Source organism: Pseudomonas sp. ANT_H12B (assembly GCF_008369325.1).
In the GTDB taxonomy this organism is placed as follows: Bacteria; Pseudomonadota; Gammaproteobacteria; order Pseudomonadales; family Pseudomonadaceae; genus Aquipseudomonas.
In genome coordinates this window covers 110,204-198,795 of the sequence record NZ_VOBI01000011.1, presented here as the reverse complement: position 1 = coordinate 198,795, position 88,592 = coordinate 110,204, and the positions used below count along the sequence as shown (strand labels likewise).

Genomic DNA, 88,592 nt, shown 5'->3' with positions numbered 1-88,592 from the left:
GTGCCACATCCCTCAAACCCGCGCTACCGGAACAGTAGTCCTGCACTGCTGCCAGTTTTACTTGCTCTGTGTACTTACCCATGACACCCCCAAAGGTTGTGTTCAACCTTTGGGGGTCAGTTCACTCCGCGTGGGAACGATCAGGACGATCAGGGCTTGCGCAGGGTTTTCTGTTTGAGGATGTAGATCGTCACCAGCACCGCACTGGTCAGCATGAACCCGCGCGCCCAAGGCAGAGGCACCAGGTAGCAGGAAAGCAGTATGCTCACCCACATCACGCCGATGGCGTAGACCTTGCCTTTGAGCGGGATGCCGTTGCCGTCGAGGTAGTTGCGAATCCACGGTCCAAGCCGTGGGTGCTCCACCAGCCACTGATAGAAACGCGGCGAACTGCGGGCGAAGCAGGCGGCCGCCAGCAGCAGGAAGGGTGTGGTGGGCAACACCGGCAGGAAAATCCCGATTACCCCCAGCGCTACGCTCAGCCAGCCGATGGCCAGCAGCACGTAGCGCAACATCAGGGAGCGGTTGCCTATGGGATTGTCCATAGGCAAAACCTTAGTGGTGACGTGGCTTGAGGATCGCCGGTTTTTCGTCTGGCGCCTGGCACAGCAGGTACAGCGCGGTCAGGGCTTCCGGGATCTGTACGATCATGTCGTCCATCAGGTTGGCGTCTTTGGCGATGTCTTCGAACTCAGGCTGTTCGTCGAACAGACCGGAACCGACCATGATCGGCAGCAGCATTTCGCTGACTTCGTCTTCGGCGGTTTCGAACCACGCCGCTTCGCGCAGGAACACGCCTTCCATGAAACCGATGCACCAGCCGCGCAAATCGGAATCATCCGGTTCTTCGCCCAGGTCCAGGTCGCATGGCAGCTCGAACTCTTCATCGGACGCCAGTTGGCGTGCGATGTGAGCCTTGAGTGCAAGCAGGGTGGATTCGATCGCTTCACGCTCGGTATCGTCGGCGTAATGTGGCTCTTCGGCGAAGAGAGCGTCGATCCATTCACGGTCGGGAACGGTTTCGGAACAGATCGACAGCGCAGTGAGGTAGCCGTGGGCGGCCACGTAGTCCAGCGCCTCGTCATGCAGTTCGTCGGCGTCGAGGAAGACTTGCAGGCGGGTTAGTTGCTCAGCGAAGGACATTAAAGGGCTACCTTGGGAATTAAACAGATGCGGGAATTCTAGGCCTTCTTGAGCACTCAGGCCAGCCGCGCGGCATTTTTGCATGCGGGATTCTGTGACTGCCGATACCTCTCAGCCAGACCCAATCCCTGTGGGAGCGAGCTAGTTCGCGATAGCGGTCGGTCAGTCAGTCACTTGAATATGGAGTGTGCTACCGCCATCGCGAGCAAGCTCGCTCCCACAGGTTGCGCGGTGTTTGTCCTTACGTGTCTTATCAGCGGCACCCTTTGCCGGACAGGGCTCGGGTATACTCCCGCGTTTTGTGATGCCCTGCTGGCGTCACGGCTGAAATGTGAAGCGTCATGCAATGCGCACTTACGATTTGTCGGTGCAGCCTTGGTGGTTCTGAACCAGCCTTGCAGGGATGTTTTTGTGATTTTTGGAGTTTTTATGCTCGAACAGGCTCAACGCGTCCTCAAGGACATCTTCGGCTACGACAGTTTTCGTGGCCGCCAGGGTGCAATCATTGAGCGCGTGGCCAGTGGCGGTGATGCCCTGGTGCTGATGCCTACCGGTGGTGGCAAGTCCTTGTGCTTCCAGGTGCCGGCGCTGCTGCGCGAAGGCCTGGCAGTGGTGGTGTCGCCGCTGATCGCGCTGATGGACGACCAGGTCGCGACCCTTGAGGAACTGGGTGTTGCTGCTGCTGCATTGAACTCCACACTGAGCGCAGAACAGCAGCGTGACCTGGCGGCACGGATCAAGCGCGGTGAAGTGAAAATGCTTTATCTGGCGCCCGAGCGTCTGGTTCAGCCGCGCATGCTGGCCTTCCTGCAAAGCCTGGAAATCGCCCTGTTCGCCATCGACGAAGCCCACTGCGTGTCCCAATGGGGCCACGACTTCCGCCGCGAATACCTGCAATTGGGTCAGTTGGCGGAATTGTTCCCCAACGTCCCGCGCATCGCCCTGACCGCCACCGCCGACAAACGTACCCGCGAAGAAATCGTCGACCGCCTGCATTTGCAGGATGCCGAACGTTTCCTGTCGAGTTTTGACCGGCCGAACATTTTCTATCGCATCGTGCCCAAGGAACAGCCGCGCAAGCAGTTGCTGGCATTCCTTGCCGAGCGACGAAGCGATGCCGGCATCGTCTATTGCCTGTCGCGCAAGAAAGTTGACGAAGTGGCGGTGTTTCTCAGCGAGCAAGGCTTCCCGGCACTGCCGTACCATGCCGGGTTGCCCAACGACACGCGAGCTCATCACCAGAAGCGCTTCCTCAACGAGGAAGGCCTGATCATGGTGGCCACCGTGGCGTTTGGCATGGGCATCGACAAACCCAACGTGCGTTTTGTCGCTCACCTCGATTTGCCCAAGTCGCTTGAAGCCTATTACCAGGAAACCGGTCGCGGCGGCCGTGACGGTCTGCCGGCAGATGCCTGGATGGCTTACGGCCTGCAAGACGTGGTGATGCTTAAGCAGATGCTGCAGAACTCCGAGGGCGACGAGCGTCACAAGCGCCTGGAGCAGCACAAGCTCGACGCCATGCTCTCGCTCTGCGAAGAAACCCGCTGTCGTCGTCAAACGTTGCTGGCCTACTTTGACGAAGACATGCCGCAGCCCTGCGGCCATTGCGACAACTGTGTCGATGGCGTTCAGACCTGGGACGCTACCGAGCCGGCGCGTCAGGCGCTCTCGGCAATCTACCGCACCGGTCAGCGCTACGGCGTCGGTCATCTGGTCGACGTGCTACTGGGTAAGGACAACGAAAAAGTCCGCAGCTTCGGCCATCAGCACTTGTCGGTATACGGTGTCGGCAAGGCGATGGGCGAGAGTGAGTGGCGCTCCCTGTTTCGACAGCTGGTTGCACGCGGTCTGGCAGACATCGACCTCGAAGGCTACGGAGGCCTGCGCCTGAGCGACACCTGTCGACCGCTGCTCAAGGGCGAAGTAACCCTGGAGCTGCGTCGCGACCTCAAACCGCAAACCACGGCCAAAAGCAGCAAGAGCCAGGCCAGCCAACTGGTCCGTGGCGAAGAACGCGAACAATGGGAAGCGCTGCGTGCCCTGCGCCGCAAGCTTGCCGAAGAACACGGGGTGCCGCCGTACGTCATCTTCCCCGACTCGACATTGTTGGAAATGCTCCGCAGCCAGCCGACCTCCCTGTCGGAAATGGGCACGGTCAGCGGTGTCGGTGCGCGCAAACTTGAGCGTTATGGCGAGGCCTTCCTCAAAGTCCTCGGTGGCCAGGTCGAGGCGCCGAAAGTGGTGGCCGACGTGCGCCACGAACTGATCACCCTGGCGCGCGCGGGCATGACGCCGTTGCAGATCGCCGGTCAGCTGCAATGCTCGGAAAAGAACGTTTACGCCATGCTCGCCGAAGCGATCGGCAAGCAGCAGCTCTCGTTGGAGCAGGCACTGGATCTGCCCGAAGACTTGATGGGGGAAATCCAGGATGCGTTCCTTGACGGCGAAGGCGAACTGCCTCCGGTCACGGAGATCGCCGCACTGTTCGCCGGCAGAGTACCGGAAGGGGTTTTGTACTGTGTCCGGGCGGCGCTGCAGTCCGAATTCGAGATTTAAGTGACCCGCCTCATAGATGTAACGATTCAGTACAGACCAAGCCTTGCCTCTGGCGAAGGCTCATGCTTAGCTGACTAATAATTAGTTTTTCTCTATTTCAGTCTAACCATGAGTTTTTTATGCCGTTAACCGATCAACACCGCTTTGGCATGCAACTGGCCCAGATGTCGCGCGGCTGGCGTGCCGAACTGGACCGCCGTCTGGCCGGCCTTGGGCTGTCCCAGGCGCGCTGGCTGGTGCTGCTGCACCTGGCACGTTTCGACAGTGCCCCGACTCAACGTGAATTGGCGCAAAGCGTCGGCGTCGAAGGGCCGACCCTCGCCCGACTGCTCGACAGCCTCGAAACCCAGGGGCTGGTCCAGCGCCAATCGGTGCTGGAAGACCGCCGGGCGAAAAAAATCGTCCTCTGCGCGCCAGCTCGTCCCTTGATCGAACAAATCGAAACGATTGCCACCCAATTGCGCCGTGAGTTGTTCGAAGGCGTTGATGAGGCGGATTTGAAGGTCTGCATGCATGTCCACGGACACATTCTGGCCAACCTGGAAAAATCTTGAGGCATAACCGCACGCCGGACTCCTGAGGTTTCCCGTTGGGCAGACTATAAAGAACTACTCGGCAATATCGTGTTCGTACCCCTGGTGCGAACGCGTACAGGTTGGATCTGGTTATTTAAGGGATGCTCATGCTCGAGAGTTGGCAGTTCGTTTTGCGGTGTTGCGCCAGGTTGCTTCTGGCCGGTGGTGCGGTCACTTACTCGGCATTGGCGCCCGCGCTAGGCTTGGGTGAGATCACCCTGCATTCGGCACTGAATCAGCCGTTGCGCGCCGACATCGCACTGCTGGATGCCGCGGGTCTGGAGGAGGGCGAGTTGTCCGTCAGCCTGGCGACGGCGGACGAGTTCAGCCGCGCCGGTGTCGAGCGGGTGTTCTTCCTCAACGATCTGAAGTTCACCCCGATCCTGAAGGGTAATCGCAGCCTGATCCGGGTGAGCTCCAGCAAACCGGTCAAGGAACCCTTCCTGAATTTTCTCGTGCAACTCAATCAGCCCAACGGGCGCTTGCTGCGCGAGTACACGGTGCTGATCGATCCGCCGGGTTCACCGGGGATTGTTCCCGTCAGTGATGAGCCGCTTGCCGAGTCTCAGACCTCTGCCTTCCCGACGGCCCAGCCGAACGTTGCACCGCCACCGGCCAAGAAGGCGCCTGCTGCTCGCGTCGATCAACCTGTCGCTACACCCGTAACGGATCCGGTCGCCGAACAACTGGCTGCCAGCGTGCTGCAAAACCAGCAACTGCAAGCCACCCTCAATGAGCTGAATGCGAAACTTCAGGGTCAGGACGAGCAGATCGCCGGCCAGAAAAAGCAACTGGTCGAACTGCAAACTCAATTGGCGGAAGCCCAACAGCCGGTAGTAGAGCCGGTTGCGCCAACCGCTGTGGTGCCAGCGCCGGTGGTTGTTGAAGAACCTGAGTCGACCAACTGGCTGCTGATCTTCGGGTTACTGGCGCTGGTAGCGTTGCTGTTGCTGGGGCTGTTTATTCGGCGTCAACGACAACAGGTTCAGGCGTTGTCCGAGCCTCTACCTGTTTTACCGTCAAGGCCTGAGCCGGTGGTCAGTCGCGCGGCAGAACCGGTTACACAGGCGCAACCGGCAAGCGAGCAGCAAGAAGAGACGCCAACAGGCGATGTACTGGAGGGAGTCGGTATTTATGTAGCCTATGGCCGTTTTTCCGAAGCAGCCGGTTTGTTGCGAGAGGCGTTGATCAAGGAGCCGCAACGCACGGATCTGGCTGTGCAGTTGCTGGAAATCCTGGGTAAACAAGGAGACGTGCCGGCCTATGACGCGCAGGAAAACGACCTGCGTGATGCCGGATTCGACCCGCAAAAGCTTCAAGACATCCGTGCCCGCTACCCCAAACTGAGCAGTGCGGCATCGGTGGCCACTGCAGTGACCATCATTTTTCCGAAGGCTTCGCTACCGGAAGCGGCGCCTAACGATGAGTTCCAGTTGAACCTGGATGACCTGTCGATGGATTCGAGTTGGGATTTGATCAGCCCCTTCGAAAACTCGCGGTCCGCTGCAAAACCATCGAGCGAACCAGCGCCGGCCGAGTCGCCTTTCACCTCGAACCTGCACGAACTACCTGACGTATTCGAAATGCCTGACGAGGCAACGCTGGACGAGCCGCAACTTGAGTGGGACGCGGAGCCGGAATCGCAGTCTCTGGACGACACCTTCCTCAGCGAATTCAGCGATCCCGGCCAGTCACTGGAACTTGAACCGGCCGAACCGAGCAGCGCCAGCAAACTGGAACAAGCCCAGACCTGCATCGATGACGGCGATCTGGACAGCGCCATCGAACTGCTCAACGAGTTGCTCAAGGAAGGTGACGAGCCACTCAAGCAGACCGCCCGCAATCTGTTGGCTGGCATCCGATAATGCTGCGCCGCTAATCAAGACAAAAAGGCAGTTATGATACCGACGCCCCTCTGACTCAGGAATTTCGCCGATCATGACTGCACACAAGCCGGAAATCGTCATCACCTATTGCACGCAATGCCAATGGCTGTTGCGCGCCGCCTGGCTTGCCCAGGAACTGCTCAGCACCTTTGGTGATGACTTGGGCAAAGTGTCGCTGGTGCCCGGCACGGGTGGGGTCTTTCATATTTTCTGTGACGAAGTTCAGATCTGGGAACGCAAGGCTGACGGTGGTTTTCCCGAGGCTAAGGTGCTCAAGCAGCGGGTCCGTGATCAGATCGATCCGGACCGCGATTTGGGGCACAACGACCGCACTCAATGAGATGCGGCTTCTGCGGCCACCGCCTTCTTGCTTGAGCCGCCCGAGAGTCGGCTGGAAACCACAATTGCCACGATGATCAACGCGCCGCCGATCAGCATGCGCAACGTCGGGTTTTCATCGAACAGCAACCAGGCCATGGTGATGCCGTAAACCGGTTCCAGGGCGAACACTACGGCGGCAGTTCGCGCCTTGATTACCGCCAGGCTTGCGACAAACAGGCTGTGAGCGACACCGGTGCAGAACACCCCAAGCAGACCGATCCATAGCCAGTCGATGGCGCGCACGTCGCTCAACTGCGGTGCGGCCACGGGTAGCAGACACAGTGCGACCACCACGTTCTGACACAGCGCAGCCTGGACCGGCGGGATTCGACCGGAGCTGGCGCGGTTGGTCAGGGAAAGTAACGCAAACAGCAACCCTGAACCCACCGCCCACAGCAAGCCAGTGGTGGCGCCGCTGGCCAGATCGAAGTCTGGGGTGACCAGCACCAGCCCGACACTCACCAACACCACCAGCAGGATTTCATTGGCGCGAATTCGCTCGCGGAAAATCAGCCCTTCGAGAATCACCGTAAACGCCGGGAAACTGGCAAAGCCCAGTGTTGCGATCGCCACACCTGCAACCTTCACCGCAATGAAGAAACTCACCCAGTGCCCGGCCAACAACACGCCGCTGAGCAACAGCCGGCGCCAGTCCGCGGCTTCCAGTTTTTGCCAGCGAGTATTGCTGGCGAACCGCGCAAAAACGGCTAACGCCAGCACAGCAAACGCGGCACGGCCGAAGACGATGACGGCGGGGGAGGCAGCAGCCAGTTTGCCAAACACACCGGTCAGGCCAAACATCAGTGCGCCGATATGCAGGGCGCCAAGGGCGGAGCGGGGAGTCATTGCAATCCTTGATAAACATAGTGAACCAGGCCGACAGACATCGCCGTATCTGTAGCCGCAGGCTTCGTCAGCGGCTACATTTAATCGCGCAACGTCAGGTTATGTCTGTCGCCAGACTCGCGTTCTTTGTCGCCAGCCTCTCGACGCAACTTGCCGGGCGAGGCTCCAAACTCGCGCAATACCGCTGCGGCGAACGCGCTCTGAGAACTGTAACCGACCCGACTGGCAATCTCGCCGATGGGCAGCGCCGAATCGCGCAGTAATCCCACCGCCCTGTGCAGGCGTCGACTGCGGATGTAGTCCATCGGCGTCTGCCCGCATTCGGCAACGAACCGCGCATGTAACCGGGCGCTGGACAGGCCGGCCACACGGGCCAGATCGGCGACTTGCAGCGGATAAGCCGCGTATTGGTCGATGTGCGCATTCAGCGCGGCATACGGCAGGCGTCGACCGCCCACCACTTCAGGCTTGGCGTTGTTGAGGCTGGCCAATAACAGCACTGCGCCTTGCTGAGCAATCAGCGGGTCACCGACAGGACTGCCCGCCAACCAACTCACCAACTGGCTTTGCCCGGCATCCAGCGCTAAGCGCCCGGCGCTGTCGAGCAAGCGACGGCTGGCGTCGGCGTGCTCCCCCAACGACTGAGAAACCCACTGATCGCCGGGCACGTCCAGCACCAGACAACGGCTGCCATTGGTGCTGCCACAGGCGTGATGCATGCCGGCCGGTATCACCACGAAACTCTGCTGAACCACCTGACTGCCACGTCCGTCGACCTCGAAATCCAGCGCACCTGACAGCCCGAACACCAGTTGTGCGTGGTCGTGGCTATGGATGATCAGGTCTTTGGTGTACTGGCGTAGCGTCAGGATCGGTCTCATCGCAGGTCTCCCGGGCAAGGCCGCCAGTCTACACCGCCGACACCTTTGAGCGCTGTCACAGGACTGACTTGCCATTGTCACGGACCATTAACCCGACCAGCGCAAACTTGCCAAAACTTGTCCAGAGGGTTGCCCATGACCAGCGCCGAGTTCGCCAAACCCAGTCGTAAGCAACGTGTGCGCACCTTGTGGATTTCCGACGTGCATCTGGGCACGCGGGACTGCCAGGCTGAACACCTGTCACAGTTTCTCAAGGGCTACCACACGGACAAGATCTACCTGGTCGGCGACATCATCGATGGCTGGAAACTGCGCGGCGGCATGTACTGGCCTCAGGCGCACACCAATGTGATTCGACGCCTGTTGACAATGAGCAAACGCGGTACGGAGGTGATCTACGTCACCGGCAACCATGACGAATTCCTGCGCCGTTACTCGAAGCTGATCCTGGGTAACATCCAACTGGTGGACGAAGCTGTGCATGTCACCGCCGATGGCCGTCATCTGTTGGTGATCCACGGCGATCAGTTCGACGTGATCACCCGGTATCACCGCTGGCTGGCTTTTCTCGGCGACTCGGCCTACGAATTCACCCTGACCCTCAATCGCTGGCTCAATCACTGGCGCGCCCGTTATGGCTACGGTTACTGGTCGTTGTCGGCGTACCTCAAGCACAAAGTCAAAACGGCGGTCAGCTTTATCAGCGACTTCGAAGAAGCCATCGCCCACGAATGCGTCAAACGCGAATTGCATGGGGTGGTATGCGGGCACATTCACCACGCCGAGATTCGCAAGGTCGGCGAGGTGGACTACCTCAATTGCGGGGATTGGGTGGAGTCGTGCACGGCGCTGATCGAACATTGGGATGGTTCGATCGAGTTGTATCGGTTGGCGGATGCCCAGGCGCGGGAGGCTGAGTTGAAAGCATTGAAAGTCGCAGAGCCTGCTTAAAATCAGGTTTATTGGCCGGCCCCATCGCGGGCAAGCCCACACACACACAGTGAGCGAGGTGAGCACAAGATTTGTGAACGCCAGAGAACCCTGTGGGAGCGGGCTTGCCCGCGATGGACCGCGTAGCGGTCCCAAAAAATGTCAGGAGGGCAAATGCTCTTCCATCGCCGCCTTGTAAATTGAATTCTTCGGCTGAGCAAACAACCGCTCCATCATCGGCTCAAAGAAACTCAGCGGAAGCGTCTCGTAAGCCGGATCAAACGCCGCCGCGTCGTATTTCGCGCAAAACTCGATCGTCGCCTGATACTGCGGATGCCCGCTGAATTGCTCGCGCAAATGTCGGTCCATGCCCAGGTGATGGAAAAAGTAGTAACCCTGAAAAATCCCGTGCTTCTCCACTATCCATAAGTTCTCGACGCTGACGAACGGCTTGAGGATCGCCGCGGCAATGTCCGGGTGGTTGTAGGAGCCCAGAGTGTCGCCGATGTCGTGAAGCAGCGCGCACACCACGTACTCTTCGTCGCGGCCATCGCGCCAGGCACGGCTGGCGGTTTGCAGGGAGTGGGTCAGACGATCCACAGGGAAGCCGCCAAAATCACCCTCAAGCAATTTCAGGTGCGCCACAATCCGTGTCGGCAATTGTCGGGCGTAGGCACTGAAGTCCGCGGCGATGATCGCCCAGTCTTCCTGCGTGCCGTCCTTCATGTGGGTGAAACGAGCGTTGGCATTCATCGGCAATCCTCTTGTAACTAACGGCCCCTAGAACGGCACGCGACCCAGAATCATGTCGCGGTACATGACGAAATCGCCGAGCAGGCTGTAAAACGGGTGTTGAAAGGTCGCAGGACGATTCTTCTCGAAGAAGAAATGACCCGCCCAGGCGAAGCTGTAACCCGCCAGTGGCAGGGCCAGTAACAGCAGCCAGGCGCCTTTGCCGATGGTCAGTGCCAGAATGATAATAACCAGCGTCGTGCCAATGAAGTGCAATCGTCGGCAGGTACTGTTGCTGTGCTCACCGAGGTAATACGGGTAGAACTCAGCGAAGCTGTTGAAACGTTTGATGTTTTCCACGACTGCGATCTCTGTGGTTATTGTTCTGACTGCAAGTTGTTCTGCGGGGAGCTTATTTGAGTCTAGAGTGATCATTGGCATCAGCCAGTGACAATAGGCGCCACTTTAGTATCCTTCGGAAATTGGCCGCAGCATGCGGCTTATCATGTAAGTGAACGACATGAGCGAACGAACGACTTCTGCAAGCTGGGCGATGGGGATTGTCAAAGCACTGGAGATGGACGGCCTGGATTGCCGGGTTCTGTTCAAGCAGCTGGGGCTCGACTATGCGGCACTGGATGATCCGGATGCGCGCTTCCCGCAAGATTCCATGACACGACTCTGGCAGCGCGCGGTCGAGCTGTCCGGCAACCCGGCGATCGGCCTGAACATGGGCAAGGTGGTGCGACCGGCCTCCTTTCATGTAGCTGGCTACGCCTTGATGTCCAGCCAGACCCTGGCCGAAGGCTTTCAACGCCTGGTGCGTTATCAGCGGATCATTGCCGAAAGTGCCGACCTGAGTTTTCGCCTGCTGGATGAAGGTTATGCGCTGATTCTGACGGTCCATGGCGACCACCTGCCACCGACCCGCCAGAGCGCCGAAGCTTCACTGGCCTGTGCGTTGGCGCTGTGCGGCTGGCTGACCGGGCGCACCCTGCAACCGCGCAAGGTGCTGGTGCAGGGGGATGAACCGGCCAATCTCGAACCCTATAAACAAGCATTTCACGCGCCGTTGGTGTTCAACGCGCCCTATGACGCCTTGATTTTCGAGCGTGCCGACATGGAGGCGCCGTTGCCTACCGCCAATGAGGCGATGGCGCTGTTGCATGACCGGTTTGCGGGAGAATATCTGGCACGGTTTTCCGAGAGCCGCGTGACCCACAAGGCGCGGCAGGTGCTATGCCGTTTACTGCCACAAGGCGAACCCAAGCGCGATACCGTGGCGCAGACGCTGCACCTGTCGCAACGCACGTTGCAGCGACGCCTGCAAGAAGAGGGCACCAGTTTTCAGACATTGCTGGACGACACGCGGCGCGAGTTGGCCGAGCAGTACCTGGCGCAACCCGGCATGACGTTGCTGGAAATTGCCTACTTGCTGGGGTTCGCTGATCCGAGCAACTTCTTCCGCGCCTTCCGGCGCTGGTTCGACGCCACCCCCGGCGAGTACCGGGTGCGGTTGATTGAAGCGCCCGGCCTTGTCAGTGACGCCAGAACGCCGGAATACACAGAACGAACACCGTAATAATCTCCAGTCGGCCAAGCAGCATGCCGAACGAGAGAATCCACTTGGCGGCGTCCGGCAGGGAGGCGAAGTTGCCCGCCGGGCCAATGGTCTCGCCCAGCCCCGGACCGACGCCGGACACGGTGCTGGCTGCGCCGGTGAGGGCGGTCATCCAGTCCACGCCCAGCAGCGACAGCAATAGCGCGATCACGCAGATGGTGATCGCAAAGAAGAACGAAAAGGTCAAAATCGAACGCACGATCTCTTCATCGAGGCGGTGACCGTTGTACTTCTGCTTGATCACCGCGCGCGGGTGAATCAACTGGTTAAGGTTGGCCTTGAGCAAGATATAGGCGACCTGGAAACGGAAAATCTTGATCCCGCCAGCGGTCGAGCCCGAGCAGCCTCCGATAAAGCCCAGATAAAAGAACAGCATCAGCGAGAAATTGCCCCACAAGCTGTAGTCCCCGAGTGCGAAGCCGGTGGTTGTCACCACCGACGTCACGTTCAGCGCCACATGTCGCAGTGCTTCCAGCCAATGCAGCTGGGTGGTCCACCAGTACCAGGTGCCGAGCACCAGCCAGGTCACCAGCAACATGCCGAGCAAGCCTTGAACCTGCTGATCCTTGATCAGTGCCCGACGGTTACCGCGCAAAGTCGCCACGTACAGGGTGAACGGCAGACTGCCGAGAATCATGATGACGATCGCTACCCAGTGCACCGCCGGTTGCTTCCACTTGGCCAGCGACAGGTCGGAAGTCGAGAACCCGCCGGTGGAAATCGCCGACATCGCATGGTTGATCGCATCGAACGGGCTCATTCCGGCCCACCAGAACGCCAGGCTGCCGAAAATGGTAATTCCGACGTAGGCCGCCACGATCAAACGGGCCACCATGTGCGAACGGGGCATGACCTTTTCGGAACGGTCCGACGACTCGGTCTGAAACAGCCGCATGCCACCGATGCGCAGCAGTGGCAAAATCGCAACCGCCATGCCGATGAAGCCGATGCCGCCGATCCAGTGCAGCAATGACCGCCACATCAGGATGCCGGGGGACATGTCGTCCAGATGGTTGAGTACCGTCGAACCGGTGGCGGTGATGCCGGACATGCTTTCGAAGAACGAATCGGTGTAGCTGATGTGCTGGGTCAACAGAAATGGCAGCGCGGCGAAGATGCACACCACCAGCCAGCTGCTGACGGTCAGCAGGTACATGTCCCGTGGGCGCAGGTGCACGTGCTCGGGGCGGCCGGGGATGACCAGGGCCAAACCTGCGACAAAGGTGATCATGCTCGCCCAAAGGAACGACGGCAGGTCGCCCGTGCGGTCGAAGATCAGCAGCGTGCCCATGGGCACGATCATGGCGATAGCCAAGGTGATCAGGAAGATGCCGATGATGAAACCAATAGTCCGTAAGGTCGGCAACGCCATGAAGTCCGCTCGGGCTGATAGTGGGAAGGGCGCCATTCTACCTGTGGGGCAGGGCATGTAAACCGGCACCGCCGTGACACTTGCAGCTAGAATAGCCGGACAATTTTTTCAGGAGGTGGCCGATGCAGGCTCTCGACGCTTTGCTCAACCGTGTTTCCGTTCCACGACTGCTCGATCCAGCGCCCACTGCAGAGCAACGCGAAGTGCTGTTTGCCGCTGCGATGCGTGCGCCAGACCACGGCCATTTGCAGCCATGGCGCTTCCTGACAGTCGAAGGTATGGCACGCGAGCAAATGGGCGAGTTGCTGGCCGAAGCGGCGAAGCTGCAGGACAGTGAGGTATCCGAGGCCGTGTTGGACAAGGCGCGCAACGGTCCACTGCGCGCGCCGCTGGTGGTCGTGGTGATCGCGCGTTTGCAGGATCACGTCAAATATCCGAAGTCCGAGCAGCTGCTGGCGGCGGGTTGTGCGGCTCACGGGATTTTGCTGGCGGCATATGCGCAAGGGATTGGCGCGGTGTGGCGCACCGGTGAGCTGGCCTATTCGGCGCATGTGGCCAAGGGCTTGGGCTTGGCGGAAGGGGAGGAGGTGATTGCGTTTCTTTACCTTGGCACGCCGCAGAAGGAACCGCGCGTGGCGGAGAAAGTCGACCTGGCTGAATTCGTCAGTGCCTGGCCTGGAAAAGCCTGACACCTCCGTTCAAATGTGTGAGCGAGCTTGCTCGCGACAGCGTCTTCACATTTACAAAAGATGTTGAATGACCTACCGCTTTCGCGAGCAAGCTCGCTCCCACAGGGGTCATGGTTGGACGATGATTCCCGGTACTAACGGTAATTCAAGGCTGGCGATAAACCCGCCATCAGGATGATTGGCCAACACCAGACTCCCGCCATGCCGTTCCGCTGCCCGCCGTGCGATCGCCAATCCCAAACCATGGCCGGCCGCTGTTTGCCCTGGCGCCCGATAGAACGGCTCACCCAGCTGATTCAAATGCTCGGCGTCTACACCGGGCCCATGATCGCGCACACTCACCACAATCCGCTCACCCTGATGCACCGCCTGCATTTCAATTGATTGCCCCACCGGGTTGAACCGCTGGGCATTTCGCAGCAAGTTGTCCACGGCACGCTCGATCATCGTCGGCCAGCCTTTCAGGTTCAGCTGCGGCTCGGCCTCAAGGCGCACGTTCTGCTCCGGCGAGCCCAATTGAGCATCCTTTTGCAGGGTGTGGAGCAGGGAGTTGAGATCAACCTCTTCGGCGCTGGCGTTGTCGGCATCAACCCGCGCCAGTACCAGGATTTCGCTAATCAGCGCTTCCAGTCGGTCGCATTCACGCGTCAGGCGTGGCCAGAGTTTTTCCCGTTCCTCAGGGGTGGCCCGCTCGGCCAGTGCCAGTGCGATGCGCAGGCGGGCAAGGGGTGAACGCAGTTCATGGGACACATCGCGCAGCAACTGCCGCTGACTGCCGATCAAACTTTGCAGGCGCGCGCCCATGCGGTTGAAGTCATTGGCCAGCACACCGAACTCATCGCGACGGTTGGCCAGTTTGACCAGGCTGTTTTGCTGGTAGGTGGTTTGCCCCAGATCATGCACTGCTCCGCGTAAACGACTGAGCGGGCGGGTGATCGAAAATGTCACCAGCAGGCTGAACAAGGTCAGTACCACCAGCGCAATGCCCAGCGCACTCAACGGCCAAAGCAGACTTTCGCGGTGCCAGGCATCCAGTTCGGGGTGCGGGATGCGGTAGATCAGCAGATAGGTGTCGCCGGTTTTTGCGCTGGTGTACTCATCGGTCAAGCGGCGCCACGGCAGGCGACGGTCGTCGCTGTTCTGCCGCGCTTCGAACGCCGCCGCCCGGCGTGGGAAGGTGCCGCGTACCACCGGATCGCCGCTCTCATTGAGCACTTGAACGTCGATGTGATACTGGCGCTTGCGTTGTTTCAGAATGTCCTGGGCCGCTTCTTCTCCCTGGGCTTCGTAGGTTTGCGTCCATTGTTCGGCCAACGTGTTCAGGCCCGGGTGGCGACTGAGAATCCACGTATCCTGGTTGAGCATGTGCCCAAGCAGAATGGAGAGCCCTGCAACCAGAGCGATGGCCAACCAGAAGCTGGCTAGAATACGCCAGAACAATGAGCGCACAGAAAATCCTCAAACAAACACAAATCCCATGTGGGAGCGAGCCTGCTCGCGAAAGCGGTATGTCAGTTTACAAATGCTTTCCTGGCACACTGCTTTCGCGAGCAGGCTCACTCCCACATTGAACTGAATGGCAAAAGACCCAACGGTGTTAGCCGTTGGGTCCGGAGTTAACGCATTATTGCGCTTTTTGCGGTTGTTGCGCTTTCCAGGCCTTGAACTCGGCCCATTCTGCGCGACGCTCAGCCTTTTTCTTCTGGATCTCATCGAATTGCTTCTGTTGATCCGGTTTCAGCAAGGCACGCACGTCGGCTTCGGCTTTCTTGTGGTTGGCGGCCATTTCGTCTTTCATGGCTTTCTGGTCGGCTGGCGAGAGTTTTTCCAGGTACTTGTCGACCACTTGCTTACGCGAGTGCATCTGGTCGCCCATGATCTTGCGGATCTGCTCGCGCTGTTCGCGGCTCAGGTCCAGCTGGCTGTACGGGCCTTTACCGTGCATGCCGTGCATCTGCCCGCCGTGGCGTGAGCCGTCCATCGGACCCATCGGGCCGGCGCCTTCAGGCATGGCCATGGCAACGGTCGGCAGGGCGGCAGCGAACATCAGAGCGATAAGAGTTTTGCGCATGGTGAATCTCCTTGTCTCGTTCCCGGTACGTTCCGGATGTGTGCAGATTACGGAGATAAAGGTCAGCGGCGGTCAGCGGAGCGTAAAGCTTGGGTAAAGACGATTTCGCGCTGACCTGACAACACTTACAGGCTGTAGTAATAACCACGGCTGCGCAGGGCAATGATGCGCGGACGGCCGTCGGGGTGCGGGCCGATCTTTTTGCGCAGGTTGCTGACGTGCATGTCCAGGCTGCGGTCGTACAGGGTCAGCTTGCGGCCGAGGGCGATTTGCGCCAGTTCCTGTTTGTCCAGCGGCTCGCCGGGTTGCTTGAGCAAGGCTTCAAGCAGACGGCTTTCAGAAACGGTGAGGGTGAATTCCTGTTCGTCGATACTGACGACGCCACGCACCGGGCTGAAATACAGATCGCCCAGTTCGAGCTGGCTGGAGACTGCCGCCGGATGACTGCGGCGCAACACGGCGCGCAGGCGGGCTGTCAGTTCTCGCGGGTCGCACGGCTTGGCCAGGTAATCGTCGGCGCCGAGTTCCAGCCCGAGGATGCGGTCCAGTGGCTCACCGCGGGCTGAAAGCATCAGCACCGGCAAGTCCGGGTGGTCGCTACGCAATTGCTTGAGCAGCTCCAGACCGCTACCGTCCGGCAGCATGACATCCAGCACCACGGCCGCCGGCGAAGTTTCAGCCAGCGCGCGACGGGCGCTCTGGCCATCGTGGCAGGCGCGGACCTGGAAGCCTTCCTGGCTCAGCCAACTGCTCAGGAGCTCACACAGCTCCTGGTCATCATCAATTAATAACAGCTCGCTCATGACTCACTCAATTTAGCCATTGCCTACGTTTTCTGGTGGCACCACTGGCGAAGATACCGCAGAGCAGTGCCAATAGCGCAACTCCAGCGCCGATGACGAACCACTGCTGCTGATCGGTCAGCAGGCGCGGCAGCGGGCTGCTGGCCTGGGCTTCCTTGAGCTGCAGCTTGAGGCGCTGATTTTCCTGGCGCAACCGGCTCAGCTGGGCGCTTTCGCGTTCGGCATCGGTATTTTGCAGTTGTTTGCTCAGTTCTTCTCGTTGCTGTTCGCTTGCCTTCAAGCGGTGTTGCAACTCGGTGATCTGGCCGCCGGCGCTCAGCGACAGCGGCGTCGAGCCGCCCTCGGCGCTTTCTTCACCGTGGGCTGGAGCCACAATCGACAACGTCAACATCATCAGACACAACGGACCTTTGCGCATCGCAACTCCTGATTCCAATACGAGTATTGGGCAGGTTGTCGGCCGGCAAACGAGAATAATGAGCGTTGAGAGCGCGATGAACCGATAAGGTTCATCGCGCCAGGGGATATCACGGCAGGACTTGCTTGAACGGCTTGACCGAAACGTTGGCGTAGACACCTGCGGTGATATACGGATCAGCATCGGCCCAGGCTTGAGCGGCACTCAGGGAATCGAATTCGGCGACGATCAGGCTGCCGGTGAAACCCGCAGCGCCCGGATCATTGCTGTCGACCGCCGGGTGTGGACCGGCCAAAACGATGCGACCTTCGCCTTTAAGCACTTGCAGGCGCTCAAGGTGCGCAGGCCGTGCGGCCAGGCGGGCTTCCAGGGAGTTGGCGACGTCTGTGGCAATGATTGCGTAAAGCATGTCAGTCCTCGGTTTTTGGCGTTGTGGTATCGGCGTCGTGCAGGTGGCGGGACAGGTAGATGCCCTGGCCGACCAGGAACAGCAAAGTCATGCCAAGGCTGCCGAACACTTTGAAGTCGACCCAGTAGCTCTGGAAGGTGAAGGCGACAAACAGGTTGGCGGCACCGCAAAACAGGAAAAACGCGATCCAGGCGATGTTCAGGCGAACCCAGACCGGCTCCGGCAGGGTCAGCGCGTGGCCCATGATGCGTTTGATCAGCAACTGCTCGCCGATGAAGTGACTGCCGATGAAGGCCAGGGCGAACAGCCAATTGACCACCGGAGCTTTCCACTTCAGGAAGGTCTCGCTATGGAACGCCAGGGTCAGGCTGCCGAAGACCAGGCAGGCGATGAGGGTCAGCCACTGGCTCTTCTCCAGCTTGCGCTGCTTGATGAAAAGCGTCCCATAAACCACCAGGGAGCTGATGATCAGCATCGCGGTGGCGCTGTAAATACCGCCTACAGTCAGTTGATGACCGGCGATGTCGACGACACGTGGATCGATTTTGAAGACAATGAAAAACAGCAGAAGCGGGATGAAATCGATGAATTGTTTCACAGTGGCAGCCAGAAGCAGGATGTGGCGGCATAATAACAAACATATGGGCGCGCGATAGCGCCAGCTGATTTGAGGTAACAAAGTCCTGTGAATGTCGATTTGCATTGCCATAGCACGGCCTCCGATGGCGCCCTGGCGCCAGCGGTACTGGTTGCGCGTGCGTTCGAGAACGGCGTGCGAATCCTGGCCTTGACCGATCACGATACCCTTGAAGGCCTCGACGAGGCCCGCAGTGCGGCGACTGCGCTGGGGATGCAACTGGTCAACGGCGTCGAATTGTCCTGCACCTGGGGCGGCGCGACCATTCATGTGTTGGGCTACGGTTTCGATGTCAATGCCCCGGCGTTGGTCGAGGCCATCGCAAAATTGCACGATGGCCGCTGGCTACGGGCCGAAGAAATAAGCCGCAAGTTGGCGTTGAAAGGCATGCCGGGAGCGCTGGAAGGTGCCCGGGCCATTCAGCAGGAATTGGGCGATAGCGGTAACGCACCGGCCCGTCCGCACTTCGCCGACTGGATGGTGCGTGAAGGTTTCGTCAAGGATCGCGCCGAAGCGTTCCGCAAATGGCTGGGGGCAGGCAAACTGGGCGACGTCAAGCAACACTGGCCGACCCTGGAAGACACGGTCGAGACCCTGCGAGCCGCCAAAGCCTGGGTCAGCCTGGCGCATCCGTGGCATTACGATTTCACTCGCAGCAAACGTCGCCGTCTGATTGCCGACTATATTCAAGCAGGGGGCCACGCAATCGAAGTGGTCAATGGCCATCAGCCTGCGGAGCAAGTGGGCAGCCTGGCGATTCTTGCCCGCGAGTTCGGTCTGCTGGTCAGCGCCGGCAGTGATTTTCATGGCCCTGGAGGCTGGTCCGAGATCGGCGAATATCGCCCGCTTCCGGAGGATCTGCCACCACTGTGGTGTCGATTCAAACATGACCCAATTATTGCCGCCGTCTGAACAGGTAGAGAATGTGAGTCAATTTTTCCAGATTCATCCGGAAAACCCGCAAGCGCGCCTGATCAAGCAGGCTGTCGAGATCATCCGCAAAGGCGGGGTGGTGATTTATCCCACAGACTCTTCCTACGCCATTGGTTGCCAGATCGGCGACAAGAATGCCGTGGATCGCGTGCGCCGTTTGCGTGGGCTGGATGACAAGCATAACTTCGCGCTGATTTGCTGCGACCTGTCGCAACTGGGGCTGTTTGCCAAGATCGACACCGGTACCTTCCGTCTGCTGAAAGCGCACTTGCCGGGGCCTTACACATTCATTCTCAACGCTACCCGCGAAGTCCCGCGGCTGTTGTTGCACCCGAAAAAACGCACCATCGGCCTGCGTGTGCCGAGCCATCCGATTGCCCTGGCGCTGTTGGAAGAGCTCGGCGAGCCGCTGATGAGCGTGACCCTGATCATGCCCGGCGACACCGATCCGTTGAGCGACCCCTACGAAATGCGCCAGTTGCTTGAACATCAGGTCGACCTGATCATCGACGGCGGGTTCGGCGGGATCAAGGCGTCCACCGTGATCAACCTCGCCGATGGCGAACCGGAAGTGATCCGCGTCGGATGCGGCGACCCAGCGCCGTTCATGGCCGAGGCCTAGATGTCTGCAGTAGAGCCCGTCGACAGTCAGGCCGGAGCCCAGCAAGAGCTGCCCTTCGCCATGGTCTACGGCCAGGCGGTCATGGAAATGCCGCTGGACCTGTACATCCCGCCGGATGCCCTCGAGGTTTTCCTTGAGGCGTTCGAAGGCCCCCTCGACCTGCTGCTGTACCTGATTCGCAAACAGAACATCAACATCCTCGACATCCCGGTGGCGGAAATCACCCGTCAGTACATGGGGTATGTCGAGTTGATGCAGTCTGTGCGCCTGGAGTTGGCCGCCGAGTACCTGGTGATGGCCGCGATGCTGGCCGAGATCAAGTCGCGGATGTTGCTGCCCCGTGCCGAAACAATTGAGGCCGAGGAAGATGACCCTCGCGCCGAACTGATCCGTCGCTTGCAGGAGTACGAGCGTTTCAAGGCTGCCGCCGAGGGCATCGATGGCCTGAGCCGTGTAGGTCGTGACGTGGTGGTGCCCAAACTGGATGCGCCGGAAGCCCGGGCGCGCAAACTGCTGCCGGATGTGCGTTTGTCAGAGCTGCTGCTGTCCATGGCCGAGGTCCTGCGCCGTGGCGACATGTTTGAAAGCCACCAGATCAGCCGCGAGGCACTGTCCACGCGTGAACGCATGAGTGATGTACTGGAACGGCTCAAGGGCGGTGGTTTCGTACCCTTTACCGAACTGTTCACCGCTGAAGAAGGGCGTCTTGGGGTGGTGGTGACCTTTATGGCGATCCTTGAGCTGGTAAAGGAATCCTTGGTCGAGCTGGTGCAGAATGAGCCGTTCGCAGCGATCCACGTGCGGGCCCGAGCCGAATAACGAGTTGAATCATGAACCTGACTGAACCCCGCGAGCTGGCGCCACTGCTTGAAGCCTTCCTGTTGGCCTCGGGAAAACCGCAATCGCTTGAACGCCTGTTCGAACTCTTCGAAGAGGGCGAGCGGCCGGAGCCACCGGTCTTCAAGAAAGCCCTGACGATTCTCGCCAAGTCCTGCGACGGTCGGGCCTTTGAGCTGAAGGAAGTCGCCTCCGGGTATCGCTTGCAGATCCGCGAAAAGTTTTCACCGTGGGTCGGACGTTTGTGGGAAGAGCGGCCGCAGCGTTATTCCCGCGCCATGCTCGAAACCATTGCGCTGATCGCCTATCGCCAGCCGATCACCCGGGGTGAGATCGAAGACGTGCGGGGCGTGGCGGTCAACAGTCACATTGTCAAAACCTTGCTGGAGCGTGAGTGGATCCGCATCGTCGGCTACCGCGATGTACCCGGTAAACCGGCGATGTTCGCCACCACCAAGGCCTTTCTCGATCACTTCAACCTGAAAAACCTCGACGATTTGCCGCCACTGGCCGATCTGCGTGAACTTGAGCCTGATCCGGTGCTCGACTTCGACGACGCGCCGGTGCCGGCCGGGTTGCAGGAACTGGCGGATGCCAGTGCCGAGCCGGAAGAACCCAAGGAGGAAACCAGTTTCCATACGCTGTTGCTGGAACTGGACACCATGGAAGACGGGATCAAGACCGATTTCGACGACATCCTGCGCGATACGGCGGTGACTGAGAGCGAAGAGGTTCAGGATCAGCCCGAGCCTTCGATTGAAGTTGAACTTCAGGGCGAGCCCGAAGCCACACTGGAAGAAGAGCAGCCGGAAGAAGAGCTTGATGACGACGTGCTGGGCGTAGCCGAAGCTCGCGAAAAACTGCTGGCTGCCGTCGCTGCCCTCGAACAGCCGAAACCGGATCCCGAGTTGAGCGACGAAGAAGCCGAAGCCCGAGCCCTCGCCGAAGCGATCGAAGCTGAACGCCGCGAATTCGACGACTGACCACAAATCCTGCGGGCAATGGAGAGCCCTGTGGAAGCGGGCTTGCCCGCGAAGAGGGCGGCACATCCTGCATCTCTGTCGACTGACACGCCGCTATCGCGGGCAAGCCCGCTCCCACAGGGTAAGTGTTGCCTGGAGTTGGAAATGAGCTCAACCAAAGACTCCTGCATCAGCGTCTGCAAGTTCACCGACGATATCTGCATCGGCTGTGGCCGCAGCAAGCGCGAGATCAAGGCCTGGAAGAAACTCGACAAGGTCGACAAGCGCACCGTTCTCGCCGAAGCATCGCTGCGCTTGATCAAACTCGGCGCCACCGGTCGGCGGAAAAGCAAATAACCTTGCGTCCATCAGCTAGTCTCTGATGCGCGAACGCTCCCATGAGCGTATGATTCGCGACCCTCCGGCGATCCCTTCGCCCGAGACCCCGCTTTCAACTCTTCAGGACCCTCACTTCAGAGCTGCCTGAACAGACCACACCGGGAGGTGCCCAGATGAGTATCAAAGACCAGAAAGACGACCAGGAAATCGGCCCAGCAGGCGAAAAACTGCAGAAAGTCCTCGCCCGTATCGGCGTCGGCTCGCGCCGTGACGTAGAAGCCTGGATCAGCCACGGCCGCATCAAGGTCAATGGCAAAGACGCCACCCTTGGTCTGCGCGTCGACCTGCACGACGCCATCACCATTGATGGCAAGGTGATCAAGCGCGAAGAAGCCGCCGAGTCGGTACGCCGCGTGATCATGTACAACAAGCCAGACGGTGAAATCTGCACCCGTGACGACCCTGAAGGCCGTCCGACCGTGTTCGATAAAATGCCGCGTCCGAAAGAAGGTCGCTGGATCAACATCGGTCGTTTGGACATCAACACCACCGGTCTGCTGATGTTCACCACCGACGGTGAGCTGGCCAACCGCCTGATGCACCCTTCCTACGAAATGGACCGTGAATACGCGGTACGTGTGCGTGGCGAAGTCGACGACGAGATGATCGAACGTCTGAAAGCAGGCGTCGTCCTTGAAGACGGCCCGGCCAAGTTCACCGACATCAAGCAAGCGCCAGGCGGCGAAGGTTTCAACCACTGGTACCACTGCGTGGTGATGGAAGGTCGCAACCGCGAAGTCCGTCGTCTGTGGGAATCCCAGGGCCTGGTGGTCAGCCGCCTGAAGCGCGTACGTTTCGGTCCGGTGTTCCTCAACTCCGACCTGCCGATGGGCCGCTGGCGCGAAATGAGCCAGTACGAAGTCGACATTCTGAGTGCTGAAGTCGGTTTGACCCCAGTGGCCATGCCGCAAATGAACGCCAAGAGCAAAGACAAGCTTGAACGTATGCAGCGTAAATCGTCCCGTCCGGTCGGCAAGACCGAGCGCGTTCGCACGCTGCGTCCTGCTGCTGCTGGTGCTGGTGCTGGTGCTCCGGCTGCCGGTCCACGCTCACCGCGTGAGCCGCAGATCGAAGGCGAACGTCCGGCCCGCAAGCCAGCCGCACCCCGTGCGGACGGCGAGCGCGGTCCGCGCACTCCGCGTCCTGCCAACGGTCGCACTGAACGTGGCGAAGGCCGCGGCGCGCCAAGCGGTGGTCGTAGCGATCGCGGTGCTCCAGCCGGTCGCGGTACGCCAGTGGCTGACCGTCCTTCTGATACCAAGCGCCCGGCCAAGCCAGCGCCGAAAAAACGTCCAGGCATCGTTCTGGTCGACCGTGACGCGCCATCGGGCAAACGCCGCGGTGCGCCAGCCGGTTCCGGCCAGCGTCCGGGCTTTGGTCGTCGCAAGCCTGAGTAATCGGTAAACGCTACATGAAAAACGCCAACCTTCGGGTTGGCGTTTTTTTTGCCCGATCATCTGTAGGGTTAAAAAACAAACCGCCCATCAAACACCGGCTTGTCATCCAGCGCCAACACACCACTGGAAAAGATCAGGTCCAGATGATGGCTGCCCTTGGCCCCGCCGCCGAGCCCGAGATGCAGCCCGCAATGACGTTCCTCAAACCCCGCATTGCGCGCATACAACTCTTTCACGCCTTCGTTGGTGCCGATACCCAACTCTTCGATCCGCCGATTCGACGGATTGGCCTCCAGGTATTTATTGAAGTCATGTTCCAGCCCCGGCACATCGGTGGCGATTTTGCGGATGGTCGAGTTCTCGATCCACAACTCCAGCGGTGATTCCAGCACTCCGTACTTGCGAGCGAATGGAATCGTGCTGAGAAAAGTCCCCATGAATTTCACCTGACCGTTAATGGCCTCGCTATGGGTAGCGATTTCACCGGGCGCGAGATCGAAGTTGCCGACCCCGTTGATGTCGGTCCACTTCTTGATACTGCTCAACGGTGTTTCAAACCATGAGCCGTGATCATCTTTGAAACTTAAAGTCGTAGCGTGGGACATGCGCTGGATCAAGTGGCTGTTCAACCCGGCAATCCGCTGCGGGGTGACACTGAAGGTGTCATAGAAGTAATCGCCATAATCCTTGAACAGCAGCGACTTCTTCCAGTTCTCCGCCATCACGCCTTGCAGTGCGCGGACAAAATCCGGACCTTCGGGGCGTGGGTTGGGCAGGGTGGAGGAGTCGTAGAAGAAAATGTACAGATCGCTGTCGATAATCGCCTGGGCCAGCAATTCGGCAGGTTCGAGGTCCAGGCGCATGGCGCTGAAGCTGAATGGCTGACTGTTCCCAGCCTGTTCAACAATGGCGCCGGTCAGCGCTTCGTAATCAGCCGTGTGGCCTAGCAAAACCTTCGCCGGGTTGACGCCGGCAAGGGCGGGGTGTTGTTCGAGGTAGTAAAGGAAATGCGAAATAGAGCGTTGCTTATCCATGTAGTCCTCCCTGACAAACCGAGAAAAAGTGGCAGGCACAACCGGCCGGATTGTCCCTGCCGGGATGTCTTACAAAGGCCACATCGCCGTGCCGAACGGAACAACCGCATCGGCTTGCATCATTTCAACGGCGGCTTCATGGGTCGGTGCTTCAAACCAATCGTCCAGTTGCAGTTCAGTTTCCAAGTCTTTGTCCAGTGCTTGCATGTGAATCTCCTAGATGACTTTTGAGTAAGAACAACTTGCCGGTCGATGCGGCTCGGCAAGTCGCTGAAAACCTAGTTCAGAGGTTTCAGGATTGCAAAAAAAAATAATCAAATAAGAATTGGTTGAACTTTTTATTCTGTTTTTTGCAGGTCAGATTATTAATAGAAAACAGGAAACTAAGTCGACCTTTTCCTTAGGAAGCTTCCTAACGTCAATTTGCAGTCAGCTTGCATCCGGATCTGTTTTGGAAGAATTACGTTACGCCCTGTAAAGGAATACTGACGAAATCCAGCCTTAAAGCCTTTGGATTGACGCTTACGGAAAGGATGTAAGGAAAATCTTCCGACACAGCCTCTTCCAGGCCCGGCAGAAGGCTCTGGCGCGCTTGTTTCAGTCGCCCGTGGAGGGTGAGATGCGTCCCATGCCTGTCGTGCAGGTGCATAACAAGAAGGAGGCGCAATGAACGCCATGACTCATCTCTACCTCTCTCTGCGGGGCGATTTTTCCGCCGCCCCCGCCAATGACCCGCAAAGGTCTGACTCTCTTTTTGCAGCCGCCCGAGACGCTCGAGGCGGACACAGGCAATCCCGGCAAACGACGCGCTGATCCAGCGGTGTCTTTCAGCAGGGGGTTACAGGTGTACAATGCGCCGCGTTTTAACTGTGACCTCCTGCGCATCTGCGCAAACCTCAAGGCTATCCGCCTTGTTCACTCCGCCGCGTCACGAGCGTGTCGGGTTCGATTTCGTCACAGATAAAAACAAACAGGTGACGCATGACCGTTGTAAATACGCTGAACTCCTGGTGCCTGCGCTGGGGTTTGATCGGCGCTGCTTGAAATCGCAATTGAGCAGCAACGTCTAACGAACATCATCAAACCTTGCGTGAGACCCTTTTCATGAGTGGACAAAACTCGCATTCAGGCGAGCTGAAACGCGGCCTGAAAAATCGCCATATTCAACTGATCGCTCTCGGTGGCGCGATCGGTACCGGGCTGTTCCTCGGCTCGGCCGGGGTACTGAAATCCGCCGGCCCGTCGATGATCCTCGGCTACGCCATCTGCGGCTTCATTGCCTTCATGATCATGCGCCAGTTGGGCGAAATGATCGTCGAAGAGCCGGTGGCCGGTTCCTTCAGCCACTTCGCCCACAAATACTGGGGCGGATTTGCCGGCTTCCTGTCTGGCTGGAACTGCTGGATTCTGTACATCCTGGTGGGCATGTCAGAGCTGACCGCGGTCGGCAAATACATCCACTACTGGGCGCCGGATATCCCGACCTGGGTCTCGGCAGCCGGCTTCTTCGTGCTGATCAACCTGATCAACCTGGCCAACGTCAAAGTCTTCGGTGAAGCCGAGTTCTGGTTCGCGATCATCAAGGTCGTCGCGATCGTCGGCATGATTGCCCTCGGCAGCTACTTGCTGGTCAGCGGCAACGGCGGCCCGCAAGCGTCGGTGACCAACCTGTGGGCCCACGGCGGTTTCTTCCCGAATGGTGTCAGCGGTCTGGTGATGGCCATGGCGATTATCATGTTCTCCTTCGGCGGCCTGGAAATGCTCGGTTTCACCGCAGCTGAAGCCGACAAGCCGAAAACCGTGATCCCGAAAGCCATCAACCAGGTGATCTACCGGATCCTGATTTTCTACATCGGCGCGCTGGTCATTCTGCTGTCGCTGACGCCATGGGACAGCCTGTTGGCGACCCTGAACGCGTCGGGTGATTCCTACAGCGGCAGCCCGTTCGTGCAGGTGTTCTCGATGCTCGGCAGCAACACCGCCGCGCACATCCTCAACTTCGTGGTCCTGACCGCTGCATTGTCGGTGTACAACAGCGGCACCTACTGCAACAGCCGCATGCTGCTGGGCATGGCCGAGCAGGGCGATGCGCCGAAAGCCTTGGCGAAGATCGACAAGCGCGGCGTGCCGGTACGTTCGATCCTGGCCTCGGCGGCGGTGACGTTGATCGCGGTGTTGTTGAACTACCTGATACCGCAAAACGCGCTGGAACTGTTGATGTCGCTGGTGGTTGCCACCCTCGTGATCAACTGGGCGATGATCAGCTTCTCGCACTTCAAGTTCCGCCAGCACATGAACAACACCAAACAAACGCCGCTGTTCAAGGCCTTGTGGTACCCGTACGGGAACTACGTCTGCCTGGCGTTCGTGGTGTTTATTCTTGGCGTGATGCTGTTGATTCCGGGGATCCAGATCTCGGTGTACGCGATTCCGGTGTGGGTTGCGTTCATGTGGGTTTGCTACGGCATCAAGAACAAGCGCAGTGCACAACACGCGCTGCAGGCTGCTGGCTCCAGCGCGAAGTAACGCAGAAAGCAGGATCAGCAAACCCGGCCATGTGCCGGGTTTGTTGCTTTTGATGCGCTAACGCTGCGAAGGTGCTGAAGTCCAGTTCCTACAAGGGCGGTCATTGTTTACTACAGTGATTTCGGAATCTTTAAATAAGCAGAAACAGGCTCGTTATTTCAGAAGCGGCCTACAAGCTTACTGGTTGTTTTTGTCATAGGCTTGCGCTCCCAATACATTCAGGAGTGGTATCTGTGGCCAGTCACAGTTACATGACTATTACGGGTAAGCGGCAAGGATTAATTTCTGCGGGTTGTTCCGGCCATAGCTCTATCGGTAATAAATGCCAGTTCGGTCACCAGGATGAAATCATGGTGTTGGCTTATTCGCACGATATGGTGACGGGTAATGACGGCAGTATTGCAGGCGGTCGCGGCAGGCACCTGCATTTCGTGATTACCAAAAGTATCGATAAATCATCACCGCTGTTGGCCAGTGCATTGCATGAGCGTGAAGAAGTGGAATGTATTATCAACCTCTACCGTACTGCTTCAGCTGGGGGGCAAGAGCGATATTATTCAATCCATCTTACAGGGGCGCGTATTGCGCATATCAGTCAGCAAGTTCCTCATGCAATTCGTATGAATGATGCGGAGCCACAAGAGTTGGTGTCCATTCGTTATAGGGAAATTGCCTGGGCACACGTTGCTGGGGCAACGAGCGCTTATAGTACTTGGGGGGTGGAGGATGAGTGAGACTTCCTGCGATATTCATGATGTGACCAAGGCCGCCTCCGACCTCGTTGCGACGGGATGCAACATCGGCATGACTTATCTTCCTGAAGGTATTACCCGTCTTCGCTTCAGTTCGATAATTTCATCCTTTGCCAATGAGGTTATTCAGGCTGTTGATGAGGGTCTCATAAGCGCGTGGCAGGGTCTGCAGGAATTAAGGGCCGAGCACGAAGAGTTATTGTCGAGGGCGCGTTTTTACCTGCAGAACGGCATCGGAGTGGCGGCGGGCGTCATGCAAGTTCGAACAGGCATTTCGGCTATCGCAATGCCCGGAGGCGTTGGCGCAATACCAGGCGGACTTTTAATCGCCCACGGTGCTAATAATATCTATGAGGGGGCGGGAAACTTATACCATGGCCCCAACGTGCCAGGCACACTCGGGCCTGTTAGATATGTGTATCAACGCGCGCTGAAAGATGAACATCTAGGGAGTACGATTTATTACTCCATGGACTTATATTTATCCGGGTATGGGATATTAAGGCAAGTGCCAAAGCGTGGTTCATTCGAGCTGTTTAGATATGACCCAATTACTCGTGAAAAGTCTTATTGGCAAACCGGAAAGTTGGCCTTGGCTCTAGAGGTGGTGGTGGACTTTTTTACACTGAATACAATGTTTCAAGATGAATATCGAAATGAGTGATAGGGGGGGTGTTATTTTGGTCTACGTTAAACCGCGCAATTTCGGAATGTAGAATCGCAAGCCAAAAATAGCGATTGTTACATAAGTTATTAAGTAAGTGATTTTTAGGTGCTTTCCCTCTAGTGGGACTATTTGAGTTATACACCAAACAACAATTGCTGCAGGTAAGCCGGAGCAGCCAAGTACCAGACAGGTTACTGCCAAATGGTATCGTATATTTTCAAGGTTCATAAAACTAATATAATTCGTTGAGGTGAGGCCTTAGCTTAGTATTGCCCTTCGAAACAAAGCAACTGCCCTTTTGTAAATCCGAGAAGGCTGTAAGAAATGTCTGGTATGGCCTTGCTGAACTCGTCTGCTCCGATAATTACGTGCTATTCAGACCGACATTCGCGATATCCTGATCGCCCCGAACCCGGACGCTTTTCCATGCTGGTGATTTCCAACAACGTGCATCTGCCGGATGCCGAGATCGAATTGACGGCCATTCGTGCCCAGGGCGCTGGTGGGCAGAATGTCAACAAGGTCTCCAGTGCCGTGCACCTGCGTTTCGACATCCCGGCGTCATCCTTGCCCGAGTTCTACAAGGAGCGGCTACTGGCGCTACGGGACAGTCGCATTACCAGCGACGGCGTGTTGATCATCAAGGCCCAGCAATACCGAACGCAGGAGGCCAATCGTGCCGATGCGTTGGAGCGTTTGACCGAGCTGATTCTCAGCGCCACCAAAGTCGAAAAGAAACGCCGTCCTACCAAACCGACCCCGGGTTCGAAGAAGCGTCGTCTCGAATCAAAAACCAAGCGCGGCAGCATCAAGGCCGGGCGCGGCAAGGTCGACTTTTAGCGTGCGTCCCGTTCTTCCCGATACTTTTCATTAAGGTGCATTGGCGCCTGCCGGTACAAATAAACGCTCAGCGCCAAACCGCTCAACGCCGCCATCGCGGCGAACAGGAAGATCGAAGCAAAGCCAAATCCTGCAGCCACTGCGCCGGCCAGCGGTCCGGTAATCCCCAACGACAAATCGATGAACAACGAATAGGCCCCGACCGCCGCGCCACGGCTGGAGGCCGGCACCAGATTGACCGCTTCCACGCCCAGCGCCGGGAATACCAGCGAAAAACCGAACCCGCTCAATGCCGCGCCCGCGAGCGCCCAGTTGGCATCCGGTGCCAACCACAGCAGCAGCAAGCCGAGGGTTTCCACCGACAGGCAGGCAATCGCCACGCGAAAGCCGCCAAGACGGTTGATCAGGTTGCCAAACAGCAGTCGCGCACCAATGAAACTGGCGCCGAACAGGCTTAGGCACAGCACCGCGTTATCCCAATGCTGAGTGGCGTAATACAGGGTAATGAAGGTGGCGATGGTGCCAAAGCCGATGGAGCCCAATGCCAGGCCGCAACCATGAGGCAGCACTCGCCCCAGCACGTGCATGAACGGCAAGCGTTCGCCGGCGACGATGGGCGCAGCGGTTTTCGGCCAGGCCAGCAGCAGACCGATGACGGCCAGCAGCACGATGCTCACGCCCATGCTCCACAAGCCCAATTGATTGACCAGCCACACACCCAGGGGCGCGCCGATGGCGATAGCGCCGTAGCTGGCGATGCCGTTCCAGGAGATGACCTTGGCCGTGTTCGTCGCGCCGACCCGGCCGATGCCCCAGCCGATCGAACCCGAGCCCACCAGACTTTCCGCGCTGCCCAGCACCAGACGGCCGATCAACAGACTGATCAGGCTCAAGGTCGGCAGGCTCTGGGTCCAGGCCGAAATCAGCATGAACACGCCGCTCAAACCGCAACCGGCGAGGCCGTACATCACCGCCAGTTTGCTGCCTTTGTTATCGATGATCTTCCCGGCATATGGCCGGCTGAGCAGGGTGGCCAGGTATTGCACGCTGATCACCAGACCGGCGATCACCGCGCCGAAGCCCAGGTCGCTGTGGACGTAGCCGGGCAGTACGGCCAAGGGAATGCCGATGTTGAGGTAGCCGATGAAGGTGAACAGGACGATGGAAACGACTTGCAGCGTGACCGCCAAGGGGCGCTGGTTTTCAGGCATGGGTAAAAGGTCCACGGGAAAGCAGGATAGATAGGCTGCTTATGATAGCGGCCCGAGCGGCCACGGGGCGTGGAAAAGTAAACTATTTGCCGGACGGGGATGGATCAGGGCTTGGCGGGGGCTACCAGTTGCGTCGTGACCAGGGCGGCCAGGGCGTTTTCTTCGCTGCCGAAACGGGCCAGCAGGGCGGCTTGTTTCTCGGGGGAGAGGCGATTCCAGATCTCGATCATCTTCTCGGCGGTGCCGATCAGGACGCTGGCCTGGAGAACTTCGTCAACAGTAGGAGTGAATTCTTCGGTCATGGTGTGCAGCTCAAGGGTTCAGGCGGTGTGGAAAGCGCATGTTAGCGCTTTCCACACGGTCTGGCATTGCAGGTGTATCAGTCTTCGCTGTCGGCCTGGCGGCGTTCAGTGGCTTCTTTCGGCTCGGGCTGTTGGGCACCGGCTTGTTGCGTGGTTGTCTGCTCAGTTTCGTGCAGGCTTGGGAAGGGGAGATTAGGGATCTCGTGCATGTTTCGCGCTCCTCGCAAAGTCTGTTGATAGATCTGGTAGATCCGCGCTTTTAAAAAAGCCTGCGCAGGATACAGCAGGAGAAATGACAAATAGACTTTTATATCCATTTGTTTCGACGGATGGGATTGTATAGACAGGTCAGCAGCAATGACGCAGGTGATCGTCCCACGCTCTGCCTGGAATGCAGCCCGGGACGCTCTGCTTCCCCTACAGCCGAACGCGGGGCGTCCGTTGAGGCATTCCCGCGCAGAGCGTGGGAACGATCAGTGCAAAGAGGCGGGTTATTTGCAGACTTCGGCAATCGCCTCGGCCAACAGATCGAGACGCGTTGCATCGATCCCGGCAACGTTCGCCCGGCCAGTACCGACCATGTAAACGCTGTGGTGATCGCGCAGTTGTTTGACCTGGTCCGGCGTCAATCCGGTATAGGAAAACATCCCGCGTTGCTCGCCAATATGCGCAAAGCGCTCCCGCAAACCATGAGGCTCAAGGGCTTCCACCAAACCGCTGCGCAGTTGGGCGATACGCAAACGCATGGCTGCCACTTCGTCGGCCCACAGGCTTTTCAGCTCTGGATCGCCAAGGATGGTCGCCACCACGGCAGCGCCATGATCCGGTGGCGTCGACCACAGATTGCGGGCGATGTTGGCCAGTTGGCTGCGGATATCCACCAGCTTGTCAGCGGTTTTCGCGCAGACAATCAGCGCGCCGGTGCGGTCGCGGTACAGGCCGAAGTTCTTCGAGCAGGAACTGGTGATCAGCACTTCCGGCAACTCGGCCGCGAACAACCGGGTCGACCAGGCGTCCTGTTCGAGGCCATCGCCGAAGCCTTGGTAGGCGAAATCAATCAGCGGCAGCAGTTCACGCTTGTGTACCACGTCCAGCACCCGACGCCAGTCATCATGGGACAGATCGAAACCGGTCGGGTTGTGGCAGCAGGCGTGCAACAGCACCACATCGCCTTTTGGCGCTTCATTGAGCACCGCGAGCATCGCTTCAACGTCGAGCCGGTTATCACTGCCGACATAGGGGTAGTGACTGACCTTGACGCCCGCCGTAGCAAAGATGGTTTCGTGGATCGGCCAGGTCGGACTGCTTAACCACACGCCACGACCCGGCAGGCACTGGGCGATGAAGTCCGCACTCAGACGCAACGCGCCTGTGCCGCCCGGCGTCTGGGTAGCGCCGGCGCGTTGTTCGGCAATCAGTTCCGAATCGGCGCCGAGCACCAATTCATTGATCGCTTTGCCGAACGCCGGTTCGCCGTGACCACCGATGTAGGTCTTGGTGGTCTGACGATCCACCAGCCGTGCCTCGGCGAGCTTCACGGACTGGAGAATCGGTGTCAGGCCCTGGGCGTCTTTATAGACGCCCACGCCGAGGTCGAATTTGCGCGGGTTGGGGTCCTGCGCATAGGCCTCCATCAGTCCGAGAATCGGGTCGCCGGGTACTCGACCTATGGCGTCGAAATGCATTATTTGCGGCCCTCGGCGTCCTTGGCCACGTCGTCAGTGCGCGCGGCCATGATGAAATCGTTGCGATGCAGACCTTTGATGGAGTGGCTCCACCAGGTCACGGTGACTTTGCCCCACTCGGTCAGCAGGCCCGGGTGGTGACCTTCAGCCTCGGAGATTTCACCGACGGCGTTGGTGAACGCCAGGGCGTGCTTGAAGTTTTTGAACAGGAAAACTTTTTCCAGCTGCATCACGCTGTCGCGTACTTCGATGTTCCAGTCCGGGATCTGCTTGATCAGTACCGGCAGTTCTTCGTCGCTGACCTGAGGAGCGCCAGCTTGGCAGGCTTCGCAATGGGCTTGGTTCAATGTGGACATGATGGGTTCCTGAAATCGAATGATAGGAGGTTGGCCGTCAGCGGAACCGCGCGGTGTCACCACGCTAAAGCAAAGCGTCGGTTCCTGACAGACTCACTTGATCGTAAAAGTCGCGGATCACGCAGCTTTGGGTTTTGGCGGAAATTTCGGTGCGTGCAGACCCAACTGCATGCCTTGCTTGACCATACCCATGATGTCTTCGTGGGCCAGGTCGAACAGGCGCTTGAGGTTCGGCAGGACAAAGTACAGCGGCTGCAGAATGTCGATGCGATAGGGCGTGCGCATGCATTCAAGCGGATCGAAGGCCTGATGCTCAGGTTCGTCCGACAGGCAATAAACGGTTTCTTTGGGCGAAGAAAGAATGCCGCCGCCGTAGATGCGCTGGCCGTCTGGTGTATCAACCAGGCCGAACTCGATGGTCATCCAGTACAGACGCGCCAGGTACACGCGTTCTTCCTTGGAAGCCTGTAGGCCGAGTTTGCCGTAAGTGTGGGTAAATTCAGCAAACCAAGGGTTGGTCAACAGCGGACAGTGGCCAAAAATCTCGTGGAAGATGTCCGGCTCTTGCAGGTAATCCAGTTCTTCACGGGTACGAATAAAGGTCGCCACCGGAAACTGCTTGTTGGCCAGCAGTTCGAAAAAGGTCTGGAAGGGGATCAGCGCCGGGACTCGGGCAACTTGCCAGCCGGTGGTTTCACCGAGGACTTTGTTGATCTCGCCGAGTTGTGGAATGCGGTCGTGGGGCAGACCGAGTTTTTCGATACCGTCCAGGTATTCCTGGCACGCACGACCCTCGATCACTTTCAGTTGGCGAGTAATCAGCGTGTTCCACACCGCATGTTCTTCGGCGGGGTAGTCGATAAAACCTTGCGCATCGGGCTCGCGAGCCACGTAGTGCGTCTGCTTCATGCTGCTCTCCTGCTAGGGGATTTTCGTTCTTGTTATGTCCTGCTATGGACTTAGAAATACCCCAAGGATTGCGAGGTTGCAGTAGGTGATCCGCGTCAGGCGTAGGAGAATTCGTCGATATTCGTAAAGTTTTCGTTACGGTTTGGCGGCTGTTGCGCAGGTATTGAGATTTCCGGGTTTGAAAAGCGCTCTAGCTGTCACATAATCTTGACGACTATCTGAGCGCCTCGGCAGAAAATAACTCCTGTAAGCGCGAGCTTGCTCGCGAAAGCGGTCTGTCTGATACATCAATGTTGGATGTGTCGACGCTTTCGCGGGCAAGCCCGCTCCCACAGGTTGTGCGCTTGGCATCAACCCGATTACTGCTTTTTCAGGCCTTTTATATGCGCATCAAAGTCCACTGCCAGAACCGCATCGGCATCCTGCGCGACATTCTCAATCTGCTGGTGGAGTACGGGATCAACGTCGCTCGCGGCGAGGTCGGCGGTGAGCATGGCAACGCGATCTACCTGCATTGCCCGAACCTGATCAACATTCAGTTCCAGGCGTTGCGTCCGAAATTCGAGGCGATTGCCGGGGTTTTCGGCGTCAAGCGCGTAGGGCTGATGCCCAGTGAACGTCGGCACATGGAACTCAACGCCTTGCTCGGCGCATTGGAATTTCCGGTGCTGTCGATCGACATGGGTGGCTCGATCGTCGCGGCCAACCGCGCGGCGGCGCAATTGCTTGGAGTGCGGGTGGATGAGGTGCCGGGGATTCCATTGTCCCGCTACGCCGAGGATTTCGACTTGCCGGAACTGGTGCGCGCCAACAAGTCGCGGATCAATGGGCTGCGAGTCAAGGTCAAGGGCGATGTGTTCCTCGCCGACATTGCGCCGCTGCAATCGGAGCATGACGACAGCGAAGCCATGGCCGGAGCGGTCCTGACGTTGCACCGTGCTGATCGGGTAGGGGAGCGCATCTACAACGTGCGCAAGCAGGAGCTGCGCGGGTTCGACAGTATCTTCCAGAGTTCGAAGGTGATGGCGGCGGTGGTGCGCGAAGCTCGGCGCATGACGCCGCTGGATGCGCCGCTATTGATAGAAGGTGAAACCGGGACCGGTAAAGAGTTGTTGGCGCGAGCCTGTCACCTGGCGAGCCCCCGGGGCCAATCTCCGTTGATGGCGCTCAACTGCGCCGGATTGCCTGAATCGATGGCTGAGACCGAACTGTTCGGCTACGGTCCCGGTGCCTTCGAAGGCGCGCGAGCCGAAGGCAAGCTCGGGCTGCTGGAGCTGACGGCGGGGGGTACGCTGTTTCTCGATGGTGTTGGGGAAATGAGCCCGCGCTTGCAGGTGAAATTGCTGCGCTTCCTGCAGGACGGTTGCTTCCGGCGTGTAGGCAATGACGAAGAGGTTTATCTGGATGTGCGGGTGATCTGCGCGACGCAGGTCGACTTGTCCGAGTTGTGCGCGCGCGGCGAGTTTCGCCAGGACTTGTATCACCGCTTGAATGTGCTGTCGCTGCACATTCCACCGTTGCGCGAATGCCTCGATGGGTTGACGCCACTGGTGGAGCACTTCCTCGATCAGGCCAGTCGGCAGATCGGTTGCCCACTGCCGAAACTGGCGCCGGCGGCCATGGAGCGGCTCAGTCACTACCATTGGCCGGGCAACGTGCGGCAGCTGGAAAACGTGCTGTTCCAGGCGGTTTCCCTGTGCGAAGGCGGGACGGTCAAGGCTGAGCATATTCGCCTGCCGGACTATGGCGTGCGTCAGCCGCTTGGCGATTTTTCCCTCGAAGGCGGGTTGGACGCGATTGTCGGGCGGTTCGAGAAAGCGGTGCTGGAGCGGTTGTATTCCGAACACCCGAGTAGCCGGCAGCTGGGCAAGCGGTTGGGGGTTTCGCATACGACCATTGCCAATAAGTTGCGTGAGTATGAAGTAGGCAAAGAACCCGGCAGCGCCTAGGTCTGATCGTTCCCACGCTCCGCGTGGGAATGCAGCCCGGGACGCTCCGCGTCCCAAAGCGGACGCAGAGCGTCCATTGAGGCATTCCCACGCAGAGCGTGGGAACGATCAGGGTCAAGGCTAATCCTTGCCGCGAAGCGGCAAAACACCGCCGGTTTTTCGTCTTCGATACATTTCAAAAATCCCCGCAAAACCCCTCAAGTCCTTTGTTTGCCGGACCCCGCGCCGCCAGAAAAAAGTTGGTCTGCAAATTGCTTGTGGCTCTGCAGTACAGCGGTGGGCGGCAAACGTCCGGCATGCAGAGGAAAGAGTGTGGACAAGTACCTTTATGTGGCAATGACCGGCGCCAGCCAGAATGCACTGGCGCAGAAGGCTCATGCGAACAACCTGGCGAACATCTCCACCAACGGTTTCCAGAAAGACCTGGAGCAGGCGCGTTCGATTCCGGTGTTCGGTGACAGCTTTCCGGCGCGTGCGTTTGCCCTGTCCGAGCGTCCGGCCACCGACTTCTCCCCGGGCTCACTGGTGGAAACCGGTCGCGACCTCGATGTCGCGGTGCAAGGCAACGGTTGGATCGCCGTGCAGAACCCCGATGGCGGCGAAAGCTACGTGCGCACCGGCAGCCTCAACGTTGACGCGCTGGGCGTGTTGCGCGCCGGCAACGGTATGCCGGTGATGGGCAATGGCGGGCCGATTGCCGTGCCGCCCGAGCAGCAAATCGAAGTGGGCGAGGACGGCACCATCAGCATTCGTGCGATGGGCGAAGGTCCGCGCGTGATGGCCGAAGTCGACCGCATCAAACTGGTCGACCCTGACTTCAAGAACATGACCAAAGGCCTGGACGGTTCGATCCACACCAAGGACGGCAAGCCGGCGCAAGCCGATGCCAACGTCAAACTGGTGTCCGGGTTCCTCGAGTCGAGCAACGTCAATGCCGTGGAAGAGATGACGTCGGTGCTGGCCCTGGCCAAGCAGTTCGAACTGCACATCAAGATGATGAACACCGCCAAAGACGATGACCAGGCCATGGCTCGGGTCTTGCAGATCAGCTAATTATCAGAACGTCGCGCCGTAAAACAGGCGCACGAGGAGAATCGAATGCTTCCGGCTCTATGGGTTGCCAAAACAGGTCTGTCCGCCCAGGACACCAACCTCACCACTATTTCCAACAACCTGGCCAACGTGTCGACCACGGGTTTCAAACGTGACCGCGCCGAGTTCCAGGACTTGCTCTACCAGATCAAACGCCAGCCAGGCGCCCAGTCGACCCAGGACAGCGAACTGCCGTCGGGTCTGCAAGTGGGTACCGGTGTGCGCATCGTCGGCACCCAGAAAAACTTCACCGCCGGCAGCCTGCAAACCACCGAGCAGCCGCTGGACATGGCCATCGACGGTCGCGGTTTCTTCCAGATTCTGCAACCGGACGGCACGACTTCCTACACCCGTGACGGTACGTTCCACCTGGATTCCAATGGTCAGATCGTCAACGCCAGCGGCTTCGCCCTGGAACCGGCCATTGTCATCCCCAACGATGCCCAGACCTTCACGGTCGGTCGCGACGGCACCGTGTCCATCACAGTTACCGGCAACCCGGCATCCCAGGTGATCGGCAACCTGCAAACGGCCGACTTCATCAACCCGGCCGGTCTGCAAGCGGTGGGTAACAACCTGTTCCTGGAAACCGCTGCCAGTGGCGCGCCGCAAGTCGGCACCCCGGGCCTGGCCGGTTTCGGCACCACGCTGCAGAACACCCTGGAAACCTCCAACGTCAGCACCGTTGAGGAGATGGTCAACATGATCACCACCCAGCGCGCTTACGAGATGAACTCCAAGGTGATCTCCACCGCCGACCAGATGCTCTCGTTCGTAACGCAGAATCTGTAATCAAGTCTATGAGGCAGCCATGAGGCTGCCTGCAACACCGTGAGGTAGGGTCATGAATCGCTTTGTATCTGTTCTGGCACTGAGTGGGGCTGTCGTGCTCGCGGGCTGCGTTGCCCCGCCGCCCAAGCCCAATGACCCTTACTACGCCCCGGTGCTACCGCGTACGCCGTTGCCGGCTGCCGCCAATAACGGCTCGATCTACCAGGCCGGTTTCGAACAGAACCTGTACAGCGACCGCAAGGCATTCCGGGTGGGCGACATCATCACCATCACCCTGAACGAGCGCACCCAGGCCAGCAAGAACGCCAATTCGCAAACCGCCAAGAACAGCAAGACCGACATCGGCCTGAGCTCGTTTTTCGGCGGAGGCCTGAGCACCAGTGATCCAGTGGGCAGCGGTAGCCTGAGTCTGGACGTCGGATACGAAGGTGACCGCGCAACCAAGGGCGACAGCAAGTCCGGCCAGAGCAACAGCCTGACCGGTTCGATCACCGTGACTGTCGCGGACGTGTTGCCCAACGGCATCATCGCCGTGCGTGGCGAGAAGTGGCTGACCCTCAATACCGGCGATGAGCTGGTGCGGATTGCCGGGCTTGTTCGAGCCGATGACATCGCTACGGACAACACCGTTTCGTCGACCCGTGTCGCCGATGCGCGGATCACCTATTCGGGCACTGGTGCGTTTGCCGATGCGAGTCAGCCAGGCTGGTTCGACCGTTTCTTCCTCAGCCCGCTGTTCCCTTTCTAGGTGGTCACGTTGAACTTCAAACACCTGATGGTGGCCGCCCTGTTGCTGTCCGCGGCCTTCAACGCTCAAGCCGAGCGGCTGAAGGACATCGCCAGCATTTCCGGCGTGCGTTCCAACCAATTGATTGGCTACGGCCTGGTGGTCGGGCTTAACGGCACCGGTGACCAGACGACCCAGACGCCGTTCACCCTGCAGACCTTTAACAACATGCTCTCGCAGTTCGGCATCAAGGTACCGCCGGGTTCGGGTAACGTGCAGTTGAAGAACGTCGCCGCCGTGTCGATCAGTGCGGATCTGCCGGCGTTCGCCAAGCCGGGTCAGCAGGTCGACATTACCGTGTCGTCCATCGGTAACTCCAAGAGCCTGCGCGGCGGCACCTTGCTGCTGACGCCGCTCAAAGGTATCGATGGCAACGTCTATGCAATCGCCCAGGGCAACCTGGTGGTCGGCGGTTTCGATGCCGAAGGTCGCGATGGCTCAAAGATTACCGTCAACGTTCCGTCGGCCGGTCGCATCCCTGGCGGTGCATCGGTGGAGCGTTCGGTGCCGAGCGGTTTCAACCAGGGCAACAGCCTGACCCTGAACCTCAACCGTTCCGACTTCACCACCGCCAAGCGCATCGTCGACAAGATCAACAACATGCTCGGCCCTGGCGTTGCCCAGGCCATCGACGGCGGTTCGATTCGCGTCAGCGCGCCACTCGATCCGAGCCAGCGCGTCGACTACTTGTCGATCATCGAGAACCTTGAAGTCGACCCGGGTCAGGCGGTGGCGAAAGTCATCATCAACTCCCGTACCGGCACCATCGTGATCGGCCAGAACGTAAAGGTTTCCCCGGCCGCCGTGACCCACGGCAGCCTGACCGTGACCATCACCGAAGACCCGATCGTCAGCCAGCCCGGCCCTCTGTCCAATGGTCAGACGGCTGTCGTGCCGCGTTCGCGGGTCAACGCCCAGCAGGAAGCCAAGCCAATGTTCAAGTTCGGCCCGGGCACCACCCTCGACGAAATCGTGCGTGCGGTGAACCAGGTCGGCGCGGCACCGGGTGACTTGATGGCCATCCTCGAAGCATTGAAACAGGCCGGCGCGTTGCAAGCCGACCTGATCGTGATCTGAGGACGGCGACCATGGATATGCGCAAGGGCGGTTTGGGTGTCGGCAGTAGCGATTCGGGTTCTTATTCGGACTTGAATCGCTTGAACCAGCTCAAGGTCGGCGACAAGAACAGTGACGGAAACATGCGCAAGGTTGCGCAGGAATTCGAGTCGCTGTTCCTCGGTGAAATGCTCAAGTCCATGCGCTCGGCCACCGATGCGCTGGGCCAGGACAATCCGCTCAACACGCCGGCCGCCAAGCAATACCAGGAAATGTACGACCAGCAGTTGGCCGTTTCCATGTCCCGCGAGGGCGGCGGTATCGGTCTGGCGGACGTGCTGATGCGCCAGATGTCGAAGAACAAACCGTTGGCGCCGGGCGAAGCGGCTGCAGCGTCTGCCGCCAAGCAAGCGGCCGCGAAAGCCGCGATGGAAACACCGATTGCCGCTGGTACGACCGCCACCAACGGGCCGCTGTCGCGCCTCAACGGTGAGCGTCCATTGTGGGCTTCGCGCTCGGTGAAGTCGTCGGCAAATACGGGTGAGGGCGCTCACCACAATGACATGGCGCTGATCAATCAACGGCGCCTGGCCTTGCCGCCAAAACTGGCTGATCGTTTGCTGGCCGGTCTCGTGCCTTCCGCCGAGACGACCGCCACCACGACGATAGCCGCGACGGTCAACAAGATGCCATTACCGGAGCGCTTGGCGTCCACCGGTTCAGGGCCGTTGTTCAACGGTGATTGGCTGGCGAATGCGCAAGCGGCTTCGAATCCAGGCTTGCAGATTCATGGGCGTGCCGTCGCGCAAATTCCCTTGGCGCCAGCGAAGAAAGCCTTCAGTTCCTCCGATGAATTCGTCAACACCATGCTGCCGATGGCCAAAGAGGCCGCCGAACGCATTGGTGTCGATCCGCGGTACCTGGTGGCGCAGGCCGCCCTGGAAACCGGTTGGGGCAAATCGGTCATGCGCGCCCAGGATGGCAGCAGCAGTCACAACCTGTTCGGCATCAAGGCCAGCAGCAATTGGAAGGGCGAGTCGGCACGCGCGATCACCAGCGAATTCAGGAATGGCGAGATGGTCAAGGAGACGGCCGAGTTCCGTTCCTACGACTCTTACAAGGACAGCTTCCATGACCTTGTGACTTTGCTGCAAACCAACAATCGCTATCAAGATGTTGTGAAGTCGGCCGATAACCCAGAACAGTTTGTGCGCGAGTTGCAAAAGGCCGGTTACGCAACCGACCCGGACTACGCTAGCAAGATTTCGCAGATAGCCAAGCAGATGACGAGTTACCAGAACTACGCTGCGGCGGGCGCTACCACCACGCCTTTATAGGCATAGCTATAAGGTCTGAACCATGAGTTTGCTCAATATCGGGATGTCGGGGCTGTCTGCCAGCCAAGCGTCGTTGATGACCACGGGTAACAACATTGCCAACGCCGATACCGCTGGTTACTCGCGTCAGCAAACCGTGCAGGGCACCAAGTCCTCACAGCAGTTCGGCAACGTGTTCATCGGCACCGGCACGACCCTGGCCGATGTGCGCCGGGTGTACAACAGCTACCTGGATGCACAGTTGCAGACCACCACTTCGCTCAACAGCGATTCGGCCGCGTATTTGGGCCAGGTCAGCCCCTTGGACAAATTGTTATCGGATAGCGGTACCGGCCTGAATGGCGCCTTGACCAAGTTTTTCGCCTCGGTGCAGAACGTCAACGCCAAACCCGGTGACGATGCTTCCCGCCAGTTACTGCTCAGCGATGCCCAGGCCTTGAGCAACCGTTTCAATTCGGTGTCCAGCCAGTTGAACGCGCAGAACGCGAACATCAACGGCAACCTGACGAACATGGCCGATCAGGTCAACAAGCTGGCCGCCACCGTGGCGCAGTTGAACCAGAAGATTGCCGAGATTTCCAGCGCCGGTGGCATGCCCAACGATCTGCTCGACGCCCGTAACGAGACCGTACGCCAGCTCTCGACCTTTACCGGCGCACAGATAGTCGAGCGCGAAGGTAGCGTCGACATTTATTTGGGCAGCGGTCAGCCGCTGGTGATCGGTAACACCGTCAACAAACTCGAAGTCGTAGCGGGCAAGGACGATCCTAACCGGTTGTCGCTGCAACTCAATCGTGGTTCCAGCACCATCGATATCACGTCGATCATGACCGGCGGCGAAATCGGCGGCTTGCTGCGTTATCGCAGCACCGTGCTCGACCCGGCCATGAACGAACTGGGCCGCGTCGCCCTGGTCGTCGCCGATCAGATGAACAGTATTCAGGCCCAGGGCATCGACAAGAACGGTGACTTCGGTTCGAACCTGTTCAACAGCATCAACTCGGCTGCTCAAATTTCTCAGCGCAGCATTGCCAGCACGAACAACGTGGGTACCGGCAACTTCGATGTGAGCATCCAGGACACCGGCAAGCTGACCATCAACGATTACAAGGTCACGTTTACCAGTGCTACCGATTACACGGTTCAGCGCCTGCCGGACAACACGTCCATGGGCAGCTTCAGCACAGCGCCGCCGGCAACGGCCCCGGTCTTCGACGGCATTGAGCTGAAGTTCAGCGCGGCCTCTGCCACGGTTGGCGACACCTTCAAGATCACCCCGACCCGCAACGCCGCGAGCAACATCAAGACCGAGATGACCGACTCCAAACGTCTGGCCATCGCGGCTCCGTTGGGCGCGGCAATTGCGGCAGGCGGCAGTGGCACGCTGACGATTCCGGCCAGTGGTCAACCGACGCTGACCACCCAGTTCGATATCTATGACGCGGCCACTACCTCCGCGATGCAAAACGGCCTGAAAAACTCCACACCGACCAAGATCGTGTTTGGTGATGTTTCCGCCGACGGAGCCAGCCAGACGTACCAGTTTTTGGATGCCAAGGGCGGAGTGATCAGCAGTGGCACCATCAAGCCTGGCGAGAGCAACACACTGAGCCTGAATATCCCGCTCAAGGATGCCAGTGGTGCGCCGATCCCGCCTGCGCCCGCCACTCAGTACACCGTGAGCTTCGACATGACCGTCGCTGGCGCACCTGGCAAAGGCACCGCGATCAATGTTTCGCTCAGTCAGCCGGGTACGCTGGACAACCGCAACGGCACCGCACTGGCGGGTCTGCAGACCAAGCAGACCGTAGACACCGGCTCCGCCAGCAAAGGCATTTCGCTGAACGACGCCTACGGCAAACTGGTCGAGGGTGTCGGCTCCAAAGCCGCTCAGGGCAAGCTCGACAGCGCCGCGACCGGCGCGATCCTGGCCAACGCCAAGGGCGCCCGCGACTCGTTGTCCGGTGTCGACCTCGACGAGGAAACCGGCAACCTGGTCAAGTATCAGCAGTACTACACCGCCTCTTCGCAGATCATCAAGGCTGCGCAGGAAATCTTCAGCACATTGATCAACAGTCTTTAAGGAGTCGTAGCCCATGCGCATTTCTACCGCCCAGTTTTACGAGTCCTCTGCTGCGAACTATCAGAAGAACTTTGCCAACGTGGTCAAGAGCAGCGAAGAGGCCAGCAGCCTGGTTCGCGTGAATACCGCTGCAGATGATCCGGTCGGCGCTTCGCGCTTGCTGCAATTGGGGCAGCAGGCTTCGATGCTTGATCAGTACAAGGCTAACACCAACACGATCAAGGCGACCCTGGGCCAGGCCGAGTCAGTAATGACCAGCATCACCAACGTGTTACAACGTGCCAAGGAACTGGCCATTGGTGCCAACAACGCGGGTTATACCGATGCCGACCGACAGGCCAACGCTTCGGAATTGGGCCAGATCGAAGAGCAGCTGTTGAGCCTGATGAATAGCCAGGATGAAAACGGCAAGTACATCTTCGCCGGCTCTAAGGGCGATACCGTTCCGTTTACACGCAATTCCGACGGCACCTACAGCTACAACGGCGATCAGGTGACCCTGAACCTGCCGATCGGTGACAGTATGTCGATGGCCACCAACAGCACCGGTTGGGACGTGTTCCAGCAAGCGATCAATACCAGTCGCACTCAGGTCACCGGGTCGATGAATGACGGTCTTGTGACCCTGTCCAACGGGCAAGTGAGCTCGAATGTGACGTACAACAACAAATTCCGCGGCGGCGAGCCGTATCTGATTGAATTTGTCAGTGGGACCCAACTGAGGATTACTGACGGCCTCGGTAACGACGTGACCAATGAAGCCACCCAGGGTGGGGTGATCAACGCTAGCCAGAACCAGAACATCAGCTTTCGCGGTGTCGACCTGACCCTGAACTTCAACGATCCTGCCGCACCGTTGACCGGGCGGACGTTCACGCTGGAAGGCAAGCCGGATACCTTCAACGTTTCCCGTGGTCCCGGCAACCCGAGTCCGGTACAGGTGACCGGTACCCGCATTACCGATCAGGCCGCTTACAATGCCAGTTTCCCGAACGGCTCGGCGGTGCTGAAATTCACCAGTGCTACCACGTTCGACTTGTACGCGGCGCCGATCACCGCCGACAGTCAACCCGTCTCCAGCGGCACGATGGTGGATAACACCGCGACCGCATCCGGTGTGGAGTTCACCCTGAACGACACCGTAGCCGACCCTCTGCAGAACGGCGATCAGTTCAACATTGCGGTCAACACTCACGAGACCCAGAACATTCTGGACACCGTGAGCCAGTTGAAAACCGCACTCAATACACCGACCAACGGCGATGCAGTCGCGACCCAGAAGCAGCAAGCGGCGATGACGGCCGGCATGGGCAACCTGACCAGCGGTCTTGATCAGGTGTCCTCCAGCATCAGTTCGGTCGGCGGCCGCGGTGCGGCGCTGGACACTCAGGTCGAGTCCAACGAAGCGTTGGTGCTGGCAAATACTCAGACGCAATCGACCATCCGTGATTCGGACCCTGCCGAGGTCATGACGCGGTTGACCTTGCAACAAAACATGTTGCAGGCCTCTCAACTGGCGTTCAGCAAAATCGCTTCGCTCGGGCTGTTCAATCGGCTCTGATAGAACCTCCTCGCTGCATCCACCCAGGTGACGACTCATCGTCACCTGGCGTTCTTTCCAGGTTTACCCAAATGAACGAACCGCTACTTGTCAGCATCGCTATTCCTGCCTTCAATCCTGAGTTTTTCCGCGGCACTCTGCTCAGCGCACTCAGTCAGGATTACCCACATCTGGAAGTCGTCATCTGCGATGACAGCTCCGGTCCAGAAATTGAGGCGATCTGCGAAGAGCTGGGCAAGGCATCTTCGGTAACCCTGCGTTATGTGCGTAATTCCCAGCGTTTGGGTTTTGCCCGCAATCTGTTGGCCTGTTTGAGTCACGCATCAGGCGAGATGATCAAGTTCCTCTGCGACGATGACACCCTGATTCACCAGTGCGTCAGCCGGCAGGCCAAAGTGCTGCAGGAAAATGAGGAGGTCAGCATAGTGATCGGCCAGCGATTGCTTTGCGATGCTGACGACATACTGCTTCCTTCTCGTTTTCTCAATTGCTTGATCTCGCCGGCGAGTGCAGTGCTCCATGGCGCGGACTTGCTGGCGTGTGTCGCCGATAATACGGTCAACCTGTTTGGCGGTATCAGCCATGCACTATTTCGTCGTGCTCAGGTCGAGGAATACCTTGAGACACTGGTGCAGGACGGGAAGGGTTTTGTCGCACGCCTGGATATGGCTCTGTACATTTGTTTGCTGCGTCGCGGACATCTCGCCAGTTTGGACCAGCTCTTGAGCTTTGAGCGCATTTATGCGGGCAGGCTCAGTCATCAGGTGGTAATGACTGAGGCGGTTACCGCTGAGAGTGAGTGGCTGCTGCAGATGCTGGCCGCGCGCACCAGTGAGAAGGCACCGGCCGACGGCTATGTTCGTTATCTGCCGTTGGCTTCGTATTACGGTGGCAGTGACCCGGCGTGGGAAGAACTGGATGTTCGAAACTTCCTAACCAAACAGATCGCGACCTTCAACCAACAGGTGGGTACGCACAGCCTTGATTTCGCTGAGTTGTATGCCGAATGGCTGGAGTGTCGCAGTTTGTCGGAGGGGCAGCTACGCCTGCTACCCAAACGCATCGAACAGTGGCCCTGCCAGCCGCGCATCATGCCGGTGGTGTTTTGTGATGAGGGCGATGAGCTTGCCCTGCGCGCGACTTTGGACAGCCTGACGGCACAGTCGTATGTTGCCAGCCGTATTCTGTTGCTGGGTCCCGCCAACTCAACGCTCCCGACCGTCGCCGGGGTTCAATATCAGGTTCGCCAGGGCGACGGATTCAAGCAGATCAATACCTTACTGGCGAATGACGGTCAGGTGGACTGGATACTCCTGCTGCAGGCAGGTGATCGTCTACACCCCCATGCATTGGTCATAATGGCCGAGCGCATGGCATTGCGTGCAAATATCTTATGCCTGTACAGCGATGAAGGGAGGCATGATGGGCGAGCGTCCTCCATGCCAATCTTCAAGCCGGATTTCAATCTCGATCTGATGCGCAGCTTGCCCTATGTTGGGCGTCAGTTGGCGTTCAAGTGTGAGGTGTTATCTGCGATAGGTGGGTTCGACGAACAGTATGCGGGTCTGGCTCCACACGACTTGCTCTGGCGCTTGGTCGAAACCCACGGTGTGCATGTGGTCGAGCATGTACCTGAAGTGCTCGTACAGAGTCAGTACAATTATGCCGACTGGATGCGTGAGTCATCCATCCAGGAGCTTGCCGCACCCGTGGTGCGCGCGCACCTCCAGCGTCTGGGCATATTGGCCCAGGTAGACAGTACCCCGGATAGCCTGATAACCCGGGTGCGCTATCAGCATGAACAGTCGGCCAGTGTATCGATCCTGATTCCGGCCACAGTGGACCTGCTCACATTGCGGCGTTGTGTAGAGTCTCTGTTCGAGCACACCCGTTATGGCCCGTATGAGGTACTTCTGATCGCCAGCGGTGAGGAGTCAGCTGATGTACAGGGCTGGTTGAGGGCAATGGAAGGGCTGGGCGATGAGCAGTTGCGGGTAGTTCGCGTTCAATCCCAATGTCGAGCGCAGAGCCTCAATCAAGCCAGTGAGCATGCACGGGGCGATTATCTTTTGATGCTGGATGCGGGATGTGCATTGTTCGACGGGCAGTGGCTTGACGAACTCATGCTCCAGGCTCAGCGTCCAGAAGTCGGGGTAGTCGGGCCCAAGCTGTTCGGCCGAGATGGCACGGTTGCATCGGGTGCTTTGGTATTGGGTCTTAGAGGGCTGGCAGGTAATCCATTTTTGGGCCGTGTCGGTGATAGCAGTTATCTTGACCGCTTGCGCTTGGTACAGAATTGGAGCGCCTTGAGTCTGGATTGCTTGTTGATACGGCGGGAATTGTTCCGTGAGTTGCAAGGACTGGACACTGATTCGCTGCAGCAAGGTTGGTTCGATGCCGACCTGTGCCTACGGGCACGCGAGCTTGGCTACTTGGTCGTTTGGACTCCTTTTTCGAAAGTGGCTCGATTGGGCGTGACGAGCCATTCTCCGAGCGTCGATCAGGAGGCCGATCAGCAGGCGTTCTACCAGCGGTGGCTGCCCAGCGTCGCTTGCGACCCCAACTACAATCGGAACCTGAGCCTGATCCAGGGAAGCTTCAACCTTGAACCCGGGTTGCGTAGTGGCTGGGATCCTTTCATTGATCGAGCGATGCCTTCAGTACTGGCCTTGCCATTCAATGCTTCGGGTGTCGGTCATTACCGCGTCATCCAGCCATTCACTGAGTTGGAGCGCGCCGGCTGGATACAGGGACGACTCAGCTACAACATGCCGACACCGGTCGAGGCGGAACGTGAAAAGCCGGATGTGATTATTGTGCAATTGCGCTATGCGAACGAGAGCATCAAGGAAATCGCGCAGCTCAAGCAGTTCTCCAGTGCCCGGCGAATCTTTGAAATCGACGACTACGTTATTGATCCGCCGAAAAAGAACGACCATGTCCGAAACTGGCCCGGCAATGTGGGTCAAAAGCTCAGTCAGGCCATTGGCCTGTGTGATCGGCTGGTCGTTTCCACCGAGCCATTGGCCGATGCGCTGTCACACATGCATCACGATATTCGCGTGGTACCCAACATGCTGGCGGCATCGCTGTGGGCTGGGCTGACCAGTGAGCGTCAGACGAGCATCAAGCCAAGGGTCGGGTGGGCTGGCGGTACCAGCCACCGAGGTGATCTGGAGCTGATGCTGGAGGTGGTCCAGAGCCTGGCCGATGAGGTCGACTGGGTATTCTTCGGTATGTGCCCGCAGATGCTGCTGCCCTACGTGAAAGAGTTCCATAAAGGAGTACCGCTTGCCCAGTATCCGCAGAAGTTGGCCAGCCTCAACCTTGATTTGGCCCTGGCGCCGCTTGAGCAGAACCTGTTCAACGACTGCAAGAGCAACCTGCGGCTGCTGGAGTATGGCGTGTGCGGCTTTCCGGTGATCTGTACCGACACCAAAGCCTATGCAGGCTACCTGCCATGCACGCGGGTACGTGAAAACTCGACTGAACAGTGGCTGGAGGCAGTTCGCATGCATTTGTCGGACCCTCAAGCCAGCTACCGCCAGGGCGACGCCCTGCGTGAAGTAGTGTTGCGAGACTATCTGCTTACACCGCGACATCTGCAGCACTGGGCGAATGCCTGGCTGGCGGACTGAATCCTGACGCTCGGCCACGCCGGGCGCTGAACCCATCATTTTGAAACAGGTACGCTATGAACATAATCGCAACCGGGTCGCGCAATGATGTAACGGTCGTTCTGCTTGGACATGCGCAGGTCGATCACCGTGCGCGGGCACAGCACTTCTACCAACAGGCAGGCGTGCCTTGTCTGGCGCTGGAGTCATTGCAGGCCAGTAGCAGTGCGTTGTGCAGTCAACGGCTGGCTCAGGCGCTGCAACAGGTGACAACGCCGTTGGTGATGCTGGCGCTGGATCCCGACTTCATTTTACCTGCCGCCTTGGACAACGCCGCCGTTCGTTTGCAGGCTGCTTCGCAGTTAATTGGTGCTCAGGGTTACGCACTGTCCTATGAGGTCGGCAATGGGCAAGTGGCCTATCACAAAGTGGGCTCTGCCCTGGCGCCCTTGTCCGAAGAGAGCGCCACTGCGCGTTTAGGGCAGTATGCTCATGCCGCTCAGCCCGCGTGGCGAGCGGTACTGCGAGTCGGGGCTTTGCAGAGCGCACTGGCGCTGTTGCCAGACCACCTGGATTTTTCCGGCTGGCGTGTAGCGTTGTCTTACGCACTGCTGGCACAAGGTGGAATCGAATCCGTCGAGCAGACCGATGTGGTATGTGAGTACGCGCCTTGCACGCTGCCAGTTGCCGCCCGGGAAGAGCAGTTCACCCAAGTTGTTCGCGCATTGCTGCAGTGGGATGCGGCCGGGTTCGGCCTGTGTACCGATGAGTCAGGTTTTACGCTGCTCAACCGTTTTGTCCGCAACACTTATGGCTCACAGGAACAGCCGCTTCTGTTCACCTCGTCCTGGGCGAGCGTTACAGAGGGGCCTGAGCGGGTGTTCGAGCCGCGTCAGTTCGTCGAGCTGCCGTACTACAACGGGGCGTTGTTCGATTGCTTGACCACGCTGGAGTTCCTCTGTCATGGCTGGCCGACGGGGGAGCGGCAGTACCAGGCTCTAGAGGGCAGTTGGGTCCGCCAGCGCGAACTTCTGCTGACTCACCCTAACGATACCTCCGGGAGTCTTCAGCATCGTTACTTGCAAGCGCTGGCGCTAGGTCTGTTCAATCGCGAAGTATGTCAGCGGTTGGCCGATTCCTTGGCCTGCGAGAGCGACGACGCTAATACCGGAGAGATGAATGATTGGCTCCAGCGGCTGGCGCAGACCCAGTCGTACGATCCGCAGCAGAGCCTGGCCGCTACGAACTCTGGCCAGATACTTGCGAAGCTGGCTGCAGCGACGCCGGATGATGTGGCGCGTGAGCGTGTGTTGGCGCATCTGACGCGCTCGCCCGCTGAGCAAGTTGCCTTTGTGGTGCTGGACCTGACCAACGATGACCGCGCGCTGCAGGCCACCTTCGACAGCCTGCTCGCCAGTGGGTTGCGCAATTTCAAGTTGTTGGTTCTCAAGGCTGGCAAGTCGCCGGTGATCACCACGCCACGTGATGCCTTGCACTTCATTCAAGTTACAGAAGACAACTGGATCGCCCACCTGAACCAGGCAGTGCGCCAATTGCCGAGTGAATGGCTGCTGTTGATGCAGGCGGGTGAGCAATTGCTCACTGGCGGATTGCTGCACTTGTCGTTGGAGCTGAGTAACGCTAAGGCCTGCCACGCTATTTGTGCCAACGAAGTGCAGCGCGATAAGGAAGGGCGCTTGAACAGCGTCGTACGTCCAGGTGCCGATCTTGATCTGCTGCGTGGTCAGCCTGCCCTGATGTCTCGCCACTGGCTGGTACGACGTCAGGCCGTGCTTGATCTGGGAGGCTATAGCGATGCCCAGCCTCAGGCAGTCGAGCTTGACCTGTTGCTGCGTCTGGTGGAAGCGCAAGGCGTGGTCTGCCTCGCTCATCTGGATGATTACCTGGTACTTGGCGAACACCCGTCGCAGGAATTGACCACGCAAGCCCAGGTGGTGCTGGAGCGCCACCTGAGGCAGCTGGGCTATCGTGGTCACGTCAGTGGCAGCGGCGTATCCGGGTTGCAGATCGATTTTCGTCATGCCGCTACGCCATTGGTCAGCATCCTGGTGGCGAGTGAGGAGAGGGGGGCGTCTTTGCAGGCGTGCCTGGCTAGCGTGCTGCAACGCACGCGCTACCCGCGTTATGAAGTGATAGTGGCTTGCACTAATAATGGTTCTGATGAAATAGACGAGCAGCATGGGTTGGGTAACCGTGTACGGGTGTTGAGCGCAGAGTCTGGTGCTTCGCGTAATGACTTGCTCAATCTGGCGGCGAGTCAGGCCAAGGGCGAGTATCTGGTGCTGTTCTCGGTGGGCGGAGAGGTCATCAGTCCCGCCTGGCTCGAAAGCTTGCTCAACGAGGCCCAGCGCCCGGAAGTTGGCGTTGTGGGAGGCGCGTTGTATAGCGCTGATTCCACCTTGGCTCATGCCGGTTATGGCCTGCTGAGTGGTCCACAGGTTGATACACCTTGGCTGGGCGCCGCTGATCAGTGGCGCTTGTCAGTGCGTGGTTGCGCGGCCGTTTCCGGGGATTGCCTGATGGTGAACAAGGCACTATTCGAACAGTGCGGCGGTTTGCAGGCACTGCCTGGGGCGGATGTTGAGTTGTGCCTGCAAGTACAGGACGCGGGCCTTACGGTTGTATGGACACCGCAGGCTCAGGTTCGCGCCACAGGTCTGTCGGCACCTGATGCCAGTGTTGCCCAGGCGCTGGCCGAACGCTGGCCGCAGGCTTTTAGTGGTCGGGCGTCTGACGAGCGACTGAGCCCTGAGGGCGAGTTGGCCTGGATGGCGATGTTGTAATCGCCTTGGTGTGATTTGATCGGTTCAAGTGGGGCCGCTCTCTAGTCAGGGGGGCAGCCTCACATTGTAATTCACTGGGTACTCTGGCGCGTGATACTGCGACGCCGTGGGTCGGGTGTCCTTGTCAAAATTCAATAACTAAGTGCCCGCATGAAACCTATTCGAATCGTATGTGGAACGCGCGTGTCTGAGCAGGAGTTTTCCACGAAGACTGCTCTTGGCCGATCCTTGTTGATCCACCAGGCGGCCAATCCTGTGGAAATCAGGCTGTTTGCAGAGAACAAGCAGGGGCTTTCGACCATCTACAACCGCGCGATTGATGAGGCCAGGGAAAATCCTGCCATTCTGGTGTTCGTTCATGACGATGTGCACCTGTGTGACTTCTTGTGGAGCGAGCGGATACGCGAAGCGGTGGTAACTTTCGATATTGTCGGGCTTGCAGGCAATATACGGCGTGTTGAAGGTCAACCCGCGTGGGCCTTCATTGACGATCGGTTCACTTGGGATCAGCCGTGCTTCCTGAGCGGTATGGTCGGGCACGGTAAGAGTTTCCCTTGCACTGTCTCGAATTTCGGGCGTGTGCCTCAACCCTGCAAATTGCTCGATGGGTTGTTGCTTGCGGCAGACAGTGAGCGCCTCGAACAGGCCGGGGTGCGCTTTGACGAGCAATTTGAATTTCACTTCTATGACATGGATTTCTGTCGTTCAGCTGAACTGAACGGGTTAAGCATGGGCACGTGGCCGCTGAGCGTCGTGCATGAAAGCGGAGGGGCGTTCGGTACGCCCGCGTGGCGCGAGAGCTTTCGCCGTTATCAAAACAAGTATGGCGTTGCAGACATCCGAAAGCCTCAGGAGACTACTGTGCAGAAACAAACACCGGTCCATCAGTTCCATAACCCTGATTTACTCAAGCTGATGCCTGCGAATGCCAAGCGTGTTGTGGAGGTCGGTTGCAGCTCTGGTGCGCTCGCGCGCGAATACAAAAAACTGAACCCCGATGTTCATTACACGGGGATTGAGATCGATGCAGGTTATGCGGAGCTCGCACGCGAGCACTGTGATCGTGTTCTTGACATGAACATCGAAACGGCCAGCGCTGATTTGCTTGCTGGCGATTTGGCCGCTGACTGTTGGGTCTTTGGGGATGTGCTTGAACATCTGTACGATCCATGGTTGCTCTTGCAGAGAGTCCGTGAAGCGAGCGTGCCTGGCAGCTGTGTAGTCGCGTGTATTCCGAATGCCCAGCACTGGAGTGTTCAGGCGCGGCTCAGTGTGGGTGACTTCCGCTATGAAGATTCCGGCCTGTTCGACAGGACTCATATCCGCTGGTTTACGCTGGTCACCATGCTCGAAATGTTCAACCAAGCAGGTTTGACTGTCGAGGCGGGGGTGCCGCGTGTTTTTGACGAGCCTGAGCGCGAAAAATATCTCCCGATGATCCATGCGATGGCTGCCGCGGCCGGAAGAGATCCGGAACTGGCTGTTCAGGATGCGCTGCCATTGCAGTACGTGTTCAGGGCTGTGGCCGGTTGAAGTTCGGCGTTAACTTATCAAACTCGAATTGGAATTTTTAAATACATGCATCCCACCGCAATGCAGAACGGACAATTGTTTTTCGATACCTACCTGGGCGAAAGTTCGACTTCCCTGGTGTTGGAAATAGGCGCGCAAGACGTCAACGGCTCACTTCGAGACGTCGCTCCGCCGGGTGTGCGCTACATTGGTGTGGACTTTGTCGTCGGCAAGGGGGTCGATGTCGTCCTCACCGATCCGTATAGCCTTCCGTTCGAGAGCGAGTCTGTCGACGTGATCGTCAGCTCCTCATGTCTTGAGCATTCGGAGATGTTCTGGTTGTCGTTCACCGAATGCCTGAGAATTTTGAAGCCTGACGGACTCCTGTTCATCAACGTACCCTCCAATGGTGCATTCCATCGTTACCCGGTTGACTGCTGGCGCTTCTATCCTGATGCAGGGAGTGCGCTGGTCACCTGGGCCAAGCGCCAGGGGATGAACCCGGCGTTGCTGGAGTCCTTTATCACGCCGCAGCATGAGGACGTATGGAGCGACTTCCTGGCGGTTTTCGTCAAGGATCAAGCCTGCATCCGCCAGCATCCGAACCGGATGATCAAGGCGATCGAACGGTTTGAAAATGGCAAGGTTTCCGGCAGCGAGCAGATTTTCAGCTACGTTGAGTTCCCAGAAGATATCCGCCGATTGGATGCTGCCGTTCAACGATTGGCCGAGATGGAAGGGCGTGAAGCCGTGGTGAAGGATGTCCTGGAAAAGTTGCTGGACTTTACCAAGGGGCAGGCGAACTAAGCGTCAACCCTGCACGCTCCATCCCCGTCCGCCAGCCGGCGGTTCTGCGCGTTCCTTGAGGGCAGGCAATCGGTGATGACCGCAAGGTCAGCCGATTGCAGGTGCACAGGGGTATTGGCCATTGACAGGCTGATACCCACCCGCCCCACGTTGATGGGCCGATTACGCCTCCCGTTCCTGATTCATGCCCCGCGTCCTGTTGTGACCACTTGCTTGAACGCCTTGCCTTGCCTTGCCTTGTCCGGGCCGGGGCTTGGGATGAGTCGTGCGCGGTTTCTGATCTTATCGGCAACCGATTCGACAAAAGCGCGTGACTCGGAAGTCACGGCGCGCATCTTCACTGTTATCATTCCCGAAACCGGGAACAGTTGAGCCGGCGAGCGGCGTTGCCAGGAGGCTCATTAGCTGGTTACCTGGCTTGCGTTCGTGGTGCCTGGTGGGCATTTTGCTTTTTCTGAATTGGGAAGCCATATGATTGGCATTAAAAGTATCGCCAGTTACGTGCCGGCTGAAGGGCTGGACAACTACGCGCAAGGCGCGAAATTCGGTAAGGACCAGGATTTCATCTTTGGCAAGATCGGTTCTACTTTCTTGCCGCGCAAGGGCGCTGGTCAGGAAACCTCCGATTTGTGTGTCGAGGCCGTCAAGGCCCTGTTCGCCGGCAATCCAGCGTTGGACCCGGTCTCTATCGACGTTGTGATCGTCGTAACTCAGAACGGCGATGCAGAAGGCTTGCCGCACACTGCTGCTATCGTCCAGCACAAACTCGGCCTGCCGACCCATATCGCCGCCTTCGACATCTCTCTGGGATGCTCCGGCTATGTGTATGGCTTGTATGCCATGAAAGGTTTCATGGAGGCTGCGGGGCTGAAGAATGGCCTGCTGATCACCGCCGACCCTTACTCGAAGATTGTGGATCCTGAGGATCGCAACACCACCATGTTGTTCGGTGATGCCGCAACGGTGACCTGGATGGGAGAAGGTGGGCACTGGCAGTTGGGTAAGTCGCTGTTCGGCACTGACGGCGCGGGCGCTGAGTTTTTGCGTACTACCGATGGCAAGTTCTTCATGAATGGTCGTCAGGTTTACAATTTCGCCCTGGTCAAGGTACCGGCTCACTTGCAGCAGCTGCTTGATGCCAGCCAGTTGCAGGCGAAGGACATCGACCTCTACTGTCTGCACCAGGGCAGTGCGGCGATCGTTGATGCCGTATCCCAGCGTTTCGAGGGCGGTGATCCCAAGCGTTTTGTCAAGGATATGGCTGAAACGGGCAACACTGTGTCGTCCAGTATTCCGCTTCTGCTTGAAAAGCATGTGATGGGTTCGCAACACAAGCGTGTCGCCCTGAGCGGCTTTGGTGTGGGCCTATCGTGGGGCTCGGCGATTATCGAGCGCCTTGACTGACTGCCAGTTGCAGTAAAGAACGCCGCCTTTCCCAGGCGGCGTCTTTGTCTGTGCACTTTGATGGTCCGTCTGACTGCGCATGTATCGAGCTACGGAACTGTCCATGCGTAGGATTTTGTTCGAAGAGCATAATAGAGGTGTAAATCTACTGAAACACTCTAAGTCACGCTCGATGGTGCTCTGATTCTTGGCGTCAAACTCCCGTTTTTGTTGGGCTGGCAGGGTGTCACTAACTATTTTTTAAAAATCAGCTAAAGCAACGTGCCTTGACGACGATAACTACTACGAAGGTTCTCTGTGCCACACCCGGCGAATTGCCAAGGCCGGAAGCCGTAGTACCCATCCAACGAGGAATTCGTCATGGCTTTGACTGTTAACACCAACACCACCTCCCTGGGCGTTCAGAAAAACCTGAACCGTGCTTCCGACGCACTCAGCACTTCGATGACTCGTCTGTCCTCCGGCCTGAAAATCAACAGCGCCAAAGACGACGCCGCCGGCCTGCAGATCTCCAACCGCATGACTTCGCAGATCCGCGGTCAGACCATGGCGATCAAAAACGCCAACGATGCCATCTCCATCGCGCAGACCGCTGAAGGCGCGATGCAAGAGCAGACCAACATCCTGCAACGTATGCGTGAACTGGCTCTCCAGTCGCGAAACGACTCCAATACTGTAGATGACCGTGATGCACTGAACAAAGAATTCCAGTCGATGACCAAGGAGCTGGACCGTATTGCTGCCAGCACCCAGCTCAACAACAAGAACCTGCTGGACGGTACCACTAAGACCCCGATGATCTTCCAGGTTGGCTCCAACACCGGTTCCGACAACCAGATCAGCATCACCCTGAGTGATGCGATGAACACCTCCGCCTCCGGCGCTCTGAGCGCACTGGCTGGCAAGACCATCACTACTACTACTGCTGCTGCTACCTCCGATATGGAAGTAAACTTCAGTGGTGCGATGACCGCCATCGACCAAGCGCTAAAGAATATCAACACCACCCGTGCTGACCTCGGTGCTGTCCAGAACCGTCTGACCAGCACCATCGCCAACCTGCAGAACATCAACGAAAACGCCGAAGCTGCACGTGGCCGTGTACAGGATACCGACTTCGCTGCTGAAACTGCTCAACTGACCAAGCAGCAGACTCTGCAACAGGCATCGACTTCGGTTCTGGCTCAGGCCAATCAACTGCCATCGGCCGTACTGAAACTGCTTCAGTAATCGCCTGATGATTGTGGCGGGGGAGTGCACTTGTGGTGCTCCTCCGCTTTTTACATTGAGAGGTGGTTGGCATGGATATGAGCGTCAAGCTGAACCTGTCCTACCAGGCCGCGAAGCCGGTCGAGCAGGCCAGTGAACGTCCGGCAGTCAAGTCCGTGGAGGCTGTCGAATCCATCACGCCAGCGAAGGAAAGTGCCGACAGCGGCCTGACCGAAGCTGAGAAGGTTAAAAGCGCGCTCAAGGACATCGAGAAGTTTCTCGCATCGTCGCGTCGCAATCTCGAATTTTCCGCGGATGAAGAATCCGGACGAATTATTGTCAAAGTCATCGCCAGTGAAACCGGTGAGCTGATCCGCCAACTTCCTTCGGAAGAGGCGTTGAAGATCGCGCACAGCCTGAGTGATGTAAACAGCCTGTTGTTCGATGCCAAGGTCTGATGTTGGCGATCGAGCGACAAGTTCGCTAGTCTGATCGGCCAGGTGCGGCGCGCAACCAAGAGGGAATAGCAATGGCGAGTTCAATTTTACCGGGCACCGGCCTGGGTTCTGGCGTCGATATCAACGCTATCGTGAAAACACTGGTTGCGGCTGAGACCGACCCCAAGGCGAATCAGATCAAGCGTCAGACTGCCAACAATACCGCCATGCTGTCGGGGGTCGCGGCGCTCAAGAGTGCGCTGTCTGTCTATCAGACAGCAATGAAGAAACTCAACGACACCGCTACGCCGTCCTTCAATGCCTACACGGCATCCTCCAGTAGCGATTCCGCGATCAAGGTTACCTCGAACAATACTGCGGTTCCGGGGAGCTACTCGGTTCGCGTCGAAAACCTGGCCACCTCGTCCAAGGTCGCCAGCCAGAATTTCGACACGGGCGCCAGCACGCCGATTGCAGAAGGTGACCTGCTGATTACGCAGGACGGTGTGGTTCATACCGTCAAGATTGGTGCTGGTGCGACCTTGCAGACGGTGCGCGATACCATCAACTCGACGTTGGCCGAGAAAGGCATCAGTGCGAACCTTGTCAACGGTGCGGACGGTTCGCGCCTGGTGTTCAGTTCCACGATGACGGGGGATGGCACGGACATTACGGTTGACGGAATAGATGGGCTCCAGATCCTTCCTGGCGTGAAAATGTTGGGTGACGGTGCTGGCTATATCGACGCGCCGGCCGAGGATGCGCTGATCTATGTAGACGGCCTCAAAGTTACCAGCAAGACCAACACCGTGGATGGCGCGGTTAGCGGGATCAGCCTGGAGCTGCTTCAGGAGACCGGCACTGATCCGACCAAGGCGATCACGGTGACCGTCGGTGAGAATACCGCCGGCCTGAAGACGTCGATCCAGGCGTATGTCGATGCCTACAATACCTTGGTCAAGACGGTCAACACCCTGGCTGCCAGCACCAAGGATGAGGATGACAACACTGTCCTCGGCCCGCTGACAAATGATCCGACCACGCGAGCGCTGCTGTCTGATCTGCGTAAGCAGTTGGCCACAGAAGGCAGTGGCGATCGGCTCACCAGCCTGAGTCAGCTGGGTATCAATACCCAGAAGGACGGTACCCTCGAATTCAATAGTGTCAAATTTAATACTGCCATGAAGGAAAAGAAACTCGGTGCCGATGTGCAGGAGCTTTTCACCGGTACCAATGGTGTGTTCGAGCGCATGAACAAGGCGGTCGAACCGTACCTGCAAACGGGCGGCATCCTCGATTCGCGCACGACCGGTCTGGGCAAGCAGCAGTCCGATCTCGCCAACCAGCAGTTGGCGTTGGATCGTCGTATCGATTCGCTGACCGACGTGCTGACCAAGCGTTACGTGGCCATGGACACCCTGGTTGGCAAGCTTGAGGCGCAACGCAAGAACATCGTTTCGATGTTTACCTCGATCGAGGCTCAACAGAAGAACTCCTGATCGGCCGATACGCCTGAAGCCCGGCAGTACCCTTAGAGGGGCTCTGCGCTTTTCGCTTGAGCGCTAAAGTTTTTTGACGTGCAGGCGATACAGGCGGTATATGAATCTTTTCGTTGTTACGAGGTAGAACATGAATCCTATGTTGGCCCTTCGGCAGTACCAGAAAGTCAACGGTGTGGCCCAAACCTCCGAGGCCAGCCCGCACCGCCTGGTACAAATGCTGATGCAGGGCGGCCTGGACCGTATCGCGCAGGCCAAAGGCGCCATTGCGCGCAATGATGTTGCCCTGAAAGGTGTTCTGATCGGCAAGGCCATCGGCATCATCGGTGGCCTGCGCGAAGGGCTCGACCTGGAACATCAGGCCGAGGCGCTGGCTGACATCGATTCGCTGTATGCCTATATGAGCAAACGCCTGGTCGAAGCAAACGTGAAAAACGATCCCGATATCCTCAACGAGGTCGCACGCCTGCTGATCACTTTGAAGGAAGGTTGGGACGCGATCAGCGATCAAACTGTCGACGCCTAGGAGAACACCATGAGTGCCGTGCTCGAACGTATTGAACAAACCCGTGAGGCCCTGCTCGGGGCGCTGGCTGGCCGCGATTGGGAAACCATCACCGAGCTTGACCTGCGCTGCCGTGTTTGTGTTGAGGACGTACTTGCCGAAGCGTCGGCCAACGAGCAGGGTGTGCGCAGCAGACTGGAAGAATTGCTCGACGTTTACCGCCAACTAATTGATGTTGCGAGTGGGGAACGTCAAGCGATAGTCGACGAGATGACACAGATCCGCCAAGCGAAAAATGCCGCAAAAGTATACCATCTGTTCAGCTAAGGCTGAGCGGTTAGAAAAAACAGTGCGCCATAAATTTGACTGTGCGCGGTTTTTTGACTTAACTAGTGGCTGTTTACAGATTTTAGTCGTCTACAGGCATCAACGTGTCTGCAAGCGTCTAGCTTGCCCCCTCATTTTGGGCATTGAGTTGACTAGGGAAGTTGCTATTGCATGTGGCGTGAAACCAAAATTCTGCTAATTGATGACGATAGCGTCCGCCGCCGCGACTTGGCGGTGATTTTAAATTTTCTTGGCGAAGAAAATTTACCCTGCGGTAGCCATGATTGGCAGCAGGCGGTCGGCTCTTTGTCATCAAGTCGAGAAGTGATCTGTGTCCTCATCGGGACGGTCAATGCTCCTGGCGCACTTACGGGCTTGTTAAAGACACTCGCAACCTGGGATGAGTTCCTTCCGGTTTTGTTAATGGGCGATAATTCTTCCGTTGACTTGCCAGAAGACCAGCGCCGCCGAGTGCTTTCGACCCTCGAGATGCCTCCCAGCTACAGCAAATTGCTCGACTCGCTGCACCGTGCCCAGGTCTATCGCGAGATGTACGACCAGGCGCGTGAGCGCGGCCGTCATCGCGAACCCAATCTTTTCCGCAGTCTTGTCGGCACCAGCCGGGCGATTCAACACGTCCGTCAGATGATGCAGCAAGTCGCCGACACCGACGCCAGCGTGCTGATCCTTGGCGAGTCCGGGACCGGCAAGGAAGTGGTCGCGCGCAACCTGCACTACCACTCCAAGCGCCGTGACGCGCCATTCGTACCGGTCAATTGCGGCGCGATCCCGGCCGAGTTGCTGGAAAGCGAACTGTTCGGCCACGAGAAGGGCGCCTTCACCGGGGCGATCACCAGCCGTGCCGGGCGTTTCGAACTGGCCAATGGTGGCACTCTGTTCCTCGACGAAATCGGTGACATGCCGCTGCCGATGCAGGTCAAGTTGCTGCGCGTGTTGCAGGAGCGCACCTTCGAGCGCGTGGGCAGCAACAAGACCCAAAGCGTTGATGTGCGCATCATCGCCGCGACCCACAAGAACCTCGAAACCATGATCGAGATCGGCACCTTCCGCGAAGACTTGTACTACCGTCTGAACGTGTTCCCGATCGAGATGGCGCCACTGCGCGAACGTGTCGAAGACATTCCGCTGCTGATGAACGAGTTGATCTCGCGCATGGAGCACGAGAAGCGTGGTTCGATCCGTTTCAATTCCGCGGCGATCATGTCGCTGTGCCGTCACGGCTGGCCGGGCAACGTCCGCGAACTCGCCAACCTGGTGGAGCGCATGGCGATCATGCATCCGTACGGGGTGATCGGCGTGGTCGAGTTGCCGAAGAAATTCCGCTATGTCGACGACGAAGACGAGCAACTGGTCGACAGCCTGCGCAGCGATCTCGAAGAACGAGTGGCCATCAACGGTCACACCCCGGACTTCTCTGCCGGCGCCATGTTGCCGCCGGAAGGGCTGGACCTGAAGGACTACCTCGGTGGTCTGGAGCAAGGGCTGATTCAGCAGGCGCTGGATGATGCCAATGGCATCGTGGCGCGCGCTGCCGAACGTCTGCGTATTCGTCGCACCACCCTGGTGGAGAAGATGCGCAAGTACGGCATGAGTCGTCGTGACGGTGAAGAACAGGCAGATGATTGACGCCTGTTTTTCAAGTCTCTAATTTGTAAGTAGTTTTTTTTAGGCACGGGTATTGCTACATCCCTCGCAACGTTCCGTTTAACTGACGGTCAGCCAAGCGAGAGAACACGATGCCCCAAGCCGCCCAGATGTTTCCTGTCCCTGACGCATCGGGGCAACCGTCGTCCGTAGAACAGGCAGGCCGGCTTGGCCTCGAGCAGGCGTTTGCCCAGTTCAATCAGATGTCGAGCCAGTTGACCGACTCCTACAGCATGCTCGAAGCCCGGGTCACGGAGCTCAAGGGTGAGCTGGCAGTGGTCAGCGCTCAACGCATGCAGGAACTGGCGGAAAAAGAACGCCTGGCCAACCGTCTGCAAAACCTCCTCGATCTGTTGCCCGGCGGTGTCATCGTCATCGACGCCCAAGGCATCGTGCGCGAAGCCAATCCCGCGGCTTGTGAACTGCTCGGTCTGCCGTTGGAAGGCGAGTTGTGGCGCCATGTCATCGCCCGCTGCTTTGCGCCTCGCGAAGACGACGGGCATGAAATCTCGCTCAAGGACGGTCGGCGTTTGTCGATCTCCACTCGCTCGCTGGATGCCGAGCCCGGCCAGTTGGTGTTGCTCAACGACCTGACTGAAACCCGTCATCTGCAAGATCAGCTGGCCCGCCACGAACGCCTGTCGTCACTCGGCCGCATGGTCGCGTCCTTGGCCCACCAGATTCGTACCCCCTTATCCGCTGCCTTGCTCTACGCCAGTCATTTGACTGAGCAGGTATTGCCGGTTGAAACCCAGCAACGTTTTGCCGGGCGCCTGAAAGAGCGTCTGCATGAACTGGAGCATCAGGTTCGCGACATGCTGGTGTTTGCTCGCGGGGAGTTGCCGCTGACCGATCGCGTCACGCCCAAGGTGCTGATGCAATCGCTACAGGCAGCCGCACTGACCCATGTGCAAGACCTGCCGATTCGCTGGCAGTGCGACAGTCATTGCGGCGAGTTGTTGTGCAATCGCGACACGCTGGTCGGGGCGATCCTGAACCTGATCGAGAACGCCATCCAGGCCAGTGCCGGTGACGTTCGTTTGAAAGTCCATCTCTATACCCGTGACAACAACCTGCGCGTATCGGTCAGCGACAGCGGCAGTGGCATCGACTCGAAAGTTCTGGCGCGCCTGGGTGAGCCCTTCTTTACCACTAAAACCACCGGAACCGGCCTCGGCCTGACCGTGGTCAAGGCAGTGGCCCGTGCTCATCAGGGAGAATTGCAACTGCGCTCGCGGCTCGGTCGCGGCACGTGTGCGCAGGTGATCCTGCCGCTTTTTCCGGGTGAAAAGCCCAGCGCTCAGGGAGGGGAGTGAAGGAGATGGCAATCAAGGTTTTACTGGTTGAGGATGACCGCGCGCTACGCGAAGCATTGGCCGATACGCTATTGCTCGCCGGGCACGATTTCAAAGCCGTCGGTTCGGCGGAAGAAGCGCTGGCGGCGGTCGGTGCCGAGGCATTCAACCTGGTGCTGAGTGACGTCAACATGCCGGGCATGGACGGCCATCAACTGCTCGGATTGCTGCGCACTCGTCAGCCGCAGCTACCGGTGTTGCTGATGACCGCTCACGGTGCCGTCGAGCGGGCAGTCGATGCGATGCGTCAAGGCGCAGCGGATTACCTGGTCAAACCGTTCGAGCCCAAAGCCTTGCTCGATCTGGTGGCGCGTCATGCGCTGGGCAGTTTCGGGGCGACCGAGGGCGAGGGACCTGTAGCGTTCGAGCCGGCCAGTGCGCAATTGCTGGAACTGGCTGCGCGAGTGGCACGCAGTGATTCCACGGTGTTGATCTCCGGTGAGTCCGGGACCGGCAAAGAAGTGCTGGCGCGTTATATCCATCAGCACTCCCATCGCGCCAGTCAGCCATTTATTGCGATCAACTGCGCAGCCATTCCCGACAACATGCTCGAAGCCACGTTGTTCGGTCATGAAAAGGGCTCGTTCACCGGCGCCATCGCGGCTCAGGCCGGCAAGTTCGAACAGGCTGATGGCGGGACTATCCTGCTCGACGAAATTTCTGAAATGCCCTTGGGTCTGCAGGCCAAGTTGCTGCGCGTGTTGCAAGAGCGCGAAGTCGAGCGGGTCGGGGCGCGCAAGCCGATCACGCTGGACATTCGGGTCGTCGCGACCACCAACCGTGACCTGGCCGGGGAAGTGGCGGCGGGGCGTTTTCGCGAAGATCTTTTTTATCGCCTGTCGGTGTTTCCGCTGGCGTGGCGGCCGTTGCGCGAGCGTACCGCCGACATCTTGCCGCTGGCCGAGCGCCTACTGGCCAAACACGTCAATAAAATGAAGCATGCGGCGGCCAGATTGTCGCCTGAGGCTCAGGCGTGCCTGATCGGTTATCCGTGGCCGGGTAACGTGCGTGAGTTGGATAACGCGATTCAGCGGGCGCTGATCCTGCAGCAGGGCGGTTTGATACGGCCTGAGGATTTCTGTCTGGCCGGGCCGGTTGCCTGTGCGCCGTTGCCGGCATTGGCGGCACAGATGCCGACACCCGTTCGAGTGGTGGAGGTTGACGCTGAGTCGGCGGGTGGCTTGGGCGATGACCTGCGTCGCCGTGAGTTCCAGATGATCATCGACACCTTGCGCGCCGAGCGCGGCCGCCGCAAAGAGGCCGCCGAGCGTTTGGGCATCAGCCCGCGCACCCTGCGCTACAAGCTGGCGCAAATGCGTGACGCCGGCATGGACGTGGAAGCTTATTTGTTCGCCACCTGATGTCGTTGGCAGCGCAACACGGGACAGCTTTTGTTTAGAGCGGCCATGGAGCTGGCACCCTTGTTGCTAACACCTCACTACCCGCCGAGTGAGTGTCAAAAAATTGCGGGTCGCCAACGACGTAGCTCGTCAAAAGAGAGAAACCATGAGCCAAGGTATTGAATTTAATCGATTGATGCTGGACATGCGCTCCATGCAAATGGATGCCATGTCTGCGTCAAAATCGACTGCCGCAGTCCCTCAACTGGGTGGCAGCAGCTTTTCCGACATGCTCGGTCAAGCCGTCAATAAAGTGAACGACACCCAGCAGGCGTCCAGTCAGTTGGCCAGTGCCTTCGAGATCGGCAAGAGCGGCGTCGACCTGACGGACGTGATGATTTCCTCGCAGAAGGCCAGCGTGTCTTTTCAGGCGTTGACCCAAGTGCGCAACAAGTTGGTTCAGGCATACCAAGACATCATGCAGATGCCGGTTTAAGGACGAATTGAGTCATGGCAGAAGCAATCGCCGATAATGTTCCGGCCAAGACCACTCCAATAGACGGCAAGCCGCCGCTGTTCGGGTTGTCCTTCCTGGAAAACCTCTCCGAGATGACCATGTTGCGTCAGGTGGGCCTGTTGGTCGGCCTGGCTGCGAGCGTGGCGATTGGCTTCGCCGTGGTGTTGTGGTCCCAGCAACCGGACTACCGGCCTCTGTACGGCAGCCTTGCCGGTATGGACGCCAAGCAGGTCATGGAAACCCTGGCCGCCGCCGATATTCCTTACACCGTTGAACCCAACTCCGGTGCCTTGCTGGTCAAGGCCGATGATCTGTCCCGTGCGCGGCTCAAACTCGCGGGCGCTGGTGTCACTCCCAGCGACGGCAACATCGGTTTTGAAATTCTCGACAAGGACCAGGGCCTGGGCACCAGCCAGTTCATGGAAGCGACCCGTTATCGTCGCGGCCTCGAAGGCGAACTGGCCCGCACCATTTCCAGCCTGAACAACGTCAAGGGTGCCCGTGTGCACCTGGCAATTCCGAAAAGCTCGGTGTTCGTGCGCGACGAGCGCAAGCCGAGCGCTTCGGTTCTGGTGGAACTGTATTCCGGCCGCTCGCTGGAACCTGGCCAGGTGCTGGCGATCATCAACCTGGTGGCCACCAGCGTTCCCGAACTCAGCAAATCCCAGATCACCGTCGTCGATCAGAAGGGCACCTTGCTCTCCGATCAAGCGGAGAACTCCGAACTGACCATGGCCGGCAAGCAATTCGATTACAGCCGTCGCATGGAAAGCATGCTCACCCAGCGCGTGCACAACATCCTGCAACCGGTGCTGGGCAATGACCGCTATAAAGCCGAAGTCTCGGCTGATGTGGATTTCAGCGCCGTCGAGTCGACTTCCGAGCAGTTCAACCCGGATCAACCGGCGTTGCGCAGCGAGCAGTCGGTCAACGAACAACGTACCGCCAGCAATGGCCCGCAAGGTGTGCCGGGTGCCTTGAGCAACCAGCCGCCATCGCCGGCCTCCGCGCCGCAAACCACCGGTGGCGCTACCGCGTCGGCCGGCATGGTGCAGCCAGGCCAGCCATTGCTCGATGCCAATGGTCAGCAAATCATGGACCCGGCCACCGGCCAGCCGATGCTCGCACCGTACCCGGCAGACAAGCGTCAACAATCCACCAAGAACTTCGAACTCGACCGCTCCATCAGCCACACCAAACAACAGCAGGGCCGTTTGAATCGCCTGTCGGTGTCGGTGGTGGTGGATGACCAGGTCAAGATCAACGCGGCCAACGGTGAAACCACCCGCGCGCCATGGACCGCCGATGAACTGGCGCGCTTCACCCGTCTGGTGCAGGACGCCGTCGGTTTCGACGCCAGCCGTGGCGACAGCGTCAGCGTGATCAACATGCCGTTCTCCGCCGAACGCGGTGAAGTGATTGCCGATATTCCGTTCTACTCCCAGCCATGGTTCTGGGACATCGTCAAACAAGTGCTGGGTGTCTTGTTCATCCTGGTGCTGGTGTTCGGCGTGCTGCGTCCGGTGCTCAACAACATCACCGGTGGCGGCAAAGGCAAACAGCTGGCAGGCATCGGCAGCGACGTCGAGTTGGGTGGCATGGGCGGCCTGGACGGCGAACTGGCCAACGACCGCGTCAGCCTCGGTGGCCCGCAAAGCATCTTGCTGCCGAGCCCGAGCGAAGGCTATGACGCGCAGTTGAACGCAATCAAGAGTTTGGTGGCAGAAGACCCGGGTCGTGTGGCCCAGGTCGTGAAAGAGTGGATTAACGCAGATGAGTGATAACCGAGCCGTTGCCGCCAAACTGTCCAAGGTCGACAAAGCCGCGATTCTGCTGCTGTCCCTGGGGTCGACCGACGCTGCGCAAGTGCTGCGCCACATGGGGCCCAAAGAGGTCCAGCGTGTGGGTGTGGCCATGGCGCAGATGGGTAACGTGCACCGCGAGCAGGTCGAGCAGGTGATGAGCGAGTTCGTCGACATCGTCGGCGACCAGACCAGCCTGGGCGTTGGCTCCGACGACTACGTGCGCAAAATGCTCACCCAGGCGCTGGGCGAAGACAAGGCCAACGGCCTGATCGACCGCATCCTGTTGGGCGGCAACACCAGTGGCCTCGACAGCCTGAAGTGGATGGAACCGCGCGCAGTCGCCGATGTGATCCGTTACGAGCACCCGCAAATCCAGGCGATCGTGGTGGCGTATCTCGACCCGGACCAGGCCGGCGAAGTGCTCGGCAACTTCGACCACAAGGTGCGTCTGGACATCATTCTGCGGGTCTCCTCGCTGAATACCGTGCAGCCAGCGGCCCTGAAAGAACTCAACCAGATTCTCGAGAAGCAGTTCTCCGGCAACTCGAATGCCTCGCGCACCACCCTGGGTGGCATCAAGCGCGCGGCGGACATCATGAACTTCCTCGACAGCTCGATCGAAGGTCAGCTGATGGACTCGATTCGCGAAGTCGACGAAGACCTGTCTGGTCAGATCGAAGACCTCATGTTCGTGTTCAACAACCTGTCCGATGTCGACGATCGCGGGATTCAGGCGTTGCTGCGCGAAGTGTCCTCCGACGTGCTGGTGCTGGCCCTCAAGGGTTCGGACGAAGGCGTCAAAGAGAAGATCTTCAAGAACATGTCCAAACGAGCGGCCGAACTGTTGCGCGACGACCTCGAGGCCAAAGGCCCGGTGCGCGTCAGCGACGTGGAAACCGCGCAGAAAGAAATCCTCACCATTGCCCGCCGTATGGCCGAAGCCGGAGAAATCGTTCTCGGCGGGAAGGGCGGCGAAGAGATGATCTAAGGTCACTATGTCGTCCAAACATGATGAGTCCAACACCGACCTGATCCGCGGCAAGGACGTCGGTGGTTTCGACGTCTGGTCGCTGCCCAGTTTCGATCCCCACGTGCCGGAGCCCGAGCCTGAACCTGAGCCCGAGCCGCCGGAAATGGAAGAAGTGCCGCTGGAAGAAGTCCAGCCACTGACCCTCGAAGAACTCGAAAGCATTCGTCAGGAGGCCTATAACGAAGGCTTCGCCACGGGCGAGAAAGAAGGCTTCCACAGCACCACACTCAAGGTCCGTCAGGAAGCCGAAGTGGCTTTGGCCGCCAAGATTGCCGGCCTTGAGCAACTGATGGGGCATCTGTTCGAGCCCATTGCCGAGCAGGACACCCAGATTGAAAAGTCCCTGGTCGACCTCGTGCAGCACATCACCAAACAGGTGATCCAGCGCGAACTGGCCATCGACTCGACGCAGATCGAGCACGTCATGCGCGAGGCACTAAAGCTCCTGCCACTGGGCGTGGGCAATGTGCGGCTGTACATCAATCCGCAGGATTTCGAACAGGTCAAAGCCCTGCGCGAGCGCCATGAAGAAACCTGGCGCATCGTCGAGGACGAAGCGTTGTTGCCCGGTGGTTGCCGGGTCGAGACTGAACACAGCCGGATCGACGCCACCGTTGAAACCCGTGTGGCGCGGGTCATGGACAAGCTCTTCGATCAGTTGCACGAACAGGCATTGCACCCGGCCGCGCCGGATCTGAGCCTGGAACTGCCGATCGACGACAAGCCCGCGGTCGCAGCCGAACCGGACGCTCCCGATGCGCCTTGATCGGACCAGCTTCGCCAAGCGCCTCGGCAGCTACACCGAGGCCACCGAGCTTGCCGGCGCGCCGATCCTTGAAGGCCGCTTGCTGCGCATGGTCGGCCTGACGCTAGAAGCCGAAGGCTTGCGCGCCGCCATGGGCAGTCGCTGCATGGTCATCAACGACGACAGTTATCATCCGGTGCAGGTCGAAGCTGAAGTCATGGGTTTCTCCGGCAGCAAAGTCTTTCTGATGCCGGTCGGCAGCGTCGCCGGCATTGCGCCCGGTGCCCGCGTGGTTCCCTTGGCTGATACCGGTCGCCTGCCGATGGGCATGAGCATGCTCGGGCGGGTGCTCGATGGTGCCGGTCGTGCGCTGGATGGCAAGGGCGGCATGAAGGCTGAAGACTGGGTGCCGATGGATGGCCCGACGATCAACCCGCTCAAGCGTCACCCGATCAGCGAGCCTCTGGACGTGGGCATCCGCAGCATCAACGGTTTGTTGACGGTCGGTCGCGGTCAGCGGCTCGGGTTGTTCGCCGGTACCGGCGTCGGTAAGTCTGTGCTGCTGGGCATGATGACCCGCTTCACCGAGGCCGACATTATTGTCGTCGGGCTGATCGGCGAGCGGGGTCGTGAGGTTAAAGAGTTCATCGAGCACATTCTCGGTGAGGAAGGGCTCAAGCGTTCGGTGGTGGTTGCGTCACCCGCCGACGATGCGCCACTGATGCGTCTGCGCGCGGCCATGTACTGCACGCGCATCGCCGAATATTTTCGCGACAAGGGCAAGAACGTCCTGTTGCTGATGGATTCCCTGACCCGTTTCGCTCAGGCCCAGCGGGAAATCGCCCTGGCCATCGGCGAACCGCCAGCGACCAAGGGTTATCCACCGTCGGTGTTCGCCAAGTTGCCAAAACTGGTGGAGCGGGCCGGTAATGCCGAAAAGGGCGGCGGTTCGATCACGGCGTTCTACACCGTGTTGTCCGAAGGCGATGACCAGCAGGATCCGATTGCCGACGCCGCGCGAGGCGTGCTCGACGGGCACATCGTGCTGTCCCGGCGCCTGGCCGAGGAGGGGCATTACCCGGCCATCGATATCGAAGCGTCCATCAGCCGGGTCATGCCGTCGGTGGTGACGCCGGAACACATGGCCCGCGCGCAATATTTCAAGCAGCTGTGGTCGCGCTATCAACAGAGTCGGGACCTGATCAGCGTCGGTGCCTACGTCGCCGGTGGCGATCGGGAAACCGACCTGGCGATTTCCCTGCAACCGCAGTTGGTCAAATACCTGCGCCAGGGCTTGAACGACAGCATCAGCCTGGGCGAAAGCGAAGCCTATCTTGGATCGATCTTCGCCCCCGCGGCGGGCGGCTAACCGGCCATGGCCCAGAGCCGAGCCTCGCGCCTGGCCCCCGTGGTCGAAATGGCCGAAAAAGTCGAGAAGGCTGCGGTCCTGCGCCTGGGTCACTTTCAGGGCCAGGTCCGTCTGGCAGAAAGCAAACTTGCCGACCTTGAGGCCTTTCGCCTCGACTACCAGGAACAATGGATCGTGCGCGGCAGCAGCGGCGTTTCGGGTCAATGGCTGCTGGGGTATCAAGGCTTTCTGGCGCAACTGGGCACCGCCATTGATCAGCAGCGACAAAGCCTCGCATGGCATCAAAACAACCTGAACAAGGCGCGGGAAACCTGGCAACAGGCTTATGCCCGGGTCGAAGGTTTACGCAAATTGGTGTTGCGCTACATGGATGAGGCGCGGCGGCTTGAGGACAGGCGCGAACAAAAGCTGCTGGATGAGTTGTCCCAGCGGTTACCGCGTCAGGACCCGTATTGAATCAGGAGGACCGCGACGGCGATTTCACAGTCTGCACAATTTTTCCAGCCTTGCTCCGGCTACCGCCAGATGCTAAACCTTGTATACGTACGTTCCCGAATGACAAGGAAGCCGTTAAATGTCAGTTGTTACAGAAGTATCCGAAGATGGGCAAAAGCTGACGATATCGATCAAGGGACGATTCGATTTCGCCAAGCATCAGGAATTTCGCGAATCCTACGAAAATCTTCAGCCAAAACCCGAGTCCTTCGAAGTGAACCTGAAGGACGCCACCTACCTCGACAGTTCGGCGCTTGGCATGTTGCTGCTATTGCGTGATCACGCGGGTGGCGAGAATGCCGAGATCACGTTGACCCACGCGAATGCAGATGTGCGCAAAATCCTCGCCATCTCCAACTTCGAACAAATTTTCGACGTGGCGTGACCGCCATGTCGACTGCGCTTGAATCGCTGACGATCCTGATCGCCGAAGACAGCGCGGCCGATCGCATGCTGCTGTCGACTATTGTCCGTCGTCAGGGTCATGAAGTGCTGACGGCGGCCAACGGTGCCGAAGCGGTTGATGCGTTTCGCCAGCAACGACCGCAACTGGTGCTCATGGACGCCATGATGCCGGTGATGGACGGTTTCGAGGCGGCGCGACAGATCAAGGTGTTGGCCGGGGAAACCCTGGTGCCGATCATCTTCCTCACTTCGCTGACCGAAAGTGAAGCCCTGGCCCGTTGTCTGGAAGCCGGCGGCGACGACTTTCTGGCAAAGCCCTACAACCAGGTGATCCTCGCCGCCAAGATCAAGGCGATGGATCGCCTGCGGCGGTTGCAGGCCACCGTGTTGCAGCAGCGCGACCAGATCGCCAGGCACCACGATTACCTGCTCAACGAGCAGCGTGTGGCCAAGGCCGTATTCGACAAAGTGGCCCACTCCGGCTGCCTGAATGCCCCCAATATCCGTTACTTGCAATCGCCTTATGCGCTGTTCAACGGCGATCTGCTGCTGGCCGCGTTCACTCCGGCCGGCGACATGCACGTGCTACTCGGTGATTTCACCGGCCATGGCTTGCCAGCAGCGGTCGGTGCCATGCCGCTGGCTGAGGTTTTCTACGGCATGACCGCCAAGGGCTACGGCCTGTCGGAAACCCTGCGCGAGATGAATGCCAAGCTCAAGCGCATCCTGCCGGTGGACATGTTCTGTTGCGCAACGCTGCTGTGCCTGAGTTTCCAGCGGCGCTCGGTTGAGGTGTGGAACGGCGGCATGCCGGACGGTTACCTGCACAGCATCGCCAGCGGCGAGCGTACGCCGCTGACGGCCCGGCATTTACCGCTCGGCGTCCTGAGCCCGCACACCTTTGATGACCGCACAGAAGTATTTCCAATGGCGGTTGGCGATCGGGTGTTCCTGTTGTCCGACGGGGTGATCGATACCTGCGACGCCAACGAGCAATTGTTTGGTGTGGAGCGGTTGCAGCGGGTATTTGCGGCCAATCGTCAGCCTGATGAGTTGTTCGAAGAGATCGAACAGGCGCTGCGGGACTTTCGCGGCGAGGCCCGCGATGACGTGAGCATGGTCGAGGTCAGTCTGCTGGAGGCCGCGCAACTGAGCCCGCCGGCGCTGGTGTATTCCGACAGTGGCCAGTCTTGTCCGCTGGACTGGTCGGTGAGTTTCGAGTTCCGCGCCGCCACCCTCAAACGCTTCAATCCGTTGCCGTATCTTTTGCAACTGCTGCTAGAGGTTCATGGTCTGCGGGCTCAGAGTGGAGCGCTCTACAGTGTGCTGGCCGAACTGTATTCCAACGCGCTGGAGCATGGTGTTTTGGGGCTGGATTCGAGCCTCAAACGCGATGCATCGGGTTTTACGCACTATTATCAACAGCGAAATGCGCGACTGGACGAGCTACAGGACGGCTATGTCCGGGTGCATTTGCAGGTCACCCCCAAAGGCGAGGGTGGTTGCCTGACGATTCGCGTCGAAGACAGCGGCAAGGGCTTCGATGTCGCGCGGGTGATGGCCCGGCCCGTCGAGGGCGTCCGTCTGTCGGGACGTGGCGTCAGTCTGATCCGTCAGTTGGGCCGCAATGCGAGCTGGTCCGACGATGGTCGAAGTGCCCGCGTGGAATTTTTCTGGGAGGCTCAGGCATAATCCACGCATTCTTGATCAAGGAGTGAGCAAGTGGCTGACAAACATCTGGACCGAGACGTGCTGAGCGCGTTGCAAGAGGTCATGGAGGATGAGTATCCGACGTTGCTGGATACCTTTCTCGCCGATTCCGAAGAGCGTTTACGCATCTTGCGAAAGGCTGAAGATGCCGCGCAACTCATGAATGCAGCCCATAGTTTCAAGGGCAGCAGCAGCAACATGGGCGCCATACGCCTGGCGGAGTTGTGCCATGAACTGGAGCAGTGCGCCAAGCAAAAAAGCCTCGCCGGCATTGAAAAACTGGTAGGCGAAATTGATGATGAATTTGCGTTTGTCCGGCCGCTCTATGAGGCCGAGCGTCAGCGTTCTCTTTCTGTCAATGAGGCCGTCCGGCGCTTTTAACGCCTGATACTCAAACCTGGCGCGACCTTTGCACTAATCTCCGTCAACTGTACCTACGATCCCAGTGCAGCGGAGACCGTGTCATGCCCGTTACCCCCAATATGCTTCTTCAGGCCGCCGCTCAGGCCAAGACTCAAGCCGCCTCCGCCAATACACCGGCGCTGTCCGCTGAGCCTGGGGAAAAGGCGTCCAGCTTCGCTCAGGTCTACGCCAATCAAGCCCAGAACAAACCCTCTGCGGTGGGTGATGGATCGGCCAAGCCGACACGCGATAAAACTCCGGACGGTCCCGGCAAAAAGGACGTCGGCAACGACAATCCTGCCGCCCCGGAACCGACGGTTGCCGATAGCGGCAAATCCTTGCCCGCCGATAAACCGGCGCAGGCTGACGAGCAGGCCAGCGATGACGCCTCGGACACTCCCCAGACGCCAATCGCCGATGCACCTGTTGACCCGACTCTCGACCCGGCATTGATGCAGGCGGTCCAGCCGACGGTGCCAGTGCCGGCAACTACGCCCGCGGTAGCTGTCGAGCAACCGCAGGTTGAAGCGCCGGTCGCTGCGGCCGTTATTGCGGCAACGACCTCGATCGCCGCCACCGCTGATACAGCATTCGATCCCGAAGCCGATCCACTCGATGCGCTGCCTGCGGTGCGCATGGCCATGGAGCAGAGTGGTCACGTTTCTGCTTCCAGTCAGGCTCAACCAAAAGCGGCGCCAACTTCGGCCCAGACTCAGGCTGACGGTGAGCCGACTGCGGCGCAAAACTTTGCTGCGGGCATGGCGGGCATGCTCGATGTGCAAGCCGACAAGGACAGCACCAGCCAGGGCGGCGACAAAGCCTTCAGTGGCCTTATCGATGACGGTCTCAAGGACCTGAAGTCGGCGAGTAGCGATACCCGGGTCGACGATTTCGCCAACCGTCTGGCCGCACTGACCCAGGCCGCCACGCCGAAAACCGCCAACGCGGTGCCGGTGAATCAGCCGATCGCCATGCATCAGAGCGGCTGGACAGAAGAAGTGGTGAATCGGGTCATGTACCTGTCCAGCGCCAATCTCAAGGCGGCCGACATCCAGTTGCAACCGGCCGAACTGGGACGCCTCGACATTCGGGTGAACATGGTTCCGGATCAGCAAACCCAAGTGACGTTCATGAGCGCCCATCCAAGCGTTCGCGAAGCACTGGATGGGCAGATGCATCGCTTGCGTGACATGTTTGCGCAACAGGGTATGGGTCAGGTCGACGTCAACGTTTCCGACCAGTCTCGTGGCTGGCAGGGCCAGGGGCAGGATCAGGCTCAACAGGGACAAGGCCAGGGTGGGCGCACCAGCGCCAGTGGTGGTCGTCTCGACTCCATGGATGACGAGCTTGTGCCAACAGTCGCCGAAGTAGCAGCCAGCACCACCAGCGTGATTGGCTCCAGCGCTGTCGACTACTACGCCTGATCCAGCTAAACACTAAACCCTGTGGAATCGTCGCACCGCCGCTTCCACAGTGATTTGCATTGTTCTCCCGATAGCCTGCGTCCTTCACCTTTGTCCCTCAGACACTTCTGGCATAACACTTGCTCTTGCCTTGGCGTGCGACTGTGAAAACCCGAATAGTGACGGATTATTGGCATGGCGAAGAGCGAAGCAGCAGTAAAAGACCCCGCAACCAAAGGCAAACTCAAGCTGATCATTGCAGTCGTGGTGGCCCTGCTGCTGGCGATCGGCTTGTCCGTGGGGGCGACCTGGTTCTTCATGCACAGCGCCCAGACCAAGCCTGCCGCCGCGGCGCAAACCGCCCCTGTCGGTAAGCTGCCCGCGGTTTTCGAGCCCATGGCGCCGGCGTTCGTGGCCAACTTCAACCAGAACGGTCGTCAGCGCTACATGCAGGTGAGCATCACCATGCAGGGTCGCAATCAGGCCGATCTGGAAGCGCTCAAAGTGCACATGCCGGTGATCCGCAATAACCTCGTCATGCTGTTCTCCGGGCAAGACTTCGCCACGCTGGCGTCGCCGGTCGGCCAGGAAATGTTGCGCCAGAAAGCCACGGCCAGCGTCCAGGAAGTGGCGCAGAAGGAGCTCGGCAAAGTGGTGATCGAACAGTTGCTTTTCACTAATTTCGTACTGCAGTAGGAACACGACATGGCCGTGCAGGACCTGCTGTCCCAGGATGAGATCGATGCGCTGTTGCATGGCGTCGACGATGGTCTGGTACAGACCGATACCGCTGCCGAACCCGGCACCGTCAAAAGCTACGACCTGACCAGCCAGGATCGCATCGTCCGTGGACGCATGCCGACCCTGGAAATGATCAACGAGCGTTTTGCCCGCTACACCCGCATCAGCATGTTCAACATGCTGCGCCGCTCGGCAGACGTTGCCGTGGGTGGCGTGCAGGTGATGAAGTTCGGCGAATACGTGCATTCGCTGTACGTGCCGACCAGCCTCAACCTGGTCAAGATCAAACCGTTGCGCGGCACCGCGTTGTTCATCCTCGACGCCAAACTGGTGTTCAAACTGGTGGACAACTTCTTCGGCGGCGATGGCCGCCACGCCAAGATCGAAGGGCGTGAATTCACCCCCACCGAACTGCGTGTAGTGCGCATGGTGCTGGAGCAGGCCTTCGTCGATTTGAAGGAAGCCTGGCAGGCGATCATGGAAGTGAACTTCGAGTACATCAACTCGGAAGTGAACCCGGCCATGGCCAACATCGTCGGCCCGAGCGAAGCGGTTGTGGTATCGACGTTCCACATCGAACTCGATGGTGGAGGCGGCGACCTGCACGTGACCATGCCGTATTCGATGATCGAGCCGGTGCGCGAAATGCTCGACGCCGGTTTCCAGTCGGACCTCGACGATCAGGATGAGCGCTGGGTCAACGCCTTGCGCCAGGACGTGCTCGATGTCGATGTGCCGATCGGCGCCACGGTTGCCCGTCGCCAGTTGCGCCTGCGGGACATCCTGCACATGCAGCCGGGGGACATTATCCCGGTCGAAATGCCGGACGAAATGATCATGCGCGCCAACGGCGTGCCTGCATTCAAGGTCAAGATGGGCTCGCACAAAGGCAACCTCGCGTTGCAAGTGATCGAGCCGATCGAGCGCCGCTGAGCGGCGCCTCCCAATTCGCTTTTTGACTGACCGCTTCTAATTGAATGGTCGCCCGCCGAGGACAAATGATGGCTAATGACATGAACACCCAGGACGACCAGGCGCTGGCCGATGAATGGGCTGCGGCCCTGGAAGAAACCGGTGATGCCGGGCAGGACGACATCGACGCCTTGCTGGCCGCCGATGCTGCCAGCTCGCCGTCCAACCGTCTGCCGATGGAAGAGTTTGGCAGCGTGCCGAAGAACAACGATCCGGTCACTCTGGACGGTCCGAACCTGGACGTGATCCTCGATATTCCGGTGTCGATTTCCATGGAAGTCGGTAGCACCGACATCAACATCCGCAACCTGCTGCAACTCAACCAGGGCTCGGTCATCGAGCTCGATCGTCTGGCCGGCGAGCCGCTGGACGTGCTGGTCAACGGCACGCTCATTGCCCACGGCGAAGTGGTAGTGGTCAACGAGAAGTTCGGCATCCGCCTGACCGACGTGATCAGCCCAAGCGAACGCATCAAGAAGCTGCGCTGAGTGAAAAAGGTTCTCGGGTTTTTGCCAGGATTGGCGCTGGGGTTAGCGCTCGCCTTGCCGTTCAGCGTTTTGGCTGCCGAACCGGTGGCGACTGCTGCCACCGCCGCTGCTGCGCCAGCGGTCAGCGGCGGTGTGGCCGGGCAATTGACGCAACTGGTGTTCGGTTTGCTGCTGGTGCTGGGGTTGATCTTCTTCCTCGCCTGGCTGTTGCGTCGGGTCCAGCAGGTCGGGCCGGCCGGCAAGGGGCAGGTGATCGAGTTGATCGGCTCCCGCGCTCTGGGCCCCCGTGACCGTTTGATGCTGGTGCAAGTCGGCAACGAGCAGATTCTGCTCGGTCTCAGCCCCGGCACCATCACTGCACTGCATGTGCTTAAAGAGCCGATTGAAGTGCCGACCACCACCGAGAAAGCGACTCCGGAGTTTGCCCAGCATCTGTTGAAGATACTCGGCAAGGATCAGAAGGATAAGAAGTAATGGGTGCGTTACGCATCGTCTTGACGCTGGCCCTGATGCTGGCAGCGCCGCTGGCGCTCGCCGCCGATCCGTTGTCGATCCCGGCGATCACCCTGGGCACCAATGCACAGGGCGCTCAGGAATACTCGGTCAGCCTGCAAATCCTGCTGATCATGACCGCGCTGAGTTTTATCCCGGCGTTCGTCATGCTGATGACCAGTTTTACCCGGATCATCATCGTCTTCTCGATCCTGCGTCAGGCCCTGGGCCTGCAGCAGACACCGTCGAACCAGATCCTCACGGGCATGGCGCTGTTCCTGACCCTGTTCATCATGGCGCCGGTGTTCGACCGTGTTAATCAGGATGCCTTGCAGCCGTATCTGGCGGAAAAACTCACCGCCCAGGATGCCGTGGACAAGGCTCAGGTACCGATCAAGGACTTCATGCTCGCCCAGACTCGCAGCAGCGATCTGGAGCTGTTCATGCGCCTGTCCAAGCGCACCGACATCGCCTCACCGGATCAGGCGCCGCTGACCATCCTGGTGCCGGCGTTCGTGACCTCGGAGCTTAAAACCGCGTTTCAGATCGGCTTCATGATCTTCATTCCGTTCCTGATCATCGACCTGGTCGTGGCGAGTGTGCTGATGGCCATGGGTATGATGATGCTCTCGCCGCTGATCATTTCCCTGCCGTTCAAGATCATGCTGTTCGTGCTGGTGGATGGCTGGGCGTTGATCATCGGCACACTGGCAAGCAGCTTCGGCGGTGTATCGCCATGACGCCGGAAGTGGCGGTAGACATCTTCCGGGAAGCGCTTTGGCTGACCACCATGATGGTTGCCGTGCTGGTGATTCCGAGTCTGCTCGTGGGCCTGTTGGTGGCGATGTTCCAGGCTGCCACCCAGATCAACGAACAGACCCTGAGCTTCCTGCCGCGCCTGCTGGTGATGCTGGTGACGCTGATCGTCGCCGGCCCGTGGCTGGTGCAGACTTTCATGGAATACATCCTGCAGTTGTACGGCAGTATTCCTCAGGTCATCGGCTAAGCCATGTCGCTGCTGCAGCTGACTGACACCCAGATCAGTACCTGGGTGGCGACGTTCATGTTGCCGCTGTTTCGCATCGGTTCGTTGTTGATGGTCATGCCGATATTCGGTACGAGCCTGGTGCCCACGCGGATTCGCCTCTATTTCGCTGTGGCCATTACCGTGGTCATCGCCCCCGGCCTGCCACCCATGCCACCGGTGAATGCGCTGGACCTGAGCGGGCTGTTGCTGATCGCCGAGCAGATCATCATCGGCGCGTTGCTGGGGTTCTCCTTGCAGCTGTTCTTCCAGGCCTTCGTGGTCGCCGGGCAGATCGTCTCCATTCAGATGGGCATGGGCTTCGCTTCGATGGTCGATCCTACCAACGGTGTGTCGGTGGCAGTGATCGGGCAGTTCTTCACCATGCTGGTGACGCTGCTGTTCCTGTCCATGAACGGCCATCTGGTGGTGTTCGAAGTCCTCACCGAAAGCTTCACCACGCTGCCGGTTGGTAGCGGGTTTATGGTCAATCATTTCTGGGAGCTGGCCGGCAAGCTCGGTTGGGTCCTTGGGGCTGCTCTTATGTTGGTGCTGCCAGCGGTCACCGCGCTGCTGGTAGTGAACATTGCGTTTGGCATCATGACCCGGGCGGCGCCGCAGCTGAACATCTTCTCCATCGGCTTCCCGCTGACCCTGGTACTCGGGATGTACATCCTCTGGGTGGGGCTTGCGGACATCCTCAATCAGTATCAACCGCTGGCCTCTGAGGCCTTGCAGTTTTTACGCGAACTGGCACAGGCGCGCTGAGTCATGGCTGAGAGCGAAAGCGGTCAAGACAAAACAGAAGACCCCACGGAGAAGAAGAAAAAGGACGCTCGCGAGAAGGGTGAGATTGCGCGCTCCAAGGAGCTCAATACGCTGGCGATCATGCTGGCTGGTTCCGCTGCGCTGCTGATTTTCGGCGCAGCCCTGGCGCAGGATTTGATGGAGTTGATGCGACAGAATTTTTCCCTGCCGCGAGAAGTCATCCTCGATCAGCGCTCGATGGGCACTTATCTGATGAGCTCGGGGCTGGTGGCGTTGCTGGCGATTCAACCCATCATGATTACCCTGGTGCTGGTCGCATTGATCGGGCCGATTTCCCTGGGCGGCTGGCTGTTCGCGGCCAGTTCCCTGGCACCGAAGTTCAGTCGGATGAACCCCGCTGCCGGCCTCAAGCGCATGTTTTCGTTCAAGGCTTTGGCTGAGCTGCTCAAGGCGCTGGCGAAATTTTTCATCACCCTTACCGTGGCGCTTTTAGTGTTGTCATCGGACATTGATGACCTGATACGCATCGCACACGAACCAATGGAGCTGGCCATCATCCACTGCTTGCAGGTGGTGGGCTGGAGTACGTTGTGGATGTCTTGCGGGCTGATCGTAATCGCAGCGGTGGATGTGCCGGTGCAGCTCTGGGAAAGCCACAAAAAACTGCTGATGACCAAGCAGGAAGTGCGTGACGAGCATAAAGATCAGGAAGGGCGGCCGGAGGTCAAACAACGGATTCGCCAGTTGCAGCGCGAAATGTCCCAGCGCCGAATGATGGCGGCAATCCCCGACGCCGATGTGGTTATCACTAACCCGACCCACTACGCCGTAGCGCTCAAGTACGATCCGGACAAGGGCGGGGCGCCGATGCTGATCGCCAAGGGCAGTGATTTCCTGGCGTTGAAGATCCGTGAAATCGCTGTGGCCAACGAAGTGCTGTTGCTTGAGTCGCCGGCGCTGGCGCGTTCGATTTACTACTCCACTGAACTTGAGCAGGAAATTCCTGGTGGCCTGTATCTGGCGGTTGCCCAAGTATTGGCCTACGTCTACCAGATCCGCCAGCACCGTGCCGGCAAGGGCAAGCGCCCGGACCCGCTCAAGGACGACCTGCCGATTCCACCGGATCTGCGCCGCGATTCTTGAGATATGTGCTAACTGTGCCGGCCACATCGCGGGCAAGCCCGCTCCCACATTGATCGGGTCTGACTGCAAAAATAGCGTTCGGCACAGTTCTCTGTGGGAGCCGGGCTTGCCCGCGATGAGGCCGGTCCAGACAATGCAGATCCCCTCGGTAAACCCCTCTATTTCAGATACCTGCAAAAGTTGGAAGGCTTCTTGCAGTAGCCGCTCTGCGCCTGCTTCAGGCGTCAAAAGTTTGCTTTAAAGGAACGGGGAAAACCGGTGGATCGCTCTCAGTTATTCAACAGTGCTCGCACAAACGTCGCCGACTTGAGTCGGGGCAATCTGGGTGTGCCGCTGTTGCTGCTGGTCATGTTGGCGATGATGATGTTGCCGATCCCGCCGTTCCTGCTGGACGTGTTCTTCACATTCAACATTGCCTTGTCGATCGTGGTGTTGCTGGTCTGCGTGTACGCTTTGCGGCCGCTGGATTTCGCGGTGTTCCCGACCATTCTGCTGGTGGCGACACTGTTGCGACTGGCGCTGAACGTGGCCTCGACGCGAGTGGTGATGCTCCACGGTCAGGACGGTCACGCCTCCGCCGGTAAGGTGATCCAGGCTTTCGGCGAGGTGGTGATCGGCGGCAACTACGTGGTCGGTATCGTCGTCTTCGCGATTTTGATGATCATCAACTTCGTCGTGGTAACCAAGGGTGCCGGGCGGATTTCCGAGGTGAGCGCGCGCTTTACCCTCGATGCGATGCCCGGCAAACAGATGGCAATCGACGCCGACCTGAACGCCGGCCTGATCGATCAGAACCAGGCCAAATTGCGCCGGATGGAAGTCGCCCAGGAAGCCGAGTTCTACGGTTCGATGGACGGTGCCAGCAAGTTCGTTCGCGGTGACGCCATCGCCGGCCTGCTGATTCTGTTCATCAACCTGATCGGCGGCATGGCGGTCGGTATCTTCCAGCACGGCATGACCTTCGGCGATGCCGGTCGGGTTTATGCCTTGCTGACCATCGGTGACGGTTTGGTGGCGCAATTGCCATCACTGTTGTTATCGACAGCGGCCGCGATCATGGTGACCCGTGCTTCCGGTTCGGAAGACATGGGCAAGCAGATCAATCGCCAGATGTTCGCCTCGCCCAAAGCGTTGGCAGTCGCGGCGGGTTTGATGGCGGTCATGGGCCTGGTGCCCGGCATGCCGCACTTCTCCTTTCTCAGCATGGCGGCCCTGGCGGCTGGCGGCGCGTACCTGTTCTGGAAGAAGCAGAACGTGGTCAAGGTTCAGGCCCTGCAAGAGGTCAAGCGTCAGCAGGAACTGTTGCCATCGCCGGCTCGCGCTTCGGAAACCAAGGAACTTGGCTGGGATGACGTCACCCCGATCGATATGATCGGCCTGGAAGTCGGCTACCGGCTGATTCCGCTGGTGGATCGCAATCAGGGTGGTCAGTTGCTGGCGCGGATCAAGGGCGTGCGCAAGAAGCTTTCCCAGGATCTGGGCTTCCTGATGCCGACTGTGCATATCCGTGACAACCTCGACCTCGCGCCGAGTGCCTACCGCCTGACCCTGATGGGCGTGATCCTGGCCGAAGCGGAGATTTACCCGGAGCGCGAACTGGCGATCAACCCGGGGCAGGTCTACGGGACGCTCAGCGGCATTACCGCCAAAGATCCGGCTTTCGGTCTGGAGGCGGTCTGGATCGAAGTCAGCCAGCGTGCTCAGGCCCAATCCCTCGGTTACACCGTGGTCGATGCCAGTACGGTCGTGGCAACGCACTTGAACCAGATTCTGTACAAGCACTCCAGCGAGTTGATCGGTCACGAAGAAGTCCAGCAACTCATGCAATTGCTGGCCAAAAGCTCGCCTAAACTGGCTGAAGAGCTGGTGCCTGGCGTGGTCTCTCTGTCGCAGTTGCTCAAAGTCTTGCAGGCTTTGTTGGCCGAACAGGTGCCAGTACGGGACATTCGCAGCATTGCCGAGGCCATCGCCAACAATGCCGCCAAGAGTCAAGATACTGCCGCGCTGGTGGCCGCGGTGCGCGTCGGCGTATCCCGCGCAATCGTCCAAAGCATTGTAGGGACTGACTCCGAGCTACCCGTGATCACCCTGGAGCCAAGGTTGGAACAGATATTGCTCAATAGTCTTCAGAAGGCAGGACAAGGCTCGGAAGAGGGCGTTCTGCTGGAGCCAAGCATGGCTGAGAAACTGCAACGCTCGTTGATCGATGCGGCGCAGCGTCAGGAAATGCAAGGTCAGCCGGTGATTCTGCTGGTGGCCGGTCCGGTTCGCGCGATGCTCTCGCGATTCGGCCGATTGGCAGTCCCGGGTTTGCACGTGTTGGCGTACCAGGAAATACCTGACAACAAGCAAGTGACCATCGTTGCGACAGTAGGGCCCAACGGCTGAGGTAGTGGTTTATGCAAGTTAAGCGTTTTTTCGCCGCCGATATGCGTCAGGCCATGAAGCTGGTTCGTGATGAGCTGGGCGCTGATGCCGCCATCATTGGCAACCGCCGGATCGCCGGTGGTGTCGAGCTGACGGCTGCGCTGGATTACAAATTGTCGGCGCTGGCCCCGCGTGTTCCGAACATGGAACTCGAGGACGAGCTGCGCAAGACCCAGTCGCGGATCGTCACCGCCCAGGCCGAACTGAGCCTGCGCAGCGATGGCGAGAGCGACAAGAGCACCAATCGCCAGTTGTTCGCCGGCCTGCCGCTGACCGCCGCCGAGCCGTTGATCGAACCGACCTACAGCGAACCCCGTCGTCCTGCACCGGCTGTGGCACCTGCCTCCGGTGGCGTCGACCCACGGGCGTTCGACTCGATGCGTTTCGAACTCAACAGCCTGCGCGAACTGATGGAAGTACAACTGGGCTCCCTGGCCTGGAATCAGCTGCAAGGCAGCCGTCCGGCCCAGGCCAACCTCTGGCGTCGTCTGCAACGCATCGGCCTGTCCGGCCCGTTGTCGCGCGATTTGCTGGCGCTGATTACCGATATTGAAGAACCTCGTCAGGCCTGGCGCATGTTGCTGGCGCACCTGGCGCGGATGATCGCCACACCGGAAGTCGAGCCTCTGGAAGAGGGCGGCGTGATTGCCATGGTCGGCCCTGCCGGCATGGGCAAGACCACCACCCTGGCCAAACTCGCGGCCCGTTACGTGCTCAAGTACGGCGCGCAAAATATCGCGCTGGTCAGCATGGACAGCTACCGTATTGGTGCTCAGGAACAACTCAAAACGTTGGGCCGGATCCTCAATGTGTCGGTGACACATGTCGATCCGGGCCAATCGTTGGTGCAGGCGCTGGAGCCTTTGCTGCGCAAACGCGTGGTGCTGATTGATACCGCGGGCCTTCAGGCCAGCGATCCGGCACTGCGTATGCAGCTCGAAAGCCTGGCCGGTCGTGGCATCAAATCGAAAAATTATCTGGTTTTGGCAACCACCAGCCAGAAACAGGTTCTAACGGCTGCTTATCACAGTTACAAACGCTGCGGGCTCGCTGGCTGCATCCTGACTAAACTGGATGAAACGGCAAGTCTGGGCGAGGTGTTGAGTCTGGCCATCAGTCATGAATTGCCGGTGGCCTACCTGACCGATGGCCCGCGGATTCCGGATGATTTACATCTGCCGCGTCGTCATCAGTTGGTCAGTCGCGCCGTAAGCGTGCAAATGCAAGAAGAACCCAGCGAAGAAGCCATGGCTGACATGTTCGCTGATATTTACCACAGCCCGACCAAGCAGGTCGGCTGAGGTACTAATGACAGTTTTGTACCTACATCGATGGTCTGCCATGCATTGTTCCGTTTGTGAACGCGCAGCCAGTAATGTGGCCTCCGTCTAAGTAAGACAAGGTAAAGAAAATTCATGGGCAGCATGCATCCCGTACAGGTGATCGCGGTGACCGGCGGCAAAGGTGGCGTCGGGAAGACTAACGTGTCAGTGAACTTGTCCCTGGCTCTAGCTGAGCTCGGCCGGCGCGTCATGCTGCTGGACGCCGATCTGGGGCTGGCGAACGTCGACGTCCTGCTGGGACTGACACCCAAACGTACCCTGGCCGATGTGATCGAAGGCCGCTGCGAGCTGCGCGACGTACTGTTGCAGGGCCCCGGCGGCATTCGCATCGTCCCGGCCGCGTCCGGCACACAGAGCATGGTTCATCTGAGCCCGGCTCAACACGCCGGCCTGATCCAGGCATTCAGCGATATCGGCGACAACCTCGACGTCCTGGTGATCGACACCGCTGCGGGCATTGGTGACTCGGTAGTCAGTTTCGTTCGCGCAGCCCAGGAAGTCTTGCTGGTGGTGTGTGACGAGCCGACTTCCATCACCGACGCCTATGCGCTGATCAAACTATTGAACCGCGATTACGGCATGAACCGCTTCCGTGTCCTGGCCAACATGGCCCAGAGCCCGCAGGAAGGTCGCAACTTGTTCGCCAAGTTGACCAAGGTCACAGATCGCTTCCTCGACGTCGCCTTACAATACGTCGGCGCGGTGCCGTACGACGAAAGCGTGCGCAAGGCTGTGCAGAAGCAGCGCGCCGTCTATGAGGCCTTTCCGCGTTCCAAGTGCTCGCTGGCCTTCAAGGCGATCGCACAAAAAGTCGATACCTGGCCGCTGCCTGCCAACCCGCGTGGGCACCTGGAGTTTTTCGTCGAGCGCCTCGTGCAACAAACGGCAGGACCTGTGCTATGACAGCCGGTGGCTACAACCTTTACAAGAAGTCGGCACGTGACGCGCAGTACGACCTGATCGAGCGTTACGCGCCACTGGTCAAACGCATTGCCTACCACTTGCTGGCGCGTTTGCCGGCCAGTGTCCAGGTCGAAGACCTGATCCAGGCCGGGATGATCGGCCTGCTTGAAGTGTCGACCAAATACGACGCCAGCAAAGGGGCGAGTTTCGAGACGTACGCGGGCATACGAATCCGCGGCGCCATGCTCGACGAAGTCCGCAAGGGGGACTGGGCGCCACGTTCGGTCCACCGCAATACCCGGATGGTCAGCGACGCCATTCGCTCGATTGAAGCTAAAACAGGTCGTGACGCTAAAGATCACGAAGTTGCGGCCGAACTCCAATTGAGTCTCGATGATTATTACGGGATTTTGAACGACACCCTGGGCAGTCGGTTATTCAGTTTCGACGATCTGTTGCAGGACGGCGAACACGAAGGGCTGCACGAGGATGGCGCCAGTGCTCATCTGGAGCCGTCACGCGATCTGGAAGATGAACGCTTCCAGACTGCACTGGCGGACGCGATTGCCAATTTGCCGGAGCGTGAGCGACTGGTGTTGGCGCTGTACTACGACGAAGAGCTGAATCTCAAGGAAATCGGTGAGGTCCTGGGGGTTAGCGAATCTCGGGTCAGCCAGTTACACAGCCAGTGCGCGGCCCGTTTGCGGGGGCGTTTGGGGGAGTGGCGAGCGCGCTGAAGGCAGTGTGGGGACACTGCGAACTTGGCTGGTGTGGTGTTTAACCGCGCCGGTCTCGATCTGTTGTGCTCCAGACAGTCATTGAGTGCTTTGCCGGATTGATTGAAATGGCGTGTCCAGGTGCTGGGCGCGTTTAAGACTGCTTGGAGGTCGAATTGGACAAGAACATGAAAATCCTCATCGTTGATGACTTCTCAACGATGCGGCGGATCATTAAAAACCTGTTGCGTGACCTTGGGTTCACCAACACGGTCGAGGCTGACGATGGCATCACTGCCATTCCGGTTCTCAACAGCGGCAGCATCGACTTTCTGGTAACAGACTGGAACATGCCTGGCATGACCGGTATCGATCTGCTGCGCCATGTGCGCGCCGATGAAAAACTCAAAAGCCTGCCAGTGCTGATGGTGACCGCTGAAGCCAAGCGCGAGCAGATCATCGAAGCGGCCCAGGCCGGTGTAAACGGCTATGTGGTCAAACCCTTCACGGCCCAGGCGTTGAAAGACAAAATCGAAAAGATTTTCGAACGCATCGGTTGAGCAACTGAGCCACGGGGAAGCTATGGAGCATAACGAATCTTCACAGGGCGATTTCGAGTCGACCCTGAAAAAACACGCAGTCGAACTGGTCGAGAGCCTTGAAAAAGGCAGGTTTGGCGACGCTGTGCAACTGATCCATGAGCTCAACCAGACCCGTGACCGTGGCCTGTATCAGGAAGTGGGCAAGCTCACTCGCGAGCTGCATAGCGCGATCGTCAATTTCCAGATTGACCCGAACATGCCGCAAGCCGAGGAAGTCTCACAAATCACAGATGCCACCGAGCGCCTGGGTTATGTGGTCAAACTGACCGAGGCCGCGGCCAACCGCACCATGGACCTGGTGGAAAACGCCACGCCGCTGGTCAATGGCCTGAGCAACGAAGCCCAGGCCTTGAGCACCGATTGGGGACGGTTCATGCGTCGCGAAGTCGGCGCTGAAGAGTTCCGCGAACTGGCCCGGCGAGTCGACGGTTTCCTGACACGCAGCAGCGAAGACAACCGCGTGGTGTCGAGCAACCTCAACGACATTCTGCTCGCGCAGGATTACCAGGACCTCACCGGTCAGGTGATCAAGCGTGTGACCCAATTGGTCACCGAAGTTGAAAGCAACCTGCTCAAGCTCGTGCTCATGGCCAGTCAGGTGGACCGCTTTGCGGGCATCGAACATGACCGTGAAGCGATGCTGGCTGAAAAAGATCCGCAAAAACATCTCTCTCAGGGTGAAGGTCCGCAGATTCATGCCGATAAAAGAGAAGACGTTGTGTCCGGTCAGGACGATGTGGACGATTTGTTATCCAGCCTAGGATTTTAGAGTTTTAGCATTTTAGGTTTTTTAGGTTTTTAGACCTCAGGAGCACCCCCTTAATGAGCTTCGGCGCCGATGAAGAGATCCTTCAGGATTTCCTGGTTGAGGCCGGCGAGATTCTAGAGCAGCTGTCCGAACAACTGGTCGAGCTTGAAAGTCGACCCGATGATGCGGACTTGCTCAATGCAATTTTTCGCGGTTTTCACACTGTAAAAGGGGGCGCCGGCTTCCTCCAGCTCAACGAGCTGGTGGAGTGCTGTCACATCGCCGAGAACGTGTTCGACATCCTGCGCAAGGGTGAACGACGGGTCGACTCGGAACTGATGGACGTGGTTCTTGAGGCGCTGGACGCGGTGAACGGCATGTTCACTGAAGTCCGCGAACGCAGTCCGATCACGGCTGCCACTCCTCAATTGCTGGCTGCTCTGGCCCGTCTGGCCGAGCCGCAATCGGAGGATGTACCCGCACCGGTGGCCGAAGAACCGGCTGCCGAAGTCGAATCGGGCGACATCACTGATAACGAATTCGAGCAACTGCTGGACTCGCTGAATGCCGTCAAGGCTCAGGCAGAGGCCCCGGCAGCTGTGCCAGCGCCGAGCAGCAATGCAGCGGCCAGCGACGAAATTACCGATGCCGAGTTCGAGTCGTTGCTCGATCAGCTGCACGGTAAAGGCCAGTTCGCCGTCGATGCGGTTGCCCCGGCGCCAGCCGCACCGGTTGCACCGAAAGCGGCAGGCGACAGTTCCGACATCACCGACGACGAATTTGAAGCACTGCTCGATCAACTGCACGGCAAGGGCAACTTTGCCGTCGATGCGCTGGAGTCGGCCATTGCTGCGGTGCCGGTCCCGGCTGCGCCTACCGCTAAAGCGGCCGGGGGGGATCTGATCTCTGATCTTGAGTTCGAATCGCTGCTCGACGAATTGCATGGCAAAGGCAAGTTCACTGAAGTGGGCACCGGCACTGTGGTGACGGCTCCCGCTGCCAAGGCGCCGGCACCTGCACCGAAACCCGTCGCCAAAGCGCCCGAGCCAAAAGCCGAGGCGCCGAAGCCTGCTGCTGCACCGGCACCGGCTCGTGCCCCGGCCGCGCCACCCTCAGAAAAACCGGCCAGCGAAGCCGAAACCACTGTGCGGGTCGATACCGCGCGTCTCGACGAAATCATGAACATGGTCGGCGAGTTGGTACTGGTGCGTAACCGCTTGGTCCGTCTGGGCCTCAACAGCGGCGACGAAGCCATGTCCAAAGCCGTGTCGAACCTCGACGTGGTCACGGCCGACCTGCAAACCGCGGTCATGAAGACCCGGATGCAACCGATCAAGAAAGTCTTCGGGCGCTTTCCGCGCCTGGTTCGCGACCTGGCTCGCCAGCTCAAGAAAGAGATCAACCTGGAACTGGTCGGCGAAGAAACCGACCTCGACAAGAACCTCGTCGAGGCCTTGGCCGACCCGCTGGTCCACTTGGTGCGCAACTCGGTCGACCACGGTATCGAAGAGCCGGCCGAGCGCGAAGCGATGGGCAAGCCTCGCAGCGGCAAGGTGATCCTGTCCGCCGAACAGGAAGGCGACCACATCCTGCTGTCCATCTCCGATGACGGCAAGGGCATGGACGCTGATGTTTTGCGCGGTATCGCGGTCAAGAAAGGCTTGATGGACAAGGATGCAGCGGACCGCCTCAGCGAGTCCGATTGCTTCAACCTGATCTTCGCGCCGGGTTTCTCGACCAAAACCGAGATCTCCGACGTGTCGGGTCGTGGCGTGGGCATGGACGTGGTGAAAACCAAGATCGCCCAGCTCAACGGCACCATCAATATCTACTCGACCAAGGGCAAAGGCTCGAAGATCGTCATCAAGGTGCCGTTGACGCTGGCGATCATGCCGACGCTGATGGTCATGCTGGGCAACCAGGCGTTTGCGTTCCCGCTGGTGAACGTCAACGAGATCTTCCACCTCGACCTGTCGCGCACCAACGTGGTGGACGGCCAGGAAGTGGTGATCGTGCGGGACAAGGCGCTGCCACTCTTCTACCTCAAGCGCTGGCTGGTCAGCTCCGCCGCTCACGAAGAGCAGCGCGAAGGCCACGTGGTGATCCTTTCGGTCGGCACTCAGCGGATCGGCTTCGTCGTCGATCAACTGGTGGGACAGGAAGAAGTGGTCATCAAGCCATTGGGCAAAATGCTCCAGGGAACCCCGGGCATGTCCGGCGCCACCATCACCGGTGACGGCCGCATTGCGCTGATTCTCGATGTTCCGAGCATGCTCAAGCGTTACGCCGCACGGCGTATTTGATTCTGGTGGAGCGGGGCGACTGAGCCTCGCTCCGTCTAACGGAGTGTTTATGGCAGTCAAAGTCCTGGTGGTGGATGATTCGGGGTTTTTCCGCCGCCGCGTCTCGGAAATTCTTTCAGCGGATCCAAATATCCAGGTCGTCGGCACGGCGACCAACGGAAAAGAGGCGATCGATCAGGCGCTGGCCCTCAAGCCAGACGTGATCACCATGGACTACGAGATGCCGATGATGGATGGCATCACGGCAGTGCGGCACATCATGCAGCGCTGCCCGACCCCGGTATTGATGTTCTCCTCACTGACGCACGAAGGCGCCCGGGTCACCCTGGATGCGCTGGACGCCGGCGCGGTGGATTTCCTGCCGAAGAATTTCGAAGACATCTCGCGCAACCCGGAGAAGGTCAAACAACTGCTGTGCGAGAAGATTCTCAGCATCTCGCGCAGTAACCGTCGTGTCAGCACCTACGCTGCCCCGGCCCCCGTCGCTGCCCCCGCCCCGACACCTGCGCCTTCGAGCGTCGGCAGTTATGGCAGCAGCGCGCCTGCACGTCCGGCTCCTGCGCCGATTCCTGCTCGCAGCCATGCGGCCAGCCCATCGTCGCCAGCGCCGAAACGCAAAGCCTACAAACTGGTGGCTATCGGTACGTCCACTGGTGGGCCGGTTGCCTTGCAACGGGTTCTGACTCAGTTGCCGGCCAACTTCCCGGCACCGATCGTGTTGATCCAGCACATGCCGGCCGCTTTCACCAAGGCCTTCGCCGAGCGTCTGGACAAGCTCTGCCGCATCAGCGTCAAGGAAGCCGAGGATGGCGACATCCTGCGTCCGGGCATGGCGCTGCTGGCACCGGGTGGCAAACAGATGATGATCGACGGCCGTGGCGCGGTGAAAATTCTCCCGGGCGACGAGCGTCTGAACTACAAGCCGTGCGTCGACATTACCTTCGGTTCGGCGGCCAAGTCCTACGGCGACAAAGTTCTGGCGGTTGTACTGACCGGCATGGGCGCCGACGGTCGTGAAGGCGCACGTCTGCTCAAGCAAGGTGGCAGCTCGATCTGGGCTCAGGATGAAGCCAGCTGCGTGATCTACGGCATGCCGATGGCCATCGTCAAAGCCGAACTCGCCGACGCGGTGTACGGCCTGGACGATATCGGCAGGCACCTGATCGAGGCTTGTATCTGATGGATGTTCTGAGTCTTATCGGGATCATCATGGCGTTCGTCGCCATCATCGGCGGCAACTACCTTGAAGGTGGTCACCTCGGCGCCCTGGCCAATGGTCCGGCGGCGTTGATCGTGATCGGCGGGACCGTCGGTGCGGCGTTGCTGCAATCGCCGATGAGCGCTTTCAAGCGTTCCATGCAGATCCTCGCCTGGATCCTGTTTCCTCCGCGTGTTGATTTGGCCGGCGGCATCGATCGCGTGGTGAACTGGAGCCTGACCGCGCGCAAGGAAGGTCTGCTCGGTCTGGAAGGGGTGGCCGACGCCGAACCCGACAGCTACTCGCGCAAAGGTCTGCAACTG

Annotated in this window: 86 protein-coding genes (1 of these 86 cut by a window edge); 65 read left to right on the top strand and 21 right to left on the bottom strand. The window is 59.0% G+C overall.

Translation table 11 applies throughout. The features are described from left to right. Positions 1–149: 149 nt before the first annotated feature. Both FQ185_RS18710 and FQ185_RS18705 read right to left on the bottom strand, forming a co-directional pair. Entirely contained in the window at positions 150–545 is a 396-nt protein-coding gene (locus tag FQ185_RS18710) for a YbaN family protein (protein WP_149418705.1), read from the bottom strand. Between the two features lie 10 nt (positions 546–555). Beyond that, positions 556–1,143, bottom strand: a complete 588-nt coding sequence (locus tag FQ185_RS18705; protein ID WP_008156162.1) for a YecA family protein — start codon at positions 1,141–1,143, stop codon at positions 556–558. 429 nt (positions 1,144–1,572) lie between these two features. Between FQ185_RS18705 and recQ the strand changes: the two genes are divergently transcribed. The 4 genes from recQ (at position 1,573) to FQ185_RS18685 (ending at position 6,500) form a co-directional block, all read left to right on the top strand. Then, on the top strand, positions 1,573–3,699 hold the full coding sequence (gene recQ, locus FQ185_RS18700; RefSeq protein WP_149418704.1) for a DNA helicase RecQ: 2,127 nt from the start codon (positions 1,573–1,575) through the stop codon (positions 3,697–3,699). A gap of 119 nt (positions 3,700–3,818) precedes the next feature. Continuing rightward, positions 3,819–4,253, top strand: coding sequence for a MarR family transcriptional regulator (locus tag FQ185_RS18695; protein WP_149418703.1), 435 nt, complete (start codon positions 3,819–3,821; stop codon positions 4,251–4,253). Positions 4,254–4,381: 128 nt separating this feature from the next. Then, positions 4,382–6,139, top strand: coding sequence for a FimV/HubP family polar landmark protein (locus FQ185_RS18690; protein WP_149418702.1), 1,758 nt, complete (start codon positions 4,382–4,384; stop codon positions 6,137–6,139). Between the two features lie 73 nt (positions 6,140–6,212). Continuing rightward, positions 6,213–6,500 carry a SelT/SelW/SelH family protein gene (locus FQ185_RS18685; RefSeq protein WP_149418701.1) on the top strand — a complete coding sequence of 96 codons (288 nt, stop codon included), beginning with the start codon at positions 6,213–6,215 and terminating at the stop codon, positions 6,498–6,500. On the opposite strand, the gene FQ185_RS18680 is transcribed toward FQ185_RS18685, so the two are convergent. Both FQ185_RS18680 and FQ185_RS18675 read right to left on the bottom strand, forming a co-directional pair. Next, complete coding sequence (locus tag FQ185_RS18680; RefSeq protein WP_149418700.1) at positions 6,494–7,387, bottom strand: DMT family transporter; 894 nt, start codon at positions 7,385–7,387, stop codon at positions 6,494–6,496. The two genes, FQ185_RS18685 and FQ185_RS18680, sit on opposite strands and share 7 nt — an antisense overlap. An 80-nt stretch (positions 7,388–7,467) precedes the next feature. Continuing rightward, on the bottom strand, positions 7,468–8,268 hold the full coding sequence (locus FQ185_RS18675; RefSeq protein ID WP_149418699.1) for an AraC family transcriptional regulator: 801 nt from the start codon (positions 8,266–8,268) through the stop codon (positions 7,468–7,470). 135 nt (positions 8,269–8,403) lie between these two features. Between FQ185_RS18675 and FQ185_RS18670 the strand changes: the two genes are divergently transcribed. Then, the gene (locus tag FQ185_RS18670) at positions 8,404–9,219 is read left to right on the top strand and encodes a UDP-2,3-diacylglucosamine diphosphatase (protein ID WP_149418698.1); all 816 of its coding nucleotides are present in this window, start codon (positions 8,404–8,406) and stop codon (positions 9,217–9,219) included. A 141-nt stretch (positions 9,220–9,360) separates the two neighbouring features. Here FQ185_RS18670 and FQ185_RS18665 read toward each other — a convergent pair whose 3' ends face one another. Next, positions 9,361–9,951: an HD domain-containing protein gene (locus tag FQ185_RS18665; protein ID WP_149418697.1), complete on the bottom strand. Its 591-nt coding sequence runs from the start codon at positions 9,949–9,951 to the stop codon at positions 9,361–9,363. A 27-nt stretch (positions 9,952–9,978) separates the two neighbouring features. After that, positions 9,979–10,290: an Mpo1-like protein gene (locus tag FQ185_RS18660; RefSeq protein WP_149418696.1), complete on the bottom strand. Its 312-nt coding sequence runs from the start codon at positions 10,288–10,290 to the stop codon at positions 9,979–9,981. Between the two features lie 160 nt (positions 10,291–10,450). Between FQ185_RS18660 and FQ185_RS18655 the strand changes: the two genes are divergently transcribed. Beyond that, positions 10,451–11,512: an AraC family transcriptional regulator gene (locus FQ185_RS18655; protein ID WP_218575894.1), complete on the top strand. Its 1,062-nt coding sequence runs from the start codon at positions 10,451–10,453 to the stop codon at positions 11,510–11,512. Here the strand turns inward: FQ185_RS18655 and FQ185_RS18650 are convergent. Then, positions 11,469–12,923: a TrkH family potassium uptake protein gene (locus tag FQ185_RS18650; protein ID WP_149418695.1), complete on the bottom strand. Its 1,455-nt coding sequence runs from the start codon at positions 12,921–12,923 to the stop codon at positions 11,469–11,471. The genes FQ185_RS18655 and FQ185_RS18650 overlap by 44 nt on opposite strands. A 122-nt stretch (positions 12,924–13,045) precedes the next feature. On the opposite strand from FQ185_RS18650, the gene FQ185_RS18645 reads away from it, so the two are divergent. Beyond that, positions 13,046–13,612 carry a nitroreductase family protein gene (locus tag FQ185_RS18645; protein WP_149418694.1) on the top strand — a complete coding sequence of 189 codons (567 nt, stop codon included), beginning with the start codon at positions 13,046–13,048 and terminating at the stop codon, positions 13,610–13,612. A gap of 108 nt (positions 13,613–13,720) precedes the next feature. Here the strand turns inward: FQ185_RS18645 and FQ185_RS18640 are convergent, their stop codons facing one another. From FQ185_RS18640 to FQ185_RS18615, 6 genes are all read right to left on the bottom strand, one after another. Next, positions 13,721–15,061 (bottom strand): HAMP domain-containing sensor histidine kinase, encoded by a 1,341-nt coding sequence (locus FQ185_RS18640; protein WP_149418693.1) that lies wholly within the window; start codon positions 15,059–15,061, stop codon positions 13,721–13,723. Between the two features lie 175 nt (positions 15,062–15,236). Next, positions 15,237–15,683, bottom strand: coding sequence for a Spy/CpxP family protein refolding chaperone (locus FQ185_RS18635; RefSeq protein ID WP_149418692.1), 447 nt, complete (start codon positions 15,681–15,683; stop codon positions 15,237–15,239). Between the two features lie 125 nt (positions 15,684–15,808). Then, positions 15,809–16,486 carry a response regulator transcription factor gene (locus FQ185_RS18630; RefSeq protein WP_149418691.1) on the bottom strand — a complete coding sequence of 226 codons (678 nt, stop codon included), beginning with the start codon at positions 16,484–16,486 and terminating at the stop codon, positions 15,809–15,811. Positions 16,487–16,493: 7 nt separating this feature from the next. After that, positions 16,494–16,904: a translation initiation factor 2 gene (locus FQ185_RS18625; protein ID WP_149418690.1), complete on the bottom strand. Its 411-nt coding sequence runs from the start codon at positions 16,902–16,904 to the stop codon at positions 16,494–16,496. A gap of 109 nt (positions 16,905–17,013) precedes the next feature. Further along, positions 17,014–17,313, bottom strand: coding sequence for a YciI family protein (locus tag FQ185_RS18620; RefSeq protein WP_149418689.1), 300 nt, complete (start codon positions 17,311–17,313; stop codon positions 17,014–17,016). 1 nt (position 17,314) lies between these two features. Next, entirely contained in the window at positions 17,315–17,911 is a 597-nt protein-coding gene (locus tag FQ185_RS18615) for a septation protein A (RefSeq protein ID WP_149418688.1), read from the bottom strand. An 87-nt stretch (positions 17,912–17,998) separates the two neighbouring features. Between FQ185_RS18615 and FQ185_RS18610 the strand changes: the two genes are divergently transcribed. The 6 genes from FQ185_RS18610 (at position 17,999) to rluB (ending at position 23,100) form a co-directional block, all read left to right on the top strand. Next, the gene (locus FQ185_RS18610) at positions 17,999–18,862 is read left to right on the top strand and encodes a PHP domain-containing protein (RefSeq protein WP_149418687.1); all 864 of its coding nucleotides are present in this window, start codon (positions 17,999–18,001) and stop codon (positions 18,860–18,862) included. A gap of 13 nt (positions 18,863–18,875) precedes the next feature. Next, positions 18,876–19,505, top strand: a complete 630-nt coding sequence (locus tag FQ185_RS18605; RefSeq protein WP_149418686.1) for an L-threonylcarbamoyladenylate synthase — start codon at positions 18,876–18,878, stop codon at positions 19,503–19,505. A 60-nt stretch (positions 19,506–19,565) separates the two neighbouring features. Next, positions 19,566–20,324 carry a ScpA family protein gene (locus tag FQ185_RS18600; protein ID WP_178113562.1) on the top strand — a complete coding sequence of 253 codons (759 nt, stop codon included), beginning with the start codon at positions 19,566–19,568 and terminating at the stop codon, positions 20,322–20,324. Positions 20,325–20,335: 11 nt separating this feature from the next. Then, positions 20,336–21,325 carry an SMC-Scp complex subunit ScpB gene (gene scpB, locus FQ185_RS18595; RefSeq protein ID WP_149418684.1) on the top strand — a complete coding sequence of 330 codons (990 nt, stop codon included), beginning with the start codon at positions 20,336–20,338 and terminating at the stop codon, positions 21,323–21,325. 144 nt (positions 21,326–21,469) lie between these two features. After that, a complete protein-coding gene (locus FQ185_RS18585) occupies positions 21,470–21,661 on the top strand; it encodes a DUF1289 domain-containing protein (protein WP_149418683.1) in 192 nt (63 codons plus the stop codon). A 155-nt stretch (positions 21,662–21,816) separates the two neighbouring features. Then, complete coding sequence (rluB, locus tag FQ185_RS18580; protein WP_149418682.1) at positions 21,817–23,100, top strand: 23S rRNA pseudouridine(2605) synthase RluB; 1,284 nt, start codon at positions 21,817–21,819, stop codon at positions 23,098–23,100. A 68-nt stretch (positions 23,101–23,168) separates the two neighbouring features. Here rluB and FQ185_RS18575 read toward each other — a convergent pair whose 3' ends face one another. Both FQ185_RS18575 and FQ185_RS30210 read right to left on the bottom strand, forming a co-directional pair. Next, positions 23,169–24,134, bottom strand: coding sequence for a leucyl aminopeptidase (locus tag FQ185_RS18575; RefSeq protein WP_149418681.1), 966 nt, complete (start codon positions 24,132–24,134; stop codon positions 23,169–23,171). Positions 24,135–24,203: 69 nt separating this feature from the next. Beyond that, on the bottom strand, positions 24,204–24,341 hold the full coding sequence (locus tag FQ185_RS30210; RefSeq protein ID WP_170219177.1) for a hypothetical protein: 138 nt from the start codon (positions 24,339–24,341) through the stop codon (positions 24,204–24,206). Positions 24,342–25,238: 897 nt separating this feature from the next. Between FQ185_RS30210 and FQ185_RS18565 the strand changes: the two genes are divergently transcribed. The 4 genes from FQ185_RS18565 (at position 25,239) to arfB (ending at position 28,919) form a co-directional block, all read left to right on the top strand. Continuing rightward, positions 25,239–26,660 carry an amino acid permease gene (locus tag FQ185_RS18565; RefSeq protein WP_149418679.1) on the top strand — a complete coding sequence of 474 codons (1,422 nt, stop codon included), beginning with the start codon at positions 25,239–25,241 and terminating at the stop codon, positions 26,658–26,660. Positions 26,661–26,893: 233 nt separating this feature from the next. Then, positions 26,894–27,394, top strand: a complete 501-nt coding sequence (locus FQ185_RS18560) for an Hcp family type VI secretion system effector (protein ID WP_149418678.1) — start codon at positions 26,894–26,896, stop codon at positions 27,392–27,394. Beyond that, positions 27,387–28,076 carry a DUF4225 domain-containing protein gene (locus tag FQ185_RS18555; RefSeq protein WP_149418677.1) on the top strand — a complete coding sequence of 230 codons (690 nt, stop codon included), beginning with the start codon at positions 27,387–27,389 and terminating at the stop codon, positions 28,074–28,076. The genes FQ185_RS18560 and FQ185_RS18555 overlap by 8 nt, the downstream gene beginning before the upstream one ends. A 429-nt stretch (positions 28,077–28,505) precedes the next feature. After that, the gene (gene arfB / locus FQ185_RS18545) at positions 28,506–28,919 is read left to right on the top strand and encodes an alternative ribosome rescue aminoacyl-tRNA hydrolase ArfB (RefSeq protein WP_149418675.1); all 414 of its coding nucleotides are present in this window, start codon (positions 28,506–28,508) and stop codon (positions 28,917–28,919) included. Here the strand turns inward: arfB and FQ185_RS18540 are convergent. From FQ185_RS18540 to phhA, 6 genes are all read right to left on the bottom strand, one after another. Beyond that, positions 28,916–30,130: an MFS transporter gene (locus FQ185_RS18540; protein ID WP_149418674.1), complete on the bottom strand. Its 1,215-nt coding sequence runs from the start codon at positions 30,128–30,130 to the stop codon at positions 28,916–28,918. The genes arfB and FQ185_RS18540 overlap by 4 nt on opposite strands. A 104-nt stretch (positions 30,131–30,234) precedes the next feature. Next, a complete protein-coding gene (locus FQ185_RS18535; RefSeq protein ID WP_149418673.1) occupies positions 30,235–30,432 on the bottom strand; it encodes a hypothetical protein in 198 nt (65 codons plus the stop codon). 77 nt (positions 30,433–30,509) lie between these two features. After that, the gene (locus tag FQ185_RS30665; RefSeq protein ID WP_010461912.1) at positions 30,510–30,641 is read right to left on the bottom strand and encodes a hypothetical protein; all 132 of its coding nucleotides are present in this window, start codon (positions 30,639–30,641) and stop codon (positions 30,510–30,512) included. Positions 30,642–30,923: 282 nt separating this feature from the next. Then, a complete protein-coding gene (locus FQ185_RS18530) occupies positions 30,924–32,117 on the bottom strand; it encodes an amino acid aminotransferase (RefSeq protein WP_149418672.1) in 1,194 nt (397 codons plus the stop codon). After that, entirely contained in the window at positions 32,117–32,473 is a 357-nt protein-coding gene (locus FQ185_RS18525) for a 4a-hydroxytetrahydrobiopterin dehydratase (protein ID WP_123509107.1), read from the bottom strand. Before FQ185_RS18525 ends, FQ185_RS18530 begins: the two co-directional genes overlap by 1 nt. A gap of 117 nt (positions 32,474–32,590) precedes the next feature. Continuing rightward, on the bottom strand, positions 32,591–33,382 hold the full coding sequence (gene phhA / locus FQ185_RS18520; RefSeq protein ID WP_149418671.1) for a phenylalanine 4-monooxygenase: 792 nt from the start codon (positions 33,380–33,382) through the stop codon (positions 32,591–32,593). Positions 33,383–33,765: 383 nt separating this feature from the next. Between phhA and FQ185_RS18515 the strand changes: the two genes are divergently transcribed. The 48 genes from FQ185_RS18515 to FQ185_RS18280 form a co-directional block, all read left to right on the top strand. Next, positions 33,766–35,331 carry a sigma-54-dependent transcriptional regulator gene (locus FQ185_RS18515; RefSeq protein WP_149418670.1) on the top strand — a complete coding sequence of 522 codons (1,566 nt, stop codon included), beginning with the start codon at positions 33,766–33,768 and terminating at the stop codon, positions 35,329–35,331. 312 nt (positions 35,332–35,643) lie between these two features. Continuing rightward, the gene (locus FQ185_RS18510) at positions 35,644–36,384 is read left to right on the top strand and encodes a flagellar basal body rod protein FlgF (protein WP_149418669.1); all 741 of its coding nucleotides are present in this window, start codon (positions 35,644–35,646) and stop codon (positions 36,382–36,384) included. 45 nt (positions 36,385–36,429) lie between these two features. Beyond that, complete coding sequence (gene flgG / locus FQ185_RS18505; protein ID WP_149418668.1) at positions 36,430–37,215, top strand: flagellar basal-body rod protein FlgG; 786 nt, start codon at positions 36,430–36,432, stop codon at positions 37,213–37,215. A gap of 52 nt (positions 37,216–37,267) precedes the next feature. Beyond that, positions 37,268–37,963 (top strand): flagellar basal body L-ring protein FlgH, encoded by a 696-nt coding sequence (gene flgH / locus FQ185_RS18500; protein ID WP_149418667.1) that lies wholly within the window; start codon positions 37,268–37,270, stop codon positions 37,961–37,963. Positions 37,964–37,990: 27 nt separating this feature from the next. Then, positions 37,991–39,079, top strand: a complete 1,089-nt coding sequence (locus tag FQ185_RS18495) for a flagellar basal body P-ring protein FlgI (protein WP_149418709.1) — start codon at positions 37,991–37,993, stop codon at positions 39,077–39,079. Positions 39,080–39,090: 11 nt separating this feature from the next. Next, the gene (gene flgJ, locus FQ185_RS18490) at positions 39,091–40,395 is read left to right on the top strand and encodes a flagellar assembly peptidoglycan hydrolase FlgJ (protein ID WP_149418666.1); all 1,305 of its coding nucleotides are present in this window, start codon (positions 39,091–39,093) and stop codon (positions 40,393–40,395) included. A 22-nt stretch (positions 40,396–40,417) separates the two neighbouring features. Then, complete coding sequence (gene flgK, locus FQ185_RS18485) at positions 40,418–42,478, top strand: flagellar hook-associated protein FlgK (RefSeq protein ID WP_149418665.1); 2,061 nt, start codon at positions 40,418–40,420, stop codon at positions 42,476–42,478. A gap of 13 nt (positions 42,479–42,491) precedes the next feature. Further along, positions 42,492–44,039: a flagellar hook-associated protein 3 gene (locus FQ185_RS18480; protein WP_149418664.1), complete on the top strand. Its 1,548-nt coding sequence runs from the start codon at positions 42,492–42,494 to the stop codon at positions 44,037–44,039. A 71-nt stretch (positions 44,040–44,110) separates the two neighbouring features. Continuing rightward, complete coding sequence (locus tag FQ185_RS18475) at positions 44,111–47,677, top strand: glycosyltransferase (protein WP_149418663.1); 3,567 nt, start codon at positions 44,111–44,113, stop codon at positions 47,675–47,677. Between the two features lie 56 nt (positions 47,678–47,733). After that, positions 47,734–50,460, top strand: a complete 2,727-nt coding sequence (locus FQ185_RS18470) for a glycosyltransferase (protein WP_149418662.1) — start codon at positions 47,734–47,736, stop codon at positions 50,458–50,460. Positions 50,461–50,643: 183 nt separating this feature from the next. Beyond that, the gene (locus FQ185_RS18465) at positions 50,644–51,993 is read left to right on the top strand and encodes a bifunctional 2-polyprenyl-6-hydroxyphenol methylase/3-demethylubiquinol 3-O-methyltransferase UbiG (protein WP_256730435.1); all 1,350 of its coding nucleotides are present in this window, start codon (positions 50,644–50,646) and stop codon (positions 51,991–51,993) included. Positions 51,994–52,038: 45 nt separating this feature from the next. After that, the gene (locus FQ185_RS18460; RefSeq protein ID WP_149418660.1) at positions 52,039–52,779 is read left to right on the top strand and encodes a class I SAM-dependent methyltransferase; all 741 of its coding nucleotides are present in this window, start codon (positions 52,039–52,041) and stop codon (positions 52,777–52,779) included. Positions 52,780–53,250: 471 nt separating this feature from the next. Then, positions 53,251–54,183, top strand: coding sequence for a ketoacyl-ACP synthase III (locus FQ185_RS18455; protein ID WP_149418708.1), 933 nt, complete (start codon positions 53,251–53,253; stop codon positions 54,181–54,183). A 360-nt stretch (positions 54,184–54,543) separates the two neighbouring features. Beyond that, positions 54,544–55,413: a flagellin domain-containing protein gene (locus FQ185_RS18450; protein WP_149418659.1), complete on the top strand. Its 870-nt coding sequence runs from the start codon at positions 54,544–54,546 to the stop codon at positions 55,411–55,413. A gap of 77 nt (positions 55,414–55,490) precedes the next feature. After that, on the top strand, positions 55,491–55,850 hold the full coding sequence (locus FQ185_RS18445; protein ID WP_371926636.1) for a flagellar protein FlaG: 360 nt from the start codon (positions 55,491–55,493) through the stop codon (positions 55,848–55,850). Between the two features lie 71 nt (positions 55,851–55,921). Beyond that, positions 55,922–57,328 carry a flagellar filament capping protein FliD gene (fliD, locus tag FQ185_RS18440; RefSeq protein WP_149418657.1) on the top strand — a complete coding sequence of 469 codons (1,407 nt, stop codon included), beginning with the start codon at positions 55,922–55,924 and terminating at the stop codon, positions 57,326–57,328. A 130-nt stretch (positions 57,329–57,458) separates the two neighbouring features. Beyond that, a complete protein-coding gene (gene fliS, locus FQ185_RS18435) occupies positions 57,459–57,854 on the top strand; it encodes a flagellar export chaperone FliS (protein WP_149418656.1) in 396 nt (131 codons plus the stop codon). Positions 57,855–57,863: 9 nt separating this feature from the next. Beyond that, positions 57,864–58,160, top strand: coding sequence for a flagellar protein FliT (gene fliT / locus FQ185_RS18430; RefSeq protein ID WP_149418655.1), 297 nt, complete (start codon positions 57,864–57,866; stop codon positions 58,158–58,160). 171 nt (positions 58,161–58,331) lie between these two features. Beyond that, a complete protein-coding gene (locus FQ185_RS18425; RefSeq protein WP_149418654.1) occupies positions 58,332–59,807 on the top strand; it encodes a sigma-54 dependent transcriptional regulator in 1,476 nt (491 codons plus the stop codon). Between the two features lie 128 nt (positions 59,808–59,935). Then, positions 59,936–61,141 carry a PAS domain-containing sensor histidine kinase gene (locus tag FQ185_RS18420; RefSeq protein WP_256730437.1) on the top strand — a complete coding sequence of 402 codons (1,206 nt, stop codon included), beginning with the start codon at positions 59,936–59,938 and terminating at the stop codon, positions 61,139–61,141. A 5-nt stretch (positions 61,142–61,146) separates the two neighbouring features. After that, positions 61,147–62,541 (top strand): sigma-54 dependent transcriptional regulator, encoded by a 1,395-nt coding sequence (locus FQ185_RS18415; RefSeq protein ID WP_149418652.1) that lies wholly within the window; start codon positions 61,147–61,149, stop codon positions 62,539–62,541. Between the two features lie 145 nt (positions 62,542–62,686). Beyond that, positions 62,687–63,016, top strand: coding sequence for a flagellar hook-basal body complex protein FliE (fliE, locus tag FQ185_RS18410; RefSeq protein ID WP_095127774.1), 330 nt, complete (start codon positions 62,687–62,689; stop codon positions 63,014–63,016). Between the two features lie 14 nt (positions 63,017–63,030). Then, the gene (fliF, locus tag FQ185_RS18405) at positions 63,031–64,818 is read left to right on the top strand and encodes a flagellar basal-body MS-ring/collar protein FliF (protein WP_149418651.1); all 1,788 of its coding nucleotides are present in this window, start codon (positions 63,031–63,033) and stop codon (positions 64,816–64,818) included. Beyond that, positions 64,811–65,830: a flagellar motor switch protein FliG gene (fliG, locus tag FQ185_RS18400; protein WP_007948903.1), complete on the top strand. Its 1,020-nt coding sequence runs from the start codon at positions 64,811–64,813 to the stop codon at positions 65,828–65,830. The genes fliF and fliG overlap by 8 nt, the downstream gene beginning before the upstream one ends. A 7-nt stretch (positions 65,831–65,837) precedes the next feature. Continuing rightward, entirely contained in the window at positions 65,838–66,638 is an 801-nt protein-coding gene (gene fliH / locus FQ185_RS18395) for a flagellar assembly protein FliH (protein ID WP_149418650.1), read from the top strand. Beyond that, positions 66,628–67,986, top strand: a complete 1,359-nt coding sequence (fliI, locus tag FQ185_RS18390) for a flagellar protein export ATPase FliI (RefSeq protein ID WP_149418649.1) — start codon at positions 66,628–66,630, stop codon at positions 67,984–67,986. Before fliH ends, fliI begins: the two co-directional genes overlap by 11 nt. Positions 67,987–67,992: 6 nt before the next feature. Continuing rightward, positions 67,993–68,442: a flagellar export protein FliJ gene (gene fliJ / locus FQ185_RS18385; protein WP_149418648.1), complete on the top strand. Its 450-nt coding sequence runs from the start codon at positions 67,993–67,995 to the stop codon at positions 68,440–68,442. A 118-nt stretch (positions 68,443–68,560) separates the two neighbouring features. Continuing rightward, positions 68,561–68,866 (top strand): STAS domain-containing protein, encoded by a 306-nt coding sequence (locus tag FQ185_RS18380; protein ID WP_149418647.1) that lies wholly within the window; start codon positions 68,561–68,563, stop codon positions 68,864–68,866. A 5-nt stretch (positions 68,867–68,871) separates the two neighbouring features. After that, positions 68,872–70,578 carry a fused response regulator/phosphatase gene (locus tag FQ185_RS18375; RefSeq protein ID WP_149418646.1) on the top strand — a complete coding sequence of 569 codons (1,707 nt, stop codon included), beginning with the start codon at positions 68,872–68,874 and terminating at the stop codon, positions 70,576–70,578. A gap of 30 nt (positions 70,579–70,608) precedes the next feature. Next, positions 70,609–70,977: an Hpt domain-containing protein gene (locus tag FQ185_RS18370; protein WP_149418645.1), complete on the top strand. Its 369-nt coding sequence runs from the start codon at positions 70,609–70,611 to the stop codon at positions 70,975–70,977. Positions 70,978–71,060: 83 nt separating this feature from the next. Then, complete coding sequence (locus FQ185_RS18365; protein ID WP_149418644.1) at positions 71,061–72,422, top strand: flagellar hook-length control protein FliK; 1,362 nt, start codon at positions 71,061–71,063, stop codon at positions 72,420–72,422. Between the two features lie 174 nt (positions 72,423–72,596). Beyond that, positions 72,597–73,097, top strand: coding sequence for a flagellar basal body-associated protein FliL (fliL, locus tag FQ185_RS18360; protein WP_149418643.1), 501 nt, complete (start codon positions 72,597–72,599; stop codon positions 73,095–73,097). 9 nt (positions 73,098–73,106) lie between these two features. Further along, positions 73,107–74,075, top strand: coding sequence for a flagellar motor switch protein FliM (gene fliM, locus FQ185_RS18355; protein ID WP_149418642.1), 969 nt, complete (start codon positions 73,107–73,109; stop codon positions 74,073–74,075). A gap of 68 nt (positions 74,076–74,143) precedes the next feature. Beyond that, on the top strand, positions 74,144–74,602 hold the full coding sequence (gene fliN / locus FQ185_RS18350; RefSeq protein ID WP_008151080.1) for a flagellar motor switch protein FliN: 459 nt from the start codon (positions 74,144–74,146) through the stop codon (positions 74,600–74,602). Then, positions 74,603–75,076 carry a flagellar biosynthetic protein FliO gene (gene fliO / locus FQ185_RS18345; RefSeq protein WP_149418641.1) on the top strand — a complete coding sequence of 158 codons (474 nt, stop codon included), beginning with the start codon at positions 74,603–74,605 and terminating at the stop codon, positions 75,074–75,076. It begins immediately after the preceding gene. After that, the gene (gene fliP / locus FQ185_RS18340; protein WP_149418640.1) at positions 75,076–75,834 is read left to right on the top strand and encodes a flagellar type III secretion system pore protein FliP; all 759 of its coding nucleotides are present in this window, start codon (positions 75,076–75,078) and stop codon (positions 75,832–75,834) included. The genes fliO and fliP overlap by 1 nt, the downstream gene beginning before the upstream one ends. Further along, positions 75,831–76,100 (top strand): flagellar biosynthesis protein FliQ, encoded by a 270-nt coding sequence (fliQ, locus tag FQ185_RS18335; RefSeq protein ID WP_007948918.1) that lies wholly within the window; start codon positions 75,831–75,833, stop codon positions 76,098–76,100. Before fliP ends, fliQ begins: the two co-directional genes overlap by 4 nt. Positions 76,101–76,103: 3 nt before the next feature. Continuing rightward, complete coding sequence (gene fliR, locus FQ185_RS18330) at positions 76,104–76,886, top strand: flagellar biosynthetic protein FliR (protein ID WP_149418639.1); 783 nt, start codon at positions 76,104–76,106, stop codon at positions 76,884–76,886. 3 nt (positions 76,887–76,889) lie between these two features. Then, positions 76,890–78,029 (top strand): flagellar biosynthesis protein FlhB, encoded by a 1,140-nt coding sequence (flhB, locus tag FQ185_RS18325; RefSeq protein ID WP_149418638.1) that lies wholly within the window; start codon positions 76,890–76,892, stop codon positions 78,027–78,029. A 258-nt stretch (positions 78,030–78,287) separates the two neighbouring features. Then, the gene (gene flhA, locus FQ185_RS18320) at positions 78,288–80,417 is read left to right on the top strand and encodes a flagellar biosynthesis protein FlhA (RefSeq protein ID WP_149418637.1); all 2,130 of its coding nucleotides are present in this window, start codon (positions 78,288–78,290) and stop codon (positions 80,415–80,417) included. Positions 80,418–80,428: 11 nt separating this feature from the next. Continuing rightward, a complete protein-coding gene (flhF, locus tag FQ185_RS18315) occupies positions 80,429–81,757 on the top strand; it encodes a flagellar biosynthesis protein FlhF (RefSeq protein WP_149418636.1) in 1,329 nt (442 codons plus the stop codon). A gap of 114 nt (positions 81,758–81,871) precedes the next feature. Further along, positions 81,872–82,702: a flagellar synthesis regulator FleN gene (gene fleN / locus FQ185_RS18310; protein ID WP_008001746.1), complete on the top strand. Its 831-nt coding sequence runs from the start codon at positions 81,872–81,874 to the stop codon at positions 82,700–82,702. After that, on the top strand, positions 82,699–83,439 hold the full coding sequence (fliA, locus tag FQ185_RS18305) for an RNA polymerase sigma factor FliA (RefSeq protein ID WP_149418635.1): 741 nt from the start codon (positions 82,699–82,701) through the stop codon (positions 83,437–83,439). Before fleN ends, fliA begins: the two co-directional genes overlap by 4 nt. Before the next feature lie 167 nt (positions 83,440–83,606). Then, entirely contained in the window at positions 83,607–83,978 is a 372-nt protein-coding gene (locus tag FQ185_RS18300; RefSeq protein WP_178113559.1) for a chemotaxis response regulator CheY, read from the top strand. Between the two features lie 22 nt (positions 83,979–84,000). Continuing rightward, the gene (locus FQ185_RS18295; RefSeq protein WP_074874578.1) at positions 84,001–84,789 is read left to right on the top strand and encodes a protein phosphatase CheZ; all 789 of its coding nucleotides are present in this window, start codon (positions 84,001–84,003) and stop codon (positions 84,787–84,789) included. A 53-nt stretch (positions 84,790–84,842) separates the two neighbouring features. After that, positions 84,843–87,071, top strand: coding sequence for a chemotaxis protein CheA (locus FQ185_RS18290; RefSeq protein ID WP_149418633.1), 2,229 nt, complete (start codon positions 84,843–84,845; stop codon positions 87,069–87,071). Positions 87,072–87,120: 49 nt separating this feature from the next. Next, entirely contained in the window at positions 87,121–88,251 is a 1,131-nt protein-coding gene (locus tag FQ185_RS18285; RefSeq protein ID WP_149418632.1) for a chemotaxis response regulator protein-glutamate methylesterase, read from the top strand. Beyond that, positions 88,251–88,592, top strand: the start of a protein-coding gene (locus FQ185_RS18280; RefSeq protein WP_149418631.1) for a flagellar motor protein. Its footprint extends 399 nt past the window's final position; the window shows 342 of its 741 coding nt (coding positions 1–342); its start codon is at positions 88,251–88,253; its stop codon lies beyond the right edge, outside the window. Before FQ185_RS18285 ends, FQ185_RS18280 begins: the two co-directional genes overlap by 1 nt.

Bases quoted from the DNA above. Each gene is read 5' to 3' on its own strand.
- FQ185_RS18710 (WP_149418705.1), bottom strand. From the start codon at position 545: ATGGACAATCCCATAGGCAACCGCTCCCTGATGTTGCGCTACGTGCTG.
- fliD (WP_149418657.1), top strand. From the start codon at position 55,922: ATGGCGAGTTCAATTTTACCGGGCACCGGCCTGGGTTCTGGCGTCGAT.
- FQ185_RS18650 (WP_149418695.1), bottom strand. From the start codon at position 12,923: ATGGCGTTGCCGACCTTACGGACTATTGGTTTCATCATCGGCATCTTC.
- FQ185_RS18620 (WP_149418689.1), bottom strand. From the start codon at position 17,313: ATGCTTTACGCAATCATTGCCACAGACGTCGCCAACTCCCTGGAAGCC.
- FQ185_RS18495 (WP_149418709.1), top strand. From the start codon at position 37,991: ATGGTGGCCGCCCTGTTGCTGTCCGCGGCCTTCAACGCTCAAGCCGAG.
- FQ185_RS18480 (WP_149418664.1), top strand. From the start codon at position 42,492: ATGCGCATTTCTACCGCCCAGTTTTACGAGTCCTCTGCTGCGAACTAT.
- fliG (WP_007948903.1), top strand. From the start codon at position 64,811: ATGAGTGATAACCGAGCCGTTGCCGCCAAACTGTCCAAGGTCGACAAA.
- flgH (WP_149418667.1), top strand. From the start codon at position 37,268: ATGAATCGCTTTGTATCTGTTCTGGCACTGAGTGGGGCTGTCGTGCTC.
- fliJ (WP_149418648.1), top strand. From the start codon at position 67,993: ATGGCCCAGAGCCGAGCCTCGCGCCTGGCCCCCGTGGTCGAAATGGCC.
- fliN (WP_008151080.1), top strand. From the start codon at position 74,144: ATGGCTAATGACATGAACACCCAGGACGACCAGGCGCTGGCCGATGAA.
- FQ185_RS18630 (WP_149418691.1), bottom strand. From the start codon at position 16,486: ATGAGCGAGCTGTTATTAATTGATGATGACCAGGAGCTGTGTGAGCTC.
- flgK (WP_149418665.1), top strand. From the start codon at position 40,418: ATGAGTTTGCTCAATATCGGGATGTCGGGGCTGTCTGCCAGCCAAGCG.
- FQ185_RS18300 (WP_178113559.1), top strand. From the start codon at position 83,607: ATGAAAATCCTCATCGTTGATGACTTCTCAACGATGCGGCGGATCATT.
- FQ185_RS18375 (WP_149418646.1), top strand. From the start codon at position 68,872: ATGTCGACTGCGCTTGAATCGCTGACGATCCTGATCGCCGAAGACAGC.
- FQ185_RS18425 (WP_149418654.1), top strand. From the start codon at position 58,332: ATGTGGCGTGAAACCAAAATTCTGCTAATTGATGACGATAGCGTCCGC.
- rluB (WP_149418682.1), top strand. From the start codon at position 21,817: ATGAGTATCAAAGACCAGAAAGACGACCAGGAAATCGGCCCAGCAGGC.
- FQ185_RS18470 (WP_149418662.1), top strand. From the start codon at position 47,734: ATGAACATAATCGCAACCGGGTCGCGCAATGATGTAACGGTCGTTCTG.
- FQ185_RS18705 (WP_008156162.1), bottom strand. From the start codon at position 1,143: ATGTCCTTCGCTGAGCAACTAACCCGCCTGCAAGTCTTCCTCGACGCC.
- FQ185_RS18540 (WP_149418674.1), bottom strand. From the start codon at position 30,130: ATGCCTGAAAACCAGCGCCCCTTGGCGGTCACGCTGCAAGTCGTTTCC.
- arfB (WP_149418675.1), top strand. From the start codon at position 28,506: ATGCTGGTGATTTCCAACAACGTGCATCTGCCGGATGCCGAGATCGAA.
- FQ185_RS18625 (WP_149418690.1), bottom strand. From the start codon at position 16,904: ATGCGCAAAGGTCCGTTGTGTCTGATGATGTTGACGTTGTCGATTGTG.
- flgG (WP_149418668.1), top strand. From the start codon at position 36,430: ATGCTTCCGGCTCTATGGGTTGCCAAAACAGGTCTGTCCGCCCAGGAC.
- FQ185_RS18290 (WP_149418633.1), top strand. From the start codon at position 84,843: ATGAGCTTCGGCGCCGATGAAGAGATCCTTCAGGATTTCCTGGTTGAG.
- FQ185_RS18455 (WP_149418708.1), top strand. From the start codon at position 53,251: ATGATTGGCATTAAAAGTATCGCCAGTTACGTGCCGGCTGAAGGGCTG.
- FQ185_RS18565 (WP_149418679.1), top strand. From the start codon at position 25,239: ATGAGTGGACAAAACTCGCATTCAGGCGAGCTGAAACGCGGCCTGAAA.
- fliI (WP_149418649.1), top strand. From the start codon at position 66,628: ATGCGCCTTGATCGGACCAGCTTCGCCAAGCGCCTCGGCAGCTACACC.
- FQ185_RS18680 (WP_149418700.1), bottom strand. From the start codon at position 7,387: ATGACTCCCCGCTCCGCCCTTGGCGCCCTGCATATCGGCGCACTGATG.
- fliM (WP_149418642.1), top strand. From the start codon at position 73,107: ATGGCCGTGCAGGACCTGCTGTCCCAGGATGAGATCGATGCGCTGTTG.
- FQ185_RS18285 (WP_149418632.1), top strand. From the start codon at position 87,121: ATGGCAGTCAAAGTCCTGGTGGTGGATGATTCGGGGTTTTTCCGCCGC.
- phhA (WP_149418671.1), bottom strand. From the start codon at position 33,382: ATGAAGCAGACGCACTACGTGGCTCGCGAGCCCGATGCGCAAGGTTTT.
- FQ185_RS18695 (WP_149418703.1), top strand. From the start codon at position 3,819: ATGCCGTTAACCGATCAACACCGCTTTGGCATGCAACTGGCCCAGATG.
- FQ185_RS30210 (WP_170219177.1), bottom strand. From the start codon at position 24,341: ATGCAAGCACTGGACAAAGACTTGGAAACTGAACTGCAACTGGACGAT.
- FQ185_RS18665 (WP_149418697.1), bottom strand. From the start codon at position 9,951: ATGAATGCCAACGCTCGTTTCACCCACATGAAGGACGGCACGCAGGAA.
- FQ185_RS18585 (WP_149418683.1), top strand. From the start codon at position 21,470: ATGAGCTCAACCAAAGACTCCTGCATCAGCGTCTGCAAGTTCACCGAC.
- fliQ (WP_007948918.1), top strand. From the start codon at position 75,831: ATGACGCCGGAAGTGGCGGTAGACATCTTCCGGGAAGCGCTTTGGCTG.
- FQ185_RS18670 (WP_149418698.1), top strand. From the start codon at position 8,404: ATGACCAGCGCCGAGTTCGCCAAACCCAGTCGTAAGCAACGTGTGCGC.
- recQ (WP_149418704.1), top strand. From the start codon at position 1,573: ATGCTCGAACAGGCTCAACGCGTCCTCAAGGACATCTTCGGCTACGAC.
- flgJ (WP_149418666.1), top strand. From the start codon at position 39,091: ATGGATATGCGCAAGGGCGGTTTGGGTGTCGGCAGTAGCGATTCGGGT.
- fliL (WP_149418643.1), top strand. From the start codon at position 72,597: ATGGCGAAGAGCGAAGCAGCAGTAAAAGACCCCGCAACCAAAGGCAAA.
- fliS (WP_149418656.1), top strand. From the start codon at position 57,459: ATGAATCCTATGTTGGCCCTTCGGCAGTACCAGAAAGTCAACGGTGTG.
- fliH (WP_149418650.1), top strand. From the start codon at position 65,838: ATGTCGTCCAAACATGATGAGTCCAACACCGACCTGATCCGCGGCAAG.
- FQ185_RS18600 (WP_178113562.1), top strand. From the start codon at position 19,566: ATGGTCTACGGCCAGGCGGTCATGGAAATGCCGCTGGACCTGTACATC.
- FQ185_RS30665 (WP_010461912.1), bottom strand. From the start codon at position 30,641: ATGCACGAGATCCCTAATCTCCCCTTCCCAAGCCTGCACGAAACTGAG.
- FQ185_RS18460 (WP_149418660.1), top strand. From the start codon at position 52,039: ATGCATCCCACCGCAATGCAGAACGGACAATTGTTTTTCGATACCTAC.
- flhB (WP_149418638.1), top strand. From the start codon at position 76,890: ATGGCTGAGAGCGAAAGCGGTCAAGACAAAACAGAAGACCCCACGGAG.
- FQ185_RS18515 (WP_149418670.1), top strand. From the start codon at position 33,766: ATGCGCATCAAAGTCCACTGCCAGAACCGCATCGGCATCCTGCGCGAC.
- fliP (WP_149418640.1), top strand. From the start codon at position 75,076: ATGGGTGCGTTACGCATCGTCTTGACGCTGGCCCTGATGCTGGCAGCG.
- FQ185_RS18645 (WP_149418694.1), top strand. From the start codon at position 13,046: ATGCAGGCTCTCGACGCTTTGCTCAACCGTGTTTCCGTTCCACGACTG.
- fliT (WP_149418655.1), top strand. From the start codon at position 57,864: ATGAGTGCCGTGCTCGAACGTATTGAACAAACCCGTGAGGCCCTGCTC.
- FQ185_RS18420 (WP_256730437.1), top strand. From the start codon at position 59,936: ATGTTTCCTGTCCCTGACGCATCGGGGCAACCGTCGTCCGTAGAACAG.
- FQ185_RS18635 (WP_149418692.1), bottom strand. From the start codon at position 15,683: ATGCGCAAAACTCTTATCGCTCTGATGTTCGCTGCCGCCCTGCCGACC.
- FQ185_RS18450 (WP_149418659.1), top strand. From the start codon at position 54,544: ATGGCTTTGACTGTTAACACCAACACCACCTCCCTGGGCGTTCAGAAA.
- fleN (WP_008001746.1), top strand. From the start codon at position 81,872: ATGGGCAGCATGCATCCCGTACAGGTGATCGCGGTGACCGGCGGCAAA.
- FQ185_RS18675 (WP_149418699.1), bottom strand. From the start codon at position 8,268: ATGAGACCGATCCTGACGCTACGCCAGTACACCAAAGACCTGATCATC.
- FQ185_RS18445 (WP_371926636.1), top strand. From the start codon at position 55,491: ATGAGCGTCAAGCTGAACCTGTCCTACCAGGCCGCGAAGCCGGTCGAG.
- fliA (WP_149418635.1), top strand. From the start codon at position 82,699: ATGACAGCCGGTGGCTACAACCTTTACAAGAAGTCGGCACGTGACGCG.
- flhF (WP_149418636.1), top strand. From the start codon at position 80,429: ATGCAAGTTAAGCGTTTTTTCGCCGCCGATATGCGTCAGGCCATGAAG.
- FQ185_RS18655 (WP_218575894.1), top strand. From the start codon at position 10,451: ATGAGCGAACGAACGACTTCTGCAAGCTGGGCGATGGGGATTGTCAAA.
- fliR (WP_149418639.1), top strand. From the start codon at position 76,104: ATGTCGCTGCTGCAGCTGACTGACACCCAGATCAGTACCTGGGTGGCG.
- FQ185_RS18685 (WP_149418701.1), top strand. From the start codon at position 6,213: ATGACTGCACACAAGCCGGAAATCGTCATCACCTATTGCACGCAATGC.
- FQ185_RS18295 (WP_074874578.1), top strand. From the start codon at position 84,001: ATGGAGCATAACGAATCTTCACAGGGCGATTTCGAGTCGACCCTGAAA.
- FQ185_RS18555 (WP_149418677.1), top strand. From the start codon at position 27,387: ATGAGTGAGACTTCCTGCGATATTCATGATGTGACCAAGGCCGCCTCC.
- FQ185_RS18530 (WP_149418672.1), bottom strand. From the start codon at position 32,117: ATGCATTTCGACGCCATAGGTCGAGTACCCGGCGACCCGATTCTCGGA.
- FQ185_RS18535 (WP_149418673.1), bottom strand. From the start codon at position 30,432: ATGACCGAAGAATTCACTCCTACTGTTGACGAAGTTCTCCAGGCCAGC.
- FQ185_RS18690 (WP_149418702.1), top strand. From the start codon at position 4,382: ATGCTCGAGAGTTGGCAGTTCGTTTTGCGGTGTTGCGCCAGGTTGCTT.
- FQ185_RS18525 (WP_123509107.1), bottom strand. From the start codon at position 32,473: ATGTCCACATTGAACCAAGCCCATTGCGAAGCCTGCCAAGCTGGCGCT.
- FQ185_RS18365 (WP_149418644.1), top strand. From the start codon at position 71,061: ATGCCCGTTACCCCCAATATGCTTCTTCAGGCCGCCGCTCAGGCCAAG.
- fliF (WP_149418651.1), top strand. From the start codon at position 63,031: ATGGCAGAAGCAATCGCCGATAATGTTCCGGCCAAGACCACTCCAATA.
- scpB (WP_149418684.1), top strand. From the start codon at position 20,336: ATGAACCTGACTGAACCCCGCGAGCTGGCGCCACTGCTTGAAGCCTTC.
- FQ185_RS18475 (WP_149418663.1), top strand. From the start codon at position 44,111: ATGAACGAACCGCTACTTGTCAGCATCGCTATTCCTGCCTTCAATCCT.
- fliE (WP_095127774.1), top strand. From the start codon at position 62,687: ATGAGCCAAGGTATTGAATTTAATCGATTGATGCTGGACATGCGCTCC.
- FQ185_RS18380 (WP_149418647.1), top strand. From the start codon at position 68,561: ATGTCAGTTGTTACAGAAGTATCCGAAGATGGGCAAAAGCTGACGATA.
- FQ185_RS18575 (WP_149418681.1), bottom strand. From the start codon at position 24,134: ATGGATAAGCAACGCTCTATTTCGCATTTCCTTTACTACCTCGAACAA.
- FQ185_RS18415 (WP_149418652.1), top strand. From the start codon at position 61,147: ATGGCAATCAAGGTTTTACTGGTTGAGGATGACCGCGCGCTACGCGAA.